Annotated in this window: 111 protein-coding genes, 1 tRNA gene and 1 pseudogene; 45 read left to right on the top strand and 68 right to left on the bottom strand. The window is 63.9% G+C overall.

Features of this window, described 5'->3' with window-relative positions:
• Positions 1–169: 169 nt before the first annotated feature.
• Both ACO1XS_RS12925 and ACO1XS_RS12920 read right to left on the bottom strand, forming a co-directional pair.
• Positions 170–463, bottom strand: a complete 294-nt coding sequence (locus ACO1XS_RS12925; RefSeq protein ID WP_173256033.1) for an H-NS histone family protein — start codon at positions 461–463, stop codon at positions 170–172.
• 386 nt (positions 464–849) lie between these two features.
• Positions 850–1,518 (bottom strand): HugZ family pyridoxamine 5'-phosphate oxidase, encoded by a 669-nt coding sequence (locus tag ACO1XS_RS12920; RefSeq protein ID WP_486390832.1) that lies wholly within the window; start codon positions 1,516–1,518, stop codon positions 850–852.
• A 217-nt stretch (positions 1,519–1,735) separates the two neighbouring features.
• Between ACO1XS_RS12920 and ACO1XS_RS12915 the strand changes: the two genes are divergently transcribed.
• Entirely contained in the window at positions 1,736–2,944 is a 1,209-nt protein-coding gene (locus ACO1XS_RS12915; protein WP_486390831.1) for an MFS transporter, read from the top strand.
• A gap of 285 nt (positions 2,945–3,229) precedes the next feature.
• Here ACO1XS_RS12915 and ACO1XS_RS12910 read toward each other — a convergent pair whose 3' ends face one another.
• Together ACO1XS_RS12910 and ACO1XS_RS12905 are read right to left on the bottom strand one after the other, a co-directional pair.
• Entirely contained in the window at positions 3,230–4,378 is a 1,149-nt protein-coding gene (locus tag ACO1XS_RS12910; RefSeq protein ID WP_331570038.1) for a branched-chain amino acid ABC transporter substrate-binding protein, read from the bottom strand.
• A 479-nt stretch (positions 4,379–4,857) separates the two neighbouring features.
• Positions 4,858–5,946: an NAD(P)H-dependent flavin oxidoreductase gene (locus ACO1XS_RS12905; protein ID WP_331571272.1), complete on the bottom strand. Its 1,089-nt coding sequence runs from the start codon at positions 5,944–5,946 to the stop codon at positions 4,858–4,860.
• Between the two features lie 324 nt (positions 5,947–6,270).
• On the opposite strand from ACO1XS_RS12905, the gene ACO1XS_RS12900 reads away from it, so the two are divergent.
• Positions 6,271–6,966, top strand: coding sequence for a dienelactone hydrolase family protein (locus ACO1XS_RS12900; RefSeq protein WP_331571339.1), 696 nt, complete (start codon positions 6,271–6,273; stop codon positions 6,964–6,966).
• Positions 6,967–7,085: 119 nt separating this feature from the next.
• Here ACO1XS_RS12900 and ACO1XS_RS12895 read toward each other — a convergent pair whose 3' ends face one another.
• From ACO1XS_RS12895 to ACO1XS_RS12885, 3 genes are all read right to left on the bottom strand, one after another.
• Entirely contained in the window at positions 7,086–7,397 is a 312-nt protein-coding gene (locus ACO1XS_RS12895; RefSeq protein WP_331571274.1) for a high-potential iron-sulfur protein, read from the bottom strand.
• Between the two features lie 136 nt (positions 7,398–7,533).
• Positions 7,534–8,640, bottom strand: a complete 1,107-nt coding sequence (locus ACO1XS_RS12890) for an NAD(P)/FAD-dependent oxidoreductase (RefSeq protein WP_331571276.1) — start codon at positions 8,638–8,640, stop codon at positions 7,534–7,536.
• 170 nt (positions 8,641–8,810) lie between these two features.
• Positions 8,811–9,788, bottom strand: coding sequence for an AAA family ATPase (locus ACO1XS_RS12885; protein ID WP_331571278.1), 978 nt, complete (start codon positions 9,786–9,788; stop codon positions 8,811–8,813).
• 254 nt (positions 9,789–10,042) lie between these two features.
• Here ACO1XS_RS12885 and ACO1XS_RS12880 point away from each other — a divergent pair, with 254 nt between their 5' ends.
• The 7 genes from ACO1XS_RS12880 (at position 10,043) to ACO1XS_RS12850 (ending at position 16,659) form a co-directional block, all read left to right on the top strand.
• Complete coding sequence (locus tag ACO1XS_RS12880) at positions 10,043–10,663, top strand: hypothetical protein (protein WP_486390830.1); 621 nt, start codon at positions 10,043–10,045, stop codon at positions 10,661–10,663.
• A gap of 29 nt (positions 10,664–10,692) precedes the next feature.
• Positions 10,693–11,499, top strand: coding sequence for an endonuclease/exonuclease/phosphatase family protein (locus ACO1XS_RS12875; protein WP_486390829.1), 807 nt, complete (start codon positions 10,693–10,695; stop codon positions 11,497–11,499).
• A gap of 120 nt (positions 11,500–11,619) precedes the next feature.
• A complete protein-coding gene (locus ACO1XS_RS12870; RefSeq protein WP_481579875.1) occupies positions 11,620–12,390 on the top strand; it encodes a ferredoxin--NADP reductase in 771 nt (256 codons plus the stop codon).
• 469 nt (positions 12,391–12,859) lie between these two features.
• Positions 12,860–13,738, top strand: a complete 879-nt coding sequence (locus ACO1XS_RS12865; RefSeq protein ID WP_414720285.1) for a sensor histidine kinase — start codon at positions 12,860–12,862, stop codon at positions 13,736–13,738.
• The gene (gene rqpR, locus ACO1XS_RS12860; RefSeq protein ID WP_331571288.1) at positions 13,735–14,394 is read left to right on the top strand and encodes a response regulator transcription factor RqpR; all 660 of its coding nucleotides are present in this window, start codon (positions 13,735–13,737) and stop codon (positions 14,392–14,394) included. The genes ACO1XS_RS12865 and rqpR overlap by 4 nt, the downstream gene beginning before the upstream one ends.
• Before the next feature lie 177 nt (positions 14,395–14,571).
• Positions 14,572–15,969: a branched-chain amino acid transporter BcaP gene (bcaP, locus tag ACO1XS_RS12855; protein ID WP_440559239.1), complete on the top strand. Its 1,398-nt coding sequence runs from the start codon at positions 14,572–14,574 to the stop codon at positions 15,967–15,969.
• A 153-nt stretch (positions 15,970–16,122) separates the two neighbouring features.
• Positions 16,123–16,659 (top strand): SRPBCC family protein, encoded by a 537-nt coding sequence (locus ACO1XS_RS12850; RefSeq protein ID WP_331571290.1) that lies wholly within the window; start codon positions 16,123–16,125, stop codon positions 16,657–16,659.
• A 26-nt stretch (positions 16,660–16,685) separates the two neighbouring features.
• On the opposite strand, the gene ACO1XS_RS12845 is transcribed toward ACO1XS_RS12850, so the two are convergent.
• The 5 genes from ACO1XS_RS12845 to fliE form a co-directional block, all read right to left on the bottom strand.
• Positions 16,686–17,060 (bottom strand): EscU/YscU/HrcU family type III secretion system export apparatus switch protein, encoded by a 375-nt coding sequence (locus tag ACO1XS_RS12845; protein ID WP_331571292.1) that lies wholly within the window; start codon positions 17,058–17,060, stop codon positions 16,686–16,688.
• A complete protein-coding gene (locus ACO1XS_RS12840) occupies positions 17,057–18,607 on the bottom strand; it encodes a flagellar hook-length control protein FliK (protein ID WP_486390828.1) in 1,551 nt (516 codons plus the stop codon). Before ACO1XS_RS12840 ends, ACO1XS_RS12845 begins: the two co-directional genes overlap by 4 nt.
• Before the next feature lie 72 nt (positions 18,608–18,679).
• A complete protein-coding gene (locus tag ACO1XS_RS12835; protein ID WP_486390827.1) occupies positions 18,680–19,009 on the bottom strand; it encodes a flagellar protein FliT in 330 nt (109 codons plus the stop codon).
• Positions 19,006–19,440, bottom strand: coding sequence for a flagellar export chaperone FliS (gene fliS, locus ACO1XS_RS12830; protein WP_331571297.1), 435 nt, complete (start codon positions 19,438–19,440; stop codon positions 19,006–19,008). The genes ACO1XS_RS12835 and fliS overlap by 4 nt, the downstream gene beginning before the upstream one ends.
• Positions 19,441–19,642: 202 nt before the next feature.
• Positions 19,643–19,984, bottom strand: a complete 342-nt coding sequence (fliE, locus tag ACO1XS_RS12825; RefSeq protein WP_331571298.1) for a flagellar hook-basal body complex protein FliE — start codon at positions 19,982–19,984, stop codon at positions 19,643–19,645.
• Positions 19,985–20,241: 257 nt separating this feature from the next.
• Here fliE and fliF point away from each other — a divergent pair, with 257 nt between their 5' ends.
• From fliF to fliR, 13 genes are all read left to right on the top strand, one after another.
• Positions 20,242–22,065 (top strand): flagellar basal-body MS-ring/collar protein FliF, encoded by a 1,824-nt coding sequence (gene fliF / locus ACO1XS_RS12820; RefSeq protein ID WP_331571299.1) that lies wholly within the window; start codon positions 20,242–20,244, stop codon positions 22,063–22,065.
• Entirely contained in the window at positions 22,055–23,050 is a 996-nt protein-coding gene (gene fliG, locus ACO1XS_RS12815) for a flagellar motor switch protein FliG (RefSeq protein WP_331571301.1), read from the top strand. The genes fliF and fliG overlap by 11 nt, the downstream gene beginning before the upstream one ends.
• Positions 23,037–23,711 (top strand): flagellar assembly protein FliH, encoded by a 675-nt coding sequence (gene fliH / locus ACO1XS_RS12810; RefSeq protein WP_331571303.1) that lies wholly within the window; start codon positions 23,037–23,039, stop codon positions 23,709–23,711. The genes fliG and fliH overlap by 14 nt, the downstream gene beginning before the upstream one ends.
• A complete protein-coding gene (fliI, locus tag ACO1XS_RS12805) occupies positions 23,705–25,276 on the top strand; it encodes a flagellar protein export ATPase FliI (protein WP_486390826.1) in 1,572 nt (523 codons plus the stop codon). Before fliH ends, fliI begins: the two co-directional genes overlap by 7 nt.
• Before the next feature lie 26 nt (positions 25,277–25,302).
• Positions 25,303–25,755: a flagellar export protein FliJ gene (fliJ, locus tag ACO1XS_RS12800; RefSeq protein WP_331571307.1), complete on the top strand. Its 453-nt coding sequence runs from the start codon at positions 25,303–25,305 to the stop codon at positions 25,753–25,755.
• 103 nt (positions 25,756–25,858) lie between these two features.
• Entirely contained in the window at positions 25,859–27,430 is a 1,572-nt protein-coding gene (locus tag ACO1XS_RS12795; protein ID WP_486390825.1) for a flagellar hook-length control protein FliK, read from the top strand.
• A gap of 412 nt (positions 27,431–27,842) precedes the next feature.
• The gene (gene fliL, locus ACO1XS_RS12790) at positions 27,843–28,337 is read left to right on the top strand and encodes a flagellar basal body-associated protein FliL (RefSeq protein ID WP_331571311.1); all 495 of its coding nucleotides are present in this window, start codon (positions 27,843–27,845) and stop codon (positions 28,335–28,337) included.
• Positions 28,338–28,400: 63 nt separating this feature from the next.
• On the top strand, positions 28,401–29,399 hold the full coding sequence (fliM, locus tag ACO1XS_RS12785) for a flagellar motor switch protein FliM (protein WP_331571313.1): 999 nt from the start codon (positions 28,401–28,403) through the stop codon (positions 29,397–29,399).
• Positions 29,392–29,874 carry a flagellar motor switch protein FliN gene (gene fliN / locus ACO1XS_RS12780; RefSeq protein ID WP_331571315.1) on the top strand — a complete coding sequence of 161 codons (483 nt, stop codon included), beginning with the start codon at positions 29,392–29,394 and terminating at the stop codon, positions 29,872–29,874. The genes fliM and fliN overlap by 8 nt, the downstream gene beginning before the upstream one ends.
• A complete protein-coding gene (gene fliO, locus ACO1XS_RS12775) occupies positions 29,871–30,464 on the top strand; it encodes a flagellar biosynthetic protein FliO (RefSeq protein ID WP_414720282.1) in 594 nt (197 codons plus the stop codon). The genes fliN and fliO overlap by 4 nt, the downstream gene beginning before the upstream one ends.
• Positions 30,465–31,244, top strand: coding sequence for a flagellar type III secretion system pore protein FliP (gene fliP / locus ACO1XS_RS12770; protein WP_331571317.1), 780 nt, complete (start codon positions 30,465–30,467; stop codon positions 31,242–31,244).
• 26 nt (positions 31,245–31,270) lie between these two features.
• Complete coding sequence (gene fliQ, locus ACO1XS_RS12765) at positions 31,271–31,540, top strand: flagellar biosynthesis protein FliQ (protein WP_331571319.1); 270 nt, start codon at positions 31,271–31,273, stop codon at positions 31,538–31,540.
• 40 nt (positions 31,541–31,580) lie between these two features.
• On the top strand, positions 31,581–32,372 hold the full coding sequence (gene fliR, locus ACO1XS_RS12760; RefSeq protein ID WP_486390824.1) for a flagellar biosynthetic protein FliR: 792 nt from the start codon (positions 31,581–31,583) through the stop codon (positions 32,370–32,372).
• A 63-nt stretch (positions 32,373–32,435) separates the two neighbouring features.
• On the opposite strand, the gene flgL is transcribed toward fliR, so the two are convergent.
• The 12 genes from flgL to ACO1XS_RS12700 form a co-directional block, all read right to left on the bottom strand.
• Positions 32,436–33,662: a flagellar hook-associated protein FlgL gene (gene flgL, locus ACO1XS_RS12755; RefSeq protein ID WP_331571322.1), complete on the bottom strand. Its 1,227-nt coding sequence runs from the start codon at positions 33,660–33,662 to the stop codon at positions 32,436–32,438.
• Positions 33,663–33,673: 11 nt separating this feature from the next.
• Positions 33,674–35,611, bottom strand: a complete 1,938-nt coding sequence (flgK, locus tag ACO1XS_RS12750) for a flagellar hook-associated protein FlgK (protein ID WP_331571323.1) — start codon at positions 35,609–35,611, stop codon at positions 33,674–33,676.
• Positions 35,612–35,799: 188 nt separating this feature from the next.
• Positions 35,800–36,555 (bottom strand): flagellar brake protein, encoded by a 756-nt coding sequence (locus ACO1XS_RS12745; protein WP_331571324.1) that lies wholly within the window; start codon positions 36,553–36,555, stop codon positions 35,800–35,802.
• Between the two features lie 357 nt (positions 36,556–36,912).
• Positions 36,913–37,914: a flagellar assembly peptidoglycan hydrolase FlgJ gene (gene flgJ / locus ACO1XS_RS12740; RefSeq protein ID WP_486390823.1), complete on the bottom strand. Its 1,002-nt coding sequence runs from the start codon at positions 37,912–37,914 to the stop codon at positions 36,913–36,915.
• A 42-nt stretch (positions 37,915–37,956) separates the two neighbouring features.
• Positions 37,957–39,120, bottom strand: a complete 1,164-nt coding sequence (locus ACO1XS_RS12735) for a flagellar basal body P-ring protein FlgI (protein ID WP_414720283.1) — start codon at positions 39,118–39,120, stop codon at positions 37,957–37,959.
• Positions 39,121–39,122: 2 nt separating this feature from the next.
• Positions 39,123–39,818, bottom strand: coding sequence for a flagellar basal body L-ring protein FlgH (locus ACO1XS_RS12730; protein ID WP_440559146.1), 696 nt, complete (start codon positions 39,816–39,818; stop codon positions 39,123–39,125).
• 72 nt (positions 39,819–39,890) lie between these two features.
• Positions 39,891–40,679 (bottom strand): flagellar basal-body rod protein FlgG, encoded by a 789-nt coding sequence (gene flgG / locus ACO1XS_RS12725; RefSeq protein ID WP_173255969.1) that lies wholly within the window; start codon positions 40,677–40,679, stop codon positions 39,891–39,893.
• A 49-nt stretch (positions 40,680–40,728) separates the two neighbouring features.
• Positions 40,729–41,487: a flagellar basal-body rod protein FlgF gene (flgF, locus tag ACO1XS_RS12720; protein ID WP_331571328.1), complete on the bottom strand. Its 759-nt coding sequence runs from the start codon at positions 41,485–41,487 to the stop codon at positions 40,729–40,731.
• A gap of 56 nt (positions 41,488–41,543) precedes the next feature.
• Positions 41,544–42,782, bottom strand: coding sequence for a flagellar hook protein FlgE (flgE, locus tag ACO1XS_RS12715; RefSeq protein WP_331571330.1), 1,239 nt, complete (start codon positions 42,780–42,782; stop codon positions 41,544–41,546).
• A gap of 36 nt (positions 42,783–42,818) precedes the next feature.
• On the bottom strand, positions 42,819–43,541 hold the full coding sequence (locus tag ACO1XS_RS12710; RefSeq protein WP_331571331.1) for a flagellar hook assembly protein FlgD: 723 nt from the start codon (positions 43,539–43,541) through the stop codon (positions 42,819–42,821).
• An 11-nt stretch (positions 43,542–43,552) separates the two neighbouring features.
• Positions 43,553–43,975: a flagellar basal body rod protein FlgC gene (gene flgC / locus ACO1XS_RS12705; protein WP_173255962.1), complete on the bottom strand. Its 423-nt coding sequence runs from the start codon at positions 43,973–43,975 to the stop codon at positions 43,553–43,555.
• Between the two features lie 82 nt (positions 43,976–44,057).
• Positions 44,058–44,570, bottom strand: coding sequence for a flagellar basal body rod protein FlgB (locus ACO1XS_RS12700; protein ID WP_331571332.1), 513 nt, complete (start codon positions 44,568–44,570; stop codon positions 44,058–44,060).
• A gap of 248 nt (positions 44,571–44,818) precedes the next feature.
• Here ACO1XS_RS12700 and flgA point away from each other — a divergent pair, with 248 nt between their 5' ends.
• From flgA to ACO1XS_RS12685, 3 genes are all read left to right on the top strand, one after another.
• On the top strand, positions 44,819–46,135 hold the full coding sequence (gene flgA / locus ACO1XS_RS12695; RefSeq protein ID WP_486390822.1) for a flagellar basal body P-ring formation chaperone FlgA: 1,317 nt from the start codon (positions 44,819–44,821) through the stop codon (positions 46,133–46,135).
• A 144-nt stretch (positions 46,136–46,279) separates the two neighbouring features.
• Complete coding sequence (flgM, locus tag ACO1XS_RS12690) at positions 46,280–46,627, top strand: flagellar biosynthesis anti-sigma factor FlgM (RefSeq protein WP_331571335.1); 348 nt, start codon at positions 46,280–46,282, stop codon at positions 46,625–46,627.
• Positions 46,628–46,701: 74 nt separating this feature from the next.
• Complete coding sequence (locus ACO1XS_RS12685; RefSeq protein ID WP_331571337.1) at positions 46,702–47,142, top strand: flagella synthesis protein FlgN; 441 nt, start codon at positions 46,702–46,704, stop codon at positions 47,140–47,142.
• 6 nt (positions 47,143–47,148) lie between these two features.
• Here the strand turns inward: ACO1XS_RS12685 and ACO1XS_RS12680 are convergent, their stop codons facing one another.
• Complete coding sequence (locus ACO1XS_RS12680; RefSeq protein ID WP_331571345.1) at positions 47,149–47,529, bottom strand: VOC family protein; 381 nt, start codon at positions 47,527–47,529, stop codon at positions 47,149–47,151.
• Positions 47,530–47,630: 101 nt separating this feature from the next.
• On the opposite strand from ACO1XS_RS12680, the gene ACO1XS_RS12675 reads away from it, so the two are divergent.
• From ACO1XS_RS12675 to ACO1XS_RS12665, 3 genes are read left to right on the top strand one after another with little or no spacing between them, the layout of a single operon-like run.
• Complete coding sequence (locus ACO1XS_RS12675) at positions 47,631–48,557, top strand: hypothetical protein (protein ID WP_486390821.1); 927 nt, start codon at positions 47,631–47,633, stop codon at positions 48,555–48,557.
• A 1-nt stretch (position 48,558) separates the two neighbouring features.
• On the top strand, positions 48,559–49,266 hold the full coding sequence (locus tag ACO1XS_RS12670) for a hypothetical protein (RefSeq protein WP_486390820.1): 708 nt from the start codon (positions 48,559–48,561) through the stop codon (positions 49,264–49,266).
• Positions 49,263–50,012, top strand: a complete 750-nt coding sequence (locus tag ACO1XS_RS12665; RefSeq protein ID WP_486390819.1) for a PP2C family serine/threonine-protein phosphatase — start codon at positions 49,263–49,265, stop codon at positions 50,010–50,012. The genes ACO1XS_RS12670 and ACO1XS_RS12665 overlap by 4 nt, the downstream gene beginning before the upstream one ends.
• A 59-nt stretch (positions 50,013–50,071) precedes the next feature.
• On the opposite strand, the gene ACO1XS_RS12660 is transcribed toward ACO1XS_RS12665, so the two are convergent.
• From ACO1XS_RS12660 to flhB, 5 genes are read right to left on the bottom strand one after another with little or no spacing between them, the layout of a single operon-like run.
• Positions 50,072–50,800 carry an RNA polymerase sigma factor FliA gene (locus tag ACO1XS_RS12660; protein WP_331570885.1) on the bottom strand — a complete coding sequence of 243 codons (729 nt, stop codon included), beginning with the start codon at positions 50,798–50,800 and terminating at the stop codon, positions 50,072–50,074.
• 31 nt (positions 50,801–50,831) lie between these two features.
• The gene (locus ACO1XS_RS12655) at positions 50,832–51,707 is read right to left on the bottom strand and encodes a MinD/ParA family ATP-binding protein (RefSeq protein WP_331570887.1); all 876 of its coding nucleotides are present in this window, start codon (positions 51,705–51,707) and stop codon (positions 50,832–50,834) included.
• The gene (gene flhF / locus ACO1XS_RS12650; protein ID WP_331570889.1) at positions 51,700–53,583 is read right to left on the bottom strand and encodes a flagellar biosynthesis GTPase FlhF; all 1,884 of its coding nucleotides are present in this window, start codon (positions 53,581–53,583) and stop codon (positions 51,700–51,702) included. Before flhF ends, ACO1XS_RS12655 begins: the two co-directional genes overlap by 8 nt.
• Positions 53,580–55,685, bottom strand: a complete 2,106-nt coding sequence (gene flhA, locus ACO1XS_RS12645; protein WP_331570891.1) for a flagellar biosynthesis protein FlhA — start codon at positions 55,683–55,685, stop codon at positions 53,580–53,582. Before flhA ends, flhF begins: the two co-directional genes overlap by 4 nt.
• Positions 55,682–56,881, bottom strand: a complete 1,200-nt coding sequence (flhB, locus tag ACO1XS_RS12640; protein ID WP_331570892.1) for a flagellar biosynthesis protein FlhB — start codon at positions 56,879–56,881, stop codon at positions 55,682–55,684. Before flhB ends, flhA begins: the two co-directional genes overlap by 4 nt.
• A gap of 254 nt (positions 56,882–57,135) precedes the next feature.
• Here flhB and ACO1XS_RS12635 point away from each other — a divergent pair, with 254 nt between their 5' ends.
• Together ACO1XS_RS12635 and ACO1XS_RS12630 are read left to right on the top strand one after the other, a co-directional pair.
• Complete coding sequence (locus ACO1XS_RS12635) at positions 57,136–57,429, top strand: type II toxin-antitoxin system TacA family antitoxin (protein ID WP_331570893.1); 294 nt, start codon at positions 57,136–57,138, stop codon at positions 57,427–57,429.
• Positions 57,407–57,874, top strand: a complete 468-nt coding sequence (locus ACO1XS_RS12630; protein ID WP_331570895.1) for a GNAT family N-acetyltransferase — start codon at positions 57,407–57,409, stop codon at positions 57,872–57,874. Before ACO1XS_RS12635 ends, ACO1XS_RS12630 begins: the two co-directional genes overlap by 23 nt.
• A 52-nt stretch (positions 57,875–57,926) precedes the next feature.
• Here ACO1XS_RS12630 and ACO1XS_RS12625 read toward each other — a convergent pair whose 3' ends face one another.
• The 3 genes from ACO1XS_RS12625 to ACO1XS_RS12615 all read right to left on the bottom strand — a co-directional run bounded on the left by ACO1XS_RS12625 (position 57,927) and on the right by ACO1XS_RS12615 (position 61,094).
• Positions 57,927–59,186 (bottom strand): DUF3443 domain-containing protein, encoded by a 1,260-nt coding sequence (locus tag ACO1XS_RS12625; RefSeq protein WP_331570897.1) that lies wholly within the window; start codon positions 59,184–59,186, stop codon positions 57,927–57,929.
• 24 nt (positions 59,187–59,210) lie between these two features.
• The gene (locus tag ACO1XS_RS12620) at positions 59,211–59,720 is read right to left on the bottom strand and encodes a DUF2844 domain-containing protein (RefSeq protein ID WP_331570899.1); all 510 of its coding nucleotides are present in this window, start codon (positions 59,718–59,720) and stop codon (positions 59,211–59,213) included.
• A gap of 276 nt (positions 59,721–59,996) precedes the next feature.
• Positions 59,997–61,094, bottom strand: a complete 1,098-nt coding sequence (locus ACO1XS_RS12615) for a DUF3443 family protein (protein WP_331570958.1) — start codon at positions 61,092–61,094, stop codon at positions 59,997–59,999.
• Here ACO1XS_RS12615 and ACO1XS_RS12610 point away from each other — a divergent pair.
• Positions 60,997–61,422, top strand: a complete 426-nt coding sequence (locus ACO1XS_RS12610) for a hypothetical protein (RefSeq protein WP_331570966.1) — start codon at positions 60,997–60,999, stop codon at positions 61,420–61,422. The genes ACO1XS_RS12615 and ACO1XS_RS12610 overlap by 98 nt on opposite strands.
• Here ACO1XS_RS12610 and ACO1XS_RS12605 read toward each other — a convergent pair.
• From ACO1XS_RS12605 to flhD, 14 genes and pseudogenes are all read right to left on the bottom strand, one after another.
• A complete protein-coding gene (locus ACO1XS_RS12605; protein WP_331570901.1) occupies positions 61,371–61,862 on the bottom strand; it encodes a DUF2844 domain-containing protein in 492 nt (163 codons plus the stop codon). The genes ACO1XS_RS12610 and ACO1XS_RS12605 overlap by 52 nt on opposite strands.
• A gap of 199 nt (positions 61,863–62,061) precedes the next feature.
• Entirely contained in the window at positions 62,062–62,760 is a 699-nt protein-coding gene (cheZ, locus tag ACO1XS_RS12600) for a protein phosphatase CheZ (RefSeq protein WP_331570960.1), read from the bottom strand.
• Between the two features lie 22 nt (positions 62,761–62,782).
• Complete coding sequence (gene cheY / locus ACO1XS_RS12595; RefSeq protein ID WP_173255935.1) at positions 62,783–63,175, bottom strand: chemotaxis response regulator CheY; 393 nt, start codon at positions 63,173–63,175, stop codon at positions 62,783–62,785.
• Between the two features lie 51 nt (positions 63,176–63,226).
• Entirely contained in the window at positions 63,227–64,312 is a 1,086-nt protein-coding gene (locus ACO1XS_RS12590) for a protein-glutamate methylesterase/protein-glutamine glutaminase (protein WP_331570903.1), read from the bottom strand.
• Positions 64,309–65,061: a chemoreceptor glutamine deamidase CheD gene (gene cheD / locus ACO1XS_RS12585; protein ID WP_325325686.1), complete on the bottom strand. Its 753-nt coding sequence runs from the start codon at positions 65,059–65,061 to the stop codon at positions 64,309–64,311. The genes ACO1XS_RS12590 and cheD overlap by 4 nt, the downstream gene beginning before the upstream one ends.
• A complete protein-coding gene (locus ACO1XS_RS12580; RefSeq protein ID WP_331570962.1) occupies positions 65,058–66,023 on the bottom strand; it encodes a CheR family methyltransferase in 966 nt (321 codons plus the stop codon). The genes cheD and ACO1XS_RS12580 overlap by 4 nt, the downstream gene beginning before the upstream one ends.
• Positions 66,024–66,071: 48 nt before the next feature.
• The gene (locus ACO1XS_RS12575; protein ID WP_331570905.1) at positions 66,072–68,006 is read right to left on the bottom strand and encodes a methyl-accepting chemotaxis protein; all 1,935 of its coding nucleotides are present in this window, start codon (positions 68,004–68,006) and stop codon (positions 66,072–66,074) included.
• Between the two features lie 83 nt (positions 68,007–68,089).
• Positions 68,090–68,623, bottom strand: coding sequence for a chemotaxis protein CheW (locus ACO1XS_RS12570; protein ID WP_331570907.1), 534 nt, complete (start codon positions 68,621–68,623; stop codon positions 68,090–68,092).
• A gap of 23 nt (positions 68,624–68,646) precedes the next feature.
• Positions 68,647–70,842, bottom strand: a complete 2,196-nt coding sequence (gene cheA, locus ACO1XS_RS12565; protein ID WP_331570909.1) for a chemotaxis protein CheA — start codon at positions 70,840–70,842, stop codon at positions 68,647–68,649.
• 80 nt (positions 70,843–70,922) lie between these two features.
• Positions 70,923–71,288: a response regulator gene (locus ACO1XS_RS12560; protein ID WP_331570911.1), complete on the bottom strand. Its 366-nt coding sequence runs from the start codon at positions 71,286–71,288 to the stop codon at positions 70,923–70,925.
• 63 nt (positions 71,289–71,351) lie between these two features.
• Complete coding sequence (gene motB / locus ACO1XS_RS12555) at positions 71,352–72,350, bottom strand: flagellar motor protein MotB (RefSeq protein WP_331570913.1); 999 nt, start codon at positions 72,348–72,350, stop codon at positions 71,352–71,354.
• Between the two features lie 31 nt (positions 72,351–72,381).
• The gene (gene motA, locus ACO1XS_RS12550) at positions 72,382–73,242 is read right to left on the bottom strand and encodes a flagellar motor stator protein MotA (protein ID WP_173256020.1); all 861 of its coding nucleotides are present in this window, start codon (positions 73,240–73,242) and stop codon (positions 72,382–72,384) included.
• Positions 73,243–73,440: 198 nt separating this feature from the next.
• Positions 73,441–73,512, bottom strand: a pseudogene (locus ACO1XS_RS12545) (flagellar transcriptional regulator FlhC); the annotation flags it as partial.
• A 5-nt stretch (positions 73,513–73,517) separates the two neighbouring features.
• A complete protein-coding gene (gene flhD, locus ACO1XS_RS12540) occupies positions 73,518–73,838 on the bottom strand; it encodes a flagellar transcriptional regulator FlhD (protein WP_331570964.1) in 321 nt (106 codons plus the stop codon).
• Positions 73,839–74,384: 546 nt separating this feature from the next.
• On the opposite strand from flhD, the gene ACO1XS_RS12535 reads away from it, so the two are divergent.
• Complete coding sequence (locus ACO1XS_RS12535) at positions 74,385–75,452, top strand: glycosyltransferase family 4 protein (RefSeq protein WP_331570914.1); 1,068 nt, start codon at positions 74,385–74,387, stop codon at positions 75,450–75,452.
• A 274-nt stretch (positions 75,453–75,726) separates the two neighbouring features.
• Here ACO1XS_RS12535 and ACO1XS_RS12530 read toward each other — a convergent pair whose 3' ends face one another.
• From ACO1XS_RS12530 to ACO1XS_RS12520, 3 genes are all read right to left on the bottom strand, one after another.
• Complete coding sequence (locus ACO1XS_RS12530; protein WP_331570916.1) at positions 75,727–76,026, bottom strand: H-NS histone family protein; 300 nt, start codon at positions 76,024–76,026, stop codon at positions 75,727–75,729.
• A 166-nt stretch (positions 76,027–76,192) separates the two neighbouring features.
• A complete protein-coding gene (locus ACO1XS_RS12525) occupies positions 76,193–77,014 on the bottom strand; it encodes a Cof-type HAD-IIB family hydrolase (RefSeq protein ID WP_331570918.1) in 822 nt (273 codons plus the stop codon).
• Positions 77,015–77,054: 40 nt separating this feature from the next.
• Positions 77,055–77,951: a glucosamine kinase nucleotide-binding domain-containing protein gene (locus ACO1XS_RS12520; RefSeq protein WP_331570920.1), complete on the bottom strand. Its 897-nt coding sequence runs from the start codon at positions 77,949–77,951 to the stop codon at positions 77,055–77,057.
• Between the two features lie 190 nt (positions 77,952–78,141).
• Between ACO1XS_RS12520 and ACO1XS_RS12515 the strand changes: the two genes are divergently transcribed.
• Positions 78,142–78,744 (top strand): DNA-3-methyladenine glycosylase I, encoded by a 603-nt coding sequence (locus tag ACO1XS_RS12515; protein ID WP_331570922.1) that lies wholly within the window; start codon positions 78,142–78,144, stop codon positions 78,742–78,744.
• Positions 78,745–78,859: 115 nt separating this feature from the next.
• Complete coding sequence (locus ACO1XS_RS12510) at positions 78,860–79,288, top strand: hypothetical protein (RefSeq protein ID WP_331570923.1); 429 nt, start codon at positions 78,860–78,862, stop codon at positions 79,286–79,288.
• A 191-nt stretch (positions 79,289–79,479) separates the two neighbouring features.
• On the opposite strand, the gene rpsU is transcribed toward ACO1XS_RS12510, so the two are convergent.
• Complete coding sequence (rpsU, locus tag ACO1XS_RS12505) at positions 79,480–79,692, bottom strand: 30S ribosomal protein S21 (protein ID WP_173256018.1); 213 nt, start codon at positions 79,690–79,692, stop codon at positions 79,480–79,482.
• Between the two features lie 447 nt (positions 79,693–80,139).
• Here rpsU and ACO1XS_RS12500 point away from each other — a divergent pair, with 447 nt between their 5' ends.
• The 4 genes from ACO1XS_RS12500 to ACO1XS_RS12485 all read left to right on the top strand — a co-directional run bounded on the left by ACO1XS_RS12500 (position 80,140) and on the right by ACO1XS_RS12485 (position 84,354).
• Positions 80,140–80,958 (top strand): flagellin domain-containing protein, encoded by an 819-nt coding sequence (locus ACO1XS_RS12500; RefSeq protein ID WP_331570924.1) that lies wholly within the window; start codon positions 80,140–80,142, stop codon positions 80,956–80,958.
• Between the two features lie 225 nt (positions 80,959–81,183).
• Entirely contained in the window at positions 81,184–82,602 is a 1,419-nt protein-coding gene (gene fliD / locus ACO1XS_RS12495; protein ID WP_331570926.1) for a flagellar filament capping protein FliD, read from the top strand.
• Between the two features lie 31 nt (positions 82,603–82,633).
• Positions 82,634–82,933, top strand: a complete 300-nt coding sequence (gene fliT, locus ACO1XS_RS12490; RefSeq protein WP_331570928.1) for a flagellar protein FliT — start codon at positions 82,634–82,636, stop codon at positions 82,931–82,933.
• A gap of 560 nt (positions 82,934–83,493) precedes the next feature.
• Complete coding sequence (locus tag ACO1XS_RS12485) at positions 83,494–84,354, top strand: hypothetical protein (RefSeq protein ID WP_331570930.1); 861 nt, start codon at positions 83,494–83,496, stop codon at positions 84,352–84,354.
• Between the two features lie 59 nt (positions 84,355–84,413).
• Here ACO1XS_RS12485 and ACO1XS_RS12480 read toward each other — a convergent pair whose 3' ends face one another.
• From ACO1XS_RS12480 to motA (ACO1XS_RS12425), 12 genes are all read right to left on the bottom strand, one after another.
• Entirely contained in the window at positions 84,414–86,426 is a 2,013-nt protein-coding gene (locus ACO1XS_RS12480) for an O-linked N-acetylglucosamine transferase, SPINDLY family protein (RefSeq protein ID WP_486390818.1), read from the bottom strand.
• Positions 86,423–88,756 (bottom strand): tetratricopeptide repeat protein, encoded by a 2,334-nt coding sequence (locus tag ACO1XS_RS12475; RefSeq protein ID WP_486390817.1) that lies wholly within the window; start codon positions 88,754–88,756, stop codon positions 86,423–86,425. Before ACO1XS_RS12475 ends, ACO1XS_RS12480 begins: the two co-directional genes overlap by 4 nt.
• Positions 88,753–90,549 (bottom strand): O-linked N-acetylglucosamine transferase, SPINDLY family protein, encoded by a 1,797-nt coding sequence (locus ACO1XS_RS12470; protein WP_486390816.1) that lies wholly within the window; start codon positions 90,547–90,549, stop codon positions 88,753–88,755. Before ACO1XS_RS12470 ends, ACO1XS_RS12475 begins: the two co-directional genes overlap by 4 nt.
• 4 nt (positions 90,550–90,553) lie before the next feature.
• Positions 90,554–91,237 carry a glycosyltransferase family 2 protein gene (locus ACO1XS_RS12465; RefSeq protein WP_331570938.1) on the bottom strand — a complete coding sequence of 228 codons (684 nt, stop codon included), beginning with the start codon at positions 91,235–91,237 and terminating at the stop codon, positions 90,554–90,556.
• 39 nt (positions 91,238–91,276) lie between these two features.
• The gene (locus tag ACO1XS_RS12460) at positions 91,277–91,996 is read right to left on the bottom strand and encodes a WbqC family protein (protein ID WP_486390815.1); all 720 of its coding nucleotides are present in this window, start codon (positions 91,994–91,996) and stop codon (positions 91,277–91,279) included.
• On the bottom strand, positions 91,993–93,102 hold the full coding sequence (locus ACO1XS_RS12455; RefSeq protein WP_331570942.1) for a DegT/DnrJ/EryC1/StrS family aminotransferase: 1,110 nt from the start codon (positions 93,100–93,102) through the stop codon (positions 91,993–91,995). The genes ACO1XS_RS12460 and ACO1XS_RS12455 overlap by 4 nt, the downstream gene beginning before the upstream one ends.
• Entirely contained in the window at positions 93,099–94,325 is a 1,227-nt protein-coding gene (locus ACO1XS_RS12450) for an aminotransferase class I/II-fold pyridoxal phosphate-dependent enzyme (protein ID WP_331570944.1), read from the bottom strand. The genes ACO1XS_RS12455 and ACO1XS_RS12450 overlap by 4 nt, the downstream gene beginning before the upstream one ends.
• Positions 94,322–95,074, bottom strand: a complete 753-nt coding sequence (locus ACO1XS_RS12445; protein ID WP_486390814.1) for a class I SAM-dependent methyltransferase — start codon at positions 95,072–95,074, stop codon at positions 94,322–94,324. The genes ACO1XS_RS12450 and ACO1XS_RS12445 overlap by 4 nt, the downstream gene beginning before the upstream one ends.
• A 35-nt stretch (positions 95,075–95,109) precedes the next feature.
• A complete protein-coding gene (locus tag ACO1XS_RS12440) occupies positions 95,110–96,432 on the bottom strand; it encodes a DegT/DnrJ/EryC1/StrS family aminotransferase (protein WP_486390813.1) in 1,323 nt (440 codons plus the stop codon).
• A 48-nt stretch (positions 96,433–96,480) separates the two neighbouring features.
• Complete coding sequence (locus ACO1XS_RS12435; RefSeq protein WP_331570950.1) at positions 96,481–98,238, bottom strand: glycosyltransferase; 1,758 nt, start codon at positions 98,236–98,238, stop codon at positions 96,481–96,483.
• A gap of 294 nt (positions 98,239–98,532) precedes the next feature.
• Positions 98,533–99,516, bottom strand: coding sequence for a flagellar motor protein MotB (motB, locus tag ACO1XS_RS12430; protein ID WP_486390812.1), 984 nt, complete (start codon positions 99,514–99,516; stop codon positions 98,533–98,535).
• 10 nt (positions 99,517–99,526) lie between these two features.
• The gene (gene motA, locus ACO1XS_RS12425) at positions 99,527–100,402 is read right to left on the bottom strand and encodes a flagellar motor stator protein MotA (protein ID WP_331570954.1); all 876 of its coding nucleotides are present in this window, start codon (positions 100,400–100,402) and stop codon (positions 99,527–99,529) included.
• Between the two features lie 454 nt (positions 100,403–100,856).
• On the opposite strand from motA (ACO1XS_RS12425), the gene ACO1XS_RS12420 reads away from it, so the two are divergent.
• Complete coding sequence (locus tag ACO1XS_RS12420) at positions 100,857–102,581, top strand: carboxylesterase/lipase family protein (RefSeq protein ID WP_486390811.1); 1,725 nt, start codon at positions 100,857–100,859, stop codon at positions 102,579–102,581.
• An 82-nt stretch (positions 102,582–102,663) separates the two neighbouring features.
• On the opposite strand, the gene ACO1XS_RS12415 is transcribed toward ACO1XS_RS12420, so the two are convergent.
• The 4 genes from ACO1XS_RS12415 to ACO1XS_RS12400 form a co-directional block, all read right to left on the bottom strand.
• Positions 102,664–103,623, bottom strand: coding sequence for a hypothetical protein (locus ACO1XS_RS12415; RefSeq protein ID WP_486390810.1), 960 nt, complete (start codon positions 103,621–103,623; stop codon positions 102,664–102,666).
• Between the two features lie 48 nt (positions 103,624–103,671).
• Positions 103,672–104,661, bottom strand: coding sequence for a hypothetical protein (locus ACO1XS_RS12410; RefSeq protein WP_486390809.1), 990 nt, complete (start codon positions 104,659–104,661; stop codon positions 103,672–103,674).
• A gap of 152 nt (positions 104,662–104,813) precedes the next feature.
• Entirely contained in the window at positions 104,814–105,800 is a 987-nt protein-coding gene (locus ACO1XS_RS12405) for an aldo/keto reductase (RefSeq protein ID WP_486390808.1), read from the bottom strand.
• Between the two features lie 13 nt (positions 105,801–105,813).
• Positions 105,814–106,587 (bottom strand): SDR family NAD(P)-dependent oxidoreductase, encoded by a 774-nt coding sequence (locus ACO1XS_RS12400; RefSeq protein WP_486390807.1) that lies wholly within the window; start codon positions 106,585–106,587, stop codon positions 105,814–105,816.
• 133 nt (positions 106,588–106,720) lie between these two features.
• Between ACO1XS_RS12400 and ACO1XS_RS12395 the strand changes: the two genes are divergently transcribed.
• The 6 genes from ACO1XS_RS12395 (at position 106,721) to vapC (ending at position 112,314) form a co-directional block, all read left to right on the top strand.
• Positions 106,721–107,653, top strand: a complete 933-nt coding sequence (locus ACO1XS_RS12395; protein WP_486390806.1) for a LysR family transcriptional regulator — start codon at positions 106,721–106,723, stop codon at positions 107,651–107,653.
• 324 nt (positions 107,654–107,977) lie between these two features.
• Entirely contained in the window at positions 107,978–108,421 is a 444-nt protein-coding gene (locus tag ACO1XS_RS12390; protein WP_486390804.1) for a group I truncated hemoglobin, read from the top strand.
• Between the two features lie 69 nt (positions 108,422–108,490).
• Entirely contained in the window at positions 108,491–109,117 is a 627-nt protein-coding gene (locus ACO1XS_RS12385; RefSeq protein ID WP_486390803.1) for a methylamine utilization protein, read from the top strand.
• A gap of 9 nt (positions 109,118–109,126) precedes the next feature.
• Complete coding sequence (locus ACO1XS_RS12380; RefSeq protein ID WP_486390802.1) at positions 109,127–111,451, top strand: putative bifunctional diguanylate cyclase/phosphodiesterase; 2,325 nt, start codon at positions 109,127–109,129, stop codon at positions 111,449–111,451.
• A gap of 222 nt (positions 111,452–111,673) precedes the next feature.
• On the top strand, positions 111,674–111,904 hold the full coding sequence (vapB, locus tag ACO1XS_RS12375) for a type II toxin-antitoxin system VapB family antitoxin (RefSeq protein WP_331567492.1): 231 nt from the start codon (positions 111,674–111,676) through the stop codon (positions 111,902–111,904).
• The gene (gene vapC, locus ACO1XS_RS12370) at positions 111,904–112,314 is read left to right on the top strand and encodes a type II toxin-antitoxin system tRNA(fMet)-specific endonuclease VapC (RefSeq protein ID WP_331567490.1); all 411 of its coding nucleotides are present in this window, start codon (positions 111,904–111,906) and stop codon (positions 112,312–112,314) included. Before vapB ends, vapC begins: the two co-directional genes overlap by 1 nt.
• Before the next feature lie 35 nt (positions 112,315–112,349).
• Here the strand turns inward: vapC and ACO1XS_RS12365 are convergent.
• Positions 112,350–112,425: transfer RNA gene (locus ACO1XS_RS12365), tRNA-Arg, on the bottom strand.
• Positions 112,426–112,488: the final 63 nt, after the last annotated feature.

Here is a 112,488-nt window from a genome sequence, read left to right as displayed (position 1 = left end):
CCGCGCAGTGGTCGCCGCCGCATGTTTATTCATGCCGCTTCCGAAGTCGGCTTACCGCGAACAATCGTTAGACGAATAAAAAGCCGCGCATCCTCTTGGGTGCGCGGCTTTCTGTTCGCCCGAGGCGGCTTTTGAAAGCCGCCCCAATTGGCTTCGATTCAGGATTACCTTACTTCTGAATAAGGAATTCTTCACGATTCTGACCCGCGATCCAGCGCGGCGGCTTGCCGCGGCCCGACCAGGTACTCCCGGTCTCAGGATCGCGATACTTGGGCGCAACGCCTGCGCGCGGACGTCCAACCTTGCCTTGCTTACGGCCGCCGAGCTCGGCGAGCGTAATGCCGTAGTCGGCCATTTTTTGCTTGATCTCGTTCAACACTTCGGCGTATTCGCGCGCCTTGGCTTCTTCGATCTGCTTCTCCAGCTTTTCGCGTTGTGCGAGAAGTTCCTTGTAAGAAGACATACTTTCCCTTGTGGTTTCAGTAAATGACACCGATCTCACGCCGGTTAGCCATCTCAATACGTTGTGCCTCGGATATTTCGTGGCGAGATTAGCACAAAAATCATCCCCGGGAAAAGCCCAAAAAACCCAATTTTTGAAATCTGCGCTTTCCTTTTTCTTTCATACATTGCGCCCCCGCACATTGATGAGGGATTTACCCAATAGGGGTTTCACTTGATCATTTTCAGTCAGCGCCGCCGCACGCCATCGATATCTCTCCGCAGATGAAACCTCTGCCCGGCTATCTCATTAAAAACGTTTCATCGGATGACAGTTTTTGGCGAACCGCGAGCCTGCCATGCAAGCTCCGCAACGGCGCAAGGCGCTTCGGCGGCGCGCTCCCGCGGCTAATCGATGCTCTCGCGCAGGCGCTCGACAAGCGCCTGTTCGAGTTCTTCGAGCGTCGTTTTGGGCGCATCGAAGATTACGCGCCGGCGCTCGCCGGCAACTTTCAAATCGGCGCCATAGCGATCGATACCGGCCAATTCGAAGTTCGATGTGCGTTTTACATCAGCCTCGAATTTCCGCGTCAGGAACATTTCGTCTTCGTCCGAAAGGGGATCGAGCGGGTCGAGCTCGTCGCCGTTCAACCAGCCCATTGCGCCAAATCCGCCAATGAATCGGAGCCGTTCGACGTCCATCGCGAGAAATGAGAAATCACCCAGTCCCAGATAGCGCTCCGCAGCCGGGTGATAGCGCAAATACCGGCGCGCGACGGCGTTAGCCTCGTCGGCCGCTACCGGCACGAACCGCCCGATCAGCGTGACGCGCGCACCGTCGAGCACGGCTTCGTTGGGCGCCTCGACGACGAGAAAGCCAGCGCGAGTATCGAGTTGCAGATTGCGCGTGTGCTCGGCGAGCCGGCTCACGAGAATCGTGGGGCGATGCCGCGCATCGGTCGCGAACGGCAACATGGTCGGAAAAGGAAAACCGTCGGGTTCGCGGGAATGCGTGGCCAGCGTGCCCACCGGCATTCGATGCAGCGAATGTAAAGGCGCATGAGCTGGAATGTTCATCGAGGTGTTCCCCTGGTAATTAGCGCTCGAGCGTCTTTGTCGGCTACAGGTCGAGTCCGCGGACCCAGCCGAAGGCCCGGCCACGGGCAAGCCACGACGCGCTCGGCTAGAATCTTCCGTTCGGCTTTCATCCTAGCGGCTCGCAACGCATTTCGCCCGACATTTATTGCAGTGCGTGGGCGATGGCCGCGCTTTCCCACATTCTGCCTACCCGACTGTGTCCGACACGTCCGAATCCCCCTTGCCTCCCGCCGCGCACCGCGAGTTGCCCGTCGCCGCGCGCGAGCGTGCACGCTATGCAACGATGGTGCTGTTCTTCTTCGCGGGCATGGTCTATGCCTCGTGGGGCATTCACGTCCCGACCGTGCGCGACAAATTCCACCTCGACGCGGCCTGGCTCTCGGTCGCGCTCTTTTCGCTGACGGGCGGCTCGATCGTCACGATGGTCGTCAACGGAACGTGGATAGCGCGCGTCGGCACGCGGCGCGCCTGCCTGGCGGGCGGCCTGCTCATGTCGGCATGTACCGCGCTGATCCTCGTCGTGCCGTCCTACTGGCTGCTGCTGCCGGTGCTGGCGCTGTTCGGCGCCGGCATGGCCACGCTCGATGTGGCCATCAACGCCGAAGCGAGCGCCGTCGAGACCGCGCTGGGCCGGCCCATCATGTCGTCGCTGCACGGCATGTTCAGCATCGGCGGGATGGCCGGCGCCGCGGGCGGCGGCGCACTTCTTTCCGCCGGCATGGCGCCGGCGCTGCACCTCGCGCTCGCAGCGCTCGTCGGCGCCGCTATGCTCCTCGCGGCGTCGCCGTGGACCTTGCCGCACGTCGCCCTTCAGGATCACCCGCAAACGAAGCATTCGCGCGGCAACCGCTGGCGCACGCCCGCGCTTTGGGCGCTCGGCATCGTCGCCTTGATCGCGCTCGTCGCCGAAGGGGCGATGTACGACTGGGCCACCGTCTACATGCGCGATGTCGTAGGCGCGACGCCGGCCTCGGCCAGCGCGGGCTACGCGGCGTTTTCAGGGGCGATGGCGGCCGGCCGGTTCGCGGGCGACGCCGTCAGAGCCCGATTCGGCGCGGTGCAGCTCGTGCTCGTGAGCGCCTCGGTCGCCTGTGCCGGCATGATCGGCGCGCTCGTGCTGCCGTTCACCGTGACGGCGCTCGCGGGATTCGCATTGATGGGGCTCGGCCTGGCGAACATGATGCCGGTGCTCTTTGCCGCGGCGATGCGCGTCAAAGGCATTCATTCGGCCGAAGGACTCGCCCATGTCGCGGGCATCGCCTACGTGGGATTGCTCGTCGGTCCCGTGCTGATCGGCGGCGTGGCGCAGGCGACGAACCTGTCTATCGGTCTCGCGGTCGTCGCCGTCTGTGCCGCGCTCGTGGCCTTGATCGGACCGAAGGTGTTGAAACGGCTGGGAATCTAAGCGCGAGATCGCGGTAATGCGCTACAGCGCCAACTGTGGTCGTTGCTCTGCATTGGGCCTCAGTAAGCGCTGAAGCGCTAACTGGGGCCGTTGCTCTGCATTGGGCCCCAGTAAGCGCTGAAGCGCTAACTGGGGCCGTTGCTCTGCATTGGGCCCCAGTAAGCGCTGAAGCGCTAACTGGGGCCGTAAAAAAAAAGCGCGTGGCCGCGAGAGCGGCACGCGCTTTCTTGTAGCTACTGCCCGGGCCGCCTGGAGCGGCCCGTCAGCGCACGGCAATGGCGTCGATTACATCGCCACTTCGTTCAGCAGCGTCTTCTTGCCATCCTTGTAGTGGTACAGCGAGATCACGCCATGCTTGAGGTCGCCATGCGAGTCGAACGTCGTTTCGCCGATCACACCCTTGTAGTCGGTGGACGGCATCGCGGCGAGGATCTTCGCCGGATCGGTCGAGTTCGCACGCTTCATCGCATCGACGATGATGTACACGGCGTCATACGTGAACGGCGCGTAAATCTGGATCGGCACACCGAAGCGCTTCTGGAACTTGGCCTGGAACTCTTCGCCGGCCTTGCCCATCTTCTCGAGCGAACGGCCTGCTTCCGAGCAAACGACGTTGCTCGTCGCGTCGCCGGCGAGTTGCGCGAGCTGGTCGGTACAGACACCGTCGCCCGCCAGAATCTTCGCGCGCAGACCGAGCTGCTTCGCCTGCTTGGCGAACGGGCCGCCGGTAGCGTCCATGCCGCCGTACATGATCGCGTCGGGGTTCTCACCCTTGATCTTCGTCAGAATGGCGCGGAAGTCGGTCGCCTTGTCGTTCGTCGCATCGTGCGAAACGACGGTCATGCCGAGCGCCTTCGCCTTCTTCTCGAACTCGTTCGCGAGACCCTGGCCGTATGCCGTGGCGTCGTCAACGACGGCAACCTTCTTCAGCTTGAGCTGGTCATGCGCGTAGTTGGCCAATGCCGGACCTTGCTGAGCGTCCGTCGCCACCACACGGTACGTCGTCTTGAAGCCCTGCAGCGTGTACTGCGGGTTCGTCGCCGACGGCGAAATCTGCACGATGCCCGCGTCGCTGTAGATCTTCGACGCCGGGATCGAGGTACCCGAGTTCAAGTGGCCCACGACCGCGACAACCTTGTCGTCGACGAGCTTTTGCGCCACTTGGGTGGCCTGACGCGGGTCGGCCGCATCGTCTTGCGCATCGAGCTGGAGCGTGATCTTCTGGCCGCCGATCGTGAGGCCCTTGGCGTTGATCTCTTCGACGGCAAGGCGCGCGCCATTCTCATTGTCCTTGCCGAGGTGGGCGATCTGGCCCGTCAGCGGAGCGACGTGACCGATCTTGACGACCTCGTCCGCCACTGCGCCCGTTGCCATCGCGGCGAACAACATCGCCGCCGCGCTGATCGGCAACACCTTTTGCATCTTGCTTTTCATGTAAGTCTCCAGTTTCGGTCCCAAAAACGGCATCCCCGCCCGTACCCCGCCTTCGTCTTATATCGTGTCGATCGATCCGAGGAGCGAGAACACCGGAATGCATCGTCATGCACTTGGTCTGGCACGCGAGCCGGCCAGTTCGTGACAAGCCACGCCTCGTGCTGCGCGCAAGTGTAGGGCAACAAATTAAAGTTGGGGATTTTTTTGAGAATCGGGACGACTACTAATAGTCGGTCGCCGGACTATGCGTGCGCTATCGGTATACACCCGCCGCTAACGCAGCGCCAGTGCGGGTTTTACGCGTATAGACTCTCGATGGCAATCGTTTTCTTTCAAAGCCAATATGCCGTATGTGCGATGCGGATAACCCGAATGCGGCAATCCGATGACATCCGCCGATGCGATGCTCAACGCATCCTTTCACTATCGGTTTGCCATCGGTAAGCCGCTTTTACGCGGGCGTTGCCCCGTTGCGCCGCTCAATGCCGGCGGCTGGCGGCAAGCCATTCGGCTTCGAGCGCATCGATGAGCTCGCCCACCGTAAGTCCGGCGCGGCGTCTGCGCGCAAGCGCCGCACCCTGGCCGGACCACAGGGACAAATAATCGCTTTGCCCGGCGCGGCCGGCTGTCTGACGCAGCTCTTGCGTCAACGCGTTCTGCACGGGATACGGAGCGATGCGTTCCGCCACCGCGCCGAGCCGGCTCATCAAACCGTTCCGTATACCGCGCGCATGGCGGCCGGAGATGGCGCGCGTCACCGTGCTCGAGGTGTCTTCGCTTTCGAGGATGCGTGCCTTCCATGCCTGCGGAATCGGACATTCGGCGCAGGTCAGAAAGGCGGTTCCGATCTGCGCGGCCTGGGCGCCGAGCGCAAGCGCGGCCTCGATGCCGCGCCCGTCCATGATGCCGCCGGCCGCCAATACGGGCACGTCGCCGAGCGCATCGACGAGCTGCGGCACGAGCGCCATCGTGCCGACGAGCGCATCCTCGAAGGCACCGATGAACGTGCCGCGATGGCCGCCGGCTTCGCCGCCTTGCGCGGCCACCGCGTCGGCCCCCGCATCGCGCCAGGCAACGCCTTCCGCGACGTGCGTCGCGGTGCCGATCACATAGCTGCCCGCTGCCCTCAGCCGCGCGACGTCGGCCGCGCTCAGCACATCGAACGTGAAGCTCGCGACGGGCACGCGCAATTCGATCAATGTCTCTAATTGCGCGCGAAAATCGGGCGCATAACGATCGAGCGCATGCCCGGGTGGCAGTCCGAGCTCCGCACGCAACGGATCGATGGCTTCGAGCGCGCGCCGCACCGTGGCTTCGTCGGGCGAGGCGGGCTGCAGCACGAACAGGTTCACGGCGAAGGGCCGCGAAGTCGCCGCGCGAATCTCGGCGACGGCCGCCGCGAGTTTGTCGGGCGACATGCCCGATGCGCCGAGACTGCCGAGCGCCCCCGCATTGCAGGCCGCCGCGACGAACGCGGGATTCGAGGCACCCGCCATCGGCGCCTGGACCACAGGCAAGCGCAAATCGAAACGCTCGGCAAGCGCGGACGGATAACGCGGCGTACTCATGGTCGATTCCCCTTTCGTTTCATGGCCGTCATGACCTCTGGCGGACGCTACGCGCTTACTCTACGCGCGCACGGCCCTCCCGAAAAATGAATAATCGAGATCGATTCGATCCAAAGGCAAGAACGATCGGCGGCCTATGATGAACACTGCGGTGAACACTGCGGCGAACAGTGACTGCGGCGACCGGTGGCTGCGCGGCACGGCTTTCGGCAAGCCGCCGCGAATAGTGACAAACTCTGGCGGCGCAGCGTCTCCGGTTGGGTGAAGCCGGACGAGCAACGAAACGATGAACGATGAATGACGAATGAGGAAACGACGATGACAGTGACTTCTCAATGGATCGAAATCGAGAGCGACGACGGCCAGCGCTTCGACGGCTACCTGGCTTTGCCGAGAGCGGGCCGCGGGCCCGGCGTGCTCATCGTGCAAGAGATTTTCGGCGTGAACGGACATATCCGCTCGGTCGCCGAGCAATATGCGCTCGCGGGTTATGTCGCGCTCGTACCCGACATGTTCTGGCGCACCCAGCGACGCATCGAACTAGGCTATGACGGACCCGATCGGGACAAGGCGCTGTCGCTGCTGAAGTCGCTCGATATCGATCGCACGGTGGCCGATCTCGGCGCGGGCGTACGCGCCTTGAAAGCGCGCCCTGAACTGGCCGGCCCCGTCGCTGCGGTGGGCTACTGCATCGGTGGGCAGCTCGCGTATCGCATGGCAGCCCAAAGCATGACCGACGCGGCCGTCGCTTACTACGGCGGTGGAATCCAGAATCTGCTCGATCAGGCCGACAGCATCGACGTGCCGATTCTCTTTCATTTCGGCGATCGGGACACTTCGATTCCGATCGATGCCGTCAGAACGATCGAAGCGCGCTTCGCCGGCAAGGCGAATGCGGAGCTTCACGTCTATCCGGGCGCGGGCCACGGATTCAATTGCACCGATCGCGCCTCGTACGATCAGCGCGCGTCCGCACTCGCGCTGGGACGCACGATGACGTTCCTGGCTACGCGTATCTGATCGATCGCACGTTGCCGGCGCGGCCCGCGAGAAAGGCTGCGCCGGCACCCGCGATAAGCCGGATCGAGCGGCGCGCCGCCCGGCCGCAGGCCGCCCGCCCGGCTGCTGACGTCTGCTTGTCAGGCCTTCTTGTTATAAGCGCTGCACCACCCCTTGGCGTTGACCTGCTTGCCGCCGAACATCGGACAGGGCCCGTAGGCATCCGTCGCCTTGCCCTGGTAGAACGAGCAGTTGTTGCACTGCTCGCCGGCCTTGTATTTGGCGTACTTGGCCTTGTCCACCTTCGTTGCATCTTCCTTGTAGCCAAGCGCCTGAGCGGTGGGATCGCTCTCGGTGACTTTCGGCGCATCCGCCAATGCCTGACGCGACAGCGCGAGCGCCGAAGCGGCGCCGAGACTCGTGATCAAAAACGTACGACGAGATGATTTCATCAGGGGACTCTCCATAGTTGTAATGAACCACTTCGGGCGGCTGCTCTTGTGACAGCAGTGGCAGCATACAACGAAGCGAGCCATCTCCCGCGCAGTGCGGGCCATACTGGAGATCAGGGTTTGTGCCGAGCAGCGCTCAGGTGCGCGCGACGATCTCGCACACGCGCGCGGCGATGGCCAGACAAGCGGTGAGGCCCGGCGACTCGATGCCGAACAGATTGACGAGTCCGCGCACGCCATGCGCCGAGGGCCCCTGAATGACGAAATCCGCAGCCGGTTCGCCCGGACCGGACAGCTTCGGCCGGATACCGGCGTAAGCGGGCTGCAGCGCGTCATCGGGCAGCGCGGGCCAGTACTCGCGAATCGCCGAATAAAAGCTCTCGGCGCGGCGCGGATCGACGTCGTAGTTGATCGATTGAACCCACTCCACGTCGGGACCGAAGCGCGCTTGTCCGCCCAGATCGAGCGTCAAATGCACACCGAGCCCGGCTTCGTTGGGCATCGGATAAATGAGCCGCGAGAACGGCGCGCGCCCCGAGATGCTGAAGTAACAGCCGCGCGCAAAGTAAAGCGGCGGTACGTGGCGCGCATCGAGGCCGCGAATCTTTCGCGCGAGCGCATTGGCGTGGAGCCCCGCGCTATTGACGAGCGTTGCGGCAGACAGCACGCTCGGCGACGAACCGCCGACTTGCACGACGAAGCGCCCACCGCTTGCGTCGATGGATTCCACCGGCGCATGAAACGCGCAGACGGCCCCGTTGCGCTCCGCGTCGCCCTGCAGCGCGAGCAGCAGTTGATGGCTATCGACGATACCCGTTTGCGGCGAAAACACCGCTTCGACGCATTCGAGCGCCGGCTCGAGCGCTTGTGCCTCTTCGCCCGTGAGCCGCATGAGATCGAGCACCCCGTTTTCCTTGCCGCGTGCGGCAAGCGCCGTGAGCTGGGGCAACTGATTGCGCGCGGTCGCCACGAGCAATTTGCCGCAACGCCGATGCGGCACGCCGCGCTCCGCGCAGTATTCGTACAGCATTTCGCGCCCGCGCACGCACAGCGTTGCTTTCAGGGAGCCGCGCGGATAGTAGAGCCCCGCATGGATGACCTCGCTGTTACGCGAGCTCGTGCCGGTACCGATGGCTTGCGTCGCCTCGAGCACGAGCACCTCGCGCCCGCGCTCGGCAAGCGCACGCGCCACCGCCAAACCAACGACGCCGGCGCCGATCACTACACATTCGATCTGGTCCATGTCTTCCGCCGCAGCCTGCCCCGATGCCCGTTCGCGTCAACTACCCGCTCGCGTATGTGCCCCGATAGGCAGGCGCTTTCGTGTGACCGCACATCGCCGCCGATGCGCCTCGTCCCGGCGATTGTACGACGCGCGCCCTGCGCGCGAGCGCATGCGGCGCATCGTCGGCCTCAAAAGCCGATCGGGCGGCGGCGCGTGCTGCGATCGAGCCGGATGTCGTCGGCGCGGATCGCATCGCGCCCATCGACGCGCGCCGCGCCGAACCCTTGCAGAATCGCGCGGCGCATGTCGCGCGGCGAGCTCCGCTCCAACGCATCGAGCGCATCGTCGCCGAGCTCGGCTGGAAAACGCTGTCCCCAGGCATGCGTGCAGCGGATCTCGTCGTAGATGGCCTGCGCGATGCGCCGCGCGCCCGCCGAATCGGGCGGCGTGATCTCGTAGACGCTCATGCGGCTCAGGATCGGCTCGGGAATACTGCGATCGTCGTTGGCCGTGGCGACCCAGATCACCTGCGCAGCGTTGATCGGAATTTCGGCGAATTCGTCGATGAACGACTGCGCCGTTTCGTGTTCGAGCAGCGCATACAGCGCGCCGAGCGGGTCGTATTGCGAGTCGCCGTTGGCCTTGTCGAGTTCGTCGACGACGATGACGGGATTCGCATAACTGCCGTTCACGAGTGTCTCGAAGACCTTGCCGGGCTTGGCGTTCTTCCATTGCGAAGAAGCCCCGGACAGAATCCAGCCCGCCGTGAGCGAGCTCATCGCCACGTATTGATAAGCGGTGCCGAAAAGACGCGCGAGCGCCTTGGCGAAATGCGTCTTGCCGATGCCTGGATCGCCGAGCAGCAGGATCGGCATCAGTTCGAGCCGGTCCTCGGTCTCGATGCAAAGCGCGATTTGCCGCCGCACGTCTTCGAGCGGTTCGGCGAAATTCGGCAAGATGTCGAGCAGCGCATCGATCGATGGCATCCGGTTCGGCTTCACACAAAAGCGCATATTGCCGACCTTCAGCATCTTTTCGTATGTCGTGCGCAATGCCTCGTTCGCGCTCTCTCCCAATTCGTTCAGCGCCGTCTCGACCTGATCCAGATCGTAGACTTTGCTGAACGAGGCGACCGCAAGTTCGTGCTTGACCATGGCTGTCGTCATCGCTCACCTCACTGTTGCGAATCTGCCCGCCGTCGGTCTTGGGTCGTCCCCCGGAACATCGGCGCCCTGAAGGCGGCGCGCATTTCGCTTGCTAGTTTCACAACGAGTCCAGTGTAGCGACGCAAGTTCCGTGCGCAAAGCAAGCAGCGGGCGCCCGTTGCTGCTAATAGCGCTGAAATGCCGTCCGATGCCTTAGGCGTAAGATGAGCGCTTGCGCCCGCGGCGACAAAAGGGGCGCGAAGGAGAGCTTTCGAATGGGATGCAAAATCGGTATGGCGGCTGGGTCCAGGCGGGCATTGCGGTTCATCGTGTCGTGCGCCATGTGCTGTACCGCGCTCGCGGCGGCGGCGCAAACTGCCCCTGCCCCTCCGACGCAAACAGTACCGCCCGCACCCACGGTAGCCCCGGCACCGCTGCCCGCACCGGCGCCAGCCGTACAAGCACCGGCGCCGGCCGAGCCCACCCTCGTACAGTGGCGACTCGAGGTGTTGCGCGACGGCCGCGACGTGGACACGTTCGAAGGCACGACAGCCGTCGGCCAGGCCGTCACGGCCACGCATCATCACGAGGTCGTGCATGCCGTCGGTTGCAAAAATCAGCCCGATGCTCGCATCGATCTCGCGCGGACACTGACGGTTTCGCCTATCTCCGCCGAACCGTCCGGCATCACGCTTGCAATCGATGCTCAAGAGACGATCGAAGACGAGACGGCGCAGCGCACGCCCGAAGGCTGCACGCTGCCGCCGCAGCCGCGGCGCCTGGCGGCCAATCATCCCGGCCTTGTCGTGGTGCCCGGCCAACCGGCAAGCTGGACCATCGTCGAGGCGCATCCGACGCTCGTCTATCGCGTGAGCGCGAGCGTGGCCTCCCATTGAGGACAATCGAGAAGCAGGAACAGCGTGCAATGCGAAATCCCGAAGAACTGCTACGCGAGGCGGCGGCGAGCGCCAACAAGGACTTCGTCGCGGTCAGCTGGAACCTGCACAAAGGGCGCTCGCCGCTCGGGTTCACGGCTTGGAAGGCCATGCAGCGCTGGGTCGAATCGACGCACGCCGACGCCTATTTTCTGCAAGAAGCGATGGCGCGCCGCATGCCGGGGCCGGTCCTCGCGACGAGCTTCGGCGCGCCCGTGCACGAACCGCTTTCCGACGTCTGGGAATGCCAGGCGACGGAACTCGCTCACGCGCTCGAGCTCGACATCGCGCTCGGCCCGAATGTGTTCAAGCCGTCCTGGCGCCACGGCAATGCGATTCTTTCACCGCATCCGCTCGATCTCGGCGGGCGCTGGGACATTTCGGCGCATCGCTTCGAAAAACGCGGCCTGCTCGTCGCGCGCGCGGCGTTCGCGGGCCGCTCGGTGACGCTGCTGTGCGCGCATCTGGCGCTCACGCGCTCGGCGCGGTTGCGCCAGATGCACTGGATTGCGCATTGGATCGCGCGCGAGGCGCCGGACGGTCCGCTCGTGCTGGCCGGCGATTTCAACGATTGGCGCAGCGATTCGATTCCGCTGTTCCGCGAGCACGGACTGACCGAAGTCGCAACGGAACTCGGCGAGCCCGCGCGGACCTTCCCGGCATTTTCGCCCGCGCTCGCGCTCGACAAGATGTTCGTGCGCGGGCTGACACCGGTCGAATGGATCGCTCCGACGCAGGAAACGGCGTGGCTCTCCGATCACCTCCCCTACGTTGCGCGGCTGCGGCTCGCCGGCTGAACCGGACGGCAACGGCACGCCAGTCGCCATGCGTCGCAACGACGCATTGAGCGCCGGCGCGCCAAGCGCGGTAAAATAGCGGATTCTGCGTCCGGCGACGCCGTTCTTGTCCAAGTAGCCATGAGCAATCTCAACTCGCAAACCGTCCTTTCCGTCCACCACTGGACCGACACGCTTTTCAGCTTCACCTGCACGCGCGACACCGCGTTTCGCTTCGAGAACGGCCAGTTCACGATGGTGGGGCTCGAAGTCGACGGCAAGCCGTTGATCCGCGCCTACAGCATGGCCAGCGCGAACTACGAGGAAAACCTCGAGTTCCTGAGCATCAAGGTGCAGGACGGCCCGCTGACGTCGCGCCTCCAGCATCTGAAGGTCGGCGACCAGGTGCTGATCGGCAAGAAGCCCACGGGCACGCTCGTGACGGACAACCTGCTGCCCGGCAAGACGCTCTGGCTGCTTTCGACGGGTACGGGCCTCGCGCCGTTCATGTCGCTGATCAAGGATCCGGACGTCTACGAACGCTACGAGAAGGTCGTGCTGACGCATACCTGCCGCTTCGTGGACGAACTCGCGTACAAGGAATACATCACCGATCACCTGCCCGCGCACGAGCACATCGGCGATCTGGTCCGCGACAAGCTCATCTATTACCCGACGGTCACGCGCGAATCGTTCCATAACCGCGGCCGCATCACCGAGCTCATCGATACGCAAAAGCTCTTCGCCGATCTGAACATGCCTCCGTTTTCGGTCGAAAACGACCGCGTCATGCTCTGCGGCAGCCCGCATATGCTGCGCGACACGCGCGAACTGCTCGACAGTTTGGGGTTCAAGGAGGGCAGCAACAACGAGCCCGGCCACTACGTCGTGGAAAAGGCGTTCGTCGGCTGACGCCGGAGCAAGCTACGCGCTGAGTGCAAACCGGAGCCGAGGCTCCGGTTTTTTTTTCGCCTTTCGTACTCGCATCGGGCCGCCGAGGGGCCGGCGAGGGGGCGCCGTTGTTACTTTTGTTACATCCCGACACATGGCTCGGCGAGGTTTGTTCGTAGGAATTAGTCTTACATCTCAACGCGCGAAAAATGTCAATCGGTACATTAAGAACGTCGCCTAAGTCTTGTCAGGTCTGATCTTTTCCTAATTTTTGAGATATGATCGACCCGACCGGTGCCGGTAGGATGTAAACGATTTCTCCTAGGAATTGTCTTGCTACAAGTTGTAAGTACCGTTACGGGCGGCGTCGGGATTTTCCGCGGCGCATGTGACGAGCAGTAGTTCGCCGTTTTCCAGCCGCTTAGCTTAGAAGAAGCCGTTTTCCGCGATGAGTGAACGTCCGATCGATTTCCCGCGCGACGACGAGAGCATGGCCACCTCGATGGCCTGCTCTTTCGAGGCGCCCCTTCCGCCCGATCCGGCCGGCCCCGCAGCCGTGGGGGAAGATGTCGCTGCTCTGAAAAAACGCCTGCGCGAGCTTGCCGGCGAACTCGTGCTGGCCTGTGAAGCGGCCCGCGAGCATCTCGCACGCGAGCTGCATGACGGCGTCGGCCCCGAGCTGACCGCCGCGCGCTTTGCGCTTGCGGGTGTGCAGCCGAGCGTGACGGCCAAGCGCGACGTGTGCGCAACCGAGGCGTTCGCCATTGCGCAACGCTCGCTCGAAGCCGCCTGCGAAGCCAGCCATCGTATCGTCTCCGATCTGCACGCACCGCACTTCGAGGGCGGCATCGTGGGCGCACTCGCTCACTGGACGCATGCGTTCACCGAACGCACGGGCTTGCGCACGAGCGTCGTGTGCGCCGCCGATGTTCGCCTCACTCAACTGCCGCAAGGCGCGGCGCTCGCCGTCTTTCGCGTGGCGCAAGAAGCGTTGAGCAACGTCGCGAAGCACGCTCTGGCCTCGTGCGCGGACGTGCGCATCGAAACGGATGCGCGCTATCTCACGCTGATCGTCAGCGACGACGGGCGCGGCATCCGGCGCCGCCGACGCTCCGATCGGGTACGGACGGTGGGCTTCGGGCTCGCAGGCATGCGCGCACGCTGCGAGGCCTTCGACGGTTCGCTGCGCGTCGTCACGCGCGGTGCGCCCGCAAGCGGTTCCTCCAGGGCCTTCGCCGATGGCTTGCCGCAAGGCATCGGCGAAGGTCCCGGTACGACGGTACGCGCGCGTTTTGGCTGGGACGCGATCCTGGAAGCACGCGACGCCCGCGCCGATGCGGGCGGCTTGGCGACGAGGCAGGCCACATGACACTACGCATCATGCTCGCCGACGACCATGCGATCGTGCGCCAGGGCGTCCGGCAGCTTCTGCTCAATCACAGTGTGGCGCGTGAAGTCGTCGAAGCCGACAACGGCGCGCAGGCGCTGATGGGCGTGGATGCCGGAGAGCCATTCGACCTCGTACTGCTCGACATTTCGCTGCCGGACATGAACGGTGTCGAGGTGCTCAAAAGAATGAAACGGCGCGCGCCGCGCACGCCCGTCATGATGTTCTCGATGTTTCGCGAGGATCAGTACGCCGTGCGCTCGCTGAAGGCCGGCGCGTCGGGGTACCTCTCGAAGACGGTGACGGCGGCGCAGATGATCGAGGCAATCCGGCAAGTCGCCGCCGGGCGCAAGTACGTGAGCCCTGCGCTCGCCGAAGCGCTCGCCGAATACGTATCGTTCGACGGCGACCAGCTCCCGCACGAAAAACTCTCCGACCGCGAATATCAGACGCTTTGCATGCTGGCTTCGGGCAAGCGGCTGACCGACATTGCCCATACGCTCTCGCTCTCGGTCAAGACGGTCAGCGTCTACCGTACCCGGCTGCTCGAAAAAATGAAGCTGCGCAACAATGCCGAGCTGACCTACTACGTGATGAGCAACCGCCTCGTCGACTTCAATCCGGTCATGAACAGCTGAATCGGCATCTGTCGCGCCAGCGCGCACCATTTCAGTGCGTGCGTGCTCGCTCGGTCCTAGCGATTATTCTAGTTTTCTGACGAGTCTCCAATCCAGCCAAGGCCGATCCGCTAGAATTGCGGGTTTTCACGTGGCCGGCACACGCACCTTGCCGGTGCATTTCGGAGATTCGCCTTCATGTCCCTCTTCCGCAAAAAGAACGTCGAGCAGATGATTGCCGGCGCTGAGCGCACCGGCCTCAAAAAGGCGCTCGGCGCGCTCGACCTGACGTTTCTCGGCATCGGCGCCATCATCGGCACCGGCATCTTCGTGCTGACCGGCACGGGCGCCGTGCAAGCCGGCCCCGCGCTGATGATCGCGTTTTTGATCGCCGCCGTCGCCTGTGCGCTCGCGGGTCTCGCGTACGCCGAATTCGCTTCGACGATTCCCGTGGCGGGCTCGATCTATACGTACTCCTACGCCACGCTCGGCGAGCTCGCGGCCTGGATCATCGGCTGGGACCTGATGCTCGAGTACGGTCTCGCCACCTCCGCGGTATCCGTCGGCTGGTCGGGCTACCTGCAGTCGCTGCTCGCCGGCTTCGGACTCAAGCTGCCGCTGGCCCTGAGCGCCGCACCCGGTACGGTGCCGGGCGCGGTGACGCTGTTCAATCTGCCCGCGTTTCTCGTGATGATGGTGATCACGACGCTGCTGTCCGTGGGCGTGCGCGAATCGACGCGCGTGAACAACGCCATGGTCGCGATCAAGGTGGCCGTCGTGCTGGCCGTCATCGCGGTGGGCGCATTCCATGTGCAGCCTGCCAACTGGCATCCGTTCATGGCAAATGGGTGGCACGGCGTATTCGGGGCCGCGGCGGTGATGTTCTTCGCCTTCATCGGCTTCGATTCGGTCTCCTCGGCGGCCGAAGAGGTCAAGAATCCGAAGCGCGACTTGCCGATCGGCATCATTGCCTCGTTGGCCGTATGTGCCGTGCTCTATGTCGCCGTGGCAGCCGTCGTGACGGGGATCGTGCCGTCGGCGCAATTCGCGGGCATCTCGCATCCGGTCTCCTACGCGCTGCAAGTGGCCGGCGAGCGATGGGTGGCCGGCTTCATCGATCTCGGTGCGGTGCTCGGCATGCTCACCGTCATTCTCGTCATGAGCTACGGGCAAACGCGCATCATCTTCGCGATGTCGCGCGACGGCCTGTTGCCGAAGTCGCTCTCGAGCGTTCATCCACGCTTCGCGACGCCGTTCAAGACGACCTGGCTCGTGGGCCTGTTCTTTGGCCTGATCGGCGCGCTCGTGCCGCTCGATGTGCTCGCCGAGCTCATCAACATCGGCACGCTCGCGGCTTTCTCGATGGTGTCGATCGCCGTGCTGATCCTGCGGCGCACCCACCCGCACCTGCCGCGCGCATTTCGCTGCCCCGGCGTGCCGGTGCTGCCGTTGCTGGCCGTCGCCGCGTGCGTGTTTCTGATGGTGAACCTGCAGTGGATTACCTGGGCCGCGTTCCTGATCTGGCTCGCGCTGGGTCTGTTCGTCTATTTCGGCTATTCGCGCCGCCGTTCGCATCTGGCCCCGGTACCGCGCTGATACGCGCGTTCTTGCGTTGCGCCCCGCCCCGAGCGGGGCGGCGTCGCGCCGCAGCCAATTCGCGGAACCGCCCTGCCTCACAAGGTACATAATGGAAGCGGCCGGCCGGTGGCTCGGCCGCCCTTTGAACTTTCACGAGAGGGAGGCAATGCAATGGAATCGACGCACAGCTATACGCTGCCCGTACCGCCACAACGCGCCTGGGATGCACTGAACGATGCGCAAGTCCTGCGCGCATCGATCCCGGGATGCGACCATCTCGTTGCGGATGGCGAAGAAGCGTTCGCCTTCGCCGTCAATACGTCGCTGGATGGGGTCAAAGCGCGGTTCACTGGTCATATGCGAATGATCCGTGGCGAGGCCCCGCGCGCCTGCACGCTGCGTTTCGAAAGCGAGGCCGGCAGCGAGGCTGGCGCAGTAGGCAGCGCCCACCTGGAGCTCGAAGCCGATGGCGAAGCGTCCACTACGTTGTCGTGCGTCTCGCGCGGCTCGACGAACGGCACGAGCGGCACGGTAATGAAAGTGGCCGACGAATTCGTCAAGCGCTTTGCGGCCCATGTGACGAGCGACGGTGCCGGCGCCGAAAGCGATGCACCCCAGCCCGGCGACCCTTCGGTCCAGCATGCGGCAGTGGCGGAATCGGCGCCTACCGGTAAAGGCGCCAAATCATGGAAGGCCTGGAAGGCCTGAATCACCCGGCGTTGAATGCTTAAAAATCAATTGGCCGGAAGCAGCGGGTAAGGCGGATGCCCCGCCTCACCCGACCCCGTTTGCCGTTGCGTGGAATCGGGCGCGTCAGCAGGCGAAGCTTCGTCCGCATCGCTCGCGCCGCTTTCGAGCCGATAGAGCCAGGCGAGCAGCTCCGCCACGGCTTGATAGAGTTGCGGCGGGATGCGTGAGTCGAGGTCGACCTGCATCAGCAACGACACCATCTCGGGCGAGCGGTGAACGTAAAGCCCGGCTTCCTCGGCGCGCTGCACGATCATGTCGGCAAAGAGCCCGTAGCCCTTTGCGATGACGCGCGGCGCGCTATCTCCCGACTTCGCGTCATAGGCGAGCGCCGCCGCGCTCTTGCGCGTCGTGCGGCTCATTCCCCGCTCCAATCGAACGGATCGCCGAACAGACGATCGAGCGGCGAATGAGGCGCGCGCGCCGCCGAAGACGGTGCCGCCGTTCCCGCGGGCGCACGTTCCCATTGATCGCCGGCCGAAGCCGTGTCGTGTACCTGCGCCTCGGCCGCCGTCGCCGCAGCACGGGCGTACGCCGAAGTGGCGGCCTGCCCGGCGCCGCTCGCGGCACCCGCCGCCGGTCCGCCGATCTCCCTCACCGTGAGGCCCGCGAGCTCGATACCCGCCGCCTCGAGCCTGCGCCCGAAGGCCGCGCCGCCCGTCGCGAGCCGGGCCGCACCCGCCGCGCTTGCCTGAACCCGGACGATCAGTTGGGAACCGCGCAGCATGAGATCCGCGTCGACCGTGCCGAGCGTGGGCAACGTCAGCGTGAGCCGCGTGCGCCACGCCTGCTCGCTATCCGCATCGGCCTCGCCCGGTCGCCCGCGGCGCGGGTCGTCGGGCTCGATCGTCCAGTCGAGCTTCGCACCGGGCCACACCTCGCCGCTCCAGCGAAATTGCTCCGTCGCGAGCAAATCGAGCTGCTGCCGCACGAGCGGGATCGTGGCGGGATGAATCGACGCCGCAATCGAGCCCGGCGCGCCGTCGCCCGCTTGCAATGCGCGCGCGGCCGAGCCGGTTTGCGCCTGCGCCGCCTTGTCCGAATCCGAACCGACCTGTGTCGAGATGCCAGGCACTTGCCGCGCACCCGCGTAGGCGGCCGCGTCCGAGCGCGCCTGCGAGGCGAGCGCCGACGCCAGCAATTGCGCGGCAGCCGGGTGCCCAGGCATGGGCATACCGGACAAGCCCCCGTCCGGCGCCGCGCCGCCCCATCCGGAAAGTTGCGGACCGGCCGAGACGAAGCCGGCGTCGTCGGCATCGCTCCAGTCGAGCGAAAGCTGGGAGGTCTCGGCGGCAAGCCGCGCTTGCGGCTCCTTGAGCAGTGCCTCGGCGGGATAGCCGCCGCTCAGCCACTGCGCCAGATGGGATTCGTAGAAGAGACCCGTTTCGGCGACGGTGCTCGCCAACGCACTGGCGAGCGCGGCGACGGGCAAGTTCGCCGCCGATGCAACCAGGGCAACCGAACCGGACGAGGCGGGGGCATCGGCGGCGAACGGCCCGCTCGCGCCTGTCTGAGCAGCCGAACCGCTTCGTGTATCGGCCGCGGCGGCTGCCTCGCCCGCCGTCGCCGTCGCGGCGAAGAGTCCTTCGGGCAGACCCGCTTGCGCATCGATGGCCGGCGGCGCCGGCCAGATCGGCGTCTCGCCGAGCACGGCCGGCGTAGCCTCGCCGCCGATTCGCGAAATGGCGTCGAGCGTCAGCGCGACTTCGGACAACGTGGCTTGAGCCGAGGCCGGCAGCGGCGTCTCGACGAGCGGCGCACCCAGCGTGGGGGCCGCGCTCATATCGCTCGCCTGAGTGGACGCGCCCGTCTGAGCGGCGGCCGTGCGCGAGCCCGCAGCGACACTGTCGATGAGGGTGTCGATGCGGCTCGCCAGCACCGTGGCCAGCCTCGAGTCGATTCCTGTCATGCAGGGTCCTGAGCTGCCCCGTCGCCGCACGAGGCGGTACGAAGACCTTGGATAAAATGAGCGCCGCGCCGCCTAGCGCGCGCCGAACAATTCCTTGAGCACGTGCGCGGGGCGCCGCGCCGAGAAAAACATCGATAGCCGCGCGACGCCGGGATTGGCGAGATCGCGGATCGCGGCATCGTCGGCCAGTATCTGGCGGATCAGATCGAATTTGCGCCCGCGCTCGTTTTCGCTGAGCGGCGCGCCGGCATCCATCTCCCGCAGCATATCGACGAGCGCGCGATACTCTTGCTGCAATTCGATCAGGTCGTTCCAGAGCGCCTTGCGGGCTGCGGCCAACATGCGGGCCGAGACGGCGGCGATTGCTTCGTAATGCGCAAGATATTCTGCTGTCGCGTTCATCGTTGAACTTCCGGGGAACCTTGGGCCGCGACGCGCGCAATTTCGCCGCCGATGCCGATCCAGGCTTCCTCCAGCGTCGCCAGCAGGCCGTCCACCTCGAGCAGCATCGCATCGCTTTGCTCGAGATTGGCCTCCAGGAGACGCCGGGTCATATAGCTGTAGAGAGCGTCGAGGCGCGCCGCAACCTCGCCGCCCACTTCCATGTTGAGCGATGCCTGAAGGCCGCTGCCGATAATCGCAAGCGCCTTGCCGATGGCTTCGCCGCGTGGGCCGATGTTGCCTTGCTGCAAATGCATGCGTGCCTGCGCAATGGCTCGCCGGGCGCCCTGGTAGAGCATCAGGATCAGCTGATGCGGATTCGCGCCCATCACCCCTGTCTCGACGCCGACACGCGCGTACGCGTTCGCTCCAGCGTGGCCTTGGGAAAACATCGGCGCCTCTCCTATTTTGTTCAATGGTTGCGGAAATTCGTGAAAAGCGACGCTTCTTGCGAAACGTACGGCACAGCGCTCATGCCAGCACCCCGTAGCCAGCGCACCGTGCTCATATCGCGGTTATCGGATCAACCGGACCAAAGCTTTAGACGAAATTACGAACCTTTCTACCAGGCACGCGCGGCCCCGCGTGCGCCCGTCACACCGACATCTGCATGATCTCGTTATAGGCGGTCACGAGCTTGTTGCGCACCTGCAGGCCGAATTGGAAGCCGATGTTCGCCTTCTGCATATCGACCATGACGTCGTTGAGCGACACATTCGATGCGCCGAGCTCGAACGCCTGCGATTCGCCGACCGCCTTTTGCTGATCGCCGCTGATCTTGTCGAGCGAGCTCTTGAGCGCCGCGGCAAAGCTGCCGGCGCCGCTCGCTTCCGTCTTCTCGCCAAGCGTGACCGAGCGGGCACCGCCGGCCGCCTCGGCCGCCATCGACCGCATCTGCGCGAGAGCCGATTCGAGCGGATTGACTGGCACAGTCATAGTTTCTCCGGGAGGGAAAAGGGCTGAAACGATGATCGGAGGCAGGCCAGCGCTTGCCGACCCATTCACCGATCAGGAATGGAGCATAGCAGCGGCCCCTTTGCCAAACCCGCGAAACTAGGGGGAAAACCCGGCTCTATTCGACTGATAGCGCCGCGGGCCGTCTGGTGATAATCCTTCTCGTGAAAGTGTCCACCCGCGCCCGCTCCAGGGCCGGCGCCGGTTGGTCACCCCCGCATCCCGGAGAACCCCGACGCATGGATTCGCAGGCCAATTCCTTGATCAACCCCGACGCTCGCATGAGCCTGGCGGGCGCGCAGCCCGGCGCGGCGGCGGCAGGCGCCTTGCCTGGCGCCGGCGGCGTCGGTGCGGGCGGCGCCGAACTCGGCGGCCTCGCTCAGCGCTTCTCGTCGCTTTCGCAAATGCGCGGCAACCCGCGCGCACCGTTGATCTTCGCGGTGGCCGTCCTCATCGCCGCCATCTCCGCCCTCATTCTCTGGACCCGTTCGCCCGACTACCGGATTCTCTACAGCAACCTCTCCGATCAGGACGGCGGCGCCATTGTCGCTGCATTGCAGCAGGCCAACGTCCCCTACAAGCTCTCGGAAAGCGGCGGCGCGATTCTCGTGCCGTCCGATCAAGTCGCCGAAATGCGGCTGCGGCTCGCTTCGCAAGGCCTGCCCAAGAGCGGCTCCGTCGGCATGGAGCTGATGGACCGCGAAAAATTCGGCATCAGCCAGTTTGCCGAGCAGGTCAACTATCAGCGCGCCCTGGAAGGCGAGCTCGAGCGCACGATCCAGTCGATCTCCGTCGTGCGTGCCGCGCGCGTGCATCTGGCGATTCCGAAGCCGACCGTATTCGTACGCGAGCGCGAAGCGCCGTCCGCCTCGGTGCTCGTCAACCTCTACCCGGGCCGCACGCTCGATGAAGGCCAGGTATCGGCGATCCAGCATATGGTCGCGTCCAGCGTGCCCCAATTGCCGTTCAAGAACGTGACCGTCGTCGACCAGGACGGCAATCTGCTCACGCAACCGGCCTCGGGTAACGGCCTCGACGCGACCCAGCTCAAGTACGTTCAGCAGATCGAGCACAACACGCAACGGCGAATCGACGCCATCCTCGCGCCGCTGTTCGGTGCGGGCAACGCGCACTCGCAAGTGAGTGCTGACATCGATTTCTCCCAAAGCGAGCAGACGGCCGAGTCCTACGGCCCGAACGGCACCCCGCAGCAGGCCGCGATCCGCAGCCAGCAGACGAGCTCGGCGACGGAAGTCGGCCAGAGCGCCGCGGGCGGCGTACCGGGCGCGCTCTCGAATACGCCGCCGCAGCCGGCTTCGGCACCGATCGTTGCAGCCAGCGGTGCGACGGCTTCGGCAAACTCCACGCCGATCAGCGAGCAGAAGAACGCGACCACCAATTACGAGCTCGACAAGCGCGTCTCCCATATGGAGCAACCGATGGGCGGCATCAAGCGGCTCTCGGCGGCGGTCGTGATCAACTACAAGCGGGTGGTCGACGCGAAGGGCCATGCCACGATGCAGCCCCTCACGACCGACGAGCTCGCCAAGGTCAACCAGCTCGTCAAGGACGCGATGGGCTTCGACGCGAAGCGCGGCGACTCCGTGAACATCGTGAACAGCACGTTCTCGACCGAAGAGGATCCGCTCGCCAACGTGCCGTGGTGGCGCCAGCCGAACATGATCGAGCTCGCTGTCCAGGCGGCGAAGTGGATCGGTATCGGCATCGCGGCACTGATCCTCTATCTGGTCATGGTCAAGCCGGTGCTCAAGCGCGCGTTCCCGCCGCTGCCCGCGCCGGGAAGCCAGGCAGCAGCGCTGGCCGGCAACGGTATCGGCACACCCGACGAGCCGGTGCTGCTCGACGGCATCCCGGCGAACGGCGGCGCATCGCCGGTCACGAACGCCATCGAGCAAAACAGCGAAATGGAAATCAACCTGCTCGCGTTCGAGAACGAGAAGCAGAAATTCGAGCGGAACCTCGACTACGCGCGGACGATCGCGCGCAAGGATCCGAAGATCGTAGCAACCGTCGTCAAGAATTGGGTGTCCGATGAGCGCTGAAGGCGTAACCAAAAGCGCGCTGCTTCTGATGTCGCTCGGCGAAGAAGAGGCCGCACAGGTATTCAAATTCCTCGGGCCGCGCGAGGTGCAGAAGATCGGCGCGACGATGGCGTCGCTCAAGAACGTGACGCGCGAGGAAGTGGAAACGGTGCTGCAGGATTTCGTCAAGGCGGCCGAGCAGCACACGGCGATGTCGCTCGATTCGGGCGATTACATCCGCTCGGTGCTGACCAAAGCGCTCGGCGAAGACAAGGCCGGCGTGCTCATCGACAGAATCTTGCAAGGCAGCGATACGAGCGGCATCGAGGGACTCAAGTGGATGGACTCGCCGGCCGTGGCCGAGCTCATCAAGAACGAGCACCCGCAGATCATCGCGACGATCCTCGTGCACCTGGACCGCGATCAGGCTTCGGAAATCCTCTCGTGCTTCACCGATCGCCTGCGCAACGACGTGCTGCTGCGCATCGCGACGCTCGACGGTATTCAGCCGCAGGCGCTGCGCGAACTCGACGACGTGCTGACGGGCCTGCTTTCCGGCAGCGACAACCTGAAGCGCAGCCCGATGGGCGGCATCCGCACGGCGGCCGAGATCCTGAACTTCATGACGAGCGTGCACGAGGAATCGGTGCTCGAAAACGTCAAGCAGTACGACGCGGACCTCGCGCAGAAAATCGTCGACCAGATGTTCGTTTTCGAGAACCTGCTCGATCTGGAAGACCGTGCGATCCAGCTCCTGCTCAAGGAAGTGGAGTCCGAAGCGCTCATCATCTCGCTCAAGGGCGCGCAGCCCGCGCTGCGTCAGAAGTTCCTCTCGAACATGTCGCAGCGTGCGGCCGAGCTGCTCGCGGAAGACCTCGATTCGCGCGGTCCCGTGCGCGTCTCCGAAGTCGAAACGCAGCAACGGCGTATCCTGCAGATCGTGCGCAATCTGGCGGAAAGCGGCCAGATCGTGATTGGCGGAAAGGCGGAAGATGCATATGTCTGATTCCGGGCGTCAGAGCGACGGTCAGATCTCGGCGTACCAGCGCTGGGAGATGGCTTCGTTCGATCCGCCTCCGCCCCCCGATCCCGTCGCCGATCGCGCTCACGAGCGCGAGCTGCTGCGCCTGCGCGACGAAGCGCACGCGCAGGGCCTCGCCTCGGGGCACGTGGCCGGCCAGGCATTGGGCTATCAGGCAGGCTTCGATCAAGGCCTCGCTCAAGGTTTCGAAAAAGGCCGTCAGGAAGCGCTGGCCGAAGCGGCGCGGCTGGCCAGTCTCGCCGAATCGTTCAAGGCCGCCCTCGACGGCGTGCAAAGCGAGCTCTCCGAAACGCTCGTCGCCCTGGCGCTCGATATCGCCCAGCAGGTCGTGCGGCAGCACATCGCGCACGATCCCGTCGCGCTCGTCGCCTGCGCGCGCGAGGTGCTGGCCGCCGAGCCCGCGCTCACGGGCGCCCCGCAACTCGTCGTCAATCCGGCCGATCTGCCGGTTGTCGAAGCCTATTTGAAGGAAGAACTCGAAGCGCTGGGCTGGAGCGTGCGCACCGACGCCACGATCGAGCGCGGCGGCTGCCGCGCGCATGCCGCGAGCGGCGAGATCGACGCGTCCATCGGATCGCGCTGGGAGCGCGTGGCGGCGGCACTCGGCAAGGTGACCCAATGGTGACCGAGCGCGCCGTCGATGCACTGCGCGCGAGCGGCATGTCGCCGCTCGAAGTCGAGCTCGCCCTCGCCTCGTTCGGCCCCGAAGGCGCGCCCGAGACGGCGCCCGTCGATGCCGGCGTGCTCTCGCGTGGACGCCGCGCGATTACCGCGCCCACGTTGCGCATGCCGCTCGCGACGCCCGACCCCGCGCTGGCCGCCAATCCGCATCTCGCCGCCTGGCGCGCGCGGCTGAACGGCCTGGGCCAGCGCAATGCGCTCGCCCGGCCGCTGTCCGCCTGCGGGCGGCTCACGCGCGCGGCCGGCCTCGTGCTGGAGGCGGTGGGCCTGCGGCTCGGCGTCGGAGCCGAATGCATGATCGAGCTGCCGCCCGGCAGCCCGTACGCGATGGCCGAAGCCGAAGTCGTCGGTTTCGCCGCGGAGCGACTGTTCCTCATGCCGACGACCGAAGTCGCCGGCCTGTTGCCGGGCGCACGCGTCTTTCCGCGCGAAAGCGCGCCGGTGGCCGATCCGCTCGCCGGCGCCAAGCGCCTGCCGGTGGGCTGGGGCATGCTCGGGCGCGTCGTGGACGCTTCGGGGCGCCCGCTCGACGGCCTCGGCGAACTCGACACAGGCGCCGACGCCCCGCTCTCGGCCCCGTCGATCAACCCGCTGCAGCGCGAACCGATCCACAGGGTGCTCGACGTGGGCGTGCGTGCGATCAACGGCCTGCTCACCGTCGGACGCGGCCAGCGCATGGGTCTGTTTGCGGGTTCGGGCGTCGGTAAATCGGTGCTGCTCGGCCAAATGGCGCGCTACACGAGTGCCGAAGTCATCGTGATCGGCCTCATCGGCGAGCGGGGCCGCGAAGTGAAGGAATTCATCGAGCAGATCCTCGGCGAAGACGGGCTCGCGCGTTCGGTCGTCGTCGCCGCGCCGGCCGACGTCTCGCCGCTGCTGCGCATGCAGGGCGCCGCTTATGCCACCTCGCTCGCCGAATATTTCCGCGATCAGGGCAAGCATGTGCTGCTGCTGATGGACTCGCTCACGCGTTACGCGATGGCGCAACGCGAGATCGCGCTCGCGATCGGCGAGCCGCCCGCCACGAAAGGCTATCCGCCTTCGGTCTTCGCCAAGCTGCCGGCACTCGTCGAGCGCACGGGCAACGGCCCCGCGGGCGGCGGCTCGATCACCGCGTTCTATACGGTGCTGACCGAGGGTGACGACCAGCAGGACCCCATCGCCGACGCGGCCCGCGCGATTCTCGACGGTCATATCGTGTTGTCCCGCACGCTCGCGGAAGCCGGACATTACCCGGCGATCGACATCGAAGCGTCGATTTCGCGAGCGATGACGGCACTGATCGACGACAAACATCTGGATCGCGTGCGTGTTTTCAAACAGATGCTGTCGCGCTACCAGCGCAATCGCGATCTGATCAACGTCGGGGCCTACGCGAGCGGCCGCGACGCGCTGCTGGACCGGGCGATTGCGCTCTATCCGCGCATCGAGGCTTTCCTGCAGCAGGGTTTTCGCGAATGCGCAGCATTCGATTCAAGCCTCACGATGCTGGGTGCGTTGTTCGAGTAAATGGGTGACAAACAAGGAGTCACAGGATGGCGAAGCATTTTCCGATCAAGACGCTCGTCGATCTCGCTCAGGACGATCTGGACGCTGCCACCAAGCAGCTCGGACGTGTACAGCGCGAGCGTGCCGACATCGAGACGCAGTTGGCCGACTTGATCCGCTATCGCGACGAATATCACGCAAGTTTCTCGAACTCCGCGCAAGCCGGCATGCCGGCCGGAAACTGGCGCAACTTCCAGGCGTTCATCGATACCCTCGATGCCGCCATCGACCAGCAGCGGCGCCTCCTGGCAGCCGCCACCTCGCGCGTGGAGGCCGCCAAGCCCGAGTGGGTGCGGCAAAAGCAGAAGCTCGGCTCCTACGAAGTGCTGCAGGCGCGCGGGGAAGCCGCCGAAGCGCGCGTGGCCGCCAAGCGCGAGCAGCGCGAATCCGACGAACACGCCGCGAAGATCCTGCGCATGCGCGCGGAGAGTTTGAACTGATTGACTGACCGGCCGGATCGGACCGCCGGCCGTCCGATTATTGAATCGATTTATCCGATGCGTCGCCAGACGATGACAGACGCACGGCAGCAAGGGGCATCACATGTCGTTTTTCTCTTTCCTCGACTCGGTTTCGGGCCCGGGCGCCGCCACGGGCAAGGCCGCAGCGGCCCGCCAGTCGGCGAGTTCCGCCGCGCCTGCCGTACCGTTCTCGCAGACGCTGCAGCAAAGCATCGACGCGCAGCAAAGCGCACCGGCACCGGCCAAGGCCGAACCCGCCAACAACGCGAAAAATAGTTCGCCGGCCAGCTCGGGCAATGCCGCGGACGCGGCCAATTCAGCCGCCGCGCAAGCCAACTCGGCAAACGCGGGCGCGGCGAAGCCGGCTGATAGCGGTTCGCAGGCCGACGCAGCGGCGAGTACCAGCGCGAATACGGCCGGAAACTCCGCGGGCACGAGCGACGGGACGAAGGCGAGCGGCAACGAAAAGCGCACGGATGGTGCGAACGGCGACCGACAGGCCAGCGCCTCGCAAAACGCGAATGCCAATGCAGGGAGCGCCGCCGATCAGGCCGCGGCCAGCGCCGCGGCGGCAGCACAGGCCCAGGCGCAAGCTCAAGCTCAAGCGGGCGCACAAAGCGCGCAAAGCGATGCCGCAAGCGCTGCCACCACCGACGGCAATTCCGAGCTGGCGGGCGTGACGGCGACGGGCGGCAAGAAAACCGGCACGGCCGAGCCCAAATCGGTGCGGGCCGCGTTGGAAGCTGCCCTCGCGGCGCAAATGGGCGGCCAAGGCGCCGCGGCGGCTGCGGCAGCAGGCCCGGGCGGAGCCACGGTGCTCGGCAACAGCGGCAATACCGGCGCCGGCGGACTCGGCACGGGTAATCTCGCGAACGGCGTCGGTGCGCCGCCGCTCTCGTCGAAGGGCCTGGCGGCACTGACCGGCGACGGCAAGAACGGCAATGCCGCGGCCAACGCGGCAGCGCTGAACGCCAAGGCGGCGCAAGGCGGCGCCAACGCACAGGACGCGAGCGCGTCGGCTGCCCAGGCGCTGGCGGCAAGCGGTGCCTCGAATCCGGGCGCCGCCGCGGACTTCTCCACACTGAAGGACACGGCCGAAGCGGCACGCGCCGCGCTGGCCGCCGCTCAGGCCGCTCAGCAGGCACAAGGCACGCAGGCGACGAGTGCGACGGCCGCCGCGGCCACGACGAGCGCATCGGCCGCGGCCGCCACGCTCGCGCCGCAGGTCGGCACGCCCGATTGGGAAGATGCGCTGAGCCAGAAAGTCGTCTTCCTCTCCAACGCTCATCAGCAAAGCGCGGAACTCACGCTCAATCCGCGCGATCTGGGTCCGCTGCAAGTCGTGTTGCAAGTCGCGGACAATCACGCCCACGCGCTGTTCGTCTCGCAGCACGCGCAGGTTCGCGAAGCCGTGGAAGCGGCGCTGCCGAAGCTGCGCGACGCGCTCGAAGCCGGCGGCCTCGGGCTCGGCAGCGCAAGCGTCAGCGATGGCTTCGCGCGCCAGAACGGCCAGCAAGACGCCCGCTCGGGCAACGGCGGCAACGGCCGGGGCCGCGGCGGCAGCTTCGGGGGCGGCAGTGCGGACGATGCCGTCGCCTCGACGGCGAGCGTCCCGGTGCGTCGCCAAGTCGGAATCGTCGATACCTTCGCCTGACGGCACCCTGGCGTAGCAGGTTCGGACCGATGGCAACCGGCAGCTCCGGTTGCCGGTCCCGCAGCGCGACTGACGCCTCGCGTGCCCGACTCGCCTGCCCGCCCTCGTCTTCCCTTGCGCCCGCGCCGGCCGAGCAGTTCGACCGGCAGCATCAAGGAATCCCCCCGCGTGCCGATAACGCAGAGACCACCTCGCGCGGCCCAGGCGTCATCGCGGTCCGTTTTTTGCTCTGATCTGAGCAATGAATACGTCCTGTCCCGGCTCACTTTCCGCCGCGACGGGCCCGCGGCGCTGGGTTTGACCGGCCGGGTCAAAGAGACGAGATGGCATCGAATCTCCCTTCTTTTCGGCTTATCGCCGAAGGCGGCTTTGACCAACAATCCTACCTATCGCTCATAAGCAACGCATTGCCATGGCAACCACGACCGCAACGCAGCAGCCAGCCGCCACCTCCGCCAAGCCCGGGAAACTGACACGTCTCGTGCTGATCGTTCTGATCGCCCTCGGGGCCGCCGCGGCAGCCGCGGGCGGTACGTACTTCTTTCTCGCCAAGCATGGTCCGTCGAAGCCCGTGGCGCCTCCGCCACCTCCGCCGCCCGTGTTTTTCGCGCTCGATCCGATGACGGTGAACCTGCTCTCGGACGACGGCCAGCATTACCTGCGCGTGGGCCTCACGCTGAAGATCGCCGACGAGAAGATGCAGGCGCGCCTCACCGAGCACATGCCCGAGCTGCGCAGCCGGATCCTGCTCGATCTGTCGAACAAGCATCCGGAGGAACTCTCGACGCTCGAAGGCAAGCATGCCCTCGCGAACGAGCTCAGGGCGCTGATCGAGCAGCCGACCGATGCCGGCGCGCCGCCGGCCAAGGTACAGGAAGTGCTGTTCACGGAATTCGTCGTCCAGTAATGGGTCGCCGGTCGAAGGCATTGCGCCGCATCCCACCAATCGCAACGAGGGACGAATAAAGGTATGGGCCACGAAGAGTTCATGTCCCAGGAGGAAGTCGATGCACTCCTCAAGGGCGTAACTGGCGAGTCCGATGCGGATGCGGAGCATGGCGACAAGGCCACTGTTCGCCCGTACAACATCGCCACGCAAGAGCGCATCGTTCGCGGCCGGATGCCCGGTCTCGAAATCATCAACGAGCGGTTCGCGCGCTTGATGCGCATCGGCATCTTCAATTTCATGCGCCGCACGGCAGAGATTTCCGTGGGGCCCGTGAAGGTGCAAAAGTACAGCGAGTTCACGCGCAATCTGCCGATTCCGACGAACCTGAACCTCGTTCATATCAAGCCGCTCAGGGGCACGTCGCTCTTCGTGTTCGATCCGAACCTCGTGTTCTTCGTGGTCGATAACCTCTTCGGCGGCGACGGCCGTTTTCATACGCGGGTCGAAGGACGCGACTTCACGGCAACCGAGCAGCGCATCATCGGCAAGCTGCTGAACCTCGTGTTCGATCACTATTCGACCGCCTGGAAAAGCGTGCGGCCGCTGCAGTTCGAGTTCATGCGCTCGGAAATGCATACGCAGTTCGCCAACGTCGCGACGCCGAACGAAATCGTCATCGTCACGCAGTTCTCGATCGAATTCGGCTCGACGGGCGGCACGCTGCACATCTGCATGCCCTACTCGATGATCGAACCGATCCGCGACGTGCTGTCTTCGCCGATCCAGGGCGAGGCGCTCGAAGTCGACCGCCGCTGGGTGCGCGTGCTGTCGCAGCAGGTTCAATCGGCCGAGGTGGAACTGACGGCCGACCTCGCCGCGATACCGGTCACGTTCGAGGACATCCTCAATATGCGCGCCGGCGATGTGCTGCCGATCAACATTCCCGAGCAGGTCACCGCGAAAGTCGACGGTGTGCCGGTCATGGAATGCGGCTACGGAATTTTCAATGGTCAATACGCGCTGCGCGTGCAAAAGATGATCAGCGCGGCCGATACGATGAAGGAAGGTGGATATGAGTGATCTGAACGCGACGCCGGGCGACGGCGCCCGGGAGCTCGAGGCCCAGATGGCGGCGGCCATGCAGGCCGAGAAAGCGGCCGCCACGGCTGCCGACGCCGAAACGGGCCTCGATGACTGGGCCAGCGCGCTCGCCGAGCAAAACTCGAACGAGACGCCCACGGCCGCCGCGGGCGTGTTCCAGCCGCTCTCGAAAGTCGCGCCCGCCTCGACGCGCAACGACATCGACATGATCCTCGATATCCCCGTGCAGATGACGGTCGAGCTCGGGCGCACGAAGATCGCGATCCGCAACCTGCTGCAGCTCGCGCAAGGCTCTGTCGTCGAACTCGACGGGCTCGCCGGCGAGCCGATGGACGTACTCGTGAACGGCTGCCTGATCGCGCAGGGCGAAGTCGTCGTCGTCAACGACAAGTTCGGCATCCGGCTCACCGACATCATTACGCCGTCCGAACGGATTCGTAAGCTGAACCGATGAAAGGGCTCATGCGTCGGCAAGGCATCCTGCCGGTACCGCAAGCAGTACGCGCAGCCGGTCTGGCGCTCGCCATGGCGTCGGCGGCCATTGCGCCGAGCGTCGCCGACGCAGCCGATCTGAACGCAGTCAACCACGCGGCGAGCATCGCATCGGGCGTCGGTGCCGGAACGGCCGTGCCGTCGCTCGGCGTCGGCGCCGTGCTGCAAACGCTGGTTGGCCTCGCCGTCGTCATCGGGCTCGTGTTTGCGTGCGCGTGGCTCGCGCGGCGCTTCGGCCTGCAGCCGTCGGCGCGCGGCAATGTCGTACGCACCGTCGGCGGGGTCTCGCTGGGTGGCAAGGAGCGAGTCGCCGTCGTCGAGATCGGCGATACGTGGCTCGTGCTCGGGGCCGCCCCCGGTAACGTGCGGCTCCTGCATACGCTGCCGGCCGGCTCCATCGATCTCACGCGCCGCGGGCCCGGTTCACCGGGGCCCGCCGACTCACCCGACGACGCCGCCACGCAGGCGGGCACGTTCGGCTCGCGATTTCGCGCCGCGCTGGCGGGCGAAGCCAAAAAGCGTTTTACCCGGCCTTCGGGCGGAGGCAAGTAAATGTCGTTGTGCCGTGTCGAGCGGTTTGCGCGAGCCTTCGCGCCCGTGTTGCCGCTTCTCGTTCTGATTCTCGCGCTCGCGCCGTCGGGCGCCTTCGCACAGGCCAACGGTCTGCCGGCGTTCACGACGAGCCCGGGCCCGAACGGCGGTACGACCTATTCGCTGAGCGTGCAGACGATGCTGCTGCTCACGATGCTGTCGTTCCTGCCGGCGATGGTGCTCATGATGACGAGCTTCACGCGCATCATCATCGTGCTCTCGCTGCTGCGCCAGGCGATCGGCACGACGACGACGCCGCCGAACCAGGTGCTCGTCGGTCTCGCGCTGTTTCTGACGCTGTTCGTCATGTCTCCCGTGCTCGACAAGGCTTACCAGGACGGCTACAAGCCGTTCTCCGAGGGCGCGATCCCGATGGAGACGGCCGTGCAGCGCGGCGTGGTGCCGTTCAAGACGTTCATGCTGCGTCAAACGCGCGAATCGGATCTCGCCCTGTTCGCCAAGATTTCGCATGCGCCCGCGATGCAAGGCCCTGAGGATGTGCCGCTTTCGCTGCTCGTGCCGGCCTTCGTCACGAGCGAGCTGAAAACGGGCTTTCAGATCGGCTTCACGATCTTCATTCCGTTTCTGATCATCGATATGGTCGTGGCAAGCGTGCTGATGTCGATGGGGATGATGATGGTGTCGCCCGTCACGATTTCGCTGCCGTTCAAATTGATGCTGTTCGTGCTCGTCGATGGATGGCAGTTGCTGATCGGCTCGCTCGCGCAGAGCTTTTCCTGACCCAGATTGCCTTCGAAGTTGCCGCCATGACGCCGGAATCCGTTCTCACCCTCGCTCACCGCGCGATGTACGTCGCGTTGCTGCTGACCGCGCCGCCGCTCCTCGTCTCGCTCGTCGTGGGCCTGCTCGTCAGTTTTTTTCAGGCAGCCACACAGATCAACGAGGCCACGCTGTCGTTCATTCCGAAGCTCGTCGCCGTGACCGTCACGCTCGTGATCGCAGGACCGTGGATGTTGCAGATCGTGCTCGACTACATGCGCCAGATGCTGACGAGCATTCCCTCGCTGGCCGGCTGAGCGTGCATTAGCGCTCAGCCAGCACCGGCCCGGCACGACGATGCTCACCGTCACCTACGCTCAGCTGAACGCCTGGCTGACCGCGTTTCTTTGGCCATTCGTGCGCATTGCCGCGCTCGTTGCCACCGCGCCCGCGTTCAGCCAGTCGAGCGTGCCCGCCCGTGTGAAGATCGGTTTGGCCGCCTTTATCACGCTCATCGTGGCGCCGACCCTCGGCGCGCTGCCGGCCGTGACCGTGTTCTCGGCGCAGGGCGTCTGGATCATGGTCAATCAGTTCATCGTCGGCGCGGCGCTCGGCCTTACGATGCAGCTCGCGTTCACGGCCATCGAGATGGCCGGATCGCTGATCGGGCTGCAAATGGGGCTCGGCTTCGCCACGTTTTTCGATCCGAGCTCGAACGCTTCGTCGGAAGTCGTCTCGCGCTATCTGCATACGATCGCGCTGCTGGCCTTTCTCGCCTTCGATGGGCACTTGCAAGTGATCAACGCGTTGATCGGTTCGTTTCAGTCGGTGCCGATCGACGCCGCGCTACTGAGCGCGCCGGGCTGGCGCACGCTCGTCCAATGGGGTGGCGCGATTTTCTCGGCGGGGCTGCTGCTCGCGCTGCCGGTCGTCGTCGCACTGCTCGTGGCGACGTTATCGCTCGGCATCCTGAACCGGGCCGCGCCGCAAATCGGCGTTTTTCAGGTCGGCTTTCCGGTCACGTTGATGGTCGGGCTGCTGCTCGTGCAGCTCATGCTGCCCAATATGATTCCGTTTTTCGCGCATCTGTTCGATCTTGGCGTCGATGCGATGGGGCGCGTGGCAGGATCGCTCGCACCCCATCCTTGAGCGCGTCGGCGAGCTCGCCTCGTTCCGAGCCGCCTGCGCGCCAACGCTGACGCCGGGCTTCGATTACATGTACTGGAACAGCGACAGCCCCTGAATCTTCACGAAGCTTTGCTGCGCCGCCTGCAACGCGTTTTGCGTGAGCTGGTATTGGCTGATCGCCGACACCATGTCGACATCGGTCACGTTCGACAGGTCGTTCGTCGCCTGCAGCGAGTTGTTCTTCGTCGTCGTCTGCAGTGCCGTCAGCTCCTGCTCGCGCCCGCCCACCGACGCCTGCACCACCGTGATTGCCGTCAGCGAGTTTTGAAAGCGCGTCAGGCCCGTCGCCAGATCGTTCGACAGCGTCGCCTTGGCCGCCGGGTTGTTGTCCGCCGGCGTCTGAAGCGAGGCGATCATCGAATCGATCGTCGAGAACACGCTGCTGTTCGCCGAAGTCGTCGCGGGCGTCACCGTGAACGTATCGGCCGGATTCGGCGCACCCGAAATCGACACCGTCATACCGGTGCCGAGCGCGATCGGCGCATTGGCCGTGAACGCGGTGGCAGCCGTCGTCGAGCCGGTCGTATTGTCCGTCACCGTGTAGGTCGGCGCGGCGGCCGTTCCGCCAAACGTGATCGTGAACTTGTCGCCGTTCGTCGCAACCGAAGGATTGTTGTTCGCCACGCGGCCGATGACGCCCGTTCCCGTGTTAGCGGCCGAGCCCGCGGCAACAGGCGAGGTGCCGATCGACGGCACCGACAAAAACACGCTCGCGCCCGTATCGTTCGTCGTGATCTGATGCGAATCGGCCACCTGCACCTGGCGCTGGCCATTGTCGCCCAGATAGTTCACGCCGCCCGCGGCATTGTTCGTGAAGGGTTGCGTCGTGGCCTGGAAACCCGAAAAGAGGTAGTTCCCGGAACTGTCGCTCGTGTTCGCGAGCGTCAGCAACTGGTCGCGATAGCCTTGCATCGTCTTCGCGATGGACACGCGATCGGAGTCCTGCAACGTGCCGTCGCCGGCGCGCACGATCAGCGAATTGATGCTCTGCATGACGTTGGTCACGCTCGAAAGCGTCTTGTCCTCGATTTGCAGCGAGGTCTGCGCCGAGTTCTGATTCGTCGTGTACTGCGTGAGCGTCGCCGTCGTCATCGTCAACTGCACGGCCTGCGCCGCATAGAGCGGATTGTCGGCCGGCGTCTGCAGCAACTGCCCCGTCGAAATCTGCTGATAGAGCTGATTGAGCGACGACTGCTGGTTGTCCATCGTCTGGACACTTTGCGCGAACAACTGTGAGGAAGAAATACGCATCGCTTTGCACCTTAGCCGAAGATACCCATCAGAGTCTGGAACATCGACTCGGCGGACTGAATGACTTTGCTGTTGGCCTGATAGAGCTGCTGATACTTCAACAGGTTGGCCGCTTCCTCATCGAGGTTCACACCCGAGACCGATTGCTGTGCCGCCGTGATCTGCGAAACGAGCGCCGTTTGCGCGGTGTTCGCCGATTTCAGCTGGGTGGCCGCGTTGCCGACGTTGTTGACGTAGTTCGCGTAGGCGCCCGTCAAGGTGGCCGTGCCATTGCCGAGCGTCGTGGTGGAGACGAGCTTCGACATCGCCAGCGCGTTGCGGCCATCGGCCGTGCCGGTGTTCTTCGCAATCGTGAGCGTGTCGCCGTTCGCGGGCGCGCCGCTCATCGTGAAGGTCATGCCGTTGTAGGTGTACGTGTTGCCCGCCGCGTACGGGAACGACGTTCCCGTGGTCGCGGCCGCGCCGTTCACCGAAACGCTCGCGGCGGCAGGCCAGCCGTCGAGCGTATTCGTCGCCGAGTTGTAGGTCAGCGTGAGCGGCGTGGCCGGCAGCGTGTAGCCGGCCGAGACCGTGCCTTGCGTGACGGTCCCCGTGCCCGTATTCGTGGTCGATGTCGACACGAGCACCGGTGACGCCGCCGCAATCGCCGACGTGTTCGACGTGGCGAGCGCGAAGCTGTTCAGTGCGCCGCGCGTCGGCTGGATCGTGAACGAATCGCCCGAGTTCATCGTCCCGGAGAGCGTCAATGCGAGGCCACCTATCGTCACCGAACCGGCACCCAGCGCCGTGCTCGTGCCGATCGTCGAGCCCGACGCGTTGTCCGTCAGGGTATAGGTGGTGCCGTTGTATGACAGCGTGTAGTCGCCGGCAGTCGGCTGCGAGCCGTTGGCGAACGCCACCGACAGCGTGGAGGTGCCGGTGTTTTGCAGATTCGAGTAGACGGTCGGCGCCGCCACGCTGAACAGGTTGCCGCCCACATTGGCCGACAGGTCCAGACCGAGCGTGTTTTGCGAATTGACCTGGTTCACGAAGCTCGTGGCGACGGCGCCAAGCTGCGCTTGCGCCGGATCGAGCGTCTGGCTGCGAAACGTGAGCAAGCCGCCGACGGTTCCGCCCGAGAGCACCGAGCTGGACAGATATTGCGTCGTCGCAGGCGTCGTGCCCGCAAGCCCGTTATAAGTGACATCCAGTTCGCTCGGGTCGCCCGACGACACTTTGGTGCCCAGATCGAAGCTTTGGTTCGAGACCACGAGCGGCTGACCGCTGCTCAGAAAAACGCTGTAGCCGTTCGCGCCCTGTACGACGGAGACACCCACCGCCTTCGAGAGGTCGGCAACAGCCTGATCGCGCTGGTCGAGCAGCTGGTTCGGCGGCTGCCCCTGCCCGCTCGCGTTCGCGATCTGCGCGTTGAGGTCCGCGATCTGCTTCGAATAGCCGTTGATCTGGTTGACGGTCGTCGTCAATTGCTGGTTCACCGTTTGGCGCAGCTGGTCGTATTGCGCGCCGGTCGCGGTGATCTGGCTCGCGAGCGTTTGCGCGGCGCTCATCGCGCCCTGGCGCGTGGCGAGGCTGCTCGGATCGTTCGCGACGTTCTGCAAGCCCGTGAAGTAGGCGGTGATGGCCGTGGAGATCCCGGCCGTCGGGCTGCCGATCAGGTTGTTCAGCTGCGAGGCCATCGAATAGTTCGTGGTCAGCGCACTGCTCGTCGATTGCGCGTTGTTGAGCTCGGTCGAGAGGTACTGGCTGTAGTTGCGCGCCACGGTCACCGACGACACGCCGCCGCCCATGTACCCCGCGCCCGTGTACTGCCCGCTCGCTTCGGCGTAGACGGGATTCTCCACGGTGTAGCCCGTGGTCGACGCGTTGCTGATGTTGTTGCTCGTCGTCGTCAGGCCCCACTGGGCGGCCGCCAGCCCCGAAAGGCCGATGCTGAAGATGTTGTTGGACATGCGTCTTCCTGAAGGACGGCGAGCTTCGTTGCCACCGCCTCGTTGAGGGAACACATGTATATCGGCCGCGCGCCGGAAAATTTAAGGGCACAGATCGACATGACGCGACGCTTTTTCGGCATCGGTGGGCGGGCCGGGGAGACCCGCGTGGGGCGGTCGCGCGCCAGCGCGGCGCGACCGTTTCGTCTTCAGGCGCGCACGAGCGAGCGGCGCTTCATTTCGAGTTGCGTAATCAGCCGCTGCAGGGTGTTTTCGGCGCTGCCGGGTAGCGATACGAACCGCATGCCGAGCTGGTAGCGCCGGCCGCCGTTGGGCAGTTCGGTCGCGCGCAGCGAAACGAGCTCGAGATCGAGCGAGAGCGTACCGTGTCCGTTCAGATTGACCTCGACGTCTTGCAGCGTCGCGCCCATCGGCAATTCGACGACGCGCTCGTCGGCCGTGCGCAGGCCGATGCCGCCGAGTGAAATGTCGTGGATCTCGAAGCGGAACGCCTCGCCCTCGGGCAGTTGGCCGCGGCAGAAGTACGGATCGAGAATGGGCGCATCGACGCGGAAATACTCGCGCCGCTGCACGTAGTAGAGCACTTCGGGAAACGCCGCCTCGAACGCGGGGAGCCCTTCGAAGCGGGTCTCGGCCGGCGTCGGCGTGGAAAACTCGACGCGCACGCCTTCGGGCGAGGCCCGGAACGTACAGCTCGGCGAGGCGAGCATGCCGCGGTTTTGCTCGGCCAGCGCGCCCCAGTCGAAGATGAACGTGCGCTCTCTCACATCGACATCGAGAATACGCGTGACGAGCTGACCGCTCTTGTATTGAACGGTCAAAAAGTCTCCGCGATTGGCGAGGTTGCGCAGTTGCACCCCGATTTCAAGCGGATTGCGCCGCCCGAAGTCGAGAGCGGGTTCTACGTCTTCCTCCATCGAATCGTTCGACTGATTGGTATCCATGGGCTTGCCGTATGCGTGGTCGCGTCAGAGCGCGCAAAGCGCCGACGCACGTGCTTTCGGATACCTTGCGGCGATCCGAAAAGGGACTATCTGATTAGCGGCATCAAACGTGCAAAGTTTAGAGGCAATCCGGAAATAATTTTTCTAATTTTTGTTAACCGCGCGAGCGCCAGTCTGGGCGGGCCGAAGCGGGCAAATCCGATGAGATTGTCGGGCGGCTCCGATCCCTGAGTGAGTCGATGCCCCGATATTTGAAAGTTGCGGCTTCGGCCAGCCATCTTTCGATAGCCGGCCGTACCGTCTTCTACTGCCTGGCCCCGTCGCGCCCGAAGGCACCCCCGTGAGCAGATTTCGTCATCACACCATCTGCTGCATGATGGAAATCAGTTTCTTCGCGTAATGCGGGTCCGTTGCGTAACCGGCCCGCTGCATCCCGTGTGCAAAGCTTGCGGCATCGTGCGCGTTGTTGACGACCGATGCGTAGCGCGGATTGTTGCGCAGCATGTTCGCGTAATCCGTCATCGCGTCCTGATACGAATCGTAGGCGCGGAACTTCTCGACCACCTTGCGGGGCCGGCCGTTCACGTACTCGGTCGTGACCGTCGATACCGTCTTGCCCGTCCAGTCCTTGGTGGCCTTGATGCCGAATACGTTGTGGCTCGGCGAGCCGTTCGCATTCCTGATCTCGCCCTTGCCCCAGCCCGATTCGAGCGCCGCCTGGCCGATGATGAACCGCGCGGGAATACCCGTTGCCGCCGCCGCGGCCTGGGCCGGCGCAGCCATCTTGTCGACGAACGCATCGACTTTCGACGAATTGCCGTTGCCGTGCAACGGCGGCGTGAGCGAGCTCGCGGCCGAATAGCCGGCGCCCTTCGACAGCGAGCCGTTGGCCGCCGCGTTCGAATAGGCGCGCGCCAGCGCGTTCATCATTGCCGCATTGCCTTCGGCACCGATGCCGCCCCCGCTACCGGCAGCACCGAGCGCGCCCATCGCGCCCGAAGCCCCTGACGCACCCGCCGCGCCGTTCGCGCCGGCACCCGGGACGCTGCGCGAGAGCTGCTTGATCAGCGCATCGGCCACGCCGACACCCTTGGACGACATCTGCTGGGCGAGCTGCTCGTCGAGCATCGACGTGAACTGCGCGCCGTCGCGCGAATCCAGCGGGCTGTCTTGCGGCGTCGCCTCGCGCATGCTCTTGAGCATCATTTGCAGAAACACGGCATCGAACTGCTTGGCCACCCCCTTGAGGCTTTGTTGCGGAGACGCGGCGGCTTGAGCGCGCAAGGCGTCGAAGCCTTGCACGTCGAGCGCGAAGCGCTGCGACAAATCCACTGCGGTGTTGGGTACGTTCGATTCCATCTGTGCCTCCTGGGAGCCCGTCGAATACGCGCTGACGAGCCCTTATATGATCTCGAGGTCCGCGCGCAACGCGCCTGCGGCCTTCATTGCCTGCAGGATCGACATGAGATCCGCGGGCGTGGCGCCAAGCGTGTTGAGCGCCTTGACGACTTCGGCGAGATTCGCGCCGGCCGTCACGAACTTCAATGCGCCATTGTCCTGCTTGAGCTGAATCTGCGACTGCGGCACCGCCACCGTCGAACCGTTCGAGAATGCGTTGGGCTGGCTGACTGCCGTCGTCGTATTGACGATGACCGACAGATTGCCGTGCGCCACGGCGCAGTTTTGCAGCGTCACCATCTGGTTCATCACGATCGAGCCCGTGCGCGCGTTGAGAATCACCTTGGCCGCGGCCTGGGCCGGTTTGACTTCGATGTTCTGAAGCTGCGCCATGAAGGCGACCTGCTGCGCCGGGTCGGTGGGCGCCCGCAACTGGATCGTGCGGCCGTCGAGCGGCATCGCCGTCCCGCTGCCGAACATGTTGTTGACAGCCGCCACGACACGCTGCGTCGTGTCGTAGTCCATATCGTTGAGTTCCATTTGCAGCGTCCCGGCCTGCGAGACCTGCGTCGGCACCGAGCGCTCGACGATCGCGCCGCCCGTGATCCGGCCGGCCGCGAGTTGGTTGATCTGCACCTTGCTGCCGTTCGCGCTGGCGCCGGCGCCGCCGATGGCGACGTTGCCCTGAGCGAGCGCATAGACCTGGCCGTCGGCACCCTTGAGCGGCGTGAGCAGCAGCGTGCCGCCCCGCAGGCTCTTCGCATTGCCGAGCGACGAGACTGTCACGTCGATCGCCTCGCCCGGACGCGCAAACGGCGGCAGGGTTGCGGTGACCATCACCGCGGCGACGTTCTTCAGTTGCATGTTCGACGATGCCGACGAACCGCTCGAGCCGTTGCTGTTCAGCGAAATGCCGAGGTTGGCGAGCATGTTCGTGAGCGTTTGCGTCGTGAACGGCGTTTGCGTCGTCTGATCGCCCGTGCCGTCGAGACCGACGATCAAGCCGTAGCCGATGAGCGGATTGTCCCGCACGCCCTGGAATTGCACGAGATCCTTCAACCGCTCGGCATGTGCGTTGCCCGCGAATACCAGCATGGCGGGAAGGACGATGAGCGTGAGCAAGCCGCGTAATGCCGCGCCGACACGCCGAGTGGAAACGGTATCCATGATCACCACGGCAAGACGTTCAGGAAAAATCGTTGCAGCCAGCCCATCGTCTCTGCCTCGTTGATGTAGCCCTTGGCCGAGTATTCGATGCGCGCGTCGGCCACGCGCGTCGAGAGCACACTGTTGTCGCCCGCGACGGTGTTCGGATTGACGACCCCGGAAAAACGCACGAACTCGTTGCCCTGGTTGATGAGCATCTGCTTCTGGCCGCTCACGACGAGGTTGCCGTTGGGCAGCACGTTCGTGACCGTGACGGTGATCGTGCCGTCGAACGTGTTCGACGCGTTCGCACCGCCCGTACCCTGGAACGTATTGCTGCCCGACGCGCTCAGGTTGACCTTGTTGAACAAACCGCCGAGAAAGCCCGCGGTCGGGACCGACGTCGCCGTCGAGCCCGCGCGGCCGGCGCCCGCTGCGGAGGACTTCGTCGCGTTGATCTTTTCCTGAATCACGATCGTCAGGATGTCGCCGATATTGCGCGGCCGCTGGTCTTCGAAAAGGGGCCTGCCCGCAAACCCGGGGTTGTAGATCGATCCGGTGGGCTGCGGCGCCGGAGGCAACGGCGGCGTGGCCGTCATCGGCTGCTGCGTGATCGGCTCCCGGTGCTCGACATACGCACAGCCGGCGAACGTGCTCGTCAGCAGGCCTGCGAGCGCGCCTGCGTGGATCAGCGAGAGCGTTGCACGCAGCGTGCGCATGCGAAACGGAATGGGGCTCGTGTGCGACATCTTCCTTTACCGCCTGTTTCTTCGAGAATGCTGCTGACCGCCTTAAACCGACATCTGGCTCAAGGTCTGCAGCATCTGGTCCGAAGTCTGGACCGCCTTGCTGTTGATTTCGTACGCGCGCTGCGTCTGGATCATGTTCACGAGCTCTTGCACGACGTTAACGTTCGACGCTTCGACGTAGCCCTGATTGAGCGTGCCGGCGCCGTTCAGGCCCGGCGTCGAGACGTTCGGCGCGCCCGACGAAGCGGTTTCCATCAACAGGTTCTGACCTTTCGATTCGAGACCGGCCGGATTGATGAAGGTGGCCAGTTGCACCGTGCCGATGGTCTGATTCGTCGTCGAGCCGGCCACGGTGATGCTGACCGCGCCGTCGGTGCCGATCGTCATCGAGGTCGCGTTTTGCGGAATCGTGATGGCCGGAATCACCTGGTAGCCGCTCGACGTGACGAGCTGGCCCTGCGCGTTGGTCTGGAACGAGCCGTCGCGCGTGTAAGCCGTCGTGCCGTCGGGCATCTGCACCTGGAAGAAGCCGTTGCCGTTGATGGCGATGTCCTTCGAGTTGCCCGTTTGCTGCAGATTGCCCTGCGTGTAGAGGCGCTCCGTGGCGACTTGCTCCACACCGGTGCCGATCTGGCTGCCGGAGGGCAGCTCCGTTTGCTGAGTCGAGTTCGCACCGGGCTGGCGCAGCGTTTGATAGATGAGATCCTGGAACACGGCGCGCGAACCCTTGAACCCGTTCGTGCTGACGTTGGACAGGTTGTTCGAGATCACGTCCATCTGGGCCTGCTGGGCGTTCATGCCCGTGGCGGCGATATAGAGCGAGCGGTTCACGGTAAAACTTCTCCTGAAATGAGGGGGCCGGTTTCGTCGAGCGAACCGGTCAGCTGAACTGCAGCAGCTGGTTTGCCGTCTGCTCGTTCTGATCGGCCGTCTGGAGCAGCTTGGTCTGCATCTGGAACTGCCGTGCGTTGGTAATCATCGAGACCATCGCCGCCACGGGATTGACGTTGCTGCCCTCGAGCGCGCCCGAGGCCACCGTGACAGTGGGATCCGCATCGGCCGGCTGGCCGTCGGCCGCGCGGAAGAGTCCGTCGTCGCCGCGCTGCAACGAACCCGGGCTCGGGTTGACGAGCTTCAATTGGTCGATGACGGCAAGCGCTGCGGGCGGATCGCCCGGCATCAACGCCGTGATCGTGCCGTCCTTGCCTATCGTGACCTCGGCGCCGGGCGGAATCGAAATGGGCCCGCCGCTGCCGACCACCGGCAGGTTGCTGGCCGTCACGAGCTGCCCGTTCTGGTCCACGTGAAGATTGCCGGCACGCGTATAGGCTTCGTTGCCGTCCGCCGTTTGCACGGACAGCCAGCCCTGGCCTTGTATCGCGACGTCGAGCGGGTTGCCCGTCTGCGAGATCGCACCCGGCGCGAAATCGGCCCCCGGCGTCGACGAGAGCACGAACGTGCGCGTCGTGTCGGGGTTGATCGTCGAGCCATCGCCGAAATTCATCGGCGCCGACCGGTAGGTCGAGAGTTGCGCGCGAAAGCCCGTCGTCGAGACGTTCGCCAGGTTGTTGGCGACGGTGGCCTGCTGCTCGAGCGTCTGGCTCGCGCCCGTCATCGCCGTATAGATCAGTCGGTCCATGACTCGCCTTTTCCGATGAAGTCGTGAGTGCCCGGTCCTGAGAAGCGCAAAGCCGCTTACAGGTTGATGACGGCCTGGTCGACCGCCTGCTGCGTCTTGATCGTCTGCGCGTTCGCCTGGTAGTTGCGCTGCGCCGTGATCAGGTTGACGAGCTGCTTCGTCAGATCGACGTTCGACTCTTCGACCGCGCCGCCTTGCAGCGTGCCGTGGTTCGTCGAGCCCGGCGCCGAGATCTGCGGTACGCCGGAAGCCGCTGTTTCGGCGAACTGATTGCCGCCGAGATCCTGCAGCCCGTTCGGGTCCGAGAAATTCGCGAGCACGATCTGGCCGAGCGGCTGCGACTTGCCGTTCGAATAGTTGCCGGTGATCGTGCCGTCGTCGGCGATCGAGAAGTTCGTCAACTGGCCGCTGGCGTAACCGTCCTGCGCGAGGCTGTTCACGCCGTCCTTGCTGCCGTACTGCGTCGTGCCGCTCAGATTCAGCGTCAGCGCCTGCGGCGACGTGCTGCCGTCGGAGTTCGTAATGTTGAAGGTCAGCATGCCGGTGCCCGAGCTCGTTGCGGGTGCCGTGGCGGTCGTGGTCGAAAGCGCGCCCGCCGTGTCGAAGCCGACCGCGCCGACCTTGCTGACCGTGCCGGTCGCCGTGCCGGAGTACACGTCCCACGCACCCGATCCGGTCTTGACGAAGTACATGTTGACCTGCTGCGAACCGCCGAGCGAGTCGTAGCTCTGGATCGACGTCGAATAGTTGTAGGTCAGCGAGTTCGTTGCCGAAAAAGGCGTGACGGTCGGTACCGTGTCCTGCGAATTCAGGTTCAGTTGCGCCGTGATGTTCGTCGTCGCGAGCGGGGCGATATTCGTCGTCGGCACCTGGATAGGCACCGTCGAAGCGGTGTTGATGACGCCGTTCGCACCGGCCGCATAGCCCATCAGCTTGAGACCCTGCGCGTCGGTGATATAGCCGCTCTTGTCCATCTGGAAGACGCCGTCACGCGAGTAGGTCAGCGTGCCGTTGTTCGACATCTGGTAAAAGCCCGTGCCGTTGATGGCCACGTTGAGCGCCTGGCCCGTGGTGTTGATCGTGCCTTGCGAAAAATCCTGCTGGACGCTGGCGAGCCGCGTGCCGAGACCGATCTGGTTGCTCACGGTCGTGGCGATCGTATTGGCGTAGACGTCGGCGAACTGCGCCGTGCTTTCCTTGAAGCCCGTCGTGTTCGCATTCGCGATGTTGTTGCCGATGACATCGAGGTCGTTCGCCGATGCGGACAAGCCGCTCAAACCTTGTTGGTAGCCCATTGTCGGGTCTCCTGCGCGAGTGTTCTGGAAGAAGGGTTAGAGGATCGCTGCGACGCTCGTCGAATCGACCGTGGTGCCGTTTCTGAGCAGCAGGCCCTGCTTGCCCGAGCTCTGCTGCACGACGCTCACCACCTGCTGGCCCGTCAGGGTCGTAATGCCCGTGGCCGAGGTGCCGGCGCTCGTCGTGCCTTGCGCCGAAATCGTGTAGGTGCCATCGGGCAGCGTGTTGCCCGATGCGTCGGTCGGCGTCCAGCCCACCGGCACCGTGCCGGCTGCCTGCGCGCCGAGGTCGACGCTATTGACTACGTTGCCCGACGAATCCTTGATCGTGACCTTCAGATCCGTGACCGCTTGCGAAAGCGTGAAGCCGAAGCCCGACGAGCTGCCGCTCGACACCGTCGCGGTGTTGCCCGGCACGAGCACGTTCTGGCCGATGAGCAGCGAGGTCTGCGCGTTCTGGCCGGCGGCGAGCTGCGAGGCGAGCGAGGTGAGCGATGTATTGAGCTGGCTGATCCCCGTTACCGTATTGATCTGGGCCAGCTGCGAAGTCATCTGCGAGCTGTCCATCGGATTGGTCGGGTCCTGGTTCTTCAACTGCGTGACGAGCAGCTGCAGAAAGGTGTTCTGCAGATCGGTCGTCGCGTTGCCGGTGGACGACGTGCTCGACGAACCGGACGACGAAGACGCTCCGTTCATCGTGTCGAGCAGCGACTGCGAGACCGTGCCGCCGGAGGCGATGGTCGTACTGGATGAAGTCACGAAGTTTCTCCTCAGGTGCCGATCGTGAGTGTTTTCAGCATCAGGTTCTTGGCCGTGTTCAACGTCTCGACGTTGGCCTGATACGAGCGCGATGCCGAGATCATGTTGACCATTTCCTGGACCGGATCGACGTTCGGACGCGTGACGTAGCCGTTCTCGTCCGCCGAGGGGTTGCTCGGGTCGTAGGTGGTCTTCATCGGCGTGGGATCGTCGATGACGTTGCTCACCTGGACGCCGCCGATCTGCTGGCCCGACGCCGTGTGCGCGCCGCCCACCGGCTTGACCTGGAAAACGACCTGTTTCGCGCGGTACGGCTGGCCGTCCGGGCCCGTCGTGCTATCCGCGTTGGCGAGGTTCGACGCGGTTACGTTGAGCCGCTCGGACTGTGCCGAGAGCGCCGAACCGGCAACCGTGAAGATGTTCATCAATGACATGACGGCGTGGCCTCCTTGCTTTCCTGTTAATGCCCCGTAGCGATTTATTCGTTGGCTGCGGCGAAGTGTCTGGTGAGCGGCATCAGCCGCCCGACGTAATCGCCGCGAGCATCGTCTTGATCTGCTGCGTCAGAACCGTCATGCCCGATTCGTAATGCAGCGAGTTGTCCGCGAACTGCACGCGCTCCGCGTCGAGATCGACGGTGTTGCCGTCGAGCGCGGGCTGCGTCGGATTGCGGTATTTCAGTTGACCGTAGTCCTGGCTCGAGCCGCCCGTGGCCACGAGCCGCGCCTCGCCGGCCATATGGCCGGGCGCCGTCGCGTTCATCGCCATGCCGCTCGTCACACCGGCCGGTTGCGCCATGGCCAGCGGCGCGGCATTCGAAGTGCCGGCCACCGTCGCCGTGGCGCTCGTGCCGGGCGCACCCGCTTTTTTCAGGGCGCCGGCCAGCGACGAGGCGAAATCGACGTCGCGCGCCCGGTAGCCGGGCGTATCGGCGTTCGCGATGTTCGACGAGAGCAGCTCCTGCCGATAAGCGCGCACATCGAGCGCTTCACGGCCGAAGGCGAATTCGGCATCGAGTTTGTCCAGCATCGAATGTTTCTCCGTTGCCAAGCAATGAGTCAGGCGGTTCGCCTTGTCGGAGAGCCCTGTAGCGCCGTCCGGCAAGACCTTTTTGCATGGACTGCATCTTATGGGCGGCGGTCAAGTACCAATCGGACGAATAACCGGGGAAGCAGGCCTCTATTCAACGTTTGCGCGATGGGGCGGGCTTCTAGAATTCGTTGTCATGACGAGCTCGCGCTTCGAGGGCTGTCCGAAGTTCGATGGAGAAACACACGATGTCGCTTTTCGCCGCCACCGCAGTTTCGCGCTCAGCACGGCCCGCCGCCGCGCGGACGGCGCGCGAACGCGCTTCGCGCTCGCTCGCCGGTGCTGTTCTAGGGCTCGCGGCGTCGGTCGTGACGTGCCTGGGCCTGGCAACGGCGGCCCATGCCCAGCCAACGGGCGGCACGCAGATTTACATTCCCGGGCCCGGCGAGCGTTCGGCAGCGCCGGCCGCCCCGGCCGTCGGCACCCTGAGCGCCACCAGCGGCCCTGGCGGTATGGTGGGCAACGGTAGCGAGGCACCGGGGGGCATGATTACGATCCCCGGTCCGGGCGAGCGCCCGGTACAGCCGGGCGCGACGGCCGGCGTGATCACCATTCCAGGACCGGGCGAACAGGCCGCGGCTCAACCCGCGTCCCGCAGCGCGCTGCCGCATGTGGCGGCCATGCAGGCCACGTCCCGGGTAATCCCGGTTGTCGTCACGCCTTCGCCGCGCGCGACCAGGGCCGCGCAGCCGATTCCGATCGACCGGCCGGCCAGCGCGGGCGGGCCGAGCGCGGCGGCCACGAACGGCGCTTCGCAGGCCGCAAGGCTCGCCGAAACCGGCACACCCGCCACACCCGCACAAACTGCGGCACGGACTGTCGAAACCACCGCCCCGCCGGCCAACGCGGCACCCACACCGGTCGCGGCCGCCGTGCCGGCCGGCCAGCAGGACGGCGAATCCGTTCGCCGCACCGCGCTGACGTTTTTGCAGCAGCAATCGGCCGGCTTGCCGGGCAAGATCACGATCACCGTCGCGCCCGCCTTCCCGCGCGGCCTCGCCTCGTGCACGACGCTGGTGCCGTTCATGCCACCGGGCGCGCGCCTGTGGGGCCGCACCACGGTGGGCGTGCGCTGCGCCGGCGAACGGCCGTGGACGCTTTATTTGCAAGCGCGCGTTTCGCTCGAAGCCACCTACTATCTCGCCGCGCGGCAGATCGAACCGGGTGCGGTGGTTTCTCCGGCCGATCTGATGACACGTGAAGGCGACCTCGCCAACCTGCCGCGCACCATCGTGACCGATCCCTCGCAAGCCGTCGGCGCCGTCGCGCTCGCGCGGATCGGCGCGGGCTCGCCGCTGCGCGAGGACATGCTGCGCAGCGCCAGTTCCGTGACGATCGGTCAGATGGTCAGGGTGATCGCGGTGGGCACCGGATTCTCGATTTCGTCCGAAGGCGCCGTCATGAACAACGCGTCGCCGGGACAACAGGTGCGGGTCAAGACCGCGGGGGGCCAGATCATTTCGGGAATCGTCAAGGACGGTTCCACCGTGGAAATTCAGATGTAACGGGGACAGACCGGAGCGCCTACGGCCTCGGGACTGAAGGGAAAGGAGACCAGTTGAGGGGGGAGGCGACGGACTCGATTGCGCTAAAGTTCGACTTGGGTGTGCCGATATCACATTCAAATCGAGAACCTTGGGAAGCCAATCGTGAAAATCGACTCCTCCACCAACTCCAGCGTGTCGTCGCCCAAGGGCGGCGTCCAAAACGCGCGCCAGGGAGATTCGGCCCCGGCGGTCAATACTGCCGGCACGGCGGGCGCGGGTGCGGCCGGCGCATCGGCCGGCGGCGATGCGAGCGTCAGCTTGTCGGGCCTTTCGTCCCAGCTGCGTTCGCTCGCGGCATCGGGCGCAGCCGACATCGATGTTGCGCAAGTCGAATCGATCAAGCAGGCCATCAAGGACGGCACGCTGTCGATCGATACGGGCAAGATCGCGGACGGCATCCTCGAAACCGCGCGCAATTTGTTGCAAAAACCTCAATCGTCCGGCGGCTGAGGCCGTTCAAGCACGGCATTGTTGCGGGGCGATTCTGATGAACGAGCGCTCACGCGCGAATTTTGGCGAATCCGATGAAAGACGCCCTGCTCAATACCGTGACGGAAGAACATGCGACGCTCGAGGCGTTTGCGTCGCTGCTGGTCTATGAGGAAAAAGCGCTCGCTGCTGTGTCACCGCTCGAGACGCTGCCTGCCATCCTCGAAAAGAAAACCGAATTGACCGACAAGCTCGCGTCGCTGGAGAAAGCGCGCGACGCTCAACTGAAGGCGCTCGGCCTGCCTGCCGGTAAGCGCGGCATGGAGCTCGCGAGCGCGGACGAGCCCCGGCTCGCCCAGCAATGGAAGCTGCTTCAGGACGTGGTCGATCGCGCCCGGCGCGCCAATATGACCAACGGGCTCATGATTCGCGTGCGCATGAATTACAACGAGAAGGCGCTGGCGATCTTGCGTGGGTCGGCGTCGAAGGGAACAGCCGGCGTGTATGGGCCGGATGGGCGGGTTTCGACCGTTTAACGTCCTTTACTCTGCAAAATTCAGCTCGACACCGTTGCCGGCTGGATCGGCAAGAAAGAGCTGGTCCGTTCGGGTCAGCGGCACGTGCGATTGCCGAAACGCGATACCGCGTGCGTGCAGGCGCGCTTCGAATTCGTCGAGTCCGGTGCATGAAAAAGCCACATGGTCGAATGTGCCATGCACATGCGTGTCACGCACTTCGCCCGGACGGACTTCACTCAGATGCAGCACGGGTTGTTCGCCGATATAGAGCCAATAGCCGAAATGCGCGAACGGCGGCCGCTCGCCGACCCGCAGACCGATGACATCGACATAGAAATCGCGCAGCGCGTCGAGTGTGCGTCGATCGGCTCGCAAGTTGAAGTGGTTGAAACCAGTCAAGGGCATAAAGAATCCTCCGCATGCAGACGCCAGGTCCTGGCGTTCGTCGCTTCGGAGAATGGTAGCGCAGCCCGCGCGTTCGCGGCGTCCCGGCTCATGCGCCGTCGATGCCGGCCAAGCTTGCGCGGCACCCGCAGCGGCTACGTCGTCCGCCTCGTCCAAAACACGCTTCGCCGCCACCTCGATTCGGCGCCGTAGCGCTGCATGCGCTCCATCAGATAGCGTACGAATACGGCGTTAGCGCGCTCGGCATACGCACGTGCCGCATCCCATCGGTCATCGATCATGCCGACGATGGCGGGCGCGGCGGCCCTATTGACAGAGCTGGTAAATCACGAAAGAATCTGTCCACTGTCCATGGACCGTGGACAGACGTTTTTCGGCGCACCATGAAAAGTCAAGACATTTTTCTTCTGCTCAAGCTCGCGGCATTGGAGCGGCAGGCCGAACCCGCAACCGCGGCCCCTAGCAAGCCGTCCAACGACTTCGCCGCAGACATCGCACCTAAACACGAGACTGCCGAAGAGGACGCTGGGAGCATGCTGCCGTTCACATCGAACCTCGAATTAGACCCTTATAGCGTGCGTGGCTTGTCGAGCGCCACCGGCATCAGCAAGTCTGAAATCAGCAATGCCCTCGGGCGCTGCTATGCCAGCGGCCTTGCCAAACCGCAACGGCAGGGCAGTGGCCCTGTCGTCAACCGCCGGGCGCTCGAAGAATTCCTTTCGCATGGCGTGAGGTTCGTATTCCCCGCGCAAACGCTTGGCCTGGCGCGAGGCATTCCTACAGGGCTCACGGCACCTATTTTTGAAGGCATTCTCCGCAACGCCGGAGAGCATTCGCCGGTCTGGCCGGATCCGCGTGGCGATACGCTCGGGCTTGCGGTGGAGCCGCTGTACAAGACCGTGACGACCGCAATCCGTGACGACGAGACGCTCTATAAATTGCTGGCGATCGTGGATTCGATCCGCCTCGGCCAGCCTCGCGAACGCAAGCTCGCCATCGCACAACTACATGGGCTCCTGAATTTCTGAAATGACTACCATCGACGATCACATCACGATGATCCGAGCGGTCGCGAAAGCGATGGGACCCGAACTCTGCCAGAACGTAGCGTTCGTTGGCGGCTGCACCACGGCCCTGCTGCTGACTGATCTCTACACCAAGCAACAGGTCCGGCACACGGATGACGTTGACCTCATCGTGCATGTACTGAGCTACGCACATTGGGAGAAACTGAAGGCGCAGCTACGCGAAAAAGGCTTTCACGAACAGCCTGACGATGAGGCATCGATCTGCGCGATGTTCCTGGCTGACTTGCGTGTCGATTTCATGCCTGACGACGCGGAAATCCTCAAGTTTGGGAATGCATGGTATCGAGACGCCCTTGAAAGTGCCGAACTCCGTGATATCGGTGAAGGCGTGGCGGTCAAAATTGTCCGCCCCGTGCATTTCGTTGCCACGAAGCTCGCGGCATATCTCTCGCGTGGGAACAACGATCCATTGGAGAGCAACGACCTGGAAGATATTTTGACTTTGCTCGACGGCCGCCCCGAAATTGCCGACGAAATATTGCACGCCGATGCCGAAATACGCGCATACATCAGTTCGCAGCTAGCCGCACTCCAAGAGCACCGGGACTTCGAATATGCAATCGCGGCGGCAAGCAACGGAAATGCAGCGCGTGAAGAAGTGATCAACAAACGTGTCGATCTCATCGTCTCCTTCACAAAGCTCACATGAACGATCGAATCCTTGCCAAGTGGCAGTGGTACAGCGAGCAAGGAACGACTTGCGCCGAGAACCGGGATGCATGTGGCATTTTTGAATGCGCGACCTACACCTTCTCTGTCGTCATGGATGCCTCACCTCGCGGTGAACGTGGAATCCAATTCAATGCCTGCTGGATCTCACAGGTTCTCGACCGCATGAGCGCTGAACTGCCTTCAGCAACGTCCGTACTTTCAGCGCTTCACGATGGGCAAAAGCATCTGCGCGCCGAGCGATTCTTTGCAGAGAAAGCGTCGTATGTCGCCATTCTGCTTCCACATACAACGCAAGACGCTTATGTCTTTTTCTGCGGCGATTGCTCGTTTGGAGTCCAGTCTCCGGACGGGAATATCGAATGGCTAACCCGAACCCACACACTGGCCAACGCATCCGAAAAGTTCGGTATTAATGCAGATGCATCGAAACGGCACGTCGTCACGCGGACGCTGAATGGGAGACGGTTCCAAGCGCCGGAGGTCCAGGCAATACCTGCGCATGCTTCTGGATTGTGGGTACTGGCTACGGACGGCTATCGCTACCGAGAAACAGACGATACAGGGTATCCGCAGGACGATTGCAGTGCCCTGCTCATAGGAAGCGGCCTCGAAGCCGCGCCCGCGACGGAGCATACCAACCTATTCGTGCGGACGTCGCCGACAGCGAGCGAAGCAGACGGCATACCGGAAGATGGTGACGGCATCGCCCTCCCACTACATTGACCCGCGATACGTGTAGTCGCATTAAACGCCCCGCCGGACCTGGCGACGATCTCAAGCCCTTACTCCACACTCGCCCAAGCCATCTCCCGCAACCGCGCCCGCAACCGCGCCACTGCCTGGCTATGCAGCTGGCACACACGCGATTCGCTCACTTCCATCACCGCCCCGATCTCGCGCAGGTTCATCCCGCGCTCGTAATAAAGCGACATCAAAAGCTTCTCGCGCTCCGGCAGCTTGTCGATCGCCTCGACCAGCGCAGCACGCAGACTTTCATCGAGCAGCGCCGAAAGCGGGTCCGTGTGATCGACACAGTAACGATCGAGAAACGGCTCGTCATCGGCCGAACGATCGAAGTCTTCGTAATAGATCAGCTGCGAGCCATGCAGGTCCTGCAGCATCGACTGAAAACTATCGAGCGGCATCTTCAGATGATCGGCCACCTCGGTCTCGCTGGCCGAGCGGCCCAGCCGCTGTTCGACCTGATGCACGGCCGACTCCACCTCACGCGACGTCTTGCGCAGCGAACGCGGCAACCAGTCGTTGTTGCGCAGCTCGTCGAGCATCGCGCCACGAATCCGCTGGCTCGCATAAGTTTCGAATTGCGCGCCCTGGTCTTCCTTATAGCGGCTCGCCGCATCGAGCAAACCGATCATGCCCGCCTGAATCAAATCGTCGAGATCGACGCTCGCCGGCATCTTTGCCACGAGCTGCAAACCCAGCCTGCGCACCAGCGGCGCATATTGCTCCAAGACTTCCGTCTGGGACATTTTCCCTTGAGCGTTGTACATCGAGGGCCCCCTTCTCCTTGTCCCTAACGTTTCAAGCATGTTGACGCGCGGTCGGTGCGTCGGCGAGCGCCGACGCCGGCATGGCCGTGCGTACCTTTGTTGTCGATGCGCACGACGAAAGCGCCGGGCGCATCGGCCAGTAAAGCATCTCGGCAGCGATGTGCCGGAAATCGCGCGCGGACGGCGCGGACGGAAACGCGTCGACGACGCATCGTCCAAGCTCGAGCGAACGCTCCATGAATGCGTCCTCCGCCACGCAGCCGGCGTCCGCAATCGAAACCGTCAGATAGCGCGCGGCCACCTCGGCGAGGTTCTCGAACGCCGTATGCGCATCGGAGTGGCTCGAAACGTGATTCACGAGCACGCGGAACTGCGCAATCGCGTGTTCGTAATGCAGCCGCTTCATGCCGGCATACGCCTCGGTAATCGCCTGCGCCGCCACACGCGTGACGATCATCACGTCATTCGCCTGCGAGGCCAGCGCCGAGAGCATGCCGCGGCGGTCGAGCCGCGCATCAATGAGCACCACGTCGGCCGGTCCGGCGAGGAGCGCGCCGAGTTGCTCGGCGCTACAACCCGCGCAGTTCTCACGCGAGGCGGCGAGCACCGAAAACCCGAGCGGATGGCGCCGCGCAGCCTCTTCGATGCCGATGTCGCCGGCGAGGAACGCCCGCAGATTGCCCGCGCCGCTCACGCCGCCCAACATCGCCGATACGGACTTCGCGCCGAGACATTCGTCGATGACGAGGACATCCTTGCCGAGCCCGGCCAGCGCCGCAGCCAGATTGACGACCGTCGACGTGCAGCCCACGCCCACGGGCCCACCCGTGATGGCTACCACGCGCGAGCCGCTCTTCGCGAGCAGCCTGCGCAGCCCTTCGGCTTGATCGGTGACGTGCTTATCCAAAGCGGACCTCGTGCAGCTCAGCGTTCGTACGGCTGGAGAGCGAAGACAGCAAAGCAGGGATATCGTCGTCGTGCGGCACGAACGGCGAGCGGTCGCGCGGAATGCAGAACGCGCTCTTGATCAGAAACTTCTTCGTCGCGACGTAAAGATTCTCGGGCACCTTCTGTCCCGTCGACACGTAGTGCACCGGCAGCTTGTAGCGGATCACCGTATCGAGCACGCCACCCAGATTCGTGGCTTCGTCGAGCTTCGTCAGAATGCAGCCGGCAAGCTCAGGCTGGCCTTCGGCGCTGCGATAAGCCTGCACGACTTCGTTGAGCGTATCGCCGTGGCTCGTCGCATTGAGCAGCAACAGGCGCTGCACCGGTAGCCCGGCTCCGCACAGCATCGCGATCTGGTCCGAGACCGTGCGATCGCGCTGGCTCATGCCGATCGTATCGATCAATACGATGTGCTTGTTGCGCAGCTCGGCGAGCGCCAGTTGCAAATCGGCGCCATCTTTCACGGCATGCACCGATACGCCGAGAATCTTGCCGAAGATGCGCAGTTGCTCGTGGCCGCCGATCCGGTAGCTGTCGGTGGACAGCAGCGCGACCTTGCTCGCGCCGAAGCGCATGACGCAGCGCGCCGCCAGCTTGGCCGTCGTCGTGGTCTTGCCGACGCCCGTCGGACCCATCAGCGCGAACACGCCGCCGCGCTCCATCAGTGCCTCTTCGTTCTCGAGCACGGGCAGGTTGGCGCCGAGCACCGACTGCACCCACTCCATGCCGGCATCGGCATTCTCGAGCTCGGGCATGCGCTCGACCATCATCCGCACGAGCTGAGCGGAAAACCCGGCCGCAAAAAGCTGCTTCGTGAGCGTGCTCTGCAGGGGGTTGCGGCGTTGGCGCTCGCCCCACAGCAGACCCGCGAACTGCTCTTCCATCATCCCGCGCATCGACGAAAGCTCGCTCATCACGGTCTGATTGACCACTTCCTCGATGCGCGCGCGAACCGCGTCGACCATGGCTGCCGTGTCTTCGGCGCTACTGCTTTTGGCTCCGACGCCGTCGAACGCAGGCGCGATGCGCGGCATGGCGCGGCGCGCGGCCACTTGCGCGGCCTCATGCGCCCAGTCGGGGAGTTCCCCGGCGACCAGCTCTTCCGGCGAAAGAATCTTGCCGGGCGTGCCGAGTCCCTTCGCGGCGGCAGCAGCGGGCGTCATTGCATGCGTGCGCGCCGTATGAGCGGCTTGAGCAGGCTCGGCGCCACGCTGCTGCGAGGCGATGCGCTGCGCATGATCGATGAGCCACGGGTTCGATTCGGCCAGCGTCGGCGATGTTTCGGCGACGGCGGGCTCAGCCGGGCGCGCGGTCCGTACCGGCCGGGCCGTCGAGGGCGCGGCGTGGGCCGCGTTTGCTTCGGCGCGCGGCTCGCGCGAGGCCATGCCTGCCGGATGGCCACCGGCCGCGCTGCTGCCGCCGCCGAGGGCGGTGGTGGCAGTGTTGAGCGGCATTGCAGCAGGCGCACCGCTCGTACCCAGACCGGCTTCCGGGCTCGCCCCGAAAACAGCCGAGAACACGTCCGGCATGCCGTTCGCGTACGGATTGATCGGCGCCATGCCGGGCGCGGCAGCGACGGGCGGCATCAAGGTCTGCGATGGCGCGGGCAGCGAAGCGGCCGGCGCGCGACGCGGCGAATGACTCATGCCTTGCGCCGCATCTTCGCCGGCGTTGGGTGCGATGGCCGCGAAATCCGTATCGGCAAGCGCCACGATTTCGACGGTGCCGTCGTCGTTCGTGCGGTTGGACAGGACGACTGCGTCGGCACCGAGAGCCTCGCGCACGAGACGCAAAGCGTCGCGACTCGTTGCACCAATGAATTTACGAATGTTCAAGCTAGACCCCCGATGAGGTTGACGACTTTGATCGTGCGTGACTCGGGCACTTCAGCGTACGAGAGCACTTTCAATTGCGGCAGGCTGCGGCGCAAAAACCGCGCGAGCATCGTGCGCAGCGCGTGCTGCACGAGCAGCACAGGCGGCAGCCCGGAGTTTTGTTGACGGGCGATCGCGCGTTGCGTCTCCGTCAGAAGCGAGTGAGCGAGACCCGGCTCGAGCCCGGGGTTGGCACCGGTCGAGAGCGCTTGCGAGAGCACGCGCTCCAGATTCGCGTCGAGCCCCATCACCTGCATTTCGCCCGCGCCCGGATACCACTGCTGCGTGATTGCGCGGCCCAGCGCGAGGCGGACGACGGCGGTCAGTTCGTGCGCGTCGCCGGTCTTGCCGGTCTGCTCGCACAGCGCTTCGAGGATCGTGCGCATATCGCGGATGGGCACGGCTTCCTCGAGCAGGTTTTGCAGGACCTTTTGCAGCGTCGAAAGCGAGAGCGTCTTCGGCACGAGGTCTTCGACGAGCGAGGGTGCATCCTTGCCGATACGCGTGATGAGGGCCTGCACTTCCTGCCGGCCGAGCAGCTCGGCGGCATGTTGAACGACGAGATGATTCAGATGCGTGGCGACGACGGTGCTCGCATCGACGACGGTGTAGCCATAGACCTGCGCCTGTTCGCGCAGGTTGGTATCGATCCAGACCGCGGGCAGACCGAAGGCCGGATCCTGGGTCGGCGTGCCCGGCAGGGCGGCCGAGACCTGCCCCGGATTGATGGCGAGCCATTGGCCCGGATACGCTTCGCCGACGCCCACTTCCACACCCTTCAAGGCGATGCGATAGCCGTTGGGACGCAGCTCGAGGTTGTCGCGAATATGAATGACGGGCGGCAGGAAGCCGATTTCCTGGGCGAACTTCTTGCGGATGCTCTTGATGCGCTTGAGCAGCTCGCCGTCGGTGTTCTTGTCGACGAGCGGAATGAGGCGGTAGCCGACTTCGAGCCCGAGCGTATCGATGAGCGTCACGTCGTCCCAGCTCGCTTCGTGCGCTTCGGCGGGGGCGGTGACGGCCGGTGCCGCATCGACGAGGATGGCGCTCGCCTTCGCCTGCTCGGCACGCTTTTTCAGCATGCGGCTCAACTGGATCGCGCCGCCGCCCAGCAGCACGAACGCGAAGTGCGGCATGCCGGGAATGAGGCCGAGCACCATGATGATCACGCCCGTGATCATCAGCACGCGCGGGTTTGTGAAGAGCTGGCCCGTGAGCTGGGTGCCGATGTCCTCATCGGTGGCCACGCGCGAAACGATCACGCCGGCCGCGGTCGAAATGATCAGCGACGGGATTTGCGCGACGAGTCCGTCACCGATCGTGAGCAGCGTGTAGGTCGTGCCGGCCGATTCGAAATCCATGCCGTGCTGAACCATGCCGACGATGAGTCCGCCGAACACGTTGACGACCATGATGATGAGGCCCGCGATGGCGTCGCCGCGCACGAACTTCGAGGCACCGTCCATGGCGCCGTAGAACTCGGCTTCCTGCGACACGGCCAGGCGACGCTTGCGGGCGCCTTCCTCGTTGATGAGGCCCGCGTTCAGATCGGCGTCGATGGCCATCTGTTTGCCCGGCATCGCATCGAGCGTGAAGCGTGCCGCCACTTCGGCGATACGGCCCGCGCCCTTCGTGATCACCATGAAGTTGATGACCATGAGGATCGCGAAGACGACGATACCCACCGCGAAGTTGCCGCCGACGAGGAAGTGACCGAACGATTCGATCACGCGCCCCGCCGCGGCCGGCCCCGTGTGGCCTTCGAGCAGCACGACGCGCGTCGAGGCGACGTTCAGCGAGAGCCGCAGCAGCGTGGAGAACAGCAGCACGCTCGGGAAGGCCGCGAAATCGAGCGGCTTCATCGTGTACATGCTGACGAGCAGCACCATCACCGAGAGCGCGATGTTGAACGTGAAGAGCAGATCCAGCAGGAACGGCGGCAACGGCAGGATCATCATGCCGAGGATCATGCAGATCAGAACCGGACCTGCGAGCGCCCTCAGATTCGTGGCCGCCAGTGCCGGCGGCCGCTTGCCGAAGAAGCTTCCGACGCGCGCGTTCATGCCGAAGCTCCGTTGTCCGTGCCGAGCACATCGTCTTCTTCTTCACGCACGTCGCTATCCGAAATCGGGCTCTTGTCCATGCCAGCCGGCACGTCCAACTCCGTCGGCGCCGCGGGTACATCGCCGCCTTCGTCGCGGAAACGCCGCAGCTGATAGACCCATGCGAGCACTTCGGCGACCGCGCTGTAGAGCGGGCCCGGGATTTCGCGGTTGAGTTCGACGTTGTGATAGAGCGCGCGAGCAAGCGGCGGCGCTTCGAGAAGCGGCACGTTGTGCTCGCTGGCAAGCTCGCGAATCCGGGCGGCCACGAGGTTGACGCCCTTGGCGACGACCTTCGGTGCACGCATTTCGCCGTCGGCGTACTGCAGCGCGACCGCATAGTGGGTCGGGTTCGTGACCACGACGTCGGCCTTCGGCACGGCGCTCATCATGCGGCGGCGGGCGATGGCGCGCTGCTGCTGGCGAATGCGCCCCTTCACGTGGGGATCGCCTTCGCTTTCGCGGTGCTCTCGCTTCACTTCTTCCTTCGTCATGCGCAGTTTCTTGTGGAATTGCCAGATCTGGTACGGGACATCGAGCGCGGCAATCACGAAGATGCCGCCCACTGTCGTGGCGCAGCACACGGCGATCAGCGAAAGTCCATGGCCGACGGCGGCCGTCAGCGATTCGTTGGCGAGCGCGAGCAGCTCGTCCTTGCGATGCCAGACTGCGGTGCCGCCGATGCCACCGACCACGAGGACCTTGGCGATCGACATGCCGACCTGGATCGGACCGTTGAGCGAGAAGATGCGGCCGAAGCCGGCAATGGGATTGACGCGCTCGGGTTTGAACTGGAAAACGTTGGGGGACAGGAGCCAGCCGCCGATCACCATCGGCGCCGCGAGCGCTGCGACACCGGTCAGCGCAAGCACAGGCAGCACGGCCAGCAGCCCTTCGCGGCCCGCCGCGCCGGCGCCGATCAGCATGCGGTGCGTATCGACGACGCTCGCGTGGTTGAACGTGAACGCGCCGCGCAGCATCGTTTGCAGATGCGCGCCGATCGAACCGGAAAGGCCCCAGACACCGAAGAAGCCCGCCGCGAGCAACGCGAACGACGCGAGCTCCCGCGAACGCGCAACCTGCCCCTCTTCGCGCGCCTTCTCCAGGCGCCGCGGGGTGGCTGATTCGGTCTTCTCGAGGTCGCTATCCTCTGCCACAGGGTTTCTCCGCTCCAGGCACGGCAACATGCCGCTTCTTCATGGAGAGCGATTATTCCTGTTGGCGTCTATCGACGATCGGCGGATAAGGACGGGGAAAGGGGTGTATTTCGACTGATCGGTTGCGCGGGCTTAATAAGGGAAAACCCTTGATTGCGTGGGTTATTGATGGCCCGTTGCCGACCGCCCGGTGACAAAATGACGCCACCGGTCTATACTGCGAGTGACCATTTCTATCCGGCAACGAGGCCGCTATGCTCGCTCACACCAGTAAACGGCTCACCACGAGAATCACCGACCACGTGCAGGAAAAGCTGCAAGCGGCGGCGGACCTCGTGGGCGCCACTCTGAATCAGTTCGTCGTGCAAGCTGCACTCGAAAAGGCGGACAAGGTCATTGAAAGCGAGTCGACGATTGTCCTGACACGCCGCGAATCTTTAAGGCTGTTGGAACTGATCGAAAATCCGCCACCGCGCAACGAGAAGTTCGTGCAAGCGCAAGCCCGCTATAAGAGGATAAAGAACGGTGCTGGTTCTACCGCTAAGTAACGAGCACGACAGGAAGGGATTTGATTGCGGAAACGCCGAACTCAACAGTTGGTTCGCTCAGGTAGCCAGGCAACACAAGGAAAAAGGTATTTCTTCGACGTTTGTCGTCGTCGAGGAGGAAGCCAGCACCGAAGTGCAGGGCTTCTACGCTATCAGCCTGGCCGAGTTGGTGAATGCGGAATTGCCATCGCAGTATCGTAAGCGCTTGCCTACCAAGGTGCCCGCCTTCCGGCTTGGCCGATTGGCCACAGCTAAACCCCACGCAGGCAAAGGCATCGGAGAGTTCATGCTTTTCGATGCAATCGATCGCGTGACGCGCATTGCGACCGAGATCGGGGGGATCTGCCTGGTGGTCAATGCGAAGCCATCGGCGGTCGATTTCTATACGCGATACGGGTTCGAACAGATGGCAGATCATCCGCACAACCTGTTCCTGCCGCTCTGACGAAGATACGTCGCGTCGTCCTATGCCGGCCAACGCGACGTTCAGTCATCCGCTAGAACGCCACGTAAGGCGTCTGCGTGCCCGCACCGCTTGCAGTCTGGTCATAGCCGAAAAAGACCGTGCGGCCGTAGAAGAACGGCATGCCGAAGTCGACCACGTTGGTGAAGCCCAGATCGCCACCCAGATTGTCGAATGCGAACCAACCGTTGTTCGTCGAGTTGGTGAAGATCGTATTCGCATTGGCGATCGCCATCGTCACGGACGTCGATGCCGTCGAGCCCGACGCGTTTGAGATAGGGACAGTGCGTGTCGTCGACGTCGCCGGGCAATAGAACGTTGAATTGGGGCTCGCGCATTTCGCGAGCGTCGAGTCGTTGAAGAAGAAGCCGTTCGACCCTGAATCGAAGAACGCAAAGCCCGCCGCGCCATTGACCGTGGCATTGACGTCGCCGGCCCCATCGGTGCCATAGGTGGTTGCGCCGGTGAGCGCATTGTTCGACTGCGTATTGATACCAAACGTTATCGTGCCGGTTGCCGTCGCCTGGCCGCCCGAACTGACGGGTGCCATCGTCAGCACGACACCGTTGTTGTCGCTCGCGAATTTGACGACCGGTGTAGTCACCTGCTGTGCGAGCGGCATTGTCGTCGCCGTACAATTCGCGCCGTTCGGGCACACATAATAAGGCGGCGTGCTCGGCGTGGACGATACGCACGCCGCGCCGCAGTCATACGGTGCCACACCGATGCCGAGAATTCCGTTCGCGCCAAGCGCCGACACGTCGTTTTCTGCGACCCCGGCGCTGGAACAGGCCGTCGGCACGGTCGACGCCCCCATGTCTCCTACAATTGCGATCGGCAGACTGCCAGCCGTCTTGCTGCCAATCGTCACATCGGCTTTGCGCACCGATCCCCATGTAAAGCCGTCGGCAAAGACCGTGCATTCGGCAATCTGATTGCCGCTGGCATCCGTCTCGATCGGCAGGCTGCCGAGCACCGTAGCCGCTGCCGTATTCACGATGCGCAAACCGTACGACATCGTATCGACCTGGATATTGTCGATCGTCTGGCAGGTCGCCGTGCCCGGTGCGCAGATCGTTACGCTGACTGTCGGGATGTTGACCGCCCCGCTCGTCCCCCGTGCCACCGTGATCGCCACCTGATTCGCCGCCACCGGGGTGGTGCCGCCGCCGCTACCGCCCGAACCGCTGTTACTGCTTGACCCGCCCCCTCCGCCGCAGCCCGCAACGACCAACGCCATCAACGCGGCTGTCAACGCGCCCAGTGCGCGCACGAGTTTGCCATTTGTTTGCAAGATCGTTCTCCTCGTGGCTGTCGGTTATCGAATATCGTCGGCGCTCACGCCCGACGGCAAAGCCGCAGGCAGATAGGCCTGTCCGAAGAACGCGCCCATATGGCCGAGCGAATGGACGACGAGCCCGGACTGCTCGACGGCAACCGGCCCCCGCCCCTTGCGCTGCGAGCGCTGTGCTTCGACTGCACTCTTGTATTGCGGGAAGTACGTGCCAAGCAGCGCGGACAAATCCGGCATGAACGGTCCGCGCCAAGTGATGCCGAACACGTTGCCGTCGGTCCCGACATACTCGCGAACGACGGTGCCGGACGAGGACGTCGTCTCCTTCACGGTGTAGTTCGCCGACGCGGGCACGCTCGAGGCGTTCGTCGATGAGGCGGCTCTCGCCACCGGCGAAACGGTTTTTGCGACCGCGCCGGATGGCGTCGCCATGGGGGCGCCCCCGAGCGCAGCACGGGCCGGTGGGGCAACCCCCAGCGTGGTGGCGACAGCGAGCGCTGCCGGCACGAGGGCTCGAATCAATCGGATCGACATGGGATGATTCCTCTTTTCGAAGTATTGTTACGCGCCCCTCGGCGCATCCTGCACGTCAAATGCCTGAACGACTGCCAGTCTTCAGAACAACGCCTTTCAAAAATCTAACGCACACCAGGACGACTGGCTACTGTCATCTTGCAATGTGCAATATTCGCGCCAGACCCGATTTTGGGAAAATGCCCCGAATAGGCCGACCGGAAAGCGCCGAAGGGCGGCACCGCTTGCGCGGGCCGCCCTTCGGGAGACAACAGGATTCAGGTCAGATGCGCCCGATCAGAACGCGATGAAAGCCGGTGACGAAACACCGATGCTGCCGTCGGCGGCCGGGTCGTAATTGACGTAGACGGTACGGCCGTAGAAGAACGGCATACCGAAATCGAAAGCCCCCCCCGACAGGGCGCCACCGATGTTGTCGTAGGCATAACCACCGTCGTTGAACAAGTCCTGCGCGTTGCCAATGCTCAGCGCGACGGACGTCGTCGTACCGTTGAAGCCGGTCACGGAAGGCGTACGCGACACTGTCGAGGCAGGGCAATAGAAACCGAAACTCGGTAAGCACCGAGTCAGCGAATCGGCGTAGAACAAGCCGTTCGATCCGGTATCGAAAAACGCAGCGCTCGTGGTCGTACCGCTCAACGATGCGCTTTGCATGTTGCCGTAATGGTCTGTCGTCATCTGCTTGATACCCGAACCCGGCAGCACATTGTTCGCCTGCGTGCCGATGCCGAAGGTCAGGAAACCCGAAGCACTCGTCGACCCCGCTGCCGTTACAGCCGGCATGTTGAGGATCACGCCGTTGTTGTCGGTGGCAAAGAGCCGCACAGGATTGGTCACCTGCTGCGCCTCCGGAACCGCCAGGTCTGTGCAAGTCGTCGTGCTGCCGCTCGTCGTGCATCCATAGTAGACGTTGTTCGCGGTCGTGCTCGCGCAGGCGGAGCCGCAGTCGAATGTTGCAGTCCCTATGCCGAGTATGCCGTGCGAGGCAATTGCGGAAGACGTATCGTTGAGCGTGCCGCTCGCACACCTGTTGCTCGCGCCGCCAGCCGCCGACTGCGGCAGATCGCCGAGTACGTGGATGGGCACGCTCGAAGCGGTTTCACCACCGATCGTCAGGTCCGCCGTACGCACCGTTCCCCACGTGTTGCCGTCGGCGAAGCCCGCGCAGTTGGCCACGGTTTGGCCGCTTACCGTCTCGGCCGTCAGCGCACTCTGCATCGTGCTGTTCAGCGCATCCTTCGTGAGCCGCAAGCCCCACGATCCGGTATCGATTTGAATGTTGTCGATCGTCTGGCAGGTGCTCGTACTCGGAACGCAAACCTTCACGCTGACCATCGGGATGTTTGCGGCACGGCTTACCGCGTTCGACGCCACGACGACAGCGACCTGGTTGCTCGCAAGCGTCGAGGGCGTGGTCGACACCGGAGCGCCGGCGGCCAACGTGGTCGTGCTGGAACTGCCCGTGCTGCTCGTGCTGCCGGTGCTGCTCGTGCTACTCGTGCTACCGGTCGTGCTCGTCGTCGTGCCGCTCGATCCGCCGCCACCGCCGCAACCCGCGACGAGCGCAACGGCTGCTGCCAAACCGAACGCGCCGAGCGCTCGGGCCAATTTGCTCTGGTTACGCAACATGGTTCTCCTCGCTCTCGTTCGTTATTGGATGTCGGCGGCGCTTACGCCGGCCGGCAGCGACTGCGGCAGATAAGCCTGCCCGGAGAAGCCGCCCATATGGCCACCCGAATGCACGACGAGGTCAGGCAAGTCCACGGCAATCGGACCGCGGCCCGGATGCGCCGCGCGCAACGCGACACGTGCACTATCGAACTGGGAGAAGTAGGTACCAAGAAGAACCGGCAGATTCGGCATGATCGGCCCATTCCAGGCGATGCCGAACACCGTTCCGGCCGTCGAGACGTACTCGCGCACGATCGTGCCGGCGGCGAACGTCGTCTGTGTCACCGTGTATGGCGCGGTGACGACCGCGCCCGATGCAGCATGGATCACAGGAGCCAGCGAACTCGAGACAGCCCCCGCCGGCGGCGGCGTGGGCGTGCCGCCGAGCGCGGCCAAAGCGGGCGCGGCCACGCCCAATACCCCGCACGTCAGCGCCGCGCAAACCGCGGCGCGCATGGTTGGATTCAACATCGGAAAAACCCTCTTTTGGTTGATTTCTTATTGCGCACTTCGGCGCTTGATGCCGGCATCACCTTTTGAACAACCATCGGCGCACAAACGGTCGCGCCGAGCGCGCGGGGGGTGAGCCAGCGCTACCCCGCTACACATGCCGAGGGCGGCGCCGCACAACGCGGGGCCGCACCTCGTAACCTGAAACAAAGGAGTTGCGTCAGAAACCCAGACTGGCGAGCAGATCGTCGACGTCGGATTGATCCTGGACGACGTCGGTCTTTCCCTCCGGATTGATCTGCGGGCCGTTGAGCAGATGCTCGGGGCTGCCCGTGGAGCCGGGCTCGGCAGCCAGCGCCGCCGCGGTTTGCGCGAACTGCTCGCGCCGCTCGGGCGCGATGTTCTCGACCAGCACGCCCAGCAGTTGCTGCTCGATCAGATAGACGACATCCATGATCTTCTTGATCACCTGACCCGTCAGATCCTGGAAATCCTGCGCCATCATGATCTCGAGCAATTGCGCGTTGGTCGCGCTCGTCGAGTCCGGCACACGCGAGAGGAACGTACGCGTATCGGTCATCAGCGCGCGCACCTCGTCACGCTCGATTGGAGCTGCGAACCACTGCGCCCAGCGTGCATCGAGCGTCGCCGCATCGGCCTGCAGCTGTTCCTGCATCGGCTTCGCGATATCGATCGCCGTCAGCACCCGCTCGGCCGCCTGCTCCGTCATCGCCGCGACATACTTGAGCCGGTCGCGCGCGTCGGGCACCGCCTCGGCCGCGTGCTCGACGTGCTTGTCGAGACCGAGCTCGCGCATCGAATCGCGCAACGTGCGCGTGAGTTGTCCGATCCTCGCGAGGATGCGGTCCGCGTTGATTTCGGTGCCGGCTTCGGCACCTGCGCTCGCGGCAGCGCCCATATCGGTCGACTGGTCCACTCGATCACCCCGTCTTTTGCATCTTCTCGAGGATCTTCGTGAGCTTTTCGTCGAGCGTTGCAGCGGTAAACGGCTTCACCACGTAGCCGCTCGCGCCGGCTTGCGCCGCCGCGATGATGTTTTCCTTTTTCGACTCCGCCGTCACCATCAGCACCGGCAGGTGCGAAAGCGCGGGATCCTTGCGGATTTCCTGGAGCATGGCCAGGCCGTCGAGGTTCGGCATGTTCCAGTCGGAAATCACGAAGTCGTAGCCGCCGCCGCGCAGACGCGAGAGCCCGGCGGCACCGTCTTCGGCTTCATCGACATTCGCATAGCCGAGTTCTTTCAACAGGTTGCGGACGATCCGGCGCATCGTCGGAAAGTCGTCCACCACCAGAATTTTCATGCTTTTATCCATCTCGATCCCTTTATCCCAATTTCGCGGCGAAGACGCTGCTCTCGGCCCCGGCTACACGCGCCCCACACGATCGCCCAGGCGCGTCATCACGCGTCGGCTCATCTCCGACAACGGCGCGACTTCGTCGGCCCCACCCAGCGCAATCGCCTCGCGCGGCATCCCGAAAACGATACAGCTCGCCTCGTCCTGCGCGAGAGTGTATGCGCCCGCATTTCTCATGTCTAACAAACCCGCCGCACCGTCACGCCCCATGCCGGTCAAGATCACGCCCACGGCGTTCTTGCCCGCGTGCTGGGCCGCCGAGCGGAACAGCACATCGACCGATGGCCGATGCCGATTGACGGGTGGATCGTCCGACAGGTGGGCGATGTAGTTGGCCCCGCTGCGCGCCAGCAACAAATGTGCGTGCCCGGGCGCGATATAGGCATGGCCCGGAAGCACACGCTCCCCGTGCTCAGCCTCTTTAACGGTAATTCGGCACAAACCATTTAGGCGTTGCGCGAACGATTTTGTAAAACCGGGCGGCATATGCTGCGCGATCATCACGGCCGGCGAGTCGGGCGGCAGCGGCACGAGCAGCTCGCGAATGGCCTCGGTGCCGCCCGTGGAGGCGCCGACGATGATCAGTTTCTCGCTACTGATGAGCGGGTTGTTGAGCATCGGCGCATGGCTCGCCGCGGGCGCTGCGGCGGCGGCATGCGCGGGCTGCGCCTGCGTGGCACGCACACGGGCGCGCGACGCCGCGCGGATTTTGTCGGCGAGTTTCTCCGCATATTCGAGCATGCCGTCGCGAATGCCGACCTTCGGCTTCGTGACGAAATCCACGGCCCCGAGTTCGAGCGCGCGCAGCGTGATCTCCGAGCCGCGCTCCGTCAGCGACGAGACCATGACGACCGGCATCGGCCGCAGCCGCATCAGCTTTTCGAGGAAATCGAGCCCGTCCATGCGAGGCATTTCCACATCGAGCGTCAGCACATCCGGATTGTGCTGCTTGATGAGCTCGCGCGCGACGAGCGGATCCGGCGCCGTTGCACAGACCGACATGTCGGGCTGGCTGTTGATGATCTCGGTCATCAGACTGCGGATCAGCGCCGAATCGTCGACACACAATACTTTGATTTTCTGCACAGCGATCATGCCTCCTTCACGGTCTTGGCGCTGTCGTTCATGCTGATGCCGGCACCGAAAACCTCCGTGCGCGGGGCAGGCCGCGCACCGAACAACTCGATGCGAGGCTTGGCTGCGCCCGCCGCGGCGGGCGATGTGAACAGTTCGGCGTGTTCCTTCGTTCGCGCGCGCGCATGACGCGCCGCGCGCGCTTCCGCGACCTGCCTGGCCAGCGCCTGCTCGCGCTCGGCGACATTCGGCTCTTGCTGCAGGCGCAATTTCTTGACCATCGCCTGGCCCGTGGCCGGCATGAACGCGACCTTGCGCGGATGCTGACCCTGCAGGTCCTCGGCGACGATCCGGATGTTCTCTAGCGCCAGATAGCGGCGCACGAACTCGGCGTTGCGGTCCCCGATGTTGATCGTCGTCATCCCGGCCAGCACCGCCGCGCCGCCGAACACCTTGGCCTCGAAGCGCTCGCGCCGTCCGCCCATCTTGATCAGTTCGTTGATGAGAACTTCCATCGCGAACGCGCCGTAGCGCATGGAGTCGGACGCCGCGGCGGCCGGATTGTCGCCATCGTCGGGCAACATGAAGTGGTTCATGCCGCCGATGCCGAGCGTGCGGTCGTGAATGCAGGCCGCCACGCACGAGCCGAGCACGGTGACGAGCACCATGTCTTCGCCGGTCGTATAGAACTCGTTCGGCAACAGCTTCACACCGCGCCGCTCGAAGTGGTTGTCGAAATACAGATTGGTCGCGATGGGCAGTCCGCTCATGCTTCAGCCTCCTCGCCTGTGCGCGCGGTGGTGCGAGCAGGCGCGCGGGGACGCGTGCCGGGCGCCACATCGCGCGTGAGCTCATAGACCGTCTGGCCGCGCAGCCGGAACGACTGCGTCACGTAGGTGAAGTTCTCCGAGTGCCCCGCGAACAGCAATCCGCCCGGCTTCGTGAGCGGATCGAAACGCGAAAGCACCTGCGATTGCGTCGGCTTGTCGAAATAGATCATCACGTTGCGGCAAAAGATCGCGTCGAACTGCGTACGCAAGCCGTAGTCCGCATCCGTGAGATTGAGCTGCTGAAAGCGGATCATCGCGCGCAGCTCCGGGCGCACCTTGACGAGCCCCGCGTGCGGCCCGGTACCCTTCAGAAAAAAACGCTTCAGGCGCTCCTGCGAGAGCGCCTTGACCTGCTCGAGCGAATAGATGCCGGCCTCGCCTTTTGCGAGGACTTGCGTATCGAGATCGGTGGCGAGAATCGTCGCCTGGCGCGCGGCCGCATCGCCGAGCGCCTCGACGAGCGTCATGGCGATCGAGTACGGCTCCTCGCCCGTCGAGGCGGCAGAACACCAGATCGACACCGGTTGCTGGCGGCGCTTCACGAACTCGGCCAGGATCGGGAAGTGATGCGATTCACGAAAAAATGCCGTCAGATTCGTCGTCAACGCATTCGTGAACGCCTCCCACTCGGCCGGATCGTTTTCCGATTCGAGCAACTCGAGATATTGACGAAAGGTCTCGAGGTTGCGGGCTCGCAAGCGCCGCGCGAGCCGGCTGTACGCCATGTCGCGCTTGTGATCGGACAACGAAATGCCCGCGCGCCGGTGGATCAGCTCGCGAATGCGTGCGAAATCCGCCGACGTGAATTCGAAATCGCGATCGGCGAACGCGGTACGCTCGGCCGGACCTGTGCCGGCTGGCTCGGCCCGCTCGGGCCGTTGGGGTGCGCGCGCTGTCATGATGTTGCTCGGTTACCTGCACTACCCGTCGCGCGTTGCCGCGCGGCGGTGTTAGAACGTTTCCCAGTCGTCGTCCGACTTGCCCGACGCAGCCGTCACGGCCGGCGCCGGCTTGGCGGGCGGCGCAGGCTTGATGGCCGGCGCCGCGCTTGCCTTTTGTGCAACGCTTGCCTTCGGTGCAACGCTTGCCTTCGGCGCCGTGGTAACGGCCGGTGCGGCGGCGCGCTTCTCGCCCGTCGCGGCGATCCGGCTCGGCGCGGCAGCTTCATGTGCCACCGGCGCGGCGGCGCGAACGGCCTTCGGAGCCGACGCGGCGGGGGCCTTGGCGACCGGTTTGGCGCTCGATCGATCCATCGAGCGGGCCGCCGGCGCGCTGGCCCGTTTGCTCGCCGCAACGGCGGCCGGCTTCGCCGCGGCAGCCGACACATGAGAGCCCTGAACCTGCCAACGCCCAACCACCGTCTTCAGTTGCCGCGTCTGCTCTTCGAGCGATGCGGCCGCGGCCGCAGCCTCTTCGACGAGCGCCGCGTTTTGCTGCGTCACGTCGTCCATTTGAGCCAGCGCGCGATTGACGCCTTCGATACCGGTCGATTGCTCTTCCGACGCGGCACTGATTTCACCCATGATGTCGGTCACGCGCCGCACGGCCTGCACGATCTCGTCCATCGTCGTGCCGGCACGTCCCACGAGCGCGGAGCCGCTAGCCACCTTGTCGGCCGAATCGCCGATCAACGCCTTGATTTCCTTGGCTGCCGCCGCGCTGCGCTGCGCAAGGCTGCGCACTTCGCCCGCCACCACGGCGAAGCCGCGTCCCTGCTCGCCGGCACGGGCCGCTTCCACGGCCGCGTTCAGCGCGAGGATGTTGGTCTGGAATGCGATGCCTTCGATGACGCCGATGATGTCGACAACCTTGTTCGAGCTCGTCGCGATGTCCTGCATCGTCGTCACGACCTCGCTCACGACTTCGCCGCCGCGCATCGCGATATCCGACGCATTGACCGCGAGCTGGCTGGCCTGGCGCGCGTTCTCGGTGTTCTGGCGAACGGTGCCCGTCAACTGCTCCATGCTGGACGCCGTCTGCTGCAGCGACGACGCCTGCTCTTCGGTGCGCTGCGACAGATCGGTGTTGCCCATCGCAATTTCGCGCGCACCGACATCGATCGATTCCGTGCCGCCGTGAATCGCCTTGACCATCGTCACCATGCTGCCCTGCATCTGCCGCACGCCGTCGAAGAGCCGGCCGATTTCGTTTTTCCCTTTCGCCTCGATCGTGCGCGTGAGGTCGCCGTCGGCAATGCGGCCGAAGTGCGAAATCGCATCGTCGAGCGGCTGAACGATCAAACCACGCAGCACGAAGCGGATCGCCACCATCAGCACGACGGAGAGCACGAGCGCCCCGACGATCAGCACGTTCATCATCGAAATATTCGACGCCGACTGCACGCGCTGCTCTTCGGCGCGATCCCGCAACGCCTTCAGCATGTGATCGGCCGCATCGCCGAACGCGACGAACATCGGGCTGATCTTCGTATCGGCGAGCGCGTGGTAGCCGGCCATGTCGCCCGCACGAACGGCCGCGAATTCGGGCTCGACGCCGTCATGCAACAGCGTCGCGTAGCGTGCGGTGATCTCGGTGACGAGTGCGGCATCGACGCCTTGCTTCGGCTCGCTCTGGAAGGTCTGCCAGGCTTCGTTCGCCTTGTTGAGCAGCACTTGCGAACGATCGAGTACCTTCTTCGCCTCGTCGAGATTGTTCGACTCGGTCAGCGCGCGATAGCGGTCGAGCGAAATGCGCGTGCGCAGCAGGTACGAGCCCGCGTCGTCGAGCGCGTGAATCGCCGGCAAATCGTCGCCCGCGAGCGTATCCACGACCCGGCCGGCGCTCGATAGCGCCGTGAGCCCCAGCGCACCGACCGCGAGTGTCAGCGCGACGAACACGGCCCCCATGGCCGTGAGCGTGGTGCGAATCGACCAGTTCTGCAGCATCTTTCAAATCTCCGTTCTGGACCGCGTGCGGCACGGCGCGCCGGCATCGCGCGCCTGCGTCCGCCCCGCACCGCTCGTCCGAATTACTGCCCCGAGAAAGACTCGATCAGCGCCATTTCCTTGCTGACCATCAACTTCTCGATGTCCATCAAGATCAGCATCCGGCCATCGACGGTGCCGAGGCCCGTCAGATACTCGGCCGTCAGCGTCGCGCCGAACTCGGGCGCGGGCATGATCTGATCGGGGGTGAGCGTCAACACGTCTGACACGCCGTCCACCACCATGCCGACGACGCGATGCGCGACGTTCAGAATGATCACGACGGTCTGGTGGTCGTACTCCACGCGGCCGAGGTGAAACTTGATGCGCATGTCGACGATCGGCACGATGATGCCGCGCAGATTGACCACGCCCTTGATGAACTCGGGCGCATTCGCGATGCGCGTCACGCTGTCGTAGCCGCGGATTTCCTGCACCTTGAGGATGTCGATGCCGTACTCTTCCGCGCCGAGCGTGAAGACCAGGAACTCCTGGCCGGCCGCATCGGCTTGCTGCGCATCGCGGCGCCCACCTGCGACGAGCGCGGTGTTCGAATGAGTGGTTTGGACTTCTGCCACGTTAGCCCCCAAACGGTTGGGTATTACGAAAAGTTCAGAGCACCGTGCAGGGCACGGGACTCACGGTTCAGTGCTGCCACGTCGACGATCAGTGCGACGCTGCCGTCGCCGAGAATCGTCGCCGCCGAGATCCCGCGCACTTTGCGGTAATTGGTCTCGAGATTCTTCACGACCACCTGCTGCTGCCCGACGAGCTCGTCGATCAACATCGCAAAGCGGCGGCCTTCCGTTTGCATGATCGTGACGATGCCCTGCGTCGGTTCGGTGCGCGCACCTTCCACCGAGAACACTTCGTGCAGCGCGACGAGCGGCAAATATTCGCCGCGCACGCGCACGACACGTTCGCCGTTCGCGACGGTGTAGATGTCCTCGGCTCTCGGTTGCAGCGACTCCATGACGAAGTTCAGCGGCAGGATGAAGATTTCGCTGCCGACCTTCACGGACATCCCGTCGAGAATCGCCAGCGTCAGCGGCAGGACGATGCGCGTGGTCGTGCCCTTGCCCGCGTGCGAGGTGATCTCGACATGGCCGCCCATCGCCTGAATGTTGCGTTTGACGACGTCCATGCCGACGCCGCGGCCCGATACGTCGGTCACCTGCTCCGCCGTCGAGAAGCCCGGCATGAAGATCAGGTTCCAGACCTCTTCGTCGGTCATCGATTCGCTGACCTGCATGCCCTGCTTCATCGCTTTGGCGAGAATCTTGTCGCGGCGCAGCCCCGCGCCGTCGTCGCTCACCTCGATGACGATGTTGCCGCCGTGGTGCGCCGCCGAGAGAATCAGTTGGCCCGTGCCGTCCTTGCCCGCCGCGCGTCGCGCTTCGACGGTTTCGATGCCGTGATCGAGGCTGTTGCGCACGAGGTGCGTCAGCGGATCGATGATGCGTTCGATGAGGCTCTTGTCGAGCTCGGTGGCTTGCCCGAACGTGACGAGCTCGACTTCCTTGCCCAGCTTCGCCGCCAGGTCGCGCACGAGACGCGGGAAGCGCGAGAACACGTAGTCCATCGGCATCATGCGGATCGACATCACGGCCTCTTGCAGATCGCGCGCGTTGCGCTCGAGCTGCGCCATGCCGTTGAAGAGCCGGTCGTGCAACGCCGGATCGAACGTACTCGTCGTCTCCGCCAGCATCGCCTGCGTGATGACCAGCTCGCCGACGAGGTTGATCAGCTGATCGACCTTCTCCACGCCGACGCGGATGGAGCTGCCCTCGCCCGCCGCGGCCGCGGCGGCCGGACGCGCTTTCTTTTCTTCCGCGGCATTCGATGCGGCGGCGGCCGATGCCGCGGCGGCCGGTTCCGGCACATTCGCGGCCGGAGCCGGCGATTCGTTCTTCGGTTCCGCTGTCGGCTCGCTCGCGGGCTGCGTCTGTGCGGCGGGCGCAGACACCGCGGGCGCGCTCGCCCGCGGAACCTGCACTGCGACGTCCGCCGGCGCGGGAGTACTGGCTTGCGTACCCTCGTCCGGCGCCGTCCCACGCGCGATCGTGATCTGGCTTTCGTCGATGACGAAGCAGCACACGGCCGTGATGTCGTCGGACGGGACATCCGTTTGAAGATAGACAACGAGATCGTTGTCCGTCTTCACCCGCCCGACGATGTTACCCAGGTTACCCAACTCTTCGGTCAGCAGCCCCTGGTCCTTCTCCCCCACCCCCCGTAGCGTAATTTTCAGGTGAGGTCCTGCATCCGTTGCGGCGTCCGGCGTACCGGCCGCGCCGCCATGCGTCGCTTCGACGGCTTGCGAGACGACATGCTCGGGCGCACCGCCCGCATTCGCGTTCACGTCGGCGCTCGCCTCGACGACCGGGGCTGCCGCCGGTGCCGCCTCATCGCCGCCTTTCAAGCGCTCGAGCTTCGCGCAGATCGTTGCCGCTGCCGCCGCGTCGGGCTCCTCGCTGGCGCGGTAGGCCGCAAGCTGATCGGCGAGCACGTCCTTCGTCTCGAGGAACGTATCGATCATGTCCTTGCGCAACGTCAATTCGTTGTTGCGCGCGCGATCGAGCAGCGATTCGAGAATGTGCGTCGTTTCGGTGAGCGCCGTGAACCCGAACGTCGCCGCGCCGCCTTTGATCGAATGGGCCGCGCGGAAGATGGCCGCCAGGTCCTCGGGATCCGGCGTGCCGACGTCGAGGTTCAACAGCAACTGCTCCATCTGTGCGAGCAGCTCATCGGCCTCGTCGAAGAACGTCTGATAAAACTGTGTGATGTCGAGTGTCATGCTGAGTCACCGCAAAGAATCTGTGCCTGCTTATCCGCGAGCTACGCCTGTATCCGTTCGTGCCCTATCCGCCGCTCGCGTCACGCGTGCAGCGCCGCGATCAGCTCGGTCAACGTGTCGAGATCGAGCGGCTTGGCAATCCAGCCCGTCGCCCCCGCCGCGCGCGCCGCATCCTTGAACGCATCGCCATCCTCCGTCGTCAACACGAAGATCGGCGTCGCCTCGTAGCTTCGTTCCTGACGCAGCGCCGCGATGACATCGAGACCGCTGCGCTTGGGCATGTACTGGTCCGTCAAGACGAGATCGAACGGCTGCGCGAGCGCGCTCGCGAGGCCTTCGTCGCCATCGGATGCGACCGTGACTCGATAGCCCGCCGCTCGCAGCGTCGCGGCGAGAATCTCGCGCATCGCGGCCGAATCGTCGATCGCCAGAATGTCCTTGATCATGAATGCCTCATTGCCCTTCGTCACCGCGCCGAACCGCATCGGCGAATCGTGCGCCTGCCGCTTTCATTGCTTGCTGCCCGAGCCGGCCGCCGGCGCAATGGCCGGCCCCGGCGCAATTTTGTCCGCGAGCGGGTTCGCGCCCGCGGCGTCGTTCGACAACGTCGTCGACGTCGAATCGTCGCGCGTCATCGCCTCCTCCGATTTCCGGTTGAGCACGATGATGCTGATGCGGCGATTCTCCGGATTCAATGGATCCGCCTTGTCGAGGTTTTGCGTCGAAGCAAGGCCGAGCACGCGCAACACCTTGCCCTCGTCCATGCCGCCCGCGATCAGCTCGCGGCGCGATGCGTTCGCGCGGTCCGCCGACAACTCCCAATTGCTATAGCCCGTGCCGTTGCCGGCGTACGGCACGGCGTCGGTATGTCCCTGCACGACGATCCGATTCGGCACGTCGTTCAGCGTTTTGCCGATCGCGCGCAGGATGTCGCGCATGTACGGCTCGACGTCATCGCTCGCCGTCGCGAACATCGGCCGCTTTTGGGTATCGACGATCTCGATGCGCAAGCCCTGCAGCGTCGAATCGATACGGATCTGCTGGCGGAACTGACGCAGCACCGGATTCGCCTCGATGGCCGCCATCAGCTTGACCTGCAGGTCGTGCAAGCGGGCCTGCTCGCGTCGCTCGAGCGCGCCGGACAGCGCATCGAGCGCGTCCTCCGCGGCCCTGGACGTATGCGCCCCCTTCTGGCTCGCGCCGTCGGTCTGCCGCGTGACGCCGGCCATATCCGTCGAAATGTCGCGTCCGCCGCCCTTGAGGATGCTCGAAGCGTCGGCACTGCGATCGCCGCCGAACAGCGCCGCCTTCAGCGGCTGGCTGAAATACTCGGCAATGCCCTTCAACTGGACGGGCGTCACAGCGCTCAGGAGCCACATCAGCAGGAAGAAAGCCATCATCGCGGTCATGAAGTCCGCATAGGCGAGCTTCCACGCGCCGCCGTGGTGCCCCTTCTTTGCGGGCGCCACGCGCTTGACGACGATTGCCTTGTCCTTAGGCTTGCTCATTGCGCATTCATCCTCGCTTCATCCGGCCCGTTCACTTCGCCTTCACGCGGCGCACGTGTTCCTCGAGCTCCGTGAACGACGGACGCTCGGTCGAGAACAACACCTTGCGGCCGAATTCGACGGCAATCGCCGGCGCGTAGCCGTTCAGGCTCGCGAGAATCGTGACCTTGATGCACTGGAACATCTTGGTGGACTCGGCCACGCGCTGTTCGGCGAGGCTGGAAAGCGGACCGATCAATCCGTACGAAAGCAAAATGCCGAGGAACGTACCCACGAGGGCCTTCGCGATCATCGCGCCGAGCACCGCGGGCGGCTGGTCGGCCGAGGCCATCGTATGAACGACGCCCATCACGGCCGCGACGATGCCGAAAGCCGGCATCGCATCGCCCACACGCATGAGCGCGTGCGCGGGACCCTCGCCTTCGGCGTGGTGCGTCTCGATCTCCTCGTCCATGAGACTTTCGATCTCGAACGCGTTCATGTTGCCGCCGACCATGAGCCGCAGATAGTCCGTCAGGAACTCGACGATGTGCTTGTCGGCGAGAATCCTCGGGTATTGGGTAAAGATCGGGCTTTTTTCGGGATCGTCGATGTCGGCCTCGAGCGTCAGCGTCCCTTCCTTACGCGCCTTTGCAAGCAAAACGTAAAGCAGGGCCATCAGCTCCATGTAGACCTCTTTCGTATACTTCGAGCCTTTGAAGAGCGTCGGCAAAAGCCGGAAAGTCGCCTTGATCGTCTTCAATCCGTTGCCCAGGATGAACGCGCCCAAGCCCGCGCCGGCGATCATCAGGATCTCGACAGGCTGCACGAGCGCGCCCAGATGGCCGCCCGCCAACGCGTAGCCGCCGAAAACGGACAGCACGGTCACGAGTGTTCCAACGAAAATCAGCACTGCCGGGTCCTCATAGTGGTCAGCGGACAGACCGCCGTTAGTCAGGTTTACGGCAGGCAAACCGAAACTTTGAGGACGAGAGCAAACGGTTACGTGCCGTGCAAACCCGGAGAGGGAGGGTTGCCGCCCCGTTTGCGCCGGTGGCAGGGCGCGAACAGGCGTTTCAGCGGCGTTTCAGGGGCGCTTCGGGGGCGAGGGCGCGCCCAGTTCGATCAGCTCGATGGCCAGCGTGATTTCCTTCACTTCGAGCACGACGCTCTTGATCGCCATAACGGCTAGCCGATCGTCTCGGCCGGCTGGCCCGCCATCAGGATCGCCGCATGGGTATGGCCGAGCTCCCCCGCGCGGCCCTTGTCCGCCAGCGACGAGAGCAGTGCGTGGTCGTCGAAGCGAAAGCGGCAGAGCAGTTGGTTCGACGCCGCGAGCTTGATGGTCTGAGCAAATGAAAGGTTCGCGAGCACATCGGCAAGCTGGCCCGTGATGCCCATGCGGAACATCCCCATCGCCCGGTCCTCGCGAAGCAGACGTTGGGCAAGCAACAGATACGACAGGTTGATCTCCTTGATCTCGCTGAGCATTTCGCTGGTGGCGCTCATCATTTCCCCCGAGTCGTTCAAATGGTCTTTCGTGCGGAAACGTTTGCCCGGCGATGCACAATCCGCCCGGCGTAAACAGGTCGTTCTGGTCTTTGGCCGAATTGTGTCGAAATGTAAAAGCAGTGGAAATCGGAAGAAGCCCGGCTAGTGCCGTCGGAAATGTCTATTAAGCGTGTCGGAATTCTTCCTACAGAGCGCATCGACTGCGTTCTTGCGGCTTGGTGCGAAGGTCGGGGGAGGGATGCGTGGTCGAAAACCGCGGCGGAAATGGGCGGATGTCTTTAGGCCGATGGCGCAGGGATTATAGGAAGAATAGCTATCGAGCCGCAACAAATGCCGGTAGCAGAAACGGAATGCGCTGACTTTACCGAATATTTACCGAATCCGCATTTTGACGGAGCCTCTTGCTGTTTCGGGCTGTAACAAGGCTTAAAGGTTTGAAAATACGCTAATAAGGGGCGCGGCGTCTCCCGATAATGGCTACCAAGGCACTCATGCGGCGCGGCAACACTGTCGCGCCGACTTTTTGACGAAGGAGGTTGACGCATGCGTATCGCCCAAATCGCCCCGCTTTACGAGGCCGTCCCGCCGAAGTTCTATGGTGGTACCGAGCGCGTCGTGTCGTATCTGACGGAAGCCCTCGTCGAACTCGGCCATGATGTGACGTTGTTCGCAAGCGGGGACTCGGTCACGTCCGCCACGCTCGAAGCGGCTTGGCCACGGGCGCTGCGGCTCGACCCGTCGATCCGCGATCCGTTCGCGCCGCATGTGTTGCTGCTCGAGCAGGTGCGCCGCGTGGCGACCGATTTCGACGTGCTGCACTTTCACCTCGACTATCTGCCGTTCTCGCTCTTCGCGGACGCCGAAACGCCGTCGGTCACGACGTTGCACGGGCGACTCGATCTGCCCGAGCTGCAACCGGTCTTCAATACGTTCACCGATTCACCCGTCATTTCGATCTCGGAGTCGCAGCGCATTCCGCTGCCGCAGGCGCGGTGGCTCGGCAACGTCTATCACGGCCTGCCCGAAAAGCTGTTGACGCCTCAGCCCCATTGCGAACCGGAGTATCTGGCGTTCCTCGGGCGGATCTGCCCTGAAAAGCGCGTCGATACAGCTATCCGGATCGCGGCCATGAGCGGCCTGCCGCTGAAGATCGCTGCAAAAGTCGACAAGGCCGACCAGGACTATTTCAAGAGCGAGATCGAACCGCTGCTAAGCCACGCGAATGTGGAATTCATCGGCGAGATCGATGAAACGCGCAAGCCCGAGTTCCTGTCGCGCGCGAAGGCGCTGCTGTTCCCGATCGATTGGTGCGAGCCGTTCGGCCTCGTGATGATCGAAGCGATGGCGTGCGGCACGCCCGTGATCGCATTCAATCGCGGCTCGGTGCCCGAAGTCATCGACCATGCAGTCACGGGTTATATCGTCGAAGACGTTCAAGGCGCAGTCGCGGCGCTGCAGCGGCTCGACGAACTGTCGCGCGAGGAAATCCGTGCTCAATTCGAAAGACGGTTCACCGCTCAGGCCATGGCGCGCGAATATGTCGAGCGCTATACCGCATTGATCGAGCAGCGCGCGCGTCGTCCAATACTGCGCAGCGTGGTGGCAGGATAAACGGCGGACGATGGTAAGGCAGGCGTCGGGCGAATGCGCGCAGCTTCACAGCGAATTCGAATGCCCCGGGGCCTGCCATCGATGCGCTCTTGTAAGAACCTGTAATGGAAGTTCTGAACGACCATTGCGGCAACCCGGTGGGACTTCGACGCACCGGGTATTTTTATCGTCTGCAGCAGCGCATTCAACGCATGTCGCCGGAATCGGACGCACACCGCATAAACGCCGAGTGGCGTTGTATCGCGTCCGCCATAACGGCAGCGTTTCGAATCGTTTATTGATCGAGAACGAAGCGGTCGCGATTTTTGCCGGCGATCCATTTCGGCGGTTTGCCACGCCCGCTCCAGGTGGCGCCGGACTTCGGGTCGCGGTACTTCGGCGGCAAGGGAGTCTTCTTCGGCGGACGGCCGCGGCGCGCACCTTGCGGGAAGCCGAGGTCGGTCGCCGATAACCCGAACTCCGCAATCTTTTGCCGAATGTCCGCGATTACAGTGGCGAGTTCAGCACGCCTCGCCTCGTCCGCCTGTGCCTGCAGCTTCGCAATCTGCGCCTTCAGTTCCGCGTATTGGGACATCGTGGTCTCCCTTAAAAATTCATTTGTTCCGAGGTTAGACGGAAGTCACTGAGCTGGCAATGCTCCATTCACCTGGGTATACCAGGTAATCGTATGATAATTCTTAAATCCGGTTACACCGTCGGTAAAGCCACATTGGCGGTCAAATAGTCGCGCATAGCGCACGTCAAACAGTCAATTCCCCACCAATCGGAAAAAGTTTGCACAAATGGCGTGCGACGCCCGCTTCGAAGTTGTTGCCGATACGCGGGACGTGAGGAAGGCGGGCCATGAGAGCGGGGTTTGCATTATTCATCATGAACGGGTAACCGGCCGTCTCCAGCAAATCGATGTCATTCATGTTGTCGCCGAATGCGACGCACGCTGACGCCTGTGCGCCGAGACGCTCGAGCGCATGCAGCAGCCCGCGGCCTTTCGAAACGGAAGGCGCCATGACTTCGAGGCAATCCGGCAGGGAATACGTCACATATAGCGATGCACCGAATTCACGCTCGAGGTTGGCCGCCACTTCCGCGAGATCGCTGGGCTCGCCAATGTAGAGCACTTTGGCGATTTCGCTGCCGTCATGTTCGCGGACATCGATGATTTCATATCGGAAGCCGGAATCCTGATGTAAAGCGAGCAAATGCGGGGCATCGCGGTCGATGAGCCATGCCTCGTCGGCGAACAGATTGACGATGACGCGGCCGTGCTTACCCACGATATCGGGCAGCACGAGCCTGCGCACGATATCGCCGGGGAGATTCCGGGCATGAATGACAGTATCGTCCGGTGCATGCACGCGTGCACCGTTCGACGTCACTAGAAAAGGTTTGATGCCGAGCACTTCGCGAATGCCCGCAACGTCGCAATAATGCCGGCCCGTGGCAATCACGAAATGCACGCCGCTTTCGGACAACCGACGCACCGTGGCGATCGTAAACGGATCGAGCTGATGCTCGCTATTGAGCAATGTGCCGTCGAGATCGGTGGCGATGACTTGGTACATGATGGGATGAGAGCGGCAGACAGAGCCAACGGCCGTCATTCTAGCGCTGCTCGGCCTGCCGTGCGGCGCGCTGCGCAAGCTGTACGGCGCCATGCGCGGAATCGGCGGCCGGCGGCGCGAGTCTCGCGCGGTGCGCTGCCGGTACATAGTCGGCCAGCGAAGCGCCGAGGCCGCCGCAGAGCGCGACGGGCAAACGCCCGACGGCATCGAGTGCGTCGATGAGCTGCGCGATGTCCGCGCCGGCCTGCCGCAGCAATCTCGCGGCAATGGGATGCGATCGATGCGCGAGGACCGTGGGCGCGAGCGCCGCATAAGCGGGTTGAGTGGCCCCGCAACACCAGATGACGAGGCTCGCCCGGTCGGTTGCTCCCGTCCGAGCGAGCAATTCCTCCGAAAACGCATCGGGCACGACGCGGCCGTCGAGCGCCTGCTGGGCATGGGCGATCGCGCGCAGGCCGAGCCAGGCACCGCTCGCTTCATCGCCCGACGGAAAACCGTAGCCTCCCGCAGTCCGGCAATGGCCGTTCTCGTCGAGAGCAGCCGCGATACTGCCCGTGCCCAGCGCCACGATGACGCCCGGCGAGCCGCCGTGCGCGCCCAGCAGTGTCGTGTACGCATCGCTTTGCACCGCCAGCGCCGCCAACCCGGGCGCCTTCGCCACGAACGCGGCGAGCCATTCGGGGTTATTGGCCCCGGCGAGCCCGCACCCGAGCGCGCACTCGCGCCAGTCGAGCGTAAGCGCGACACTAGCGAAGGCTTGCGCCACGGCAGCCTCGATGGCCTGCCAGGCCGGCTCGATACCCAGCCCGAGACCCGACGCCGCGCCCGCGCCCTGCGCGAGCTCGACGCCCTGCGCATCGGCCACCACGACACGCGTGCCGGTACCGCCGCCATCGATGCCGACGCAATACCGCACTGTTTTCGATCGATCCGTCATATTTGCCTTTTGCTCAGTCGCGCGTAACGATTCGTTCGAGAGAGTATCCGCAACCGGGCGCCACGCCAATTGGCCGGATGGCCGAGTGTTCAACGCTCGGAGAGCCGTTCACGATTGTCGTCGTTCCGCTATGCTTCGTACGCGAACGAAAGCGTGTGCGTCGCGCGTCATCTTCGAGGGCAAGAAATCAATGGATCAGCGCTGCAACTGGGTCAAAACGCCGGCAGACGAGCACTATCACGACACCGAATGGGGCGTGCCGTCGCGCGACGATCGCCATCTCTTCGAAATGCTCGTGCTGGAGGGCGCGCAAGCCGGACTCTCGTGGTCGACGATTCTCAACAAGCGTGACGGATATCGTCGCGCGTTTGCCGATTTCGATGCCGAAGCCGTCGCGCGCTTCACGCCGCAAAAGATCGAAGCGTTGCTGACGGACACAAGCATTGTGCGCAATCGCGCCAAGATCGAAGCCGCCGTGGTCAATGCGCAAGCCGTGCTGAAGATCCGCGAAGAGCACGGCTCGCTCGCGAACTTCGTCTGGTCGTTCGTGAACGGGGAGCCCGTACAGAACGACTGGGCCACCTACAAAGAACATGCGCCGGCCTCGACTCCCGCGTCCGATGCGCTGAGCCGCGCCTTGAAGGGCTACGGATGCAAATTCGTCGGCTCGACCATCTGCTACGCGTTCATGCAGGCGGTTGGCATGGTCAACGATCATCAATCGAATTGCGCGTGGCGCGAGCGATGTGCGGCGCTCGCCAAGCCCAAGCGAGCGAAGGCACGGCGGGCATGACGCGGTTCGCACGCCAGCAGGGACTACCCCGAATTGGCTCCAGTTCGCGTCGATGCGGCCGTTATCCGTATTGAACAGACCCACGCACCGCCTGAACGAAGCGGGCCCTCGAACGATGAAAAACCTGCATTTCCTGACGCACCAGGACCTTTTCGATCGCGCTGTCGATCATCTTTTCGATCAAGGCCATGCCGCATTGTTACCGCGTGGCGGCGGCGCTTACCGCGGCTATCGCGGCGGCTGCCCAGTCGGCAGTCTGATCGCGCCGCGCGATTACCTGACGGCGATGGAGGGGGTGCCGGTGCGGTATATCGGCTTTCCGCCGAACCGGGTGCCGGCCTATATGGATGCCGGCGTTGCCGCACTCAAGCGCGCGCTGCTGCGCTCACGCGTCAACGTCTTCGATCCCGGCACCGTCGATCTGCTGAGCTGCCTACAAAACGTTCACGATGCGTTCGGCACATGGGAATGGCGCGAACGGCTCGGATCGATTGCCCGCCAATTCCGGTTATCGACCGCGCGGCTCGAAAAATACGCCGCTTGAGGAAGGCGGCGCGGCGCCCACGGCAACGCCGCGAAGGCGGCTCCTGAACACCAAACGCAAACGGCGGCGTGCTTCGAAAGCACCGCCGCCGTTCGGCGCGACCTGTCCGGCCGTGCCCTACGCGTCAAGCTCCTGCCCACTCCAACTCGCCGCACGCCCTGGCGGCAGCGAGGCCCGATCTAATCCGGTACTCAGTGGAGCTTCTTCGGCAACATCTGGCTGCGCAGGCGCTTGTGCAAGCGCTTCACTGCGGCAGCCTTCTTGCGCTTGCGAACCGCCGTCGGCTTTTCGTAGCACTGACGCTCGCGCAGCTCGGCAATCAGGCCATTCTTTTCGATCGCGCGACGAAAGCGTCGGATCGCTACTTCGAACGGCTCGTTTTCCTTCAGAACAATGGTGGTCATGTCACTTCCAAGGTTACGGTCAAATGCGTGGCGGCAGGGGCTCACGCGCGGCTCGCCCCTCATTGGAGGCCAGCGGCGATGTTATTTGGACCGGCGATGATAACAGGTAAACGTCCAGCTGCCTAGTTTTTGCGACGGCCGCGCTCGCTGTTTCACTCCGTCGGGCGCACGCAACCGGCGCTGAGCACGCCCGAAAACCTCGGCACGGAGTCGCAAAACCACGCCTTCGCCGGCTGCCTGCGCAAACGTTGCACGAGCCGTCGAGCCCCGCCGCACGGGGCTCCGAGACAAACCGCGCCGCATTCGTCGGTGAATTTCCCAATCGCTCCCTAAAGTTTCGCTCGCGCCTCGCCGACAACCAGGACAGGCGGGCAGCGCCATTCGCGAAAGCGCGACGCCGAACCCCGTACGGCCTAGTTCCTGGACGTTTTCCACACGAGGAAAGAAATGCTCAACATCAACACCAACATCCTGTCGCTCTCGACGCAATCGAACCTGTCGGGTTCGCAAAGCGCGCTGTCGACGGCTATCAACCGCCTGTCCTCGGGCAAGCGGATCAACACCGCTGCCGATGACGCCGCGGGTCTTGCCATCGCCACGACGCAAACCGCAACGATCAACGCGCTGAACCAAGGCGTGATGAACGCGAACAACGGTATCTCGATGGTGCAAACCGCTTCGGGCGCCATCTCGTCGACCGTTGCCAACCTGCAGCGTATCCGCCAGCTCGCAGTCGAATCGGGCGACGGCTCGCTCGGCACGGCCGCCCAAGCGAACCTGCAAACCGAAGTCTCCACGCGTTTGACTGAAATCAACCGCGTCGAAACGCAAACGACGTTCAACGGCCAAAGCGTGCTCGGCGGCCTGGGCAGCGTGAACTTCCAAGTCGGCGCCAGCGCCAACCAGACGATCACGGCGAACTTCGGCACGACGACCTGGAACACCACGGGTCTCGGCGTGTCGGCTGTCGACATCTCGTCGACCTCGGGCGCGCAAAACGCGATCACGGCAATCGACGCTGCTCTGGCGCAAGTGAACAACTTCCAAGCAACGCTCGGTGCAACGCAGAACACGTTCCAGGCTGCAGTCTCGAACTCGCAAACGACGTCGACGAACATGTCGGCCGCCCGTTCGCAAATCGAAGACGCCGACTTCGCGCAAGAAACGGCCAACCTGTCGAAGGCGCAAGTGCTGCAGCAAGCCGGTATCTCGGTGCTCGCACAAGCGAACTCGCTGCCGCAGCAAGTGCTCAAGCTCCTCCAGTAAGACTCGCATCTCGCATGACGGACGGCACGTCGTCTGTCATGCAGCCGGTCTGCGGTACGCGAAAGATATATTGCGCACCGCAGACCGGCCGGCAACATCGCAGTACAAGCGAAGCGTACGCGGGAGGCATGCCTCCCGTTGCGCATTGCTGATCGACCGGAATAACGACCGCAACGAGCGGCACAGCGACGCGGACTGTCACGGCAGCGCCGCACGGAGCCTGGAATGACGACAGCATCTTCGACGACCTCTTCGACCAACAGTCTGCTACAGCAGGCCGCACAGTCCATTCTGAGCGGCGCGACGAAATCGACACTCGACGTCAACTCGCTCGTCTCCGCGCTCGTCACCGCCAAGACAGCGGGCCAAGCCGCTGCGATCAGCACTGCGCAAAGCACCGACAACACGACGCTGTCGGCGCTGGGCACGATGAAGTCCTCGCTCTCCGCACTGCAATCGGCGCTCGCCGGCCTGTCCGACGGCACCGCATTCACTGCCCTCACCGCGACGATGAGCGGCACGGGTATTACAGCGAGCACGGCGACGGGCGCCGTCGCGGGCAGCTATTCGATCAACGTGCAGCAGCTTGCACAGGCCAATCAGATTTCGTCGGCGGCCTATGCGAGCAATGCGACGCTCGGCACCGGTACGGTGACGGTCGGCGTGGGCGCGAAGTCGATGTCGATCACGCTCGATTCGACGAACAATACGCTGTCCGGTCTCGCTTCGGCGATCAACAGCGCCTCCACCAATCCGGGCGTGACCGCTTCGGTCGTCACCGCAGCCGACGGCCAGCACCTCGTACTGACGTCGACGACTACGGGCGCGGCCAATACGGTAACGATCAGCGGCGGCGCCGGCGTGGACGCCGGCCTCCAAACGGCAAGCTTCACGCAGGTCACGGCCGCGCAGGACGCGAAGCTGACCATCAGCGGCAGCACCGTCACGAGCGCGACCAATACCGTGACGGGTGCGCTCACGGGCGTCACGCTGCAGCTCGCGTCCACCGCGGTCGGTACCACGCAGACGCTCAGCGTGGCGACGAACAACAACACGATCCAGCAGACCATCACGAACTTCGCGGCGGCGTATAACTCGTGGATCACGAACGAACAGTCGCTGTCTTCGTTCAACACGAGCACGTCGACGGCGGGGCCGCTGCTGGGTGACGCCATGCTCAATTCGGTCGTCAACGGCCTGGCCTCGATCGTCAGCAACGGTGTCACGTCCAACGGTACGACCTACAGCCTTGCGCAGATTGGCCTCGATCTACAGGACAACGGGACGATCGTCGTCAACAGCGCCACGCTGTCGTCGGCGCTCGCCTCGAGCCCCGCTTCCGTCCAGGCGCTCTTTAACGGAACCAACGGCATCGGCCAGCAGCTCAATTCGTTCGTCAACGCGTACACCGAGTCGACTACCGGCCAGATCGATCAACGCACCGCGACGATCACTTCCGATCTGACCAGCCTGACCGATCAGCAAACGGCGCTGACCGACTATCAAAACACGCTGGCCGCGCAGTACAACGCGCAGTTCACCGCGCTCAACACGCTGATGACGCAGATGGCGAACAACACGTCGTACCTTAACCAGCTGTTCGGCGGCAACGGCAGTGCCGGCACGCTGAACAAGTCGTCCTGATGCAGTCCCATCCGAGCAGGAGTGAGCAAGCATGTCGAATGAAACCTTGACGCGCGCCTATGAGTTGACGCGCACGCTCGTCGCCGCGCTCGATGCCGGTGACTATTGCGGCGCCGCGGACCTTGCCGACGAACGCTCGCCGCTTCTGATGTCGCTGGGGCGCGAGCAGTCGGACACGGGGCTCGCCATGATCCGCGAGATCCTGGCGATGAACGCGGCCATCATGGACAAGGCGGCCGCCGCCCGCAATGCGATCTCGTCGCGGTACAACGATGCGCAACGGCGCGTCGCGGCCGCGGGTCAATACCTCGCCACCGAACAGTTGCGCTGATGCGCGTTGGCCGCCTGCAGCGCGGCAATATCGAACGAAGAAGAACAACCGCGTGAAACTGGCGCGGTGCGTCACTCTCGAAGCCGCGGCAACGCGGCTTTTTTATTTCTCCATCGCCTCAGTCCGGTATACGGCAATTCGCTGAAGAAGCGTTACAGGGTTTCGCTCTGCGATCGCAAGCCCTATCCGAGCCACCGCTTCCTCGCTCCGCGACGGACGGTCGGCCCTCATCCGATTTGAGCAAGGAGTCGTTATGCCGAATATTCGCCAATATGGCGATATTCACTGCACAGCGAATATCGCCGAAGGGCGTAGTGATGATAGTGGTCCATCGTCGATCCCCCCCAAATTCAACTGCAGCCCGCCAGCGGGGCCGGCATCCGGTTTTGGTTTTGGCTTCACCGTCTCGTGCGCGTTTCATCAGGACGAATTGAAGCTGAATCTCCGCTCATTTCCGCCAATCGAGCGAAACCACGTGCCGCTTAAAATATCGTCTGGGTCCCGCAAGCGTGAAGGCTGCGCGGCTCGCTAGCGGCAAACCCTGAACCGGAACCGAGGCCATGATCGAATCGCCGTCTACTGCACGCGGCGCCCGGTCTGTCGAAATCCGACAGATCTACTATTCCGAGCAAACGCGGCTGCAGCTCGACCCGGGCTTCATTGCCCTCGACAACTGCGGGCACCGCCCCGACTGGCGCGAGTATTGGCCCATGCGGACCTACCTGCTCGGGCATTCGCTCGACGAAGGCACGCTTTACGGCTTTTTCTCGCCGAAGTTCCGGCAGAAGACGACGCTCGACTCCGCCACTGTCAGCGCATTCATCGCAGCCGCGCCCGCCGACGTCGACGTCATTGGCTTTTCACCGTTCTTCGACCAGGGTGCCGCTCATCTGAACGTCTTCGAGCAGGCCGCGACGAACCACCCCGGTATCTGGCCGATCTTCGAGGCTGCCATGAAGGTCGTCGCGCCCGGAATCGATCCGCACACGTTGCCGATGGACTCGCGCCACAGCATCTTCTGCAATTATTTCGTCGCGAAGCCGGCGTTCTGGCGCATGTGGCTCGGTGTCACCGAGCCTCTGTTCGCCATCGCCGAAGCAGGCACGAGCGAGCTTGCGCAACTATTGAATGCGCCGATCGCCTACGGCCCGGGCGCCGCGCCGTCGAAAGTGTTCATCATCGAGCGCATCGTCGCACTCGTGCTCGCCGCCGATCCGCGCTGGCGGGTCCACCACTTCGACCCGCTGCGCCTGCCGATGTCTCCCTCGATCGTGCGAGGCTATCCAGCCGATCTGCTCGTGCTCGATGCCCTCAAGACCGCGGCCATCGAAACGCGCCGCACGCATTACCTCGACGTGTTCCATCAGATCCGTGCGACGCTCTTGCAAAACGCGCGCAAAGCCGCGGGCATGCAAGCATAAGCAGGCTCGTCCGGCCGCCCGCCCTCCCCGCTCGTCCGCAGTCCACTAAGACAGTTGCGTCACCGCGCTTGCAGGTGCGCTTGCCACATCGCGGCGAACGCGCTTTCCAGCGAACGAGCAAAGCGTTTTGCATCGCAAAGCGACGAGCCCAGCATCCGCTCGCGCAATCCCGCGGCAAGCGCGCTCAACGATGCGCGCTCGCGCATGAACGCTACGGCCTTCTCGACGTATTGCGCGTCGTCCGACGCAATCCAATCGCCCAGCTCGACGCTCTGCAGGACGCTTTCGCAGAGATGGCCGAGGAAGCGATCGGCGCGGCGGCACAGCACCGGGACGCCCATCCAGAGGCTTTCGGCGGTCGTCGTGCCGCCCGGATAGGGGAACGGACTCAGCGTGATGTCGACGCGGCCATAGGCCGCGAGATAGTGCGCGCGCGGCGAAGCGCCTTCCATGACCAGTCGCGAGCGCTCGATGCCGAGCGCGGACAAGCGCGCCGACAAGCGTTCGCGCTGCACTTCGTCGCCAAGCTGCTGCGCCTTCACGAAAAGCCTGGCCTCGGGTACCGAGCGAAGAATCCGCGCCCACACCGAGAGCACTTGATCGTTCAATTTGACGAGGTCGCCGAAATAACCGAAGGTCGGCGCGCGCTCGGTAGCCGGCGCGCTCGCTTGTCGCTCCGCGTGCAAGGCCGCGTCGGCTTCGGCCGTCGCATCGGGCGGCGTAAAGCATAGATATCCGTGCGGCAACCGCCATGCGCGTTCGACGAAGTGATCGGCCTCGTCGGGCGGCAGCACCCATCGATCGCCGAGAACATAATCGATGGCGTCCAGTCCGGTCGACGCGAAGTAGGCGATCCAGCTCATTTGCACCGGCGCCGGTTTCCACGCGAAAACCGGCAGCCGGTTGCAGTCGGTATGGCCCGACAAATCGACGAGCACATGAATGCCGTCATCGCGAATCGTTCGGGCAGCCGATTCGTCATCGAGATCCACGATGCTGCGCCATGCCGCGAAACGCGGCTTGATCCGCGCGCTCAGCGTATCTTCATGGGGCCGCGTGACATACGCATAGAGCTGCACACGCTGCGGGTCCAGATGCGCCACGACGTTCTCGATGAAGAATCCGACCGGATGGACGCGCAAATCAGCCGAAACGAAGCCAATGCGCAACGGCGCGCCGTCCGTCGCATCGGCACGCCAATCGGTATAGGGCGACACTTGCGCGCGCATGAGTTCGCCATAGCGGCGCGCCTCGTCGAGATAGGCCGCCACGCTCACGCCTTGCGCGAAGCTCAGCGTGAAAAGCAGATTGCTCCAGGCTTCGTGCCATGTGGGCCGCAACGTCAACGCATGCCGAAAACAAGCGACGGCTTCTTCGTGCCGGCCCGCCTCCCGGCACACGATGCCAAGATTGAGCGGTACCTGCGCTTCGTGCGGCATCAGCCGTGCCGCAGCGCGATAGGATTGTGCGGCCTCATCGAGCTTGCCCTGCGTCTTCAGCGCATTGCCGAGATTGTTGTGGGCCTCGCCGAACGACGGATTGAGCGCAATCGCCTGTCGGCAATGTTCGGCCGCGAGCGTCGCCTCGCCGAGTTCGCGCAGCAAGTTGCCGAGATTGCAATGCGCCTCGGCAAACGAGGGGTTCAGCGCGACGGCGGCGCGAAAACTCGCCGCGGCGGCAGCCGGCAGCCGCATCCGATGCAATACGTTGCCCAGATTGTTGTGCGCCCGAAAGCTCGATGCATCGAGCGCGATGGCCTGTCGATGGCATTCGGCCGCCGCGGCGAGCTTGCCCCATCCGAACAGCGCACAACCGAGATTGTCGAAGAACGAGGCTTGCGGACTGATCTCGATGGCGCGTCCGATCAGATCGAAGGCATCGGCAAACCGCTGCTGCTGCATGGCGACGACGCCCGACAGATGCAGCGCGTCCGCGTGACGCGGCACGAGCGCCAGCGCGCGCTGATAGGCGGCGCGCGCGGCATCGAGATGGCCCGCACGATGCAGGGCCAGCCCTTCGTCGATGAACTGCGCCACAGCCAGCGCCGGCTGCGCCACCGTTGCGGTCGTCATTGCGTCAGCTCCAGGGGGCGACTCACGCGTGCCTGCCACATCTGCTCGAAGGCCGTCGCGAGATGGCCTGCGAAACGCTCGGCGTCCGCGAGCGGCGAACGTTCGACACGCTCGCGCAAGCTTGCGCGCAATCGATCGAGCGCCGGCAAGTCGCGGGCGAAGGCGATCGCGCGCGCCAGGTAGTCTTCATCGTCGGCGGCAATCCATTCGTCGAGTCCCACCGTGCGCACCACCATTTCACCGAGGTGCGCGAGAAAGCGATCGCCGCGCCGGGCCAGCACCGGCACGCCCATCCAGAGTCCTTCGACACTCGTCGTGCCGCCCGGATAAGGAAACGGATCGAGCGCGATATCGACGTGACGATAGGCATCGAAATAAGCCTCGCGCGATGACGGCCCTTCGAGCACCAGCCGATCGGCCGGGACGCCGTGAGCCGCAAAGCGCGCGATCGTCTCGCTGCGGATGACGGCCTCGCTCAGTTGGTGATTCTTCAGCATCAGGCGCGCGTCGGGTATCGCGCGCAGCAGTCGCGACCACAGTGCAACAACGCCGTCGTTCAGCTTCTTGTGGTTGTTGAAGCAACCGAAGGTGATGTAGCCGTTGGTCAGCGCGGGCAGCGGCGCGACCGGCACACGTAGGTCGGGCAACGTGAAGCAGAGATAGCAATCGGGCAACCGCCAGATTTGCTCGACATATTGCGAGGCCTCGTCGGGGGGCACCACGTGGGGATCGGCCAGCACGTAGTCGATTTCAGCGAGACCCGTCGTCGCGAAGTAACCGAGCCAGCTCACCTGCAAGGGTGCCGGCCGCCATGCGAACATCGGCAGCCGGTTGCGGCCGGTATGGCCCGACAGATCGACGAGGATATCGATGCCTTCCTCGTGAATCGCCCGCGCGAGCGCCGCGTCGCTCGTGTCGGCAACGTGGTGCCAGGCCGCGAAACGCGGCTTGATGCGTGCCGTGAGTTCGTCGTTTTGCAGACCGTTCGAATAGGCGATCGGCTCGATACGCGAGCGATCGAGACGGCTCAGCACGCACTCGAAAAAGTAGCCGACCGGATGTTTTCTGAAATCGGCCGACACGAATCCGACTCTCAGCGCTCGCGCGCTGCCGTGTGCCGCGTCGAGCACGGGCCAATGCCGGTAGGGTTTGGCCCGCGCCGCCATCCGCTCGCCGAAGTATCGCGCATCGGCCAGGTGAGTGTCGGCCGACCATTCGGTGACGTACGATTGCCCGAACAGCACGCAGGTGTGCGATTCGCCGAAATCGGGATCGAGTGCGCGCGCCGCGCGATAGCACTCGAGCGCCGCGTCGAACTGGCTCAGATCGGCCAGGATCGCGCCGAGATTGTTGTGGAACGAGGGGGTATCGCCGCGCAGCTCGATCGCACGCCGGGCGCAGACGACGGCTCGCGTCGGGATGCCCTGACGCCGCAATGCATTGGCGAGGTTGTGCCAGGCATCGGGGAAGTCGGGATCGAGCGCGATGGCCTGCTCGTAGACGGGAATGGCTTCGCCAACGCGGCCGGCCGCGTTGAGCGTGTTGCCCAGCGTATTGCACGCGTGCGCCGATTGCGGCTCGAGCGCGACGACGCACCGATAGTGTTCGATCGCCGCGTCCACCTCGCCGCGAAAAAACGCCAGCCCGCCGAGGCCGTCGTGCGCCGCGGCCATTTGCGGGGCCAGCGCGACCGCGCTGCGGTAGCTCGCCGCCGCGGCATCGAGATCGCCTTGCGCCTTGCGCACGTGCCCCAGGTTCAGATGGGCTTCGACGAAGCCCGGGTTGGCGGCGATCGCCTTGCCGTAGCTGAGAGCCGCCGCTTCGAGCTCGCCCAGATCTTTCAATGCATTGGCGAGGTTGTTATAGGCCTGCGCATAGCCCGGATGCAGTTCGAGCGCACGGGCGCACTGCTCGAGCGCGGCCTTCGCGTCGCCGCTTTCGCGCAATACGTTCCCGAGGTTGCTGTACGCCTCCGCATAATCCGCCTTGAGCGCGATCGCGCTGCGGTAGGCATGAACGGCCTCGTCGCGAGCCCCCGATTCCCGCAGCATGTTGCCGAGGTTGTTGTAATAGATCGCATTCGGATGAAGGGCGATCGATTCGCGGATCAATGCGAGCCCAGGCTCATGCTGTTTGATCTGACACGCAAGCAGGCCCATGAAATGCAATGCATCGGCATGCCGCGGATCAACCGCGAGAATGCGCGAATAGAGCGTCTGGGCTTCGCCGAGCCTGCCAGCCTGATGATGGGCGAGTGCCTCGTTCAACAAGGTGCCGAGCGTCGGCAGCTCGCCCGTGCGGTGCGGCAACGTTGCCTGACGTTTCTTCATCGCGTGGCCCCGGAATGCTTCTCGATGTCGGCGACGCGCTCGCGCCACATCCCCTCGAGCGCCGCTTCGAGATGCCGGGCGAAACGCGAAGCGTCGACGAGCGGCGACGCGATGAGCGCATCGCGCAAACCGTCGCGCAGCATCGCAAGGCGCAGCGGCTCGTTCGCGAATGCCACGGCTTTTTCGACGTAGTCATCATCGTCGTCGGCAATCCAGTCTTCGAGGCCGGCCGAGTGCAACATGCTCGCGCAAATGCTCGAGAGGAACCGATCGCCTCGGCGACACAACACCGGCACGCCCATCCACAGACCTTCGACACTGGTCGTTCCGCCGGGGTACGGGAACGGACTCAACGCGATGTCGACGTTGCGATATGCGGCGAAGTACTCGGCGCGCGGCGACCGGCCTTCGAGAATCAGTCGGCGTGCATCGATGCCGCGCGCAGCGAAGCGGGCAAACGTCGCCTCGCGCGTTTCGCGCACATCGAGTTGCTTGGCCTTCAGAAAAAGGCGCGAGCCCGGAACCGCGTGAAGGATGCGCGCCCATACGTCGACCACGCCATCGTTCATCTTCATCAGATGGTTGAAGCAGCCGAAGGTGACGTGCCGGCGCGTGAGCATCGGCAATGCGCCGACTTCCACGTCTTCGGCCGGCGGCGTGAAGCACAAATAACTGTCGGGCAACCGCCAGAGGCGTTCGACGTACTGATCCTCGGCGCCGGCCGGAAGCACGTGCGGGTCGCCGAGCAGATAGTCGACGGCCGCCACGCCGGTACTCGCGAAATAGCCGAGCCAGCTGACCTGGCAGGGCGCCGGTCGCCAGGCGAACAGCGAGAGGCGGTTGAAATTCATATGCCCCGACATATCGACGAGGATGTCGATGCGGTCGTTTCGGATACGCTCCGCGGCGGCTTCGTCCGTCATTCCCGCGATCGGCGTCCACTGCGCGAAACGCGGCTTGATGCGCGCGCTGAGTGCGTCTTCGAACCGGCGCGTCGGGTAGGCGATGAGCTCGATGCGCCGCGAATCGATATGCGCGAGCAGGCTCTCGAGAAAGTGCCCCGTCGGGTGCACCTTGAGATCGCCCGAGATAAAGCCGACGCGCAGCGGTCCACTGCGCCCGGGACTGAGCGAGACAGGCCAATCGCGCCACGGCTGGGCCCGCTCGGCCGCCACACGGCCGAATTCGCGCGCCTCGCGCATGTACTCGCCCGCATCGAAACGCTCGCGATAACTGAGGATAAACAACAGATTGCTGCGTGCCTCGAGCAACTCGGGCTGCAGGCGAATCGCGATGCGGTAGTGTTCGATCGCCGCTTCGAGCTCGCCCATATCGACGAGCACGTTCGCAAGGTTGTTATGGGCTTCGGCGTAATCGGGCTTCAGCGCAATGAGCGTCTCGAAGCACTGCGCGGATTCCGCCAGCTTGCCCTGATCGCGCAGCAGATTGCCGAGGTTGTTGTGTGCCGGCACATAGTCCGGGCGCAGCGCGATGGCATGGCGAAAGCTTTCGATGGCGGCTGCGTGCATGCCACGCGCCGTCAACGCATTGCCGAGGTTGCCGTAATAGATCTCGCTCTCGCGATGGCTGAGCGCAGCCATGATGAGTTCGGTCGACGCGGTGTAATCGCCCTGATGATAGGCGACGAGACCCAGCAGATGGAGTGCGTCGGCATGCCTGGGGTCGACGGCGAGTATCTGGCGGTACACGGCTGCCGCCTCGGCTAGCCGCCCGGCTTGCTGAAGTGCAAGCCCCGTTTCGATCGGCGGCGCGGATAAAGCTTCGGTCGCCATCGTCTCACTCGCCGTATTTGCGCAAATAGCGCTCGTACGCCTCGCGCCAGGCGGGCTTGCCATAGGCGCCGCCGCTTTCATGCACCACGCTGATCGGCCAAGTGCCCATCGTCATGCCTTTGAGCTCGGCCTGACGGCAAAAATCGAGGTCGTAGAAATGAAAATCGAACTGCTCGTCGAAACGCAGCCCGCTCGCGACGAGCCGCTCGCTGTCCGCGGCGAGCAGGAGCCCGTCGAGCAGCTTGCAGGCCTGGCCCGACGGGCCGAACTGCGAAACGATATCGCAGGGGAAACCTTTGCCGTGCCCAACCGTGCCGCTCAGGAACTCCGGCTTGTCCCACTTGAGATCGGGCGAGAACGCCCACGACGGCTGTCGCGGCATGCGCCGCGTGTTGCCCGCCAGACCGACGATATCGAAGCGTTCGAGTGCCTCCCGTATGCGCTCGGCCCAGAAGAAGTCGCACAGCGATATGTCGTCGTGGATGAACACGAGCACGGCCGGATGCTCTTTCGCGTGCTCGATCGCGCGGTTGTAGATCGTCGAAAGACCCGTCGTGTTGTTGTCGAACAGCAGCAACTGCTGCACGGGGGGATGATCGTAGAGCTTGAGCGACCGGGCGAGCGCCGTGTTTTCGACGAACTGCGCTTCGGAGTATCGGGTGCCACATACAAGGCGGATCGGCTTCATCGGAATCGAGAGAGTGTCGGTTAAGGCCATACGGCGTGTTTACGCCGCTTCGAGCGTCAGATTGCTGCGCAGCGCAGCGGCGACGCGCTTGGGCGCATTCCAGAGCAGGACGTCGACGATCGACAGATGCGGTTCGTAGCGAAACGGCGCGGGATCGTAGGCGAATTCGGCCACGTCGGCGAATTCGAGCGCGACGCCGATGCGCGCAAACGCGGCAGGTTCGAAAAGCGCGCGGCCGCCGGCCGGATTGACATAGCCGGTCGCACCGAGCGCGTTGCAAACGAACGGCGCCCAGTCGCCCGCGTCCATCTCGTCGGGGAACTCGAGGCCGAGCTGCGAGCAGATCCGATACGAAAACGGAATGCCGAGATAGTCGCAAACGGTGCGCAAGCTGCTCACGTTGAGCGCGCAAAGCGAATCGTCGGCCGCGCCGGCAAACGCCGCGCGCACGAGCTCGCTCACGCGCGCATGGAACGGCGCATGCCGGCGAAACGCGGTGAGTTTGCCGAGGATGCTCGCCTGCGCGCCGGCCGGATCGAGCACGCGCGCCTCATGCGTGCGAATCGAGATCGAGCTGTTCGCGAGCGGCACGTTCAGGTATTGCCACCCTTGCTTCGGATGCAAGATGCGATTGCGGTTCATCCACGTCTTCGGCGTGTACTGCGTCACGTCGAAGACGATCCATTCGTCCACGGCCGCGATCAACGCGAAATGACCGAAGTACGGAAAGAAGTACGGTTGCATGATGCCGAGCTTCACGCGGCCACTCCTTCATGCGTCGCACCGGCGGCGAGTGCTGCGCCGATTGCCTCGCACACGCGGCCCACGGCAGCGATATCGACATGCGCGCCAATCGGCAGCCGCAACCACGACGACGCAATGCCGCGCGCCTCGATATCGTGGCTTGCGAGTACCGCGATCAACGCGTCGCGCGAGAAGCCCGCCGCGTCCTCGTCGAACGCGCAGACCACCGTTTGATGATTCGATGCGTCGACGCCGGACGGTACGACGAGGCGGATGCCGGCCAGACCGCTGAGGCCGGCGCGGTAGGCCTCGAAGCTGGCGCGGTTGCGCTCGCGATTGGCGTCGAAATCGTCGAGCGACATCAGGCCGAGCGCGGCCTGCGCTTCGGACATGCGCCCGTTGGATGTCTTGACCACCGATACGGGGCGGCCCGCGCCGTAGCTGCTGCGAATGTTGCGCAGGCGTGCGGCGAGCTCGTCGTCGTCCGTGGCCACGCAGGCGCCGCCGCCGGCATTCACGATATCGGCGGCATCGAACGAAAACACTTCGAGGGCACCGCCTTGACCGGCCCGCCGACCCGCCACCGTGATGCCGAACCCTTCCGACGAATCGAACATCAGCGGGAGATCGTGCGCACGCGCAAGCGAGGCAAGTGCCGCGGCATCGCACGCGCCTCCCCACAAGTTCGCGCCCACGATCGCGCCGACGCCTCCCACACGGCCCACCCGCTTGGCACAGGCGTTCACATCGAGCTGACCGCTCGCGGCGTCGGGCTCGACACTGAGCGTCGATAGGCCGCACCAGTTCAACGCATGCGTCAACGCGCTCGTGCAAACGCGCGGGACCAGCACGGGCGAAGCCATGCCGAGCGCCTCGCCGGCCATCATGAGCCCGATCGTGACGTTGGTCACGCATACGACGTGACGCGCGGCGAGCCGCGACTGCAAGCGCTCTTCGAAAGCGCGTGCGAGCGGTCCCTGGTTCGTGTAATAGCGCCGCTCGAAGATGTCGCGCATGGCCGCTTCGAAGCGGTCCCGGGACGGCATGTTGTGCTGGCCGAGCCGCAGCGGTGCCGCGAACGCGGGCGTCGCGGAGCCTTTGTTGTCCAACGCGCTGTTCATCGCATGGCCCTTCGCGCGGCATCCGCGCCGAGAATGGGCTGCGCGTGCGCCCGCATGAAAGCGAGCAAATCGACTACGGCATCGATGTCGTCGAGCGTGACGAACTCCCCGCACGGCAGGAGCATGAACCGCTCGGCGAGTCGATCCGTCACCGGCAGCACGGCCGGCACATACGGATAGGCCATCGGCTTGCTGTGCAGCGGCGGGGCATAGTAGGCGCGCGCAAGCACGTTCTCCGCATTGAGGATCTCGATCGTCAGCGCGCGCGGGAGCGGCCAGTCATCGAGCAACTCGACGACGATGTTCTTGTAGCTCGTCGGCTGCGATTCGTCGAAGGCGACGAGCCGGATGCCGGCCACGCCCGAGAGCGCGCGCCGATACCGCGCATAGCGGCTGCGATTGCGCTCAACCTGAGCGTCGAGCTCGTCGAGGTTGGCAAGCGCCATCGCGGCATGGACGTCGCTCAAGCGCGCATCGAGCGCGCCTGGCGCGACGAGGCCGCCGTCGCGCAGCGCCACGAGCCGATCGGCGAGCGCCTCGTTATCGGTCGTGACGTATCCGCCTTCGAAGCCGTTGACGAGCTTGCTCGCGTGAAGCGAAAAGCATTCCGCGTCGCCGAATGCGCCGACCTTGCGCGAGACGCCCCGCCCGTCGGTACAACGCTCGTAGACCGACTCGACGCCGTCGAACAGCAACGGCAGGCCGCTGTCCGCCGCCAGCTCGACGAGTCCGCTCGCATCGCAGCAGTTGACGATCGGATGAACGGCGAGCAGCAGTGCCGTGTCGGTGCCGATGCACGCGGCCGCCGTCTCGGCACTGATCGCGAGCGTGGCCGGATCGACCTCGCAAAAGCGCGGTACGAGCCGCGTCCAGGCGACGACATCGGCCATCCGCCGATAGGTCAGAGAAGGCATCACGACTTCGCGCCGCCCGGGGCGCGCGAGTTCGGCGATCGACGTGGCCAACGCCCAAAAACCGCTGCAGAACGTGACGCAGCGCGCGACTTCATGAAACTGGGCAAGGCGCGTTTCGAGACGGGCGGCGACGACGCCCGTGCCACCGGACGCATTGCCGGGCGCATCGAACATCGGCCGCGCATAGTCGAGAAAACGCTCGATCGACGGCTGAACGAGATTCGACGTCGACTTCGGCACGGCAAAGCGTTTGCGCCCACCGAAGAGCGCGAGATCGACGAGCCCGGATTGCTCGTGGCGTGCGTTCATCTCGCCTTCCCTGCCGCACCGTTCGCGGTCGCGCCACGGCGGCGCAGCAACACGTCGTAGCGATAGTGAACCGAGAAGAATCCGCCCGGCATCGTCGAGAAGCTTGCCTCCCAACCGGCGGCGGCCGCCATGTCGGCGAACGCTTCGCGGGTGCGCCAGAGTCCGATTTGCGCCTGATGATCGTCGAGTTCGCCCGGTAGCGGCTCACGCGGTGCATAGAAGGCGGCGGCGCGGGCGCGATCGGGCAGGTTGCCGATGAAGACCGATTCGACGTTGACGAAGCGCGTGTTCAGCAGCGCGAGCGTCGCGCGCGCATCCTCGTCGGAAAAGTAGGCGAAGCTGCCGTAGCAGAGCACCTTCGTGAAGCGTTCCGGTGTGGCTTCGGCGCGCAGATATTGCGCGGCGCCATCGGCGAAAAAGCTCACGCGCGGCGCTTGCGCGAAGTGCTGGTTGGCGATTTCGATCAGATACGGCGAAAGATCGACGCCTACGAGCGCGGCACAACCCTCGACGAGCCGATGCGACAGCGCACCGTTGCCGCACGCGAGATCGAGCACGACGTCGGCCGGCGTCAGCGACAGTTGCCGCTTGATCTCCTCGACGATCAGATCGATCTGCTCGTCCGGTACAGGCTTGCCGTGCACCGTTCGTTTGACCTGTGCCCAGAAAGCGTCGGGCGGGCAGGTGCGCGCATGCGCATCGTAATCGACGGTGGGATAGTCGCGCTCGGTGGCGTTGGCGTTTGACATGATCGATGTGGCGTATAAAGGGTTCGCTCGCCGTTTCAATTCGAACGGCCGCGCGCCGCGCAGGAAAGGACGACGTCGACGATGCGCTGTTGATCGTCGCTATCGAGATCCGGGTAAAGCGGCAGGCACAGTACTTCGCGCGACACTTCGTTCGCGACCGGCAAGTTGCGCGAATCGGACGACGGCAATCCGCGATAGGTCGGGAACTCGCTGATGAGCGGAAAGAAGTAGCGACGCGCCGCGATCTGATGCTCGCGCAGCGTCTGATAAAGGCCGTCGCGGCTCAGCGCGAAATCACGTGTGATCCGTACCGGGAAGTAGGCATAGTTGCGCGTGCAATGGGCGGCAGTCTCGTGCAGCACGATGCCCGGCACGCCCGCGAACGCTTCGCGATAGCGCCGATCGATTTGCGCGCGCGCTGCGATCACGTGATCCATATGCTCGAGCTGCAGCAGGCCGAACGCCGCCTGGACTTCGTTCATCTTCCCGTTGATGCCGGGCGCGACGACGGTCGTCTCGTCGATGAAGCCGAAGTTCTTGAGGTTGTCGATGCGGCGTTTCATCTTGGCGTCGCGGCAGACGATCGCGCCGCCTTCGAACGTGTTGAACACCTTCGTGCCATGAAAGCTCAACACGGAAAGATCGCCATACTCGAGCACCGAGCGCTCGCGCACGCGCACGCCGAACGCATGAGCTGCGTCATAGATCACGCGCAGTCCGTAGGTGTCGGCGAGCGCATCGATGCGCTCCACGTCGCAGGGATTACCGTAGACATGCACAGGCATGATCGCCGTGGTAAGCGGCGTGATGGCCGCTTCGATTCTGGCCGGATCGAGATTCATGCTGACCGGATCGATATCGGCGAACACGGGCCGAATGCCGTTCCAATGCAGCGCGTGCGTGGTCGCGACGAAACTGAACGGCGTCGTGATGACTTCGCCCGTGATCTTCAGCGCCTGCAGCGCCGTGATCAGCGCGAGCGTGCCGTTGGCGAAAAGCGATAAGTGCTCGACGCCGAGATAGTCGCACAGGGCCGCTTCGAGCCGCTGGTGAAACACGCCATTGTTGGTGACCCACTTGCGCTGCCAGATCTCCTCGAGATAGGGCGTGAACTCGGCGAGCGGCGGCAGATAGGGCTGCGTCACCGGCACGAAGCCCTGCTTCGGATCCGCGAGCGTCGATACACGCGTATTGATCGGGTGCTCGCCCTCGCCGGCTTGCCCGGCTTGCCCGGCTTTGCCGGCTTGGCCGCTTTGTGCAGCCTCGTCGACACCGACCGGCTGCGGCGCGCTCGCCGACGCGTGCATCGCAGACCGATCGTCGAGGGGAACGGCGCTCGGCAATTCGTTAGGCTTCATCGGGAAAGCAGTCCTCATCAATCGTCAGCCGAACCGGATGCATGCGCATCAACCCGCGAATTCCGGCGCGCGCCCCTTGGAAAACAGGAAAAACGGTTCGCGTCCATTGCAGCCGAACGTCTTGGGATCGACCTCGGCGAGCACCTCCGTATGCGAGTAGAGATCGCCCGAGAGACCGGCCGCGCGGAACCGGTCGACGATATCGGCCCCGAAGAGCCGCACGTGATCGCTCTGTCCGAAGTAGTGCGTCGCGAATGGGCCGCTCACCGGCTTGTTGAGCTCGAAGGTATTGCGCAGCACCGGGGAAAAGGGCGTCTGGGCAATCAGATGGCCGTTCGACGCGAGGCAGCGGGTCAGCTCGGCCATTGCGCGGTCCGGATTGGCGACGTGCTCGAGCACGTGATTGCAGATGACCACATCGAAATAGCCATCCGGGAAGTCTAGCCGTTCCACGTTGAGTTGACGGTGATGGTGGACACGCGGGTGCAGATCGCCGACGACATATTCGAGCGGCGCGAGCGCGCGAATCCGCGGCTCGATACGCGCTTCCGGCGCGATGTGAAGGATCCGCTTTTGCGGAGCGTCTTCGAGCACGCGCGAAAAAGCGAGATAAAGCCACAGGTGCCGGTCGCGATCATTGCAGCCGCAGTTGGGGCACTGATAGTGTTCGAGCGTCGAACCCACCGATTCCACCTGCTGCATGAAGCTGCGATCGAGCCTGCCCGCTTCAGGATGAGGCAACCAGCCGGACACAGACTGCTCGCAGACCACGCAAAACGGTTGCTGCTGAGCCGGTTCAGCGGTTGCGGCGGTTGCGGCCGGTGCGCTCGCCACCGCCCCCGCGGCCTGCGCGCGCTTGTTGCGAGCGCCCACACGCTCGGCCACCGCCGCGCGCGCATGCGCGAGATCGGCGACAAAGCGCTCCGACGTATAAAGTTGATGAGGCGCAAGCTCGGTGAGTTCGCCGAGATTGGCCAGCAGACGCGCGATTTCCGGCAAAGCCGGCGCCCAGCGGCCGTAGAGCCCGCGAAGCGCGCGTTGCGCCCCTTCGAGCGTGGCCCCTCGCAAGTTCCCGGCAGCCGCTTCCCCACGCACCATCAGTTCCCACTCGTAGAGGCCCGCGCTGTAGTTCGCGCCCGCGGCCGCCGACGCTTGCGACGAATGCTGACGGAATGCGCTCAGATAGCCGCCGACGGCGAGCAGCGGTGCCTCCGCGGCACAGTTCAGATAGAGCGCCACGTCACCGAGGAAATCGAGTACCCACGTCCGGTAATCGAAAGCGCGCGAAATATCGACGCGGTCGCGCACGAGCATGACGTTGCTCGGCTCGCCGATGAAGTTGTTGATCCTGCCGATCATGTTCTCGACGAGCGACGCTCGGTCGATGAGCGCGGCCTGCCCGGACGGCAGCAGCGACGGCGGCGTCGCGATGATCGCATCGTTCTCGTCGATTATGACCCGTGCATGAAAAGCAAGCGCGACGCCGGGATTCACGCGCAGTGCGTTCACGAGCGTCTCGACCGACTCGGGCATCAGCATGTCGTCGTCGAAGAGCCACTTGACGTATTGACCGCTCGCCTTGTCCCACAGTGCGCGCGAATTGCGCGTGCCTTTTTGGAAACCGTGATGGAAATACCGCACCCGTGGATCGTCGAACCGCTCGACGATTTCCCGCAGCACGCCCTGGGGCGTGTCGTCGCCGACGAGGATTTCGGTGTCCTCGAACGTCTGGTTGAGCGCGCTCAGGATCGCGCGTCCCAGAAACTCGGCCTTGTAGGCGGGAATGAGAATGCTGACTGTTGGCATTGAAGCGGTCCTTCGGTGATTGAGCCGGCGCGGCGACCGGGGCGCGGCGTCAGCGGTAACGAAGCTGCGGCGCCGAGCGGTTTTTGCGATGCTGGAAGATTAGCGGCGGCGATCGTGCTTCAATCGGCCAAACAGACGCCGATTTGGCCGCTATATTGGCGCTTGAGCCCGTGGAGCGGGGCTCGGAGGCTTGTACGGATGGGCGATGATGCGCCAAGACGGCGGCCGGGCGGCTGAGCCGCCGGAAGGATGCTCGGCGGCGCTCCGGCCCCCCCTTGGGGCCCCGAGGAACGCTCAGGAACGCGCCGCGCTTTGGGGAAGCCGCGCCGCCAAGGGCCGGATGGCTTGTCGAACCGTATCGCCGGCCGGCTGCGATTCGTCGATCGAGGTGCGGCCGCCGTCGCGGAAAAACGCCTGTTCGGCCGCCTTGTTCATGACGAGAATGCTGATGCGGCGGTTCGTCGGCTCGGCCGCGCCGTTGCCCGCGAGCGGCAACACGTCGGCAAGACCGCGCACCTGCAGCACCTTCTCGTCGTGCAGACCGCCCGCGACGAGCGCCCGGCGCGCCGCATTGGCTCGTTCGGCGGAAAGCTCCCAGTTCGTGTAGCCGACGGGGCCGCCCGCGTAGCGGACGTCGTCCGTATGACCGGCGATCGAGATATGGTTGTCCACATCGTTGAGCGTTGCGCCGATCTGCTGAAGGATATTTACCGCGTAGGTTTCGAGCCTGACGCTGCCCAGCGCGAACATCGGCCGCTTTTGCGAATCGACGATCTCGATGCGCAGGCCTTCCGCCGTGATCGAGATGCGGATCTGATCGCGATAGGCGTTGAGCGCCGGCGTATGTTCGATCAGCGCCGTGAGTTTGGCCTTGAGCTGCTGCAAACGCTGCATGTCGGCCTGCTCCGGCGAGGGCGCCATTTTGGCGCTCGCCGGCTCGGTCTGGGTCTGTGCGCCCACGCCGGGCCGCGTATCGATGATGTTCTGCCCGCCACCTTGCACGATGCTGGGCCGCACCGCGTCGGCGCTTTCCTTGCCGTCGAGCATCGTCGAGAGCGGCGTATTGAAATAGTCCGCGATGCCTTGCTTGTCGTACTTCGACGTCGAACCGAGCAACCACATGAGCAGGAAGAACGCCATCATCGCCGTCACGAAGTCGGCATAGGCGATCTTCCAGGCACCGCCATGGTGGCCACCGTGTTCCTCGCCCTTTTTGCGTCGTATGACAACGCTCATCGGCCGCTTTTCTGCGGCGTCGCGTGAAAGCCTGTCACCCATGCCGCGCCCCTTAGGCCTGCGCCTTCGCGGCGCCCTTCGTGGCGCGCACGGCGTCGTCGAGTTCCTGGAACGTCGGCCGATCGGACGTGAAGAGCACCTTGCGACCGAACTCCGCCGCGATCGAGGGCGCGTAGCCGCTCAGCGAGGCGAGCAGCACCGCCTTCACGCAGTGATAGGGCTTGGCGGCAGCACGTCCCTTGGCGTTGAGCAGATCGGCGAGCGGGCCGACGAATCCGTAGGAAAGCAGGATGCCGAGGAACGTGCCCACGAGTGCGCCCGCGATCATCTTGCCGAGCACGGCCGGCGCTTCGCCGACGGAGCCCATCGTATGCACCACACCCATGACGGCTGCGACGATGCCGAACGCCGGCAGACCGTCGGCCATTTTTTGAATCGCGTTGGCGACGATCGATTCTTCCGCGTGGTGCGTGACGAGTTCTTCGTCCATCAGGTCCTGCATTTCGAGCACGTTGATGTTGCCCGTCGACATCATGCGCAGATAGTCGAGGATGAAGTCGAGCAGATGGTGATCGGCGACGATGTGCGGATACTTCTGGAAGAGCGGACTTTGTTCGGGCGCATCGACATCCGACTCCAGCGCCATCATTCCTTCCTTGCGGGCCTTTTGCAGCAGTTCGTAGAGCAGCGCGATGAGCTCGAGGTACTTCGCCTTGTCATAGCCGCGGCCATGAAAGACGGTGGGCAGGCTTTTGATCGTTTTCTTGAGCGTCGTGATGGGGTTGCTGACAACGAACGCACCGAACGCGGCACCGAAGATACAAAGAAGTTCGAACGGCTGCAGGAGCGCCGGCAAATGCCCGCCTACACCGATGAAACTTCCGATCACCGAACCGAGTACGACGATCCATCCAATTGCGACAAACATGTTCTCTCCCTATAGCCGCGAGTGCATTCACTCGCGAGCCTTGCCGCGCGATGAGGTCCATGAGGGCGCCTTGCATCCGCTTAGCGCAATGCGAATGCGCATGCGCATGCCCGCGCTATGCCGAGCCGAGCGAGCGGCATGGGGCCCATGACCGATTCGATAGCCGCGGCGGCACGGCTTCGTTTCCTTCTGACTTGCTAACGGCTCGGCAGAGGCCGGTCTGAAGACCGGGTTCATACGAAATTGCTCGCCGGTTGAGCCCCAATTACGCGGCTCGGTATGAATGACCGGCCCGCTGAATCGTCACGTTCATTTTTATTCGACGTTGGCTCGCGCCCTCATTCGGTCCGGTTTCCCAACGAAGCCCGGATCAATGCGCGCGGCCGCAACATCATCGAGGGCCATTCCACCCTGCCCGCGCCGCTCTGACGGTTCGGGTCAGAAGAGGCCACCCATGAAATCGATACGTTTTGCCAGTACGCGCCGATATCCGGCGCTCACCGCCGCAGTCGTGCTCGTTGCGCTGCTCTCTCCAGCGGCGGCGTCTGCCGCGCCGACCCTTTCCGCACCGCGCACCCAATTGTCCGACGGCGTGATCGAAGGGGTCGGTATCGACACGGGACAGACGCGGGTACATGCGTTTACCGGTGTCCCGTATGCCGCGCCGCCGGTCGGCCCATTTCGGTGGCGCGCTCCCCAACCCGTGGCGCGATGGGCCGGCGTGCGGCGCGCAACCGAATTCGGGCCGCGCTGCATGCAGTCGGACGGATTCGCAAAGACCTCCCGCTCCACGCGAATGAGCGAGGACTGTCTTTACCTGAATATCTGGGCGCCGCCCGATCCGCAGCGTGCCAAGCTGCCGGTCCTCGTTTATTTCCACACCGGGGATTTCGAAGGCGGTGACGGATCCGACGCACGCATTGACGGCGCGAATCTCGCGGCGAAAGGCATGATCGTCGTCACGGTGAACTATCGCCTGGATGTGTTCGGCTTTTTCGCGCATCCCGATGCCGCGCAGGAGTCCGGGTACGGCGCGGCCGGAAACTACGGTCTGCTCGACCAGCTCGCTGCGCTCAAATGGGTGCGCGAGAACATCGCGCAGTTCGGCGGGGATCGCGAACAGGTCACCATCGGCGGCCAAGGCGCGGGTGCGGTGTCAGTCAGCGCGCACATGGCCTCGCCGCTCTCGCGGGGACTCTTCGCGCGAGCCATTGGACAAAGCGCCGGCGCGTTCACGCCGATCAACTTCTGGACGAAGGAATACGCCGAAGACGTATCGAAAGCATTTGCGAACCGGCTCGGGGCGTCCACCCTGGAAGCGCTTCGCTCCCGCTCGGCCGAAGCGCTGCTCGATGTGCAAGACCCTGAGGACGAAACGCCCTTCGGATTCTGGCCTACCGTCGACGGTTATTTTCTGACCGAGCGGCCCGGGGCCGTCTTCGCTGCCGGCGGGCAAGCGCGCGTGCCGCTGTTGGTCGGATCCAACTCTCAGGAGGCGCACTTCAGTCGCGTCTTGGAAGGTCGTGCACCCACACCCGAAAACTGGCGGCGCATGCTCGAGGAGATCTTCCCGCACAACTACCCCGCACAAATCATGGCGCTGTACCCGGGTGGCGACGAGCAGGAAGTCATGCGCTCGGGCACAGCGCTCGCGAGCGACATGATGTTCGGCATCAGCACGCGCCTTTGGGCTGACTTGCATCGGGAAACGGGCGCAGCGCCCGTCTACTACTACTTGTTCACGCAGCCGCGTCCGCCACTGGCGCGCCCGGTGCCCGGCGAGAAAGCCGACCCGCGGCCCGAGCCGGTCATGGGCGCCGAACATGGCGCGGAGGTCGAATACATGTTCGACAATTTCCGGCAGCAGCCTCAATACGCCTGGACGGATGAAGATCGCAAGATCGCGCGCGTGTTTTCCGACTACGTTGCGCGGTTCGTCAAGACGGGCGATCCCAACAGCGAAGGGCTCGAGAAGATCGGTTCGCCGAAGGACCGCCCGAGCTTCCAGCGCGATGGGCTACCGCTCTGGCCGCCTGCGCGGGAAGAGCGTGGCGGACTCGTGCGTCAGTCGATCGGGAGTGACACACGCTCGATTCTCGACACCGATTCGGAGCGGTATCGTCTCTTGCATGTGCTTTATAAGACCGCGTTTCCGCATGTGGCGGGCATGAAACCCTGATTGGCGTCGGGCGCGGGTGTCGATAGGCGCCCGCGTCTTGGCGCTGAGTCGCTGCGCAATTTCATCAATATCGATCGCGTCCTCAGGGCCTAATGGGCGGATTGTCGGGATGATCGATACGTGTCCATACGTTTCCGTCGAACCGGACCAGGTCCTTGGCTCCGATCGACCAAAGCGCATCGTCTGTCGACTCGACAGTGTAGGTTTCGACTTCGGGGTTCAGTCCGGTTACGACCGGCTCGATCGCATGCCCGTCATAGGCAAACAAGCCCTTAGTCGTGCCGAGATAGACCTTTTCCTTGAACTTCGCGAGCGACCAAAATGTAGCGTTGTCCGCGATATCGCTCACATCTCGGAAGCCCCTGACGATATTGCCGTTCAACAATGTGCCGTTCGCGCCGCCGATCCATACGTCGTCTCGCCCATAGCAACGAATGCACTCCAGATTCGCCTCAGTCTCGAGCTCGATTTGCCGCCATGCGCTGCCGTTCCAGTGATAAAGGGAACCGTTGGAACCGGCGGCATACACATCGTCCTCCGAAAATCCGTCGATTCCGTTGAACACGACATACTCGCCCGATGCTGCATGATGAAACGCCAAAGGTGCCGACACCAGTGACTTCCACGCACCGTTGTTCCGCACATAGGCTTGGCTGTTGAACCCACATGCAAACAGCGTCCTACCGACCTCTCGAATCGAGCGCAGGTAGCCAAGATTGCCTAAACGCACGCCAGCGTCCGGAATCTCTTCGGTGACGGAAGAGCCATCCTTGCTCGTCCACAATTCGACCTCGCCTTCCTTGGAAAGCGCAACCAGTTGCCTGGGTTCCGTACCCGTTTGCTTCTTTTCACAGACAGACACGACGTTTGCATTGAGGTCGTGATAGAACCACTGACGGCCGGGATCCAAACGGCCAACGTACGCGCTCATACGCGTATGCGCATAGTCGGCGGAGTCCACCTCTTCAAGCTGAGTGGCGAGATAGACGATGTCGCTTTCAACCGCACAACCTGAGACGAAATAAACTTCTGTACCAAGCATGCGAACACTCTCCAGCTCTGACAACTTCTCTGGCGCCCGTCGATTTCGCTAGCGGATAGGAACATTGTCCGGGTGATCGATGCGAGCCCAAGATGAGCCATCGAAGCGCACGATATCTTTTTCTCCTACGGACCAGAGCACGTTGCCAACCGAGCCAACCGTGACAGCGTCGCTCACAGGCGGAGTCAACCCGGTGACAACCTCGCCGATTTTCGCGCGAGGATCGTTGAGCTTGTACGAGTAAAGGCCTAAGTTCGAGCCGAGGTACAAGTTCCCACCGAAAAGCGCCATTGAGTAGAACAGCTGATTGTCCTCTACGCTCGACACGTCTCTGAAGCCGTCTCGCGCATTACCGTTCAGAAGTGCTCCATTGTGACCACAGGCCCAGATGCTGTCGGGAGATTCGATCAACACGCGGTTCAAATAGCCCACCTCTGGAATCGGCAACCCGCTCCATCTGCTTCCGTCGAAGTGGAACAATCGTCCCTCCATGCCTGCCGGACCGGGGTAGCTTCCACAAACGTATATATCCGCTTCGTTAGGTCCACCTATGTCGCTCAACAACAATCGCTGATCGATCGGCAAGGTCTGCAACAGACCGTCATCCATATGCCGCCAATTATTGGAGCTCAGGCGTTTGTATACCTGCCCGCCTGCTCCGCAGACAAACAGAGAATCCCCGATCTGTCTGATCGAGCTGACGTAGCCCCAGCCGGTAGCATCCGGGACGAATACGCCTGCGCCCGGAATTTTTTCTTCGACGATTGTCTCTGCAAAGCTGAACTCCACATGTCCTTCGTGCGACATGCCGACCAACGCCCAATCTCCGTTTTTACCGACGCCCGGTGGCAAATAAGTCGTAGCGCTGCGCGCCCACCACTGCGTTTCGTGACTAGTCCAGGGTTCGGCGTCGCCCTCGATGTACTGGAACCAACGAGTAAATGGAGTGTAGGGCTCGTCGCTGTCGGGGGACCCAGCGATAAGCAGCCAATCGTCCTCGATGACTTTCGCTACCGTGAATGTGACGTCTGTTGCCATTAGCGCCTCCGTGTGCGATCCGCGCGGACGGGCGCCGTACTGATTCGGTGTCCCGCTCGGCGAGGGGCTCGGCCGTTGGTTTGAGTTCGGCTTCGAGCGGATGCGTTGCGAATCCGCTCAGCCGATGTCGACGGCAATAAGCGCTTTACTCATCACCACCGTTGATGGACATGCGGCGCGATTTTGTCCAAATACAACTTTCGCAGCGCGGCCATTGCGGCGTCGGTCAGCGGCGGCAAGTCGCTTGCCATGTTATTGGCCTTGGCTTGCGCCGCATTCTTGGCCCCGGGGATGACGGTCGTCACGCCCTCGTTCATCAAAATCCAACGCAGCGCGAATTGGGCCATCGTGACGCCCGGCGGAACGAGCGGCCGGATTTCATCGACGGCTTCGAGCGCCACATCGAACGGCACACCCGCGAATGTTTCGCCCTTGTCGAACGCCTGCCCCTCCCGATTGAAATGGCGATGATCGTCCACCGCAAACGCCGTTTCCGCCGTCATTTTGCCCGTCAGCAGGCCCGACGCGAGCGGAACACGAACAATCACGGCAATCGCTCTCTCGCGCGCTTCCCGCAGAAACAAATCGGCGGGACGCTGCCTGAATACGTTGAAGATGATCTGCACCGACTTGACGCCGGGGTATTCGATCGCCTTCAGACCTTCCTCGACTTTTTCGACCGAGACGCCGTAGTCGCGGATCTTTCCCGCTGCGACCATGGCGTCCATGGCATCGAACACCTCCGGCCGGTAGTAGACCTCAGTCGGCGGACAATGCAGTTGCACGAGGTCGAGACATTCGGTGTCGAGGTTCTTGAGCGATCGGTCGACGAACGCATTCAGATTGGCCGCCGTATAGCCCTGCGCCACATGAGGGTCGAGCCGGCGACCCGCCTTGGTCGCGACGAAGGGTCTCGGCCCGCCGCGCTCCTTCAGCACGGCTGCGATGATGCGCTCAGAGCGCCCATCGCCGTAGACATCGGCCGTGTCGATAAACGTCGTGCCGCTGTCGAGCGCCGCATGCAGCGCGGCCTTTGCATCGCTTTCCGAAACGTCGCCCCACGAGCCGCCGATCGCCCACGCACCGAAGCCGATCTCCGAAACAGCTTGCCCGATATTGCCAAATGGCCGTTGATTCATTGTCTTTCCTCTTTCAAGGCATCAGTTGTCCGCCATTCACTTCGATAATCTGGCCGGTGATATACCCGGACAGCGCGGGAGAAGCGAGAAACAAAAACGCGCCAACGCATTCCTCGGGCGTGCCTTCCCGCCCCATCGGCACCGACGCGGTTTGCTGAGCGAGCAGTTCCGGCGGCGTGTATTTATCGTGGAACGGCGTCTGAATGAGACCGGGCGCCACCGCGTTGACCCGTATGCCGTCGCGGACGAACTCCTTGGCATGGCCACGCGTCAGGCTGCTGACAAAGCTCTTCGTGGCGGCGTAAAGCACGGCGCCCGCGCCGCCTCCGGTGCGCGCGGCCACGGATGAAGTATTGATGACGTACCCGCCGGCCGCCTTCAGAAACGGGTGGGCGGCCACCGTCGCCTCCCAGACCGAGCGGGCGTTCAGATTGACGACCTCATCGAAATGACCGGGCGGCATGTCCGTCGAGGCAATGCGCCCCAACATGCCGCCGGCGTTGTTGACGAGTCCGTCGAGGCCGCCGAGCATGTTCGCCGCGGCCTGCACGACGCGCGACGCAGCCCCCGGTTCGCCCAGCTCGCCTTGAATCAGCTCGATACGGTCCGGCCATTCGCCGCGCAGCGCTTCCGCGGCCGCCTCGCTACGGTTGAAGTGAGCGACGACGTGAGCGCCCTGTGCCGCGAATGCGCGAGCCACCGCGGCTCCGATCCCGGTCGACGCGCCCGTGACGAGAACCTTCGTGCCGTCTAAATCGCTGATCCGCATGTGCTCGAAATTCGGCATACGTTTCCTCTCGAAAAGCTTCGTTCGCAGCCTTGGCAAGCGCCGCCTGTAGCCGCCGTTGCATCGGTTCGAAGGCAATGATTGCACGGCGTAGAATGAACGGGATTCATTGCGCTATTGAATTCAATTCATCATGAGCAAATCAGACCGAATCGACTTCGCAGATTTGAAGTCGTTTTTAGCGATCGTCAGGTGCCGCAGCTTCAAGCTCGCCGCGATCGAACTGGGGCAAACGCCGTCGGCCGTCAGCCATGCCATGCGTCGGCTCGAAGATCGCCTCGGCGCAAAGCTGCTCAACCGTAGCAGCCGCTCCGTTTCGACGACCGCGGCCGGACGCGATCTTGCGGCGCGGTTGGAGGAAGGTTTCAATCAAATCGGCTCGGCGCTCGAAACCTTCGAGGCCCCCGGCACGGCACGGCTCGGAGAAATCCGCTTGAACGTGTTCGCGGATGCCGCGCATTTGCTGGTCGCACCGGCGTTGCCGGAGTTCACGCGCATGTGTCCCGACGTGCGCCTGACGGTCGTTGTCGAAAACAGGCCGATCGACATCGTGGCCGAGGGTTACGATGCCGGCATTCGCTACGGGCATTATGTCCCGGAAGATATGGTCGCGGTGCCGCTGACGGGGCCCCAGCGATGGGTCATGGTGGCCTCGCCGGACTATCTCGAGCGACACGGCTCGCCGCGCAGTCTCAAGGATCTGTCCGATCACACGTGCCTTCAACTGCTGCTCGGGGACAACTCGAGCTATCGATGGGAGGTCAACGAAGGCGGCGAGGCTCGCCGCCTTCGAGTACCCGGCTTACTGACGATCAACGACACGGCCACGACGATCGGCGCATGCAAGGCGGGGCTGGGTATCGCGTATGTGCTCGAGGCCCGTATCGCCGACGAACTGGCGCGAGGCGAATTGCAAATCGTGTTGAAGAAACACGCGTTCGAGGAAGACCCGTTTCACATTTACTACGGCAGCCGCCGTTACAAGCACCCCGCGCTGATGACATTGATCGATATCGTACGCCGACAGCAGTCGCTTCCGAAGCTCGCCAGGGGCTCTTCGCGCTGAAACAAGGCCATCCCAGCCTCATTCGCCGTGCCTCGCGCCGTGAGGACGCGAAATGTAAAACGTTTACATTCAAAATATTCCGCGATTCTCCGTAAGTGCTTCCCCCCCACTCAAGTCGATTCGATTCAGGCCGATAAAGCAAAAGAGCGACGGTGACGCGCATTTCGTCTATCTTGAAAGGGATCAGTCGCTCGCGCATGTCGCTATTTCCGTAAGGGGGCGCCGGTGCGCCCAGACCCATACCGTGCGAAATGCCGTGCCGGACGGCATTTCCGTGCGTCGTCGTTCGCAAGACGGCGACGCCTCATTCAGCGAGTAGCTTTCATGCGCACGCTTTCCCGCTTTTCGATCCATTGCATGCTGACGATGTCGGCGCTGGCCGCGACGATCTCGACGCCTGCGTTCGCCGACGATTCGCTCTATCGCCAATTCGGCGGCAAAAAAGGTATCGAACATGTCATCGACGATTTCTACGATCGAATGCTCGACGATCCGAGAACGAAATCGTTTTTTGACGGTGCATCGATTCCACATATCGAAAAAATGCTCAATCAGCAATTCTGTGCGTTGATGGGCGGCCCCTGCGTCTATACCGGCCGTTCGATGAAGCGGACACACGAGGGATTGGGCATCGACGGCAAAGCATTCGCCGCTGGGATCGACGATCTGAAACAGGCGATGCAGAAGAATCACATTCCCGTCGATGCGCAGAACAAGCTGCTGGCCAAGCTGATGCCGATGGCGCACGACATCCAAGATCGCCGATGACGAGATCAAGGCGATCTCGGTATTAGCGAGGACGCGCGAATGGGCACCCGTCGGTACGGGGAGATCGACATGCGAACTATGCGGAGTGTGGGGCTGACGTGCCTTGTCAGTGCGCTGTGCTTGCACGCCGCCAGCGCACGGGCGGAGCAGCTGCGTGCGTCCGTCGTCGATCAGACGGGCGCACCGGTAGTCGATGCGGTCGTCTACGCCATGCCGATCGACATGAAGGTGAAAGCGCCGGTGTCGAAACGGCCAAAAGCCATCATCGATCAAATCAAGCGGCGCTTCGTGCCATTGGTGTCTGTCGTGCAGACCGGCACTGCCGTCGCCTTTCCTAACCGCGACAACATCGAGCACGATGTCTATTCGTTCTCGCCGGCCAAGCGGTTCGAACTGCATCTTTATCACGGGGTGCCGGCTAAGCCTGTGATGTTCGACAAACCCGGGCTAGTGGTGATGGGCTGCAACATCCATGACCAGATGATCGCGTACTTGCTCGTCGTCGATACGCCTTGGTTTGCGAAGACCGACGCCCGCGGCCAAGCATCGATCGACAACGTGCCGGGCGGCGCCTATCGGCTCGCCGTCTGGCACTATCGGATGGCCGCGCCTGAGCAACGTCCCTCGCGTGATGTCTCGGCCAGCGCCAGCGCTGGCGAGCCCGCAGCGTTCACCCTTCAACTCGAGAGCGAATAGGTGAGCGCCATGCGATTCAAAAGCCTGCGCGCGAGAATTGCGTTCGTCGTCGTGCTGATGATGCTGGGGGCGCAAGCGGCTGCGTATGTCGTCATCAGTTCGGTCATCGAACGCAATGCGATCAGCAACGCGCAAGAGCAACTCGCTGTCGCTGAGCGCGTCTTCCGGCAAGTGCTGAGTACCAACGCCGAAAAGCTGACGCAAGCGGCCACGGTCGTGGCGGCCGATTTTGGATTTCGCGAGGCCGTCGCCACGCATCACGAAAGCACCGTCGTTTCGGCGCTGAGAAACCACGGCAGCCGCATCGACGCCGACCTCGTGATCCTGGCCGGTCTCGACGGCAAGCTCATCGCCGATAGCCGCGGCTATACGCACGGCAGCCAGGCGTTCCCCTTTCGCGCGTTGATGCAGACCGCGACGCACGGGAGCGAGCGCTCTGCGATCGACGTGATCGACGGGCGTCTTTATCAACTCGTCGCCGTGCCCGTCAAAGCGCCGCTGCCCGTGGCTTGGGTCGCGATGGGTTTTCTGATCGACGACAGGATGGCGCGCGAGATGGCGAGCTTGACCTCGCTCGACGTTTCTTTCTTCGATCAACAGCCTGACGGACGCTGGACGGCGTTGGCGAGCACGCTGTCGGCCCAGCGTACTGCCCACATGAACCCGAGCGATGTGGCGGACGATCGCTACGCGACGCGCGTGATCTCGCTGACCTCCACGGGCAAGCCGGTGGTCGTCGTGCTCCAGCGCTCGCTGACGGCCGCGATGGCGCCGTTTCATCGGCTGCAGTCGACCCTGCTCGTTATTACGCTGATCGGCGTCTTGCTGTCGATCGCAGGCAGCATCGTGACGGCCCGCAGCGTGACGCGCCCGATCTCCGCGCTGAAGCATTTCGCGCGCCGCGTCGGCTCGGGCGATTATGCCGAGCCGATCGCCGTCAACCATCAAGACGAAATCGGCGAGCTTGCACAGGCGTTCAACCGCATGCAAGAAGGTATTTCGCGCCGTGAGCATCGGATCACCGAGCTCGCTTACACCGATCGCCTGACGGGCCTGCCCAACCGCGCGATGTTCAGCGACAGGCTGCAGCAAGCCATTGCGGAGGCCCTCCCGAACGAAACGCCGTTCGGCGTCATGCTGATGGATCTCGATCGCTTCAAGTACGTCAACGATACGCTCGGACACCCGATCGGCGATTTGCTGCTGCGCGAAGTGGCGCTGCGTTTGCGCGATGCGTTGGCGGTTCATTCGGGCTTGGTGGCCCGCTTGGGTGGCGACGAATTCGGCGTGCTGTTGCCCGATGCCGATCTCGCCGATGTGGAGCGAGTCGCCATTCAAATACTGAAGGCGCTCGAGCAGCCGATCTCGATCGAGGGACAGCCCGTCGACGTCGGCGCAAGCATCGGCATCGTCACATTTCCCGATAACGGCGTAGACATGAACGTGCTGCTGCGGCGAGCCGACATTGCGATGTACGTCGCGAAGCGATCGAATGCAGGCGTGGCGCGTTACGAGGAGCGCTACGATAACAGCAGCGCCGAGCGGCTTTCGCTGATGAGCGAGTTGCGGCGCGCGGTCGAGCAAGATCAGTTATTACTGTTCTATCAGCCGAAGGTCGATCTCTCGACGCAGACGGTCAAATACGTAGAGGCATTGGTTCGATGGGATCACCCTACGCGCGGCTACGTGTCGCCCGATCAGTTCATCCCATTTGCCGAGCAGACGGGATACATCAAGACGATTTCGTATTGGGTTGCAGACAAGGCCATTCGGCAATGCGCGATGTGGCGTGATGTCGGCATCGAATTGGCTATATCCATCAATGTTTCGGCGCGCGAGCTGATTCAGTCGTCGCTGCCCGACACGTTCGCGGGGTTGCTGCGCAAATACAATGTCCCGGCCGAATTGTTGTGGATCGAGATCACCGAAAGCGCGATCATGGACGACCCGAATCATGCGATCGAAACACTCGATCGATTGCACGCGCTGGGTATACGCCTTTCCGTCGACGATTTCGGGACCGGCTATTCTTCGTTGTCGTATCTGAAGCGAATGCCTGTCGATGAATTGAAAATCGACAAATCGTTCGTTATGGGGATGACCGAGAACAGGGACGATGAAACGATCGTGCGTTCGACGATCGATCTCGCCCACAACATGGGGCTCAAGGTCGTTGCCGAAGGCGTGGAGTCGGAAGCGGTCTTGCAACGATTGACCGATCTCGAGTGCGACTTGGCGCAGGGTTTCCATTTGAGTCGACCGCTGCCGCCTGATCGGCTCGAAGCATGGCTCAACAGCTGGCATGAGGCCCGCTGTGTGACGGGTGTGCGGTAAAAAAGGCGTCCCCCATTCGAGATCTCATCACTCAGCGCGGAATGATCGGCGGGGCGGTCACGCTTTGGATTCAGCAAGCCAATGGAACGCATCGCCCGTCGTTGTCGCCGTCCTGTGACTGGCTCCCGGCCGTCTGCAGCAAACGAGGGATATCCCATTGACATCTACCGCCACTCCTCCCTATAATGGGATATACGCTCGACATATACGCAGGAGCTCTTCGTGGAACAAGGCGCCATCTTCAAAAGCAACCGCAGCCAAGCCGTCCGCTTGCCCAAATCTGTGGCGCTTCCTGACGATGTGAAGCGGGTCGACGTGGTGGCCATTGGCCGCACGCGCATACTTACCCCTGCAGGAGAGTCATGGGATAGCTGGTTTGATGGGGAAGGGGTGAGCCCGGACTTTATGTCCGCACGCGAGCAGCCGGATGATCAGGAGCGTGAGGGCTTTTGATGCTCAAATACATGCTCGATACGAATATCTGCATCTTTACCACCAAGAACAAGCCCCACGAAGTTCGCGACGCATTCAATCGCCATGAGGGCCAGCTCTGCATCAGCACAGTGACCTTGATGGAGCTGATCTACGGCGCAGAAAAGTCCGCGGCGCCGGAAAGAAATCTGGCGGTGGTGGAAGGCTTTGCGGCCCGGTTAGACGTCTTGGCGTATGACCGCCAAGCTGCCATGCATAGCGGTCAACTCAGAGCCGAGCTGCAAAAAATTGGCAAACCGATTGGCCCCTACGACCAGATGATCGCCGGTCATGCGCGATCACAAGGCATGATCTTGGTAACGAATAACATTCGGGAATTCGAACGAGTGCCCGGTTTGCGGGTTGAAGACTGGGTATCCGCTACGCGGTAAGCGCGCGCCCGAATGGAAATGCGATGTAGCATGTTTGGCGCGCCCGGCTGGGATCGAACCAGCAACCCCTGCCTTCGGAGGGCAGTACTCTATCCATTGAGCTACGGGCGCTTCGCTTGAACACGAAGGCGCCGCGACCGGGAGGGCGCAGCGCCGAGCGAGACCGAGAGCATA

It is taken from the genome of Trinickia sp. (assembly GCF_057351765.1).
This window is presented reverse-complemented; position numbering and strand designations above follow the sequence as displayed.

Bases quoted from the DNA above. Each gene is read 5' to 3' on its own strand.
- ACO1XS_RS12575 (WP_331570905.1), bottom strand. From the start codon at position 68,006: ATGCTGCAGAACTGGTCGATTCGCACCACGCTCACGGCCATGGGGGCC.
- ACO1XS_RS12380 (WP_486390802.1), top strand. From the start codon at position 109,127: ATGCGATTCAAAAGCCTGCGCGCGAGAATTGCGTTCGTCGTCGTGCTG.
- ACO1XS_RS12895 (WP_331571274.1), bottom strand. From the start codon at position 7,397: ATGAAATCATCTCGTCGTACGTTTTTGATCACGAGTCTCGGCGCCGCT.
- ACO1XS_RS12520 (WP_331570920.1), bottom strand. From the start codon at position 77,951: ATGACGGATCGATCGAAAACAGTGCGGTATTGCGTCGGCATCGATGGC.
- fliS (WP_331571297.1), bottom strand. From the start codon at position 19,440: ATGTTTTCCCAAGGCCACGCTGGAGCGAACGCGTACGCGCGTGTCGGC.
- ACO1XS_RS12445 (WP_486390814.1), bottom strand. From the start codon at position 95,074: ATGTCAAACGCCAACGCCACCGAGCGCGACTATCCCACCGTCGATTAC.
- fliM (WP_331571313.1), top strand. From the start codon at position 28,401: ATGGGCCACGAAGAGTTCATGTCCCAGGAGGAAGTCGATGCACTCCTC.
- cheD (WP_325325686.1), bottom strand. From the start codon at position 65,061: ATGAGCGGACTGCCCATCGCGACCAATCTGTATTTCGACAACCACTTC.
- ACO1XS_RS12870 (WP_481579875.1), top strand. From the start codon at position 11,620: ATGAGCAATCTCAACTCGCAAACCGTCCTTTCCGTCCACCACTGGACC.
- fliJ (WP_331571307.1), top strand. From the start codon at position 25,303: ATGGCGAAGCATTTTCCGATCAAGACGCTCGTCGATCTCGCTCAGGAC.
- ACO1XS_RS12515 (WP_331570922.1), top strand. From the start codon at position 78,142: ATGGATCAGCGCTGCAACTGGGTCAAAACGCCGGCAGACGAGCACTAT.
- fliE (WP_331571298.1), bottom strand. From the start codon at position 19,984: ATGACTGTGCCAGTCAATCCGCTCGAATCGGCTCTCGCGCAGATGCGG.
- ACO1XS_RS12865 (WP_414720285.1), top strand. From the start codon at position 12,860: ATGGCCACCTCGATGGCCTGCTCTTTCGAGGCGCCCCTTCCGCCCGAT.
- fliH (WP_331571303.1), top strand. From the start codon at position 23,037: ATGCATATGTCTGATTCCGGGCGTCAGAGCGACGGTCAGATCTCGGCG.
- flhD (WP_331570964.1), bottom strand. From the start codon at position 73,838: ATGAGCGCCACCAGCGAAATGCTCAGCGAGATCAAGGAGATCAACCTG.
- ACO1XS_RS12850 (WP_331571290.1), top strand. From the start codon at position 16,123: ATGGAATCGACGCACAGCTATACGCTGCCCGTACCGCCACAACGCGCC.
- ACO1XS_RS12435 (WP_331570950.1), bottom strand. From the start codon at position 98,238: ATGCCAACAGTCAGCATTCTCATTCCCGCCTACAAGGCCGAGTTTCTG.
- rpsU (WP_173256018.1), bottom strand. From the start codon at position 79,692: ATGACCACCATTGTTCTGAAGGAAAACGAGCCGTTCGAAGTAGCGATC.
- ACO1XS_RS12885 (WP_331571278.1), bottom strand. From the start codon at position 9,788: ATGACGACAGCCATGGTCAAGCACGAACTTGCGGTCGCCTCGTTCAGC.
- fliP (WP_331571317.1), top strand. From the start codon at position 30,465: ATGTCGTTGTGCCGTGTCGAGCGGTTTGCGCGAGCCTTCGCGCCCGTG.
- flgJ (WP_486390823.1), bottom strand. From the start codon at position 37,914: ATGGAATCGAACGTACCCAACACCGCAGTGGATTTGTCGCAGCGCTTC.
- ACO1XS_RS12680 (WP_331571345.1), bottom strand. From the start codon at position 47,529: ATGCCCTTGACTGGTTTCAACCACTTCAACTTGCGAGCCGATCGACGC.
- vapC (WP_331567490.1), top strand. From the start codon at position 111,904: ATGCTCAAATACATGCTCGATACGAATATCTGCATCTTTACCACCAAG.
- fliO (WP_414720282.1), top strand. From the start codon at position 29,871: ATGAAAGGGCTCATGCGTCGGCAAGGCATCCTGCCGGTACCGCAAGCA.
- ACO1XS_RS12745 (WP_331571324.1), bottom strand. From the start codon at position 36,555: ATGGATACCAATCAGTCGAACGATTCGATGGAGGAAGACGTAGAACCC.
- ACO1XS_RS12660 (WP_331570885.1), bottom strand. From the start codon at position 50,800: ATGTACAACGCTCAAGGGAAAATGTCCCAGACGGAAGTCTTGGAGCAA.
- flhA (WP_331570891.1), bottom strand. From the start codon at position 55,685: ATGAACGCGCGCGTCGGAAGCTTCTTCGGCAAGCGGCCGCCGGCACTG.
- cheA (WP_331570909.1), bottom strand. From the start codon at position 70,842: ATGACACTCGACATCACACAGTTTTATCAGACGTTCTTCGACGAGGCC.
- ACO1XS_RS12415 (WP_486390810.1), bottom strand. From the start codon at position 103,623: ATGCTTGGTACAGAAGTTTATTTCGTCTCAGGTTGTGCGGTTGAAAGC.
- fliR (WP_486390824.1), top strand. From the start codon at position 31,581: ATGCTCACCGTCACCTACGCTCAGCTGAACGCCTGGCTGACCGCGTTT.
- ACO1XS_RS12560 (WP_331570911.1), bottom strand. From the start codon at position 71,288: ATGATCAAGGACATTCTGGCGATCGACGATTCGGCCGCGATGCGCGAG.
- ACO1XS_RS12480 (WP_486390818.1), bottom strand. From the start codon at position 86,426: ATGACGACCGCAACGGTGGCGCAGCCGGCGCTGGCTGTGGCGCAGTTC.
- ACO1XS_RS12470 (WP_486390816.1), bottom strand. From the start codon at position 90,549: ATGGCGACCGAAGCTTTATCCGCGCCGCCGATCGAAACGGGGCTTGCA.
- ACO1XS_RS12845 (WP_331571292.1), bottom strand. From the start codon at position 17,060: ATGAGCCGCACGACGCGCAAGAGCGCGGCGGCGCTCGCCTATGACGCG.
- ACO1XS_RS12610 (WP_331570966.1), top strand. From the start codon at position 60,997: ATGTTGTCGATCGTCTGGCAGGTGCTCGTACTCGGAACGCAAACCTTC.
- fliD (WP_331570926.1), top strand. From the start codon at position 81,184: ATGACGACAGCATCTTCGACGACCTCTTCGACCAACAGTCTGCTACAG.
- flgE (WP_331571330.1), bottom strand. From the start codon at position 42,782: ATGGGCTACCAACAAGGTTTGAGCGGCTTGTCCGCATCGGCGAACGAC.
- cheY (WP_173255935.1), bottom strand. From the start codon at position 63,175: ATGGATAAAAGCATGAAAATTCTGGTGGTGGACGACTTTCCGACGATG.
- ACO1XS_RS12450 (WP_331570944.1), bottom strand. From the start codon at position 94,325: ATGAACGCACGCCACGAGCAATCCGGGCTCGTCGATCTCGCGCTCTTC.
- ACO1XS_RS12840 (WP_486390828.1), bottom strand. From the start codon at position 18,607: ATGACAGGAATCGACTCGAGGCTGGCCACGGTGCTGGCGAGCCGCATC.
- ACO1XS_RS12665 (WP_486390819.1), top strand. From the start codon at position 49,263: ATGAACGATCGAATCCTTGCCAAGTGGCAGTGGTACAGCGAGCAAGGA.
- fliI (WP_486390826.1), top strand. From the start codon at position 23,705: ATGGTGACCGAGCGCGCCGTCGATGCACTGCGCGCGAGCGGCATGTCG.
- ACO1XS_RS12905 (WP_331571272.1), bottom strand. From the start codon at position 5,946: ATGAGTACGCCGCGTTATCCGTCCGCGCTTGCCGAGCGTTTCGATTTG.
- ACO1XS_RS12700 (WP_331571332.1), bottom strand. From the start codon at position 44,570: ATGCTGGACAAACTCGATGCCGAATTCGCCTTCGGCCGTGAAGCGCTC.
- ACO1XS_RS12405 (WP_486390808.1), bottom strand. From the start codon at position 105,800: ATGAATCAACGGCCATTTGGCAATATCGGGCAAGCTGTTTCGGAGATC.
- motA (WP_331570954.1), bottom strand. From the start codon at position 100,402: ATGTTTGTCGCAATTGGATGGATCGTCGTACTCGGTTCGGTGATCGGA.
- ACO1XS_RS12730 (WP_440559146.1), bottom strand. From the start codon at position 39,818: ATGCGCACGCTGCGTGCAACGCTCTCGCTGATCCACGCAGGCGCGCTC.
- bcaP (WP_440559239.1), top strand. From the start codon at position 14,572: ATGTCCCTCTTCCGCAAAAAGAACGTCGAGCAGATGATTGCCGGCGCT.
- ACO1XS_RS12395 (WP_486390806.1), top strand. From the start codon at position 106,721: ATGAGCAAATCAGACCGAATCGACTTCGCAGATTTGAAGTCGTTTTTA.
- fliN (WP_331571315.1), top strand. From the start codon at position 29,392: ATGAGTGATCTGAACGCGACGCCGGGCGACGGCGCCCGGGAGCTCGAG.
- ACO1XS_RS12875 (WP_486390829.1), top strand. From the start codon at position 10,693: ATGCGAAATCCCGAAGAACTGCTACGCGAGGCGGCGGCGAGCGCCAAC.
- ACO1XS_RS12670 (WP_486390820.1), top strand. From the start codon at position 48,559: ATGACTACCATCGACGATCACATCACGATGATCCGAGCGGTCGCGAAA.
- ACO1XS_RS12735 (WP_414720283.1), bottom strand. From the start codon at position 39,120: ATGGATACCGTTTCCACTCGGCGTGTCGGCGCGGCATTACGCGGCTTG.
- motB (WP_486390812.1), bottom strand. From the start codon at position 99,516: ATGGGTGACAGGCTTTCACGCGACGCCGCAGAAAAGCGGCCGATGAGC.
- flgF (WP_331571328.1), bottom strand. From the start codon at position 41,487: ATGGACCGACTGATCTATACGGCGATGACGGGCGCGAGCCAGACGCTC.
- flgA (WP_486390822.1), top strand. From the start codon at position 44,819: ATGTCGCTTTTCGCCGCCACCGCAGTTTCGCGCTCAGCACGGCCCGCC.
- ACO1XS_RS12835 (WP_486390827.1), bottom strand. From the start codon at position 19,009: ATGAACGCGACAGCAGAATATCTTGCGCATTACGAAGCAATCGCCGCC.
- ACO1XS_RS12390 (WP_486390804.1), top strand. From the start codon at position 107,978: ATGCGCACGCTTTCCCGCTTTTCGATCCATTGCATGCTGACGATGTCG.
- ACO1XS_RS12620 (WP_331570899.1), bottom strand. From the start codon at position 59,720: ATGTCGATCCGATTGATTCGAGCCCTCGTGCCGGCAGCGCTCGCTGTC.
- fliF (WP_331571299.1), top strand. From the start codon at position 20,242: ATGGATTCGCAGGCCAATTCCTTGATCAACCCCGACGCTCGCATGAGC.
- flgK (WP_331571323.1), bottom strand. From the start codon at position 35,611: ATGTCCAACAACATCTTCAGCATCGGCCTTTCGGGGCTGGCGGCCGCC.
- fliL (WP_331571311.1), top strand. From the start codon at position 27,843: ATGGCAACCACGACCGCAACGCAGCAGCCAGCCGCCACCTCCGCCAAG.
- ACO1XS_RS12500 (WP_331570924.1), top strand. From the start codon at position 80,140: ATGCTCAACATCAACACCAACATCCTGTCGCTCTCGACGCAATCGAAC.
- ACO1XS_RS12475 (WP_486390817.1), bottom strand. From the start codon at position 88,756: ATGAAGAAACGTCAGGCAACGTTGCCGCACCGCACGGGCGAGCTGCCG.
- ACO1XS_RS12795 (WP_486390825.1), top strand. From the start codon at position 25,859: ATGTCGTTTTTCTCTTTCCTCGACTCGGTTTCGGGCCCGGGCGCCGCC.
- motB (WP_331570913.1), bottom strand. From the start codon at position 72,350: ATGAGCAAGCCTAAGGACAAGGCAATCGTCGTCAAGCGCGTGGCGCCC.
- flgL (WP_331571322.1), bottom strand. From the start codon at position 33,662: ATGCGTATTTCTTCCTCACAGTTGTTCGCGCAAAGTGTCCAGACGATG.
- fliT (WP_331570928.1), top strand. From the start codon at position 82,634: ATGTCGAATGAAACCTTGACGCGCGCCTATGAGTTGACGCGCACGCTC.
- rqpR (WP_331571288.1), top strand. From the start codon at position 13,735: ATGACACTACGCATCATGCTCGCCGACGACCATGCGATCGTGCGCCAG.
- ACO1XS_RS12535 (WP_331570914.1), top strand. From the start codon at position 74,385: ATGCGTATCGCCCAAATCGCCCCGCTTTACGAGGCCGTCCCGCCGAAG.
- ACO1XS_RS12925 (WP_173256033.1), bottom strand. From the start codon at position 463: ATGTCTTCTTACAAGGAACTTCTCGCACAACGCGAAAAGCTGGAGAAG.
- ACO1XS_RS12420 (WP_486390811.1), top strand. From the start codon at position 100,857: ATGAAATCGATACGTTTTGCCAGTACGCGCCGATATCCGGCGCTCACC.
- ACO1XS_RS12455 (WP_331570942.1), bottom strand. From the start codon at position 93,102: ATGAACAGCGCGTTGGACAACAAAGGCTCCGCGACGCCCGCGTTCGCG.
- ACO1XS_RS12530 (WP_331570916.1), bottom strand. From the start codon at position 76,026: ATGTCCCAATACGCGGAACTGAAGGCGCAGATTGCGAAGCTGCAGGCA.
- ACO1XS_RS12685 (WP_331571337.1), top strand. From the start codon at position 46,702: ATGAAAGACGCCCTGCTCAATACCGTGACGGAAGAACATGCGACGCTC.
- fliQ (WP_331571319.1), top strand. From the start codon at position 31,271: ATGACGCCGGAATCCGTTCTCACCCTCGCTCACCGCGCGATGTACGTC.
- flgC (WP_173255962.1), bottom strand. From the start codon at position 43,975: ATGTCATTGATGAACATCTTCACGGTTGCCGGTTCGGCGCTCTCGGCA.
- ACO1XS_RS12635 (WP_331570893.1), top strand. From the start codon at position 57,136: ATGCTCGCTCACACCAGTAAACGGCTCACCACGAGAATCACCGACCAC.
- ACO1XS_RS12510 (WP_331570923.1), top strand. From the start codon at position 78,860: ATGAAAAACCTGCATTTCCTGACGCACCAGGACCTTTTCGATCGCGCT.
- ACO1XS_RS12880 (WP_486390830.1), top strand. From the start codon at position 10,043: ATGGGATGCAAAATCGGTATGGCGGCTGGGTCCAGGCGGGCATTGCGG.
- ACO1XS_RS12400 (WP_486390807.1), bottom strand. From the start codon at position 106,587: ATGCCGAATTTCGAGCACATGCGGATCAGCGATTTAGACGGCACGAAG.
- ACO1XS_RS12440 (WP_486390813.1), bottom strand. From the start codon at position 96,432: ATGAAGCCTAACGAATTGCCGAGCGCCGTTCCCCTCGACGATCGGTCT.
- ACO1XS_RS12410 (WP_486390809.1), bottom strand. From the start codon at position 104,661: ATGGCAACAGACGTCACATTCACGGTAGCGAAAGTCATCGAGGACGAT.
- ACO1XS_RS12590 (WP_331570903.1), bottom strand. From the start codon at position 64,312: ATGATCGCTGTGCAGAAAATCAAAGTATTGTGTGTCGACGATTCGGCG.
- cheZ (WP_331570960.1), bottom strand. From the start codon at position 62,760: ATGGGCGCTGCCGCGAGCGCAGGTGCCGAAGCCGGCACCGAAATCAAC.
- ACO1XS_RS12385 (WP_486390803.1), top strand. From the start codon at position 108,491: ATGCGAACTATGCGGAGTGTGGGGCTGACGTGCCTTGTCAGTGCGCTG.
- ACO1XS_RS12910 (WP_331570038.1), bottom strand. From the start codon at position 4,378: ATGAAAAGCAAGATGCAAAAGGTGTTGCCGATCAGCGCGGCGGCGATG.
- ACO1XS_RS12485 (WP_331570930.1), top strand. From the start codon at position 83,494: ATGATCGAATCGCCGTCTACTGCACGCGGCGCCCGGTCTGTCGAAATC.
- fliG (WP_331571301.1), top strand. From the start codon at position 22,055: ATGAGCGCTGAAGGCGTAACCAAAAGCGCGCTGCTTCTGATGTCGCTC.
- ACO1XS_RS12465 (WP_331570938.1), bottom strand. From the start codon at position 91,237: ATGAAGCCGATCCGCCTTGTATGTGGCACCCGATACTCCGAAGCGCAG.
- ACO1XS_RS12920 (WP_486390832.1), bottom strand. From the start codon at position 1,518: ATGAACATTCCAGCTCATGCGCCTTTACATTCGCTGCATCGAATGCCG.
- ACO1XS_RS12605 (WP_331570901.1), bottom strand. From the start codon at position 61,862: ATGTTGAATCCAACCATGCGCGCCGCGGTTTGCGCGGCGCTGACGTGC.
- ACO1XS_RS12675 (WP_486390821.1), top strand. From the start codon at position 47,631: ATGCCGGCCAAGCTTGCGCGGCACCCGCAGCGGCTACGTCGTCCGCCT.
- ACO1XS_RS12890 (WP_331571276.1), bottom strand. From the start codon at position 8,640: ATGGACCAGATCGAATGTGTAGTGATCGGCGCCGGCGTCGTTGGTTTG.
- ACO1XS_RS12525 (WP_331570918.1), bottom strand. From the start codon at position 77,014: ATGTACCAAGTCATCGCCACCGATCTCGACGGCACATTGCTCAATAGC.